This window comes from Acidobacteriota bacterium, assembly GCA_020853395.1.
Lineage (GTDB): Bacteria > Acidobacteriota > Vicinamibacteria > Vicinamibacterales > SCN-69-37 > JADYYY01.
In genome coordinates this window covers 1-83,801 of record JADYYY010000017.1, presented here as the reverse complement: position 1 = coordinate 83,801, position 83,801 = coordinate 1, and the positions used below count along the sequence as shown (strand labels likewise).

At 69.1% G+C, this 83,801-nt stretch carries 72 protein-coding genes; 44 read left to right on the top strand and 28 right to left on the bottom strand.

Annotated elements, in window-relative coordinates; genetic code table 11:
- The first annotated feature begins 21 nt into the window (after window positions 1-21).
- Complete coding sequence (locus tag IT184_16275) at window positions 22-468, top strand: hypothetical protein (protein ID MCC7010366.1); 447 nt, start codon at window positions 22-24, stop codon at window positions 466-468.
- Between the two features lie 104 nt (window positions 469-572).
- On the opposite strand, the gene IT184_16270 is transcribed toward IT184_16275, so the two are convergent.
- Window positions 573-908, bottom strand: a complete 336-nt coding sequence (locus IT184_16270) for a response regulator transcription factor (protein ID MCC7010365.1) — start codon at window positions 906-908, stop codon at window positions 573-575.
- A 339-nt stretch (window positions 909-1,247) separates the two neighbouring features.
- Here IT184_16270 and IT184_16265 point away from each other — a divergent pair, with 339 nt between their 5' ends.
- Window positions 1,248-2,609: a sensor histidine kinase gene (locus IT184_16265; protein MCC7010364.1), complete on the top strand. Its 1,362-nt coding sequence runs from the start codon at window positions 1,248-1,250 to the stop codon at window positions 2,607-2,609.
- A complete protein-coding gene (locus IT184_16260) occupies window positions 2,590-3,228 on the top strand; it encodes a response regulator transcription factor (protein ID MCC7010363.1) in 639 nt (212 codons plus the stop codon). The genes IT184_16265 and IT184_16260 overlap by 20 nt, the downstream gene beginning before the upstream one ends.
- 19 nt (window positions 3,229-3,247) lie before the next feature.
- On the opposite strand, the gene IT184_16255 is transcribed toward IT184_16260, so the two are convergent.
- The 3 genes from IT184_16255 to IT184_16245 form a co-directional block, all read right to left on the bottom strand.
- Complete coding sequence (locus IT184_16255) at window positions 3,248-4,144, bottom strand: PIG-L family deacetylase (GenBank protein MCC7010362.1); 897 nt, start codon at window positions 4,142-4,144, stop codon at window positions 3,248-3,250.
- A gap of 109 nt (window positions 4,145-4,253) precedes the next feature.
- Window positions 4,254-5,201, bottom strand: coding sequence for an N-acetylmuramic acid 6-phosphate etherase (gene murQ, locus IT184_16250; protein MCC7010361.1), 948 nt, complete (start codon window positions 5,199-5,201; stop codon window positions 4,254-4,256).
- A 36-nt stretch (window positions 5,202-5,237) separates the two neighbouring features.
- Window positions 5,238-7,637 carry a DUF1343 domain-containing protein gene (locus IT184_16245; protein MCC7010360.1) on the bottom strand — a complete coding sequence of 800 codons (2,400 nt, stop codon included), beginning with the start codon at window positions 7,635-7,637 and terminating at the stop codon, window positions 5,238-5,240.
- A 66-nt stretch (window positions 7,638-7,703) separates the two neighbouring features.
- On the opposite strand from IT184_16245, the gene IT184_16240 reads away from it, so the two are divergent.
- Window positions 7,704-8,498, top strand: a complete 795-nt coding sequence (locus tag IT184_16240; GenBank protein MCC7010359.1) for a creatininase family protein — start codon at window positions 7,704-7,706, stop codon at window positions 8,496-8,498.
- Between the two features lie 12 nt (window positions 8,499-8,510).
- Here the strand turns inward: IT184_16240 and IT184_16235 are convergent, their stop codons facing one another.
- The gene (locus IT184_16235) at window positions 8,511-9,557 is read right to left on the bottom strand and encodes a Gfo/Idh/MocA family oxidoreductase (protein ID MCC7010358.1); all 1,047 of its coding nucleotides are present in this window, start codon (window positions 9,555-9,557) and stop codon (window positions 8,511-8,513) included.
- Between the two features lie 35 nt (window positions 9,558-9,592).
- On the opposite strand from IT184_16235, the gene IT184_16230 reads away from it, so the two are divergent.
- From IT184_16230 to IT184_16200, 7 genes are all read left to right on the top strand, one after another.
- Window positions 9,593-10,999, top strand: coding sequence for an ROK family protein (locus IT184_16230; GenBank protein MCC7010357.1), 1,407 nt, complete (start codon window positions 9,593-9,595; stop codon window positions 10,997-10,999).
- A complete protein-coding gene (locus tag IT184_16225; protein ID MCC7010356.1) occupies window positions 10,996-11,853 on the top strand; it encodes a PIG-L family deacetylase in 858 nt (285 codons plus the stop codon). The genes IT184_16230 and IT184_16225 overlap by 4 nt, the downstream gene beginning before the upstream one ends.
- 94 nt (window positions 11,854-11,947) lie before the next feature.
- Complete coding sequence (locus IT184_16220) at window positions 11,948-12,706, top strand: DUF1080 domain-containing protein (GenBank protein MCC7010355.1); 759 nt, start codon at window positions 11,948-11,950, stop codon at window positions 12,704-12,706.
- A gap of 31 nt (window positions 12,707-12,737) precedes the next feature.
- Window positions 12,738-13,808 (top strand): hypothetical protein, encoded by a 1,071-nt coding sequence (locus tag IT184_16215; GenBank protein ID MCC7010354.1) that lies wholly within the window; start codon window positions 12,738-12,740, stop codon window positions 13,806-13,808.
- A 144-nt stretch (window positions 13,809-13,952) separates the two neighbouring features.
- Entirely contained in the window at window positions 13,953-14,906 is a 954-nt protein-coding gene (locus IT184_16210; GenBank protein ID MCC7010353.1) for a sugar phosphate isomerase/epimerase, read from the top strand.
- A gap of 151 nt (window positions 14,907-15,057) precedes the next feature.
- A complete protein-coding gene (locus tag IT184_16205) occupies window positions 15,058-15,978 on the top strand; it encodes a sugar phosphate isomerase/epimerase (GenBank protein ID MCC7010352.1) in 921 nt (306 codons plus the stop codon).
- Window positions 15,979-15,985: 7 nt separating this feature from the next.
- Window positions 15,986-16,939 (top strand): sugar phosphate isomerase/epimerase, encoded by a 954-nt coding sequence (locus IT184_16200; GenBank protein ID MCC7010351.1) that lies wholly within the window; start codon window positions 15,986-15,988, stop codon window positions 16,937-16,939.
- 61 nt (window positions 16,940-17,000) lie between these two features.
- On the opposite strand, the gene IT184_16195 is transcribed toward IT184_16200, so the two are convergent.
- Both IT184_16195 and IT184_16190 read right to left on the bottom strand, forming a co-directional pair.
- Window positions 17,001-17,828 (bottom strand): DUF1080 domain-containing protein, encoded by an 828-nt coding sequence (locus IT184_16195; GenBank protein ID MCC7010350.1) that lies wholly within the window; start codon window positions 17,826-17,828, stop codon window positions 17,001-17,003.
- A 29-nt stretch (window positions 17,829-17,857) separates the two neighbouring features.
- On the bottom strand, window positions 17,858-18,622 hold the full coding sequence (locus IT184_16190) for a DUF1080 domain-containing protein (GenBank protein MCC7010349.1): 765 nt from the start codon (window positions 18,620-18,622) through the stop codon (window positions 17,858-17,860).
- Window positions 18,623-18,827: 205 nt separating this feature from the next.
- On the opposite strand from IT184_16190, the gene IT184_16185 reads away from it, so the two are divergent.
- Together IT184_16185 and IT184_16180 are read left to right on the top strand one after the other, a co-directional pair.
- Window positions 18,828-20,141 carry an Nramp family divalent metal transporter gene (locus tag IT184_16185; protein MCC7010348.1) on the top strand — a complete coding sequence of 438 codons (1,314 nt, stop codon included), beginning with the start codon at window positions 18,828-18,830 and terminating at the stop codon, window positions 20,139-20,141.
- Complete coding sequence (locus IT184_16180; protein MCC7010347.1) at window positions 20,105-20,302, top strand: hypothetical protein; 198 nt, start codon at window positions 20,105-20,107, stop codon at window positions 20,300-20,302. The genes IT184_16185 and IT184_16180 overlap by 37 nt, the downstream gene beginning before the upstream one ends.
- Window positions 20,303-20,370: 68 nt before the next feature.
- Here IT184_16180 and IT184_16175 read toward each other — a convergent pair whose 3' ends face one another.
- Both IT184_16175 and IT184_16170 read right to left on the bottom strand, forming a co-directional pair.
- Window positions 20,371-21,366, bottom strand: coding sequence for an SDR family oxidoreductase (locus IT184_16175; protein ID MCC7010346.1), 996 nt, complete (start codon window positions 21,364-21,366; stop codon window positions 20,371-20,373).
- Window positions 21,367-21,412: 46 nt separating this feature from the next.
- Window positions 21,413-21,739 carry a hypothetical protein gene (locus tag IT184_16170; GenBank protein ID MCC7010345.1) on the bottom strand — a complete coding sequence of 109 codons (327 nt, stop codon included), beginning with the start codon at window positions 21,737-21,739 and terminating at the stop codon, window positions 21,413-21,415.
- A 206-nt stretch (window positions 21,740-21,945) separates the two neighbouring features.
- Here IT184_16170 and IT184_16165 point away from each other — a divergent pair, with 206 nt between their 5' ends.
- Both IT184_16165 and IT184_16160 read left to right on the top strand, forming a co-directional pair.
- Window positions 21,946-22,374, top strand: coding sequence for a hypothetical protein (locus IT184_16165; protein ID MCC7010344.1), 429 nt, complete (start codon window positions 21,946-21,948; stop codon window positions 22,372-22,374).
- A 72-nt stretch (window positions 22,375-22,446) separates the two neighbouring features.
- Window positions 22,447-25,563 carry a c-type cytochrome gene (locus IT184_16160; GenBank protein MCC7010343.1) on the top strand — a complete coding sequence of 1,039 codons (3,117 nt, stop codon included), beginning with the start codon at window positions 22,447-22,449 and terminating at the stop codon, window positions 25,561-25,563.
- An 88-nt stretch (window positions 25,564-25,651) separates the two neighbouring features.
- On the opposite strand, the gene IT184_16155 is transcribed toward IT184_16160, so the two are convergent.
- Window positions 25,652-26,095 (bottom strand): NIPSNAP family protein, encoded by a 444-nt coding sequence (locus IT184_16155; GenBank protein ID MCC7010342.1) that lies wholly within the window; start codon window positions 26,093-26,095, stop codon window positions 25,652-25,654.
- A gap of 306 nt (window positions 26,096-26,401) precedes the next feature.
- On the opposite strand from IT184_16155, the gene ggt reads away from it, so the two are divergent.
- Complete coding sequence (gene ggt, locus IT184_16150; protein ID MCC7010341.1) at window positions 26,402-28,000, top strand: gamma-glutamyltransferase; 1,599 nt, start codon at window positions 26,402-26,404, stop codon at window positions 27,998-28,000.
- A 39-nt stretch (window positions 28,001-28,039) separates the two neighbouring features.
- Entirely contained in the window at window positions 28,040-29,359 is a 1,320-nt protein-coding gene (locus tag IT184_16145) for an amino acid permease (protein MCC7010340.1), read from the top strand.
- 44 nt (window positions 29,360-29,403) lie between these two features.
- On the opposite strand, the gene IT184_16140 is transcribed toward IT184_16145, so the two are convergent.
- Entirely contained in the window at window positions 29,404-30,045 is a 642-nt protein-coding gene (locus tag IT184_16140; GenBank protein ID MCC7010339.1) for a DUF3105 domain-containing protein, read from the bottom strand.
- A gap of 107 nt (window positions 30,046-30,152) precedes the next feature.
- Here IT184_16140 and IT184_16135 point away from each other — a divergent pair, with 107 nt between their 5' ends.
- Window positions 30,153-30,785, top strand: a complete 633-nt coding sequence (locus tag IT184_16135; GenBank protein MCC7010338.1) for a DUF305 domain-containing protein — start codon at window positions 30,153-30,155, stop codon at window positions 30,783-30,785.
- 6 nt (window positions 30,786-30,791) lie between these two features.
- Here IT184_16135 and IT184_16130 read toward each other — a convergent pair whose 3' ends face one another.
- On the bottom strand, window positions 30,792-32,717 hold the full coding sequence (locus IT184_16130) for a hypothetical protein (protein ID MCC7010337.1): 1,926 nt from the start codon (window positions 32,715-32,717) through the stop codon (window positions 30,792-30,794).
- A gap of 118 nt (window positions 32,718-32,835) precedes the next feature.
- On the opposite strand from IT184_16130, the gene IT184_16125 reads away from it, so the two are divergent.
- Window positions 32,836-34,509 carry a D-aminoacylase gene (locus tag IT184_16125; protein ID MCC7010336.1) on the top strand — a complete coding sequence of 558 codons (1,674 nt, stop codon included), beginning with the start codon at window positions 32,836-32,838 and terminating at the stop codon, window positions 34,507-34,509.
- Here the strand turns inward: IT184_16125 and IT184_16120 are convergent.
- From IT184_16120 to IT184_16095, 6 genes are all read right to left on the bottom strand, one after another.
- Entirely contained in the window at window positions 34,481-35,131 is a 651-nt protein-coding gene (locus IT184_16120; protein MCC7010335.1) for a hypothetical protein, read from the bottom strand. The two genes, IT184_16125 and IT184_16120, sit on opposite strands and share 29 nt — an antisense overlap.
- Window positions 35,132-35,198: 67 nt before the next feature.
- Window positions 35,199-35,786 carry a class D sortase gene (locus IT184_16115; protein ID MCC7010334.1) on the bottom strand — a complete coding sequence of 196 codons (588 nt, stop codon included), beginning with the start codon at window positions 35,784-35,786 and terminating at the stop codon, window positions 35,199-35,201.
- Window positions 35,773-36,747 (bottom strand): VWA domain-containing protein, encoded by a 975-nt coding sequence (locus IT184_16110; GenBank protein ID MCC7010333.1) that lies wholly within the window; start codon window positions 36,745-36,747, stop codon window positions 35,773-35,775. Before IT184_16110 ends, IT184_16115 begins: the two co-directional genes overlap by 14 nt.
- A 60-nt stretch (window positions 36,748-36,807) precedes the next feature.
- Window positions 36,808-37,623 carry a hypothetical protein gene (locus tag IT184_16105; GenBank protein MCC7010332.1) on the bottom strand — a complete coding sequence of 272 codons (816 nt, stop codon included), beginning with the start codon at window positions 37,621-37,623 and terminating at the stop codon, window positions 36,808-36,810.
- 361 nt (window positions 37,624-37,984) lie between these two features.
- Window positions 37,985-39,529, bottom strand: coding sequence for an NAD(P)/FAD-dependent oxidoreductase (locus tag IT184_16100; protein ID MCC7010331.1), 1,545 nt, complete (start codon window positions 39,527-39,529; stop codon window positions 37,985-37,987).
- Window positions 39,530-39,675: 146 nt separating this feature from the next.
- Complete coding sequence (locus tag IT184_16095; GenBank protein ID MCC7010330.1) at window positions 39,676-40,236, bottom strand: methyltransferase domain-containing protein; 561 nt, start codon at window positions 40,234-40,236, stop codon at window positions 39,676-39,678.
- A gap of 219 nt (window positions 40,237-40,455) precedes the next feature.
- On the opposite strand from IT184_16095, the gene IT184_16090 reads away from it, so the two are divergent.
- The 11 genes from IT184_16090 to IT184_16040 all read left to right on the top strand — a co-directional run bounded on the left by IT184_16090 (window position 40,456) and on the right by IT184_16040 (window position 55,493).
- The gene (locus tag IT184_16090; GenBank protein ID MCC7010329.1) at window positions 40,456-41,517 is read left to right on the top strand and encodes an alpha/beta hydrolase; all 1,062 of its coding nucleotides are present in this window, start codon (window positions 40,456-40,458) and stop codon (window positions 41,515-41,517) included.
- Between the two features lie 105 nt (window positions 41,518-41,622).
- Complete coding sequence (locus tag IT184_16085) at window positions 41,623-43,521, top strand: pyrroloquinoline quinone-dependent dehydrogenase (GenBank protein ID MCC7010328.1); 1,899 nt, start codon at window positions 41,623-41,625, stop codon at window positions 43,519-43,521.
- A 364-nt stretch (window positions 43,522-43,885) separates the two neighbouring features.
- Window positions 43,886-44,872 (top strand): TIM barrel protein, encoded by a 987-nt coding sequence (locus tag IT184_16080; protein ID MCC7010327.1) that lies wholly within the window; start codon window positions 43,886-43,888, stop codon window positions 44,870-44,872.
- 77 nt (window positions 44,873-44,949) lie between these two features.
- Window positions 44,950-46,023, top strand: coding sequence for a hypothetical protein (locus IT184_16075; GenBank protein MCC7010326.1), 1,074 nt, complete (start codon window positions 44,950-44,952; stop codon window positions 46,021-46,023).
- Between the two features lie 99 nt (window positions 46,024-46,122).
- A complete protein-coding gene (locus IT184_16070) occupies window positions 46,123-47,754 on the top strand; it encodes a D-aminoacylase (GenBank protein MCC7010325.1) in 1,632 nt (543 codons plus the stop codon).
- Between the two features lie 15 nt (window positions 47,755-47,769).
- Window positions 47,770-48,738, top strand: a complete 969-nt coding sequence (locus IT184_16065) for an amidohydrolase family protein (protein MCC7010324.1) — start codon at window positions 47,770-47,772, stop codon at window positions 48,736-48,738.
- Window positions 48,739-50,277, top strand: coding sequence for a hypothetical protein (locus tag IT184_16060; GenBank protein MCC7010323.1), 1,539 nt, complete (start codon window positions 48,739-48,741; stop codon window positions 50,275-50,277).
- A 109-nt stretch (window positions 50,278-50,386) separates the two neighbouring features.
- Complete coding sequence (locus tag IT184_16055) at window positions 50,387-50,863, top strand: formate dehydrogenase subunit gamma (GenBank protein MCC7010322.1); 477 nt, start codon at window positions 50,387-50,389, stop codon at window positions 50,861-50,863.
- Window positions 50,863-52,401: a formate dehydrogenase gene (locus IT184_16050; GenBank protein ID MCC7010321.1), complete on the top strand. Its 1,539-nt coding sequence runs from the start codon at window positions 50,863-50,865 to the stop codon at window positions 52,399-52,401. The genes IT184_16055 and IT184_16050 overlap by 1 nt, the downstream gene beginning before the upstream one ends.
- 16 nt (window positions 52,402-52,417) lie before the next feature.
- The gene (gene fdhF / locus IT184_16045) at window positions 52,418-55,267 is read left to right on the top strand and encodes a formate dehydrogenase subunit alpha (protein MCC7010320.1); all 2,850 of its coding nucleotides are present in this window, start codon (window positions 52,418-52,420) and stop codon (window positions 55,265-55,267) included.
- A gap of 1 nt (window position 55,268) precedes the next feature.
- Window positions 55,269-55,493, top strand: coding sequence for a formate dehydrogenase subunit delta (locus tag IT184_16040; GenBank protein ID MCC7010319.1), 225 nt, complete (start codon window positions 55,269-55,271; stop codon window positions 55,491-55,493).
- Between the two features lie 174 nt (window positions 55,494-55,667).
- On the opposite strand, the gene IT184_16035 is transcribed toward IT184_16040, so the two are convergent.
- Window positions 55,668-56,135: a DUF411 domain-containing protein gene (locus tag IT184_16035; protein ID MCC7010318.1), complete on the bottom strand. Its 468-nt coding sequence runs from the start codon at window positions 56,133-56,135 to the stop codon at window positions 55,668-55,670.
- Window positions 56,136-56,337: 202 nt separating this feature from the next.
- Between IT184_16035 and IT184_16030 the strand changes: the two genes are divergently transcribed.
- From IT184_16030 to IT184_16010, 5 genes are all read left to right on the top strand, one after another.
- A complete protein-coding gene (locus IT184_16030) occupies window positions 56,338-57,528 on the top strand; it encodes an AGE family epimerase/isomerase (protein MCC7010317.1) in 1,191 nt (396 codons plus the stop codon).
- Window positions 57,525-59,288 (top strand): hypothetical protein, encoded by a 1,764-nt coding sequence (locus IT184_16025; protein MCC7010316.1) that lies wholly within the window; start codon window positions 57,525-57,527, stop codon window positions 59,286-59,288. Before IT184_16030 ends, IT184_16025 begins: the two co-directional genes overlap by 4 nt.
- A 3-nt stretch (window positions 59,289-59,291) precedes the next feature.
- Window positions 59,292-59,879: a hypothetical protein gene (locus IT184_16020; protein ID MCC7010315.1), complete on the top strand. Its 588-nt coding sequence runs from the start codon at window positions 59,292-59,294 to the stop codon at window positions 59,877-59,879.
- Window positions 59,876-61,036 (top strand): hypothetical protein, encoded by a 1,161-nt coding sequence (locus IT184_16015; protein ID MCC7010314.1) that lies wholly within the window; start codon window positions 59,876-59,878, stop codon window positions 61,034-61,036. The genes IT184_16020 and IT184_16015 overlap by 4 nt, the downstream gene beginning before the upstream one ends.
- Before the next feature lie 190 nt (window positions 61,037-61,226).
- Window positions 61,227-62,729, top strand: coding sequence for a hypothetical protein (locus IT184_16010; GenBank protein MCC7010313.1), 1,503 nt, complete (start codon window positions 61,227-61,229; stop codon window positions 62,727-62,729).
- Here the strand turns inward: IT184_16010 and IT184_16005 are convergent, their stop codons facing one another.
- Genes IT184_16005 through IT184_15990 form a run of 4 tightly spaced genes read right to left on the bottom strand, consistent with a single transcriptional unit; the run spans window position 62,730 to window position 69,438 of the window.
- Window positions 62,730-62,957 carry a hypothetical protein gene (locus IT184_16005; GenBank protein MCC7010312.1) on the bottom strand — a complete coding sequence of 76 codons (228 nt, stop codon included), beginning with the start codon at window positions 62,955-62,957 and terminating at the stop codon, window positions 62,730-62,732.
- 20 nt (window positions 62,958-62,977) lie between these two features.
- Complete coding sequence (locus IT184_16000) at window positions 62,978-63,301, bottom strand: hypothetical protein (protein ID MCC7010311.1); 324 nt, start codon at window positions 63,299-63,301, stop codon at window positions 62,978-62,980.
- 3 nt (window positions 63,302-63,304) lie between these two features.
- Window positions 63,305-67,552, bottom strand: a complete 4,248-nt coding sequence (locus tag IT184_15995) for a translocation/assembly module TamB (GenBank protein MCC7010310.1) — start codon at window positions 67,550-67,552, stop codon at window positions 63,305-63,307.
- Window positions 67,552-69,438 carry a BamA/TamA family outer membrane protein gene (locus IT184_15990; GenBank protein MCC7010309.1) on the bottom strand — a complete coding sequence of 629 codons (1,887 nt, stop codon included), beginning with the start codon at window positions 69,436-69,438 and terminating at the stop codon, window positions 67,552-67,554. The genes IT184_15995 and IT184_15990 overlap by 1 nt, the downstream gene beginning before the upstream one ends.
- 526 nt (window positions 69,439-69,964) lie before the next feature.
- Between IT184_15990 and IT184_15985 the strand changes: the two genes are divergently transcribed.
- The gene (locus IT184_15985) at window positions 69,965-70,231 is read left to right on the top strand and encodes a hypothetical protein (protein ID MCC7010308.1); all 267 of its coding nucleotides are present in this window, start codon (window positions 69,965-69,967) and stop codon (window positions 70,229-70,231) included.
- A gap of 62 nt (window positions 70,232-70,293) precedes the next feature.
- Here IT184_15985 and IT184_15980 read toward each other — a convergent pair whose 3' ends face one another.
- A complete protein-coding gene (locus IT184_15980) occupies window positions 70,294-71,013 on the bottom strand; it encodes a DUF1080 domain-containing protein (protein ID MCC7010307.1) in 720 nt (239 codons plus the stop codon).
- 114 nt (window positions 71,014-71,127) lie between these two features.
- Between IT184_15980 and IT184_15975 the strand changes: the two genes are divergently transcribed.
- From IT184_15975 to IT184_15955, 5 genes are all read left to right on the top strand, one after another.
- On the top strand, window positions 71,128-72,378 hold the full coding sequence (locus tag IT184_15975) for a SpoIIE family protein phosphatase (GenBank protein MCC7010306.1): 1,251 nt from the start codon (window positions 71,128-71,130) through the stop codon (window positions 72,376-72,378).
- Window positions 72,379-72,387: 9 nt separating this feature from the next.
- On the top strand, window positions 72,388-72,792 hold the full coding sequence (locus IT184_15970; protein ID MCC7010305.1) for a hypothetical protein: 405 nt from the start codon (window positions 72,388-72,390) through the stop codon (window positions 72,790-72,792).
- A 46-nt stretch (window positions 72,793-72,838) separates the two neighbouring features.
- A complete protein-coding gene (locus IT184_15965) occupies window positions 72,839-73,657 on the top strand; it encodes a ZIP family metal transporter (protein ID MCC7010304.1) in 819 nt (272 codons plus the stop codon).
- 78 nt (window positions 73,658-73,735) lie between these two features.
- Window positions 73,736-76,138 carry a TonB-dependent receptor gene (locus IT184_15960; GenBank protein ID MCC7010303.1) on the top strand — a complete coding sequence of 801 codons (2,403 nt, stop codon included), beginning with the start codon at window positions 73,736-73,738 and terminating at the stop codon, window positions 76,136-76,138.
- Window positions 76,139-76,297: 159 nt separating this feature from the next.
- Window positions 76,298-77,479 carry an aminotransferase class V-fold PLP-dependent enzyme gene (locus IT184_15955; GenBank protein ID MCC7010302.1) on the top strand — a complete coding sequence of 394 codons (1,182 nt, stop codon included), beginning with the start codon at window positions 76,298-76,300 and terminating at the stop codon, window positions 77,477-77,479.
- A gap of 18 nt (window positions 77,480-77,497) precedes the next feature.
- Here the strand turns inward: IT184_15955 and IT184_15950 are convergent, their stop codons facing one another.
- The gene (locus IT184_15950; protein MCC7010301.1) at window positions 77,498-78,724 is read right to left on the bottom strand and encodes an FAD-binding oxidoreductase; all 1,227 of its coding nucleotides are present in this window, start codon (window positions 78,722-78,724) and stop codon (window positions 77,498-77,500) included.
- On the opposite strand from IT184_15950, the gene IT184_15945 reads away from it, so the two are divergent.
- Together IT184_15945 and IT184_15940 are read left to right on the top strand one after the other, a co-directional pair.
- Window positions 78,723-80,342, top strand: coding sequence for an FAD-dependent oxidoreductase (locus tag IT184_15945; GenBank protein MCC7010300.1), 1,620 nt, complete (start codon window positions 78,723-78,725; stop codon window positions 80,340-80,342). The genes IT184_15950 and IT184_15945 overlap by 2 nt on opposite strands.
- 201 nt (window positions 80,343-80,543) lie before the next feature.
- Window positions 80,544-80,942, top strand: a complete 399-nt coding sequence (locus tag IT184_15940) for a response regulator (protein MCC7010299.1) — start codon at window positions 80,544-80,546, stop codon at window positions 80,940-80,942.
- Window positions 80,943-80,969: 27 nt separating this feature from the next.
- Here IT184_15940 and IT184_15935 read toward each other — a convergent pair whose 3' ends face one another.
- Genes IT184_15935 through IT184_15925 form a run of 3 tightly spaced genes read right to left on the bottom strand, consistent with a single transcriptional unit; the run spans window position 80,970 to window position 81,881 of the window.
- Window positions 80,970-81,239, bottom strand: coding sequence for a hypothetical protein (locus IT184_15935; GenBank protein MCC7010298.1), 270 nt, complete (start codon window positions 81,237-81,239; stop codon window positions 80,970-80,972).
- Complete coding sequence (locus tag IT184_15930) at window positions 81,229-81,489, bottom strand: hypothetical protein (protein MCC7010297.1); 261 nt, start codon at window positions 81,487-81,489, stop codon at window positions 81,229-81,231. Before IT184_15930 ends, IT184_15935 begins: the two co-directional genes overlap by 11 nt.
- Complete coding sequence (locus IT184_15925) at window positions 81,489-81,881, bottom strand: hypothetical protein (GenBank protein ID MCC7010296.1); 393 nt, start codon at window positions 81,879-81,881, stop codon at window positions 81,489-81,491. The genes IT184_15930 and IT184_15925 overlap by 1 nt, the downstream gene beginning before the upstream one ends.
- A gap of 155 nt (window positions 81,882-82,036) precedes the next feature.
- Between IT184_15925 and IT184_15920 the strand changes: the two genes are divergently transcribed.
- The coding region (locus IT184_15920; GenBank protein ID MCC7010295.1) for a HAMP domain-containing protein at window positions 82,037-83,801 on the top strand (1,765 nt) is incomplete at its 3' end.

The following is an 83,801-nucleotide window of genomic DNA, read 5'->3' as shown; positions in this document are numbered from 1 at the left end:
TGCGGCACGAACCAGTCGGGCGTGGCGAACACCGACCCGACCCTCTCGGGCGGTCCGGTGCGCTGCGAGCTGGTGCCGGGCGAAGACGCCTTCAAGGTGCCGGCGTGGACGGGCGATCCCGCGACGCACGACGCGTTCCGGCCGCACTTCAACCTGGCCGCGTTCCGGCGTCCGCAGCCGGTCAGCGGGCAGGGGAACCTCGGCAACGTGCCGCAGGGTTACCTGCGTCACCCCGGCTGGCAGAACTGGGACTTCACGCTCGCGCGCCGCATTCCGGTGCAGATCGGCCGCGGCGGCAGCGTGCGCGTTCAGGCCCAGTTCTACAACCTGTGGAACCAGGTCCAGTTCCAGCGGCTCGCGGCGTCCTACACGTTCAGCACCACGGGGAACACCAGCACGACGACCGGCCAGTTCGACCAGTCGACCAACCCGTTCAACTTCGGGTTGACGGTGCGGTTCGACTACTAGAACCGTTCCACTCCACACGGACACATCGGGCCCCTTCGGGGGCCCGGTGTGTCTCCATCGATGGTGAACCGCCGGCGCGGCCGGTGCCGCGGGTACGGCTTTCACTACCCGACGACGCGGTGTCGGACGGCCCAGAGCACGAGCTCGGTCGTGCTGTGCAGGTTCAGCTCGTGAAGGATCCGTGCCCGGTGGGTTTCGACGGTCGTCGGGCGGATGTTCAGCGCTTCGGCGATCTGCCGGTTCGTCTTGCCTCGACGGCCCCGATGAGATCCCCCGTATCGGAGTCCTTCAGAAGATACCCGCACGCGCCCGCTTGCAGCGAACGGCGAATCCACGTGTCGTCGGCATGCATGTTCAGCATCAGGACGGCCGTCTTCGGCACCTGCGTCGCGATGGCGCTCGCGACGTAGCCGGGGCATCGCGACGTCGAGGATGGCCACGTTCGGCTGCTCCTCTATCCTCTACGGCGAGCCGGACGGCCTCCTCGCCGTCTCTCGCGACGGCCACGACCTTCCACTCGAGCTGGTCTTCGAGGACGCGCCTCAACGCGTCTCTGACGAGCGCGTGATCGTCACCGATGAGAATCCGCAACGTCGCCATCTGCGCTCCGATCCCGGCCGAACGGCACGTCGGCTCCGAGACCAGTCGACCGTGACGCGACGTGTCGCGGCATCCGGTGGACGGCCGAGCTTCCCGCCGGATCTCCTCCTGCCTTTGCCGGATGTCGTCTGGCGCGGAGTGGCAGTAGGTTATGCTCACCGTTCCGGAGTGAGGCGCTGATGCGTTTCAAGACGTGGCCCGTGGCAGCTCTCGGTCTGGCCGGTCTGCTCGTGCTGATCGTGCTGGCGATGCAGACCTCGGCGCAGAAGGCGCAGGAGATCTACAACCAGATCGACCAGCTCAACGGCTACCACAACGTCGTCGACGCGAAGTTGTGGCGCCTGCGGTCCGACATCCACCTATCGAGCATCTTCATCCGCGACAGCCTGCTCGATATCGCCAGCGAGCACGACGCCGAATACCGCACGCAGCTCGCCGATTTCCGGCGGACGAGCAAGGCGACGGTGGCCGAGCTGCGCGCCATCGCGGGACAGCATCAGGAGCGGCTCGAGAGCCTCGAAGCGCAGCTCGACGACTACTGGCGCGCGTTCGAGCCGCTGTTCGGCTGGGCTCCGACCGAGAAAATCCTGAACAGCGCCGGGTTCCTCCGGCGTGAGGTGGTGCCCCGGCGCGAGAAGGTCATGACGCTCGCGTCGGAGATCGAGGCGCTCAACGAGGCCAACCTCGCCGAGGAGCGCGCCGAGGCCGCCCGCCGTCACGCGGAGTTCCAGCGCGAGCTCGCTCGGCTGCAGTGGCAGACCCTCTCGCTCGGCGCCGTCGTCGCGCTCGTCGCCGTGTTCCGCCTCAGGCTGCTGGAGCAGCGATCCGACGACCAACGGCTGCTGGCCACACAGGCCGAGCAGCAGATGCGCGAGCTGTCACAGCGGCTGGTCGCCGCCCAGGAAGAGGAGCGCAAGAACCTGTCGCGGGAGCTGCACGACCACGTGGCGCAGGTGCTCACGGCCCTGCGCATGGAGATCGGCCGCATCGACCGCGTGCGCCCGGCCAGCGATCTGCGCATCTCGGCGGCCGTCGCCGAGTGCCGCCGCCTCGTGGACAACATGTTCCGGACGGTGCGCGACCTGTCGATGGGCCTCCGGCCGAGCATGCTCGACGACTTCGGGTTGCAGGCCGCGCTGGAGTGGCTGGTTCGCGACTTCACGAGCCGGTTCGGGATCAAGGTGGATCTCGAGCTGGGCGGCGAGCTCGACGGATTGCCGGAGCGGCATCGCACCTGCGTCTATCGGGCCGTCCAGGAGGCGCTGACCAACTGCGCCCGTCACTCCGGCGCCCGTTCCGCGCGTGTGCAGATCACCGGCACGGCCGGCGCGTTGATCGTGCGGGTGAGCGACGATGGCGTCGGCATCGACCCGGTGAAGCGCCGCAACGGCCTCGGGCTGCGCGGTATCGAGGAGCGCGTCAAGGAACTTGGCGGCACGATGCAGATAGGCGGCGGGGTGAACCTGGGCACCGTCCTGATGGTGCAGTTGCCGTTGCCGGTTCCATTGAAGGACGTGTCTCTTGCGAGTGCTGCTAGCTGACGACCACAGCATCGTGCGCCGCGGCCTGCGCGGGCTGCTCGAAGAAGCCGGGTACACCGTGGTGGCGGAGGCCGCCGATGGCCTCGAGGCCGTCCGCCTCGCCGAAGACGTCCGGCCGGACCTGGCCATCCTCGACGTCGGGATGCCGAAGCTCAACGGCATCGACGTCGCCGCGCGGATGCAGAAGCTCGACCGTCCGCCCGGCGTGATCATGCTCAGCATGCACGCCGACGAGTCCTACATCATTCGGGCGCTCGAGGCCGGCGCGCGCGGCTACCTCCTGAAGACCGCCGCCGACGAGGATCTGCTGCCCGCGGTGCGCGCGGTCGCGACGGGCAAACCGTTCTTCAGCCCCGCCGTCGCCGGCGTGCTGATCGAGGACTATGTCCGCCGCCTCCATTCACGCGGGCTCACCGACTCGTACCACCTGCTGACCGATCGCGAGAAGGAAGTGCTGCAACTGCTCGCCGAAGGCCGGACCAACAAGGAGGTGGCCACCGAGCTGAACCTCGGGCTCTCGACCGTCGAGACGCATCGGGCGAACCTGATGCAGAAGCTCAACCTGCACAACACCGCCGAGATCGTGCTCTACGCGGTGCGCAAGGGCGTCATCGCCTGATCGCCGGCCCCCGGCCCGCTCACGGCAGCGGGAACATCTTCCGCAGCTCCTCCATCGAGGGCTGGCGGCCGTACTGGCCCAGCTCGAATGCCTCGGCGTACTTCACCGCGCGGCCGCGCTGCTCGCCGTAGAGCGCGATCAACTGCTGCCGGTACTGGTTCGCGACCGCTTCGTTGCGCTGCTTGACGCCTTCGAGCAGGGCGGCCTGGCGATCGGCCTCGTTGCGCGGGATGTTCGGACGCGTGCGCGCCTGCCACGAGTCCGCATCGCCGAACTGCGACGACATGGCCGTGATGCACGCCCACTTCTTCTCGGCGACCGCATCGATCGACACCACGATGTCGGGCTGGAACGGATAGGGGCGCTTGAAGTCGTCCTGGTAGTACATGAACACGGGGTTGCGCGGCGTCGGCGGCGTGTCCGGTACCCAGAACGGCGCGACCACGACGACCGCCGAGTCGTCCATCAGCCTGCCGACGTAGCGATGGTCGGGATGATAGTCGTAGGGCCGGTGGCCGAGGACGATGTCGGCCTGCCACTCGCGGATGAGCCGCGACATCATCCGGCGGTTGTCCAGCGAGGGCACGAGCTCGCCGTCGTGGATGTCCATCGTGGCCACCTCGGTGCCGAACCCGCGCGCGCACTGCTGCACTTCCGTGAGGCGCCGCTTGGCGAGCGGGCCGCCGGCCTGCTCGAAGTGGCCGATGTCGCCGTTGGTCATCGCTACGAGCTTCACCTTGGCGCCCTGCGCCGCCCAGAGCGACGCCGTGCCGGCCACTTTCAGCTCGGCATCGTCCGGGTGCGCGCCGAACGCGATGACGCGCAGCGGCGCCGGCTGCGGCGCCTGGGCCATGGTGCGGACCGACGGAAGCGACAGGACGGCAAGCAGCGCGATGGATGCCGAGAGGGCTTTCATGAGAACCTCCGACGCGCACGCTAGCAGCGGTGCCGGAGGCTGTCAATCAGCGCAGGGCCTGTGTCGGAGCCTGTCGCCGGGCCTGCCGGGGCTTGTCAGGGCCGCGATATCAGGGCCGGCGTCGCGCGGCGCGCAGCCGGCGCCGCAGGACGGGCGCGAGATCTTCGCCGAGCGCGCGGCGCATCAGGCCGCCGGCGCGGCGAAGCGTCTCGCGCGCCGCGTCCGGCGAGCCGCCCGTCTTCGCCATGACGATGGCCGCTTTCACGTCCCAATCCGCGGCGGCGAGCAAATCGCCGGCGCGCTCGGGCGCGATGCCCGTCACCGTCGACACGATCCGCTTCGCCCGGTCCTTGAGCTTCGCGGAGCCGGTGCGCACGTCGACCATGAGGTTGCCGTAGGTCTTGCCTGCGCGGATCATCGCGCCCGTCGTGAGCATGTTCAGCGCCATCTTCGTGGCGGTGCCGGCCTTGAGCCTCGTGGAGCCGGCGATGACCTCGGGGCCGACGGCCGGCGCGATGACGAGGTGCACGAGCGCCTGCAGGCCGGTGCCCGGCCAGCACGTCACGAAAACCCGCGTGGCGCGCGCCCGCTTGGCGGCGGTGAGGGCCCCGCGCACGAACTCGGTGATGCCGCTGGCGGAGATGCCGACGACCACGTCGCGCGACGACACGCCGGCGTCGGCGAGCGCGCGCACGCCGGCGTCGAAGTCGTCCTCGGCGCCCTCGCGCGCCCGGAACACCGCCTCCTCGCCGCCGGCGATGACGGCGCGCACGGCTTCCGGCGGCGTGCCGAACGTGGGAGGCAGCTCGGCGGCTTCGATCACGCCCAGCCGGCCGCTCGTCCCCGCGCCGACGAAGAACACGCGCCCGCCGCGGGCCAGCGCGGCGGCGAGCATGTCGATGCCGCGCGCGATGCGCGGGCGCTCACGCGCGACGGCCGCGACGACGCGCCGATCCTCGCGCGACATGGCGGCGACGATCTCCGCGGACGAGACGCGATCGATGGAGAGCGTACGCGGGTTGATCTGCTCGGTCGGAAGAGAGGACCACTTGGACATCGCGAATCTGCAACCTGAAGGGTGAAACCTGGTGGCTCAGTAGTACAGGAGGTACTTCGCGCGCAGCAACCGCCAGCGTGCCTCGACGCCCGACCACGACGCCGCGATCGCGGCCGGGTCTTCACCCAGCTTGAGCCTGGCGAGGCTGTCGGCCGATCCGAACAGCTTCTGCGCGGCATCGCTTTGCCACTGCCCGGGAAAGAGCGCGACGAGCGCGGACCCCAGCTCGACGCCGAGCCGCACGGGGCGCAGCGCCGACCGATCCGTCACGACGATGAAGACGCCTTGACACTCTTCTTTGGCGAACCGGCTGGCCGTCGGCGTGAAGCGGACGGGGTAGAAGCGCACGCCGGGGACGCCCCGCGAGTTCAGCACGTCCGACAGCTTGCGCCCATCGATCCACGGCGCGCCGACCTGCTCGAACGGCGTGTCGGTCCCGCGCCCGACCGAGAGGTTCGTGTTCTCGAGCGCGCCGATGCCCGGATACAGCGCCGCGGCGTAGAGCGTCCGCATGTTCGGCGACGGGTTGATCCACGGCAGGCCTGTCTCGTCGAACCACTGATCGCGGCGCCAGGACTGCATCGGCACCACGGTGAGGTCCGCGCCGATCTGGCGTTCGGTGTTGAACAGCCGTGCCAGCTCCCCGATCGTCATGCCTGGCCGGATCGGCATCGTCGGGAAGTAGCCGGTGAAGCCGAGCGAGATCGGATCGAGGGCGGGCCCTTCGATCTGGACGCCGTTGATCGGGTTCGGGCGATCGAGCACGACGACCTTGATCTTGCGCGGGGCGGCTTCCTCCATGACGTAGGCCATGGTCGTCATGTAGGTGTAGAAACGCGCGCCCACGTCCTGCAGGTCGATGACGATGGCGTCGAGGCCGGCGAGCATGTTGACGGTCGGCCGCTGGGTCTGGCCATAGAGCGAGTGGATGGGCAGCTTCGTCTTGTCGTCGACCGACGACGGCACGGAGGCGTCGAGCACTCCGCGGATGCCGTGCTCCGGGCTGAAGAGCGCCACGAGCTTCACGTCGGGCGCCGCGGCGAGCAGATCGATCGTGCTGACGCCGTCGCGCGCGCGGCCCGTGTGGTTCGTGAGCAGCCCGACGCGCAGCCCTTTCAGCGGCGCGTAGTTCTGCGCGCGCAGCACGTCGATCCCGGCCATGACGGGCGCGCTCGTCGGCGCGGGCGCCGGCGCCGGCGCGTCGAAGGTCTGCCGGCTCCAGCGGGCGTCCGCGACGCTGGCCGCCACGTTCGTGAGCGCGGCGGCGACGGCGGTGGCGACGCGCGCGCGTGTCGGCGTCACGTCACCGGCGCCGTTCGGGTGCACGCGGTTCGACAGGAACACGACGAAGACCTTCGTCGCCGGATCGATCCAGAGCGACGTGCCGGTGAAGCCCGTGTGGCCGTACGAGCCCAGCGGCAGCAGTTCGCCGCGGTTGGACGAGAACGAGGAGTCCAGGTCCCAGCCGAGCCCGCGGACGTTCGATTCGGCGAGCGGCGTCGACGGTTCGATCATCCTGGCCACGGTCAGCGGCGCCAGCACGCGCGTCGATCCGATCGCGCCGCCGTTCAGCAGCATCCGCGCGTAGATCGCCACGTCGTCGGCCGTGCTGAAGAGCCCGGCATGGCCGGCGACGCCGCCCATGCGCCGGGCCGTCGGGTCGTGGACGATGCCGCGGAGCGTGGCCGGCTCGGTCGGCGCGATGCGGCCGTAGAGCGCGCGGGCCGGGTTGAAGCCGGTCTCGGTCATCTTCAGCGGCCCGAAGAGGGTCGCTTTCGTGAACACGTCGAGCGGCTGCTTCGTGACGCGGCGGACGATCTCGCCCAGGAGGAAGTAGTTGATGTCGCTGTACACGAAGCGCCGGCCGGGCGGCGCCGTCAGCACCTCCTCGCACGCCAACGCGATGGCGGTGTCGTAGCCGCTCCAGGGATCGCCCAGATCGACGTCCGGCCTGAGGCCCGACATGTGCGTCATCAGGTCGCGGACCGTGACGCGCGACTTGCCGTACTTCCCGAACTCCGGGATGAACGAGGCGACCGGATCGATCAGGCGCACGCGGCCCTCTTCGACGAGCTTCATGATCGCCGGCGTGGTCGCCATCACCTTCGTGAGCGAGGCCATGTCGAAGATGGTGTTGACGGTCATCGGCTCGTCGGCCGGCGCCACCGCGCGGCGGCCGAACGCCTTGCGATAGACGATCGTGTCGTCGCGACCGACGAGGACGACCGCGCCGGGCGTCTTCTTCTCCGCGATGGCCTCGTCGACGATCTCGTCGACGCGCGAGAGGCGATCGAGATCGAAGCCGGCGCTCGTCGCGGCGGCGACCGGACGAGGGCGCGGCGGCGGGGTGGATTGCCCGGAGAGGCCGGGCCCGGCGAGCACGGCGGCCCCGATGGCGGCGGCCGCGACGGCAGAACGACACACGGCGGTGCGCATGCGGGCATTATCCAGGAAACCGGTTTCCGCGTGTCGCCGGCCACGCGTTTCCTCTACACTCACCGCATGAAACCGTCCACCGTGTTCCTCGGCGAGATGACGAACCCCGAGGTCGAAGCCTTTCTCCAGCGGCACCAGACCGTGATCGTGCCGACCGGCGCCACCGAGCAGCACGGGCCGCACGCGCCGCTGCTCACCGACGTGCTGATTCCGCAGGAAATCGCCCGCCGCGCCGCGCCGAAGATCGGCGCGGTCGTGGCGCCGCCGATCAACTACGCGCTGTCGTACCCGCACGTCGGCTTCACCGGCCTCGTGCACGTCCAGATTCCCACGTTCATGGCGCTCGTCGAGGATCTCTGCCTCTCGTTCGCGTCCGTCGGCTTCAAGCGGATCGTGTTCCTGAACGGCCACTACGACAACACGCTGGCGATCGCGTACGCGTGCGCCAAAGCCGCGTACGCGATGCCGAAGGATGCGAAGGCGTTTCCCTTGAACTACTGGGACGGTTTCTCGGCCGATGACGTCACCCGCTGGATGACGCTGAAGACGGGGCTGCACGCGAACGAGGCGGAGACGTCGGCGATCCTCGCCATCAACCCGGCGCTCGTCGACATGGCCAAGGCGAACGCCGAGCTGCCGAACTTCCCCGAGTTCAAGGTGAACCCGGCCGCCGTCCACGCGGCGTTCTTCTTCTCCAATCCCGGATCGGTGTACCGGGCGACGCGATCGGGCACCTGGGGAGATGCGCGGCAGGCGACCCCGGAATCGGGCGAAGCCTACCTCGAGGCGGGCGTCCGGTCGGTCGTCGCGTGTCTCGAGAACATCGAGGAGGCGTTCAGGAACATGCCGGCCCGAAACTGAGCCCGTGCGGTCTCAGTCCTGGCGCCTGACCTCGTCCAGCCTGACGGGCCGGCGTTCTTCCGCCGAGCGATCGGCCGCGAAGATCACCTCGAAGGTCTTGATCGAATCGGCGAGGCTCGTGAGCGGCATCTCTTGGCCGCGATCGAGCGCGTCGAAGAACGCGTCGAACTGCGTCTTGTACGGGTGGTCGGCGACGTCGCCGCTGCCGAGCAGCTTCATCGACAGGTCGCTCCACTTGTCCTTGTTCAGCCCCGGCAGCGTCATGGAGTGGAACTTGTTGTCGAGCAGGCTGCCCTCGCTGCCGACGAGATGCGTGTGGAAGTAGTACGGCTGCAGGCAGTCGATGACCGACGCGACTTTGCCCACGCGGCCGCTCGCGAACTGCAAGAGCGTGACGGTCGTCGTCGGGTACTCGTACGGGCTGAAGTACGGGCTCTTCGAGCGCGTCGCCATGCTCGAGACGACCTCGACGTCCGTGCCGAGGCAGAGCAGCAGGGCGTCGAGCGCATGGCAGCCGGCCGACAGCAGGCTCGAGCCTCCGCGAGCCTTCGTGATGTTCCACCGGTACTGGCCGTACCACGGCCCGCTGCCGTGGTAGTAGTCCACCTCGCCGTAGTGGAGATCGCCGAGCAGCCCGGCGTCGACGACCGCCTTCGTGGCGAGGAACTGGCTCGACCAGCGGCACTCGAGGCACACGCACGACCGCACGCCGGCCGCCGCGACCGCATCGGCGATGGCGTAGCAGTCCTCGAGCGTGAGCGCGATCGGCTTCTCGATGATGAGGTGCTTGCGCGCCTCGGCGACGGCGATCGCCTCGCGCGCGTGCTGGTCGGGATACCCGCAGAGCGACACGATGTCGATCGACGGGTCGGCGAGCATCTCGGCCAGGTCCCGGTGCACCACGATCCGGCCCTTGTGCCTCGCGCTCAGCTCCGCGGCGTCGAGCGGCCGCGCCGAGCACACGGCCGTGACCTGGGCGCGCCCCGTCGCGTTGATCGCGTCGATGTGCGCGGTGGCCACCCAGCCGTACCCGAGAATGCCGACGTTGTGTTTCTGCACGGTAACGTTGTATCTCTTTTCGCCGACGGATTTCCATGACTCCTGCGCTCACGGCCCGGACGATGCCTCGCCTGCTCGCTGAACTCGATCCGGGGTTTCGTCCCGCCGCGCTGTTCCACCGCGCCTTCGACGCCGCCGTGGCCGAATCGTCCGGCAGCCCCGTGCGGATCGCGATCGAGCAAGCCGACGGATCGATCAACGTCTTCCGCACGGGCGCGCTGCCGGCCGCCCACCCCGACGCGGCCGCGAACGTCCTGAACCTCGAGCGCCAGGTGAAGTTCCTGCTGTGGTCGCGCGGCGGGCACCGGGTGTACGTGGACGCGGCCGCCGATCTCGTCGCCGCGCTGCAGCGTCACTATGCCGAGACCGAGACCGGCGCGTTCGATCGGCAGATCATGGGCGAGCGGATCTACGAGCGGCCGTTCGAGATCCTGGCCGCGCCTGGCAGCGACTTCCCGGCGGAACGGCACTTCTCGGTCGCGCTCGGACACCATCTCGAGGGGTGCCGCATCGGCTTCGATCTCGGGGCGAGCGACCGAAAGGCCGCCGCGGTCGTGGACGGGCAGGTGGTCTTCAGCGAGGAGATCGACTGGAACCCGGTGCCGCAGGCGGATCCGCACTGGCACTTCGGCGAGATCATGGACTCGCTCACGCGCGCGGCCGCGCACCTGCCGCGCGTGGACGCGATCGGCGGCAGCTCGGCCGGCGTGTTCGTCAACAACCAGGTGAAGGTCGCCACCTTGTTCCGTGGCGTGCCGCCGGACGTGTTCCAGCGCCGGGCGAAGGGGATCTTCCTCGAGGTCAAACGCGCGTGGCGGGACATCCCGTTCGAGGTGGTCAACGACGGCGAGGTCACGGCGCTCGCCGGATCGATGGCGCTCGGCGACAACGCCGTGCTCGGCATCGCCCTCGGATCCAGCCAGGCGGCCGGCTACGTGACGCCCGACGGCAACATCACCTCCTGGCTGAACGAGCTGGCGTTCGCGCCGATCGACTATCGTCCGCAGGCGCCAATCGATGAGTGGTCGAAGGATCGAGGCTGCGGCGTGCAGTACTTCTCGCAGCAGGCCGTCGGCCGCCTCCTGCCGGCGGCCGGCATCACGGTGCCGTCCGACATGCCGCTGCCGGTGCAGCTCAAGGAAGTGCAGCGGCTGATGTCGGCCGGCGACCAGCGCGCCGCGGCGATCTATCGCACGCTCGGCGCCTATCTCGGCTACGGCGTCGCGCACTACGCGAGGTTCTACACCCTGCGCCACGTGCTCGTGCTCGGCCGGGTGACGACGGGCGTGGGCGGCGATGTGATGCTGGAGACGGCTCGGCAGGTGCTCGCCGCCGAGTTCCCGGATCTCGCCGGCGCGATCACGCTGCACATGCCCGACGAAACGAGCAAGCGGCACGGCCAGGCGATCGCCGCCGCGAGCCTTCCCGCGCTGACCCCATGAACCCCTACGAGCAGTACATCAGCACGCTGGCGAGCCTGCAGCGGGAGGCGCGCGAGTACCCGCTCGGCGCATTCCCGCCGTACCCGCGGCCGGCGCCTTCCCCCGACGCGCCGGTCGCGCTGATCTTCTCTCCTCACCCGGACGACGAGGTGATCGTCGGAGGATGGGCGCTCAGGCTCCTCCGCGAGAAGCGCTGGCGCGTGGTCAACGTCGCGGTGACGCACGGCAGCAACGTCCAGCGTCAGCCGGAGCGGTGGGCCGAGCTGTCGGCATGTTGCGGCTGCATCGGATTCGATCTCGTCACGACGGCGCCGCGCGGCCTCGAGGGCATCAACCCGAAGGCGCGCGCGAGCGATCCTGACGGCTGGACGACGAAGGTGGAGACGGTGCGCGCGCTCCTCGACACGTGGCAGCCGGCCGCGATCTTCTATCCGCACGAGAGCGATTGGAACTCGACGCACGTCGGCACGCACTGGCTCGTGAAGGACGCGCTCGCGTCCCTGCCGGCGGCGTTCACGTGCGCGGCGATCGAGACGGAGTACTGGGCGCAGATGCCGGCGCCCAACGTGCTCGTCGAATGCCCGGCGCAGGATCTGGCGTCGCTCGTCACGGCGCTCACGTTCCATGTCGGCGAAGTCCGGCGCAATCCCTACCACCTGACGCTGCCGGCCTGGATGATGGACAACGTCCGGCGGGGCGGCGAGTGGGTCGGCGGGCAGGGGCAGGCGGCGCCGGCGTTCCTGTTCGGCACGCTCTATCGCGTGGGCCGGTGGCGGAATCGACGGTTCGAGCCGGTCGCGGTGCCGGCGCCGTTCCTCTCGGCGGCCGATGACCCCTCGGCGCCGCTCGCCTGAGGGGCAGCGGCCTGCCGGTCGATTCCGTGGGCTGCCCGTTCCTCCCGGCAGGCAACTTGTGACAGAATCGCGGCACTCTCCGAGGAGGCCCCGTATGAGGCGTTGGATCGTGGTGGCGATGGCGTGTGTCGTGGCCGTCGCCGTGGCCGAAGCGCAGGACCGGCCGCTGAACCAGCCGCCTCCCGGGTTCACAGCGCTCTTCAACGGCCGAGACCTGTCGGGCTGGCGCGGCCGCAAACCCAATTTCAATCCCGCGGACGAGCAGCGCACGCTCACGAAGGCCGAGGTGGCGGCGCTGCAGGTCCTGTGGAATGCCGAGCGCGATCAGCACTGGCGCGTGGACACGGCCAAGGCGGAGATCGTCTCCGACGGCAACAGCCCGCACCTGGCGACCGTGGCCGACTACGGCGACTTCGAGTTGTGGGTGGACTGGCTGATGGTCAGCCCCAATGGCGACTCCGGCATCTACCTGCGCGGCTACCCCCAGGTGCAGATCTGGGATCCCTCCAATCCGCGTGAGCAGCGGAATGGCGCCGACAAGGGGTCCGGGGCGCTCTGGAACAACAACCCCGACAACCCGGGACGGTTCCCGCTCGTGAAGGCCGACAAGCCCATCGGACAGTGGAACACGCTGCGGGTCCTGATGGTCGGCCAGAAGGTGTCGATCTGGCTCAACGGCCAGCAGACGGTCAACGAGCAAGTGATGGACAACTACTTCGATCCGAACACGCCGCACACGCGCCCGCTCGTCGCCAAGGGGCCGATCGAGCTGCAGACGCACGGGTCGGAGATGCGATTCCGCAACGTTTTCGTTCGAGAGATCCCGGCGTCGAGCGCCGGAACGGCTCGGTAGGGCACGTATTCCGAACACGGGGGACATGGTCATGGCTGGCATTTCGAGACGTGAGTTCATCGGCAAGACAGGGAGCGCCTCCGCGGCGCTGGCGTTCATGGCGGCCAACGGCATCAAGCTCGCGGCAAACCCGCTCGGGATTCCGATCGGCAGCCAGACCTACCCGCACCGCGCGCGCATCGTGGCTGGCGAGTTCGCCGCGCTGCTCAAGGACATGAAGTCGATCGGCATCGAGCAGATCGAGCTGTGCGATCCGTTCAACTACAAGGAGTTCGCCTCGCTCGCCGACGGCAAGACCGCCCGAAAGATGCTCGACGACGCAGGCATCAAGGCGATCAGTTGTCACGTCGGCATCGGCATCTACCGCAAGCAGCACAAGGAGGTGCTGAACTGGGCGCAGGCGGTCGGGCTGACCCAGCTCTCGACGGCGGATCTCGGCGGCACGACGAAGGACGGCCGTTCCCGGTTGTCGGGCGGGCTGACGACCGCCGACTGGATCAAGGAAGCGGCCGACGAGTACAACGCCATCGCGAAGGTCTCGAAAGCCGCGGGCTTCGCGACCGTGCTGCACAACGAGGGCTTCTGCAACTCGCGGACGGCCGACGGGCGGCTGACTTATCCGATCCTCGTCGAGGCGCTCGATCCCGCGCTCGTCGGGATGCAGTTCCAGATGTCGTCGATGAGCTCGGTCGGCAATCCGATCACGTACTTCACGATCTATCCCGGGCGCTTCTGGTCGGCGCACATGCAGGGCGTGAACGCGACGGCCGGCATGCGCGCGACGATGCCGCCGCCGCTGCCGGACAAGACGGCGGCGCCGGCAGGCCGTGGGGGCGGTGGTGGTGCCGCTCGTGGTGCTGCGCCGGCTGGCGGCGGCGCCCCGGCTCCGGCGGCGGGTGCGCCGATGGCCGGCGGTGCGGCGGCGGCCGGCGGCCGCGCCGGCGGTCAGGGCGGTGGCGGCGGGCTCGCGGTCGGCGAGGACACGGTGGACTGGCCGAGGGTGTTCGAGGCGGCGAAGATCGGCGGCCTGCGGAACTTCTTCGTCGAGCAGGCGTGGGACCTGACCGTCAAGAGCGTCGCGTACTTGAAGACGCTGTCGTAGACGTCCGGTTGACTCGTGGAGTCGTGAGCCCTGGGGCATGAGTCATGAGGGATCCCGCCTGAGCGCGTGCTCGAGGCGAATCCCCGTGACTCACCGCCCACGACTCGCAGCTCGCGACGAGACGGCCTGATTCTCGAACGAGAGGTGCCTGTGTCCGGAGTGTCTCGACGCCAGTTCCTTCACGCCGCCGGCAGCGCCTCGGCGGCGCTCGCGTTCATGGCGGCCCATCGCATCACGCTGCAGGCGAACCCGCTCGGGCTGCCGATCGGCAGCCAGATGTGGCCGCACCGGGCGCGGATTGGCGAGAGCGGGTACGCTGGGCTCGCGGCCGTCCTCGGGGACATGAAGGCCATCGGCATCGAGACGGTCGAGCTCATCTCGCCGAGCGGCGAATTCAAGGCGCTCACCGACGGCAAGGAAGTCCGCAAGATTCTCGACGGTCACGGCATCAAGAGCCCGAGCGCGCACTTCCGCGGCGTCAAGACGAACCTGCCGGCGCTCATCGATTGGGCGCACCAGATCGGCATGACGCACATGAGCATGGCGAGCATGGGCGGCCAGACCATCAACGGCGTGACCACGCTCGAGACCGTCAAGCGGACCTGCGAGGAGTTCAACGCGCTCGGCGCGGTCGCCAAGAAGGCCGGGCTGCAGATGATGACGCACAACGAAGGGTTCGAGAACTCGCGGCTGGCCGACGGACGCCTGACCTACCCGGTGCTGCTCGAGCACCTCGATCCCGATCTGATGAAGATGCAGTTCCAGATGTCGTCGATGACGACGATCGGCGATCCGGTGATGTACTTCACGATGTATCCCGGCCGGTTCGCCTCGGCGCACCTGCAGGGCGTGAACGCCGCGGCGGGCGTGGCGCCGCCTTCGCGCGGGACGCTGACCACGAAGCCCAATCCTGGCGACGCGGCCGGCCGCGGCGGTGGCGCGGGCGGGGGGCAGCAGGGGCTGGCGGTCGGCGAGGACGGCGTCGACTGGGTGAAGGTGTTCCAGGCCGCGAAGATCGGCGGCCTCCAGAACTTCTTCGTCGAGCAGAGCTGGGAGCTGACCGTGAAGAGCGTCGCGTACCTCAAGACGCTGTCGTAGACGCCTGCGGGACAGCGCGATGGTGCGCGCTGAGTCGTGCGTGGCACGCCCATCCCCAAGGCTCCACGCACCCTTCACAACGGGCGACGACTGCTTCGCACGTTCGCCGACACGGGCTGGAACAGCCTGAGAGCCCGAGGAGAAGACGAGAATGTCGTTGACCCGCCGATCGTTTCTTCGGGCCGCTGCCGTTGGCGCCGCGGCCGGCGCCGTCGTACGATCCGGCGGGCTGTCGGCGTCGCCCTACAACTGGCCGATCGGATGTCAGACCTTTCCGTACGGCAAGCAGATCGATCAGGACTTCCCGGGGACGATGAAGATGCTGGCGTCGGCGGGCATCCAGTCGATCGAGCTGTGCTCGCCGTGGTACTCGGAGCACGATTTCGGGTTCGGCAGCTTGAACCGGATCAGCGCGGCCGAGTTCAAGCGCGTGATCGGCGACGCCGGCCTGATCTGCATCAGCTCGCACGTGGACATGACCGAGCTGCGCGGCGAGAAGCTGCCGCGGCTGATCGCGTGGGCGGCCGAGCGCGGGCTCACCCAGATTCTCGTGCCGAGCCTCGACGGCCCGCGCAACCCGACGATGGATCAGGTCAAGGCGCTCGCCGACGAGTACAACCGCATCGCGGCCGTGACGAAGCGGGCGGGCCTGCAGCAGGGGCTCCACCACGAGGGCTTCGAGAACTCGATGGTCGAGGGACGGCGCGTCTTCGACGTCCTGTTCGAGCTGCTCGATCCCGCGCTCGTGAAGTTCCAGTTCCAGATGTCGACGATCACGAGCGGGATGGTGGCCGACGACTACTTCACGAAGCACCCCGGCCGGTTCATCTCGATGCACCTGCAGGACGTGGACCTCAGCGCGCCCGCTGCTCCGCCGCCGCCCGCCGGCGCCGCTGGCGCGGGGCGTGGCCGGGGCGGCCAGCGCCCCACGCGGCCCATCGGGCAGGGGAGCATCGACTGGGTGAAGACTTTCAGGGCCGCGAAGATCGGCGGCGTCGAGAACTACTTCATCGAGATGAACGAAGCGCTCATGAAGGCGAGCGTGCCGTACCTGCGGCAGCTCCAGGTGTGAGGGACCCATGGCTCAGATGACACGACGCACGTTTCTCGAGAAGACCAGCGCCGGCACCGCCGCGGCCGGCGTGCTGGCGGCGGCCGGCGTCCGGCTGCACGCCGATCCGCTCGGCATCCCGATCGGCAGCCAGACCTATCCGGAACGGCAGCGGATCGCCGAGGGTAAGTTCGTCGAGGTGCTCAAGGGCATGTACGACGCCGGCATCCGACAGATCGAGCTGTGCTCGCCCAACAGCTACGCGCAGTTCAAGAGCCTGGCCGACGGCAAAGCGACGAAGAAGGTCATCGAGGACGCGGGGCTGAGGGCGGTCAGCTCGCACGTCGGCATGGCGGAGCTGCGCACCGCGCTGCCGCAGGCGATCGAATGGGCGCAGAGCCTTGGCCTGACCCAGATCGGCACGGCCAGCCTCGGCGGCGTCGTCAGCGGCCACACGTCGCTCAACCAGTTGCGGTACGCGGCGGAGGAATACAACAAGATGGCGTCGGTCGTGAAGCGGGCCGGCCTGCAGATGTTCCTGCACAACGAGGGCTTGGAGAACTCGCGCCTCGAGGATGGCCGGCTCACGTATCCGGTGCTGCTCGAGTACCTCGACCCTGAGCTCGTGAAGATGCAGTTCCAGATGTCGTCGATGCGCGTCATCGGCAACCCGATCGTCTACTTCACGAACCACCCCGGGCGGTTCATCTCGGCGCACGTCCACGGCGTGAACCTCGACACGCCGGTCGCGCCGTACGCCGGCATGCCGCTGCCGATCAAGCAGACGGCGCCCGCGGCCGGCCGTGGGCGCGGACCCGCGGTGCCGGGCATCGCGATCGGCGACGACAGCGTGGACTGGCCGAAGGTGTTCGAAGCGATGAAGATCGGCGGCGTGAAGAACTATTTCATCGAGCAGGAGCAGGCGAACGGCTGGGACGCGATGGTGAAGGGCGCGGCGTACCTGAAGACGCTCACCGTCTGACGCGAAAGCGCGAATCGGGTGTCGGCAGGGCCTGCCGACACCCAATTCGTGGCCGTTCGCGCTACAGCGCCCGCACGCGGACGTTGCGGTGCTTGATGTAGCCGGCGAAGCCGCCCGACTCGCCGGCCGGGGGCGTCTGGAACCAGATGGGCGCGGCGTCCTTCCACGACGCTTCAGCCGGATCGGTCGGGTCGTCCGTCACGTCGGTGATCTGCACGTCGTTGAGCCAGACCTGCAGCCGCGTTCCCTGGAAGCGGATCCGGATCTTGTTCCAGTCGTTCACCTTGCGCAGCTTCGCGAACTGATCGCAGTCCTGGAGGTACACGTGGTTCCGGCCGCCGCAGTCGCCGGTCGACAGCCAGTCCACGTTGCCGCGGATGGCTTCGGGAAGCTGCCGGTGGACGACCACGCCGATGTACTCGCCGGCCTCGCGCCGGCCGAGGTTCAACTGGTAGCCGTTGCGGAAGTAGATGCCGCTGTTGAACGTGCACGGCCGGTCCTCGCTGAGGTTCTCCTGCTTCGGCCCCAGCTTCGGCGTGCACCGCGTGCCGGACTCGGCCAGCATGAACTCCGTCTCGAACTCGAAGTCCTTGTAGCTGTCCTTGGTGGCGAGGCTCCCGCTGCGCTGGCCTTCGGCGGGCGCGGTGCTGGTGATCACCCCGGTCTCGACTTTCCAGCCGCGGTCGGTCGGGTTGGCCGACGGCGGAGCGGTCGGCGCCGGCGCACCGCGCCGGCCGCCGCCACCGCCGGCGAGGATCGTGAACTGGCTCAGGTCCTTGCCGTCGAACAGGACCTTCCACTGGCCGGCTTGCGCCGAAAGCGATGGACCGGCGGCGAGCGTCGCGGCGGCCACCGCCGCCGCGAACATGGGAAGACGGAACGTGCGCATGGGGCTCCTCGGGCGAAGGGGATGACGCGTCAGAGCGTGCGAACGCGGATGTTCCGGAACTTCGCCGTCACACCCGGCGTGTAGGGCATCTGGAACGTGATCGGCTGCGCCACGCGCCAGTCGGCCTCCGACTCGAGCGTGGACTTGTCGGTGACGTCCACGATCTTCGTGCCGTTGAGCCAGGCCTGGTGGTGATCGCCTTTCACCGCGATGCGCAGCGTGTTCCAGTCCTGGCGCTTTCGCAGGTTCGGGAACGCCTTGTCGCCGTGGCTCAGCCAGAGGATGTTGCCGCGGATGGCCTTCGGATCCACGCGGTGGATGACGAGGCCGATGTACTCGCCGCCTTCGCGCCGGCCGATGTTCATCTGGTAGCCGCTCCGGTAGCTGACGCCGCTGTTGCCGACGCAGCCCGGATCGCTCAGGTTCTCTTCTTTCGGCCCGAGCTCCTCCGAGCACTTGCCGGCCACCTCGCCGAGCACGAAGTCGAATTCCAGCTCGAAGTCGGAGTACTTCTCGACGGTCGTGAGCGCACCGGCGCGCTCGCCGGGCTTCGCCTCGCCGCCGATGATCACACCGTCGACAACGTGCCATCCCGGCGGGGCGTCGGCAGCAGGCGGCGGGGCGCCGGCGCGGCCGCGGCCGGCCGGAATAGTGAAGTTCGTCAGGTCCTTGCCATTGAAGAGCTGCTTCCACGGGCCGGGAGCTCCGGACTGGGCCGTGAGCGTACCGGGCAGCGCGAGCGCGGCCGAGAGCACGAGCGTTGACACACCAAGACGGCTGAGATGACGCGGCATTGCGGGTCCTCGTTCGGTTTCGATGGGCCGGCATGCCCCGGCCCCGGGCGGTGATGTGCTGGCTAGCATAGCAAACAAGGGAACAGACAAGGGCAAAGGGCAGAGGGCAAAGGGCAAAGGGAGGGAAAAGGAGAAGAACAGGGGAAAGGGAAAGGGCAAAGGGAAAAGGGAAGCGCGCGCCTGAGTAGAATGGCGCGCACGGTCCATGGCGTCAGGTGTTGATGAACGCGTCGGCGTGTTGCCCGGCGATTCGGGCGCGTTGCCTTCATGGGATGTCGCCGACCTGCCGGCGCCGCCGCCGTTCACGCCCCGCAACCTGTTCAGCGTCATCGGTCCGGGCGCCGTCATGGCCGCCACGTCGATTGGCGGCGGCGAGTGGCTGGTCGGGCCCGCGGCCGCGGTCAAGTACTCCTCCGCCATCTTCCTGATCGCGACGGCCGCGATCGTCCTGCAGGTGCTCTTCAACCTGGAGGCGGTGCGCTACACGCTCTACACGGGCGAGCCGATCTACGGCGGCTTCATGCGGTTGAAGCCAGGGCCCCGCTTCTGGGCCGCCTTCTACTCGCTGCTCGGGTTCTTCCAGCTCGGCTGGCCGGCGCTCGCCGGCAGCGCCGCCGCGACCCTCCTCGGCGCGTGGATGGGCCGCATGCCGGGCGCGCCCGACGCCGCCACCCAGATCTGGATCGCGACGGGGCTCGTCGGGCTCGTCGTGCTGGTCCTGTCGTTCGGCGGCACGATCGAGCGCATGCTCGAGTACTTCGCGTGGACCATGCTGGCCGTCGTCTTCGCGTTCCTGGTCGTGGTGAACGTCGCCTTCGTGCCGGCCGCGCACTGGGCGCGGACGTTCGCCGGCTTCTTCTCGATGTCGGGCCTGACGCATCCGATCGACTGGTCGCTCATCGGCGCGCTGGCCGCCACCGCCGGATCGGGCGGCTTGGGCAACCTGACGGTCACCAACTGGGTCCGCGACAAGGGCTTCGGCATGGGCGCGCTCGTCGGCGCGATTCCGAGCGCCGTCGGCGGTCATGCCATCGCGCTCTCCCATGTCGGCACCGTGTTCCCGGCGACGCCGGAGAACCTGTCGCGCTGGCGCGAGTGGATGCGGTACGTGCACGCGGATCAGATCTGGGTCTGGGGCCTCTTCTGCTTCCTCGGCATGTTCCTGAACGTGAACTTGGCGACCGCGATCGTGCCGCAAGGTACCGATTTGCAGGGGCTGGCGGCGGGCGCGTATCAGGCGGAGTACCTGGCGAGGATCTGGCCGGGCTTCTGGTTCCTCACGCTCTTCAATGGATTCTGGATCCTCTTCAAGACGCAGCTCGGGAACACCGACATCCTCGTCCGCGCGGTGACGGACGCGACGTGGATGGCGAGCGGGCGCGCCCGACAGTCGCGCTGGGCATTCGCGCGATCTACTACGGCGTGCTCCTGGCCTTCTCGGTCTGGGGCATGGTCGCGCTGCGGTCGGCGTCGCCGTTCCAGATGTTCAAGCTGCTGGCGAACATGGCGGGCCTGGTGATGGTCATCGCCGGCACGCAGATCCTGATCGTCAACCGCCGGTTCCTGCCGAAGGCCGTGCGGGCGTCGGGCTGGCGCGAAGCCGGGCTCGTGCTGTGCGTGGTCTTCTACGCGGTGTTCTCGTTCTTCGTGGTCAGGGACGCGATCGGCAGCCTCTTCTGACGTGGCGCGCGGTCACGGGCGGCAGGCACACGATCGCACGATCGCGCGGCGACGTGACGCGCCGCGCATCACCGGCTCGTCGCCTCGGCGCGGGGCGCTCCCAGCTCATCCCGCATGTACTGCCGGATGATGTCGTCGAAGTCCGAGTCGGCGCGGAATCCGAGGCCGAGGGCGCGCGAGGCGTTCAGCGTGCCGGGCCAGGTCGCGGCGATCCGGCAGATCGCCGGATCCTCCTTCCACTCGACACGCTGCCCGACCTCGCGGCCGGCCACGCGCTCGAGCGCGTCGGCCATCTCCCGCACCGACACCGACAGGCCCGGCACGTTCACGATGCGGCTCGTGCCGAACGCCTCGGCCGCCAGCTCGTGCGCGTGGATGAAGGCGTCGACGACCGTCGGCGGCGAGAGCACCCACATCACCGTCTCGGGCGGCACCGGGCAGACCGACGGCTGGCCGTTCAGAGGCTCGCGGATGATGCCGCTCGCGAAGCTCGAGGCCGCGGCGTTCGGCTTGCCGGGCCGCACCACGATCGTCGGCAGCCGCAGCGAGCGACCATCGACCAGACCGCGTCGCGAGTAGTCGTCGAGCAGCAGCTCCGCCATCGCCTTCTGCGTGCCGTACGACGTCTGAGGGTTGGGAGCCGTGGCCTCGCTGGCGCCTTCGGCCAGTGCCCCACCGTAGACGGCGACCGAGCTCGTGAACACGAGCCGCGGTCGATGACCGAGCAGGCCGCAGCGATCGAACAGACGCCGCGACGCATCGAGATTCACCCGCAACCCGAGATCGAGATCGGCTTCGGCCTGCCCGCTGACGACGGCCGCCAGATGAAAGATCGACGTCGTGTCGCGGTCGATCACGCGGTCGAGCGTCGCCGGATCGGCGAGGTCGCCGGCCACGTGGCGGATCCGCGGATCGCTCAGCGGGCTCGTGCCGACGTCGACGAGCGTCAGTTGCTCGATGCGTTCCTGCCCACCTCGTGCGCCGCGCAGCGTGCCGCGCTCGAGCAGCGCCTTCGCCAGCCGCTGTCCCAGAAACCCCGCGCCCCCGGTGATGACGACGTGCATGGCCGTGGATTATCGCATCGGGCGGCCGGAAGCTCTTGGGAGCGCGCTAATTGAGCACCGTCCAGTCCCCCCATTCCTTCGCTTCGTAGACGGCGGCCGTCATGCCGGTGCCCCACGTGCCGGGCACGAGGTAGGTTTCCAGCTCGGTCGCCAGCGCCCTCACGGGCGGGGTGAACGTCGACTTGAGGACGTCCGAGTCCGCGCCCTTCGGCCAGTACTTGTCGCGCGACGCCTTCGTGAGCGCGATGACGGTGATGTAGTCGGAGGGCGAGGCGCCTCGGACCGGCTTGTAGTAGAGCAGGCGGAGGTCCGGCTGCAGGTTGCCCACCGCCGGGTGGAGCTTCGCGCCGATGAACGTGTCGAACGCTGCCACGCGCTCGGGCGCACCTTGATGTGGTGATTACCGAGGACGTCGACGGAAGGCAGCGGGGCGCCGATGTTCTCGGGATGCACGAGGTGGTACTCGTTGTAGGTGCCAGGCCCCTTTGAATACGCTGCGAGCGCCGTGCGCGGATCGCCGGCCTGGCTCATGACGGCGGCGCGGAACGGGACGTCGCCCGACGCGGCTTCGTAGCTCTTGTGCCGCGCGATCGTGTCGGTGATCCAGACCAGCAGGTACTGACCCTGGCGCGGCCCGCGATCCTTCTTGACGAGGTGCAGCGACATGCCCGGCGCCGCCTTCGCCCAGGCGGGCGCAAGCTCGGTCGTGACCTGCCGCTCGAAGGCCGCGAGGTCCGCCTCGGGTTTGAGGTCGGGCGTGAGAAACACCATGACTTCGCCGAGCTTCAACGTTTGAGCCGCGGCCGGCACCGCAAACGCGGCGATGAGGGCGGCGGTCGTCAGGAGCAGAACTTGGAGACGCATTGGACACTCCGATCAGGCGTGGCCGCGCGGGAGATCGGCATGTCATCGGACCTCAATCTCGATGGCCCGATGCTCGATCGGGCCGGTGTTCCGATGGGCCCGATGCTCCGATGCCGATGTCCCGATGACCCGATACCCCGATGATCCGATGTTCGGAGTAGGATGTTACACCGCTCTTCCTTGCGTATTGGAGCCGGCAGACCGGCGGAGATCTCTATGAAGCGAGTCGTCCCTTACTTCCTGTTCCTGATGGCGGTCAGCGTGGGCGTGGGCGTCCGCGGCCAGCAGAGCGCCGACAAGACGTTGAGCGCCCTCAAGGTCGCCCCGGGGCTCGAGGCCAAGCTCTTCGCGTCCGAGCCGATGATCACCAACCCGACCGACATGACGATCGACGAACGCGGTCGCGTCTGGGTCCTCGAAGGCCAGAACTACCGCCGCAAGGCGCGCAATCTTCCGGACCTGCGCCCCGAGGGCGACCGCATCGTGATCCTCGAGGACACGAACCAGGACGGCACGGCCGACAACGCGAAGGTGTTCGATCAGAGCCCCGACATCCGCGTGCCCCTCGGCATCGCGGTGCTGGGCGACAAGGTCTACGTCTCGCAGTCTCCCGATATCATCGTCTACACGAAGGACAAGGACGACAAGATCCTGAGCAAGGAAGTGCTGCTGACCGGGTTCGCCGGCATCGACCACGACCACGGCCTGCACGCGGTCGTCTTCGGTCCCGACGGCAAGTACTACTTCAACCAGGGCAACACCGGCATGGACGTCACCGACCGATCGGGCCGGCACGTCCAGACGCAGGGCACCGGCGCCAACACGCGTCCGACCCCCGGCTACTACGAAGGCGTCGTGATGCGGATGAACCCCGACGGCACGAACCTCGAGGTGCTCGGCCAGAACTTCCGAAATCCGTACGAGGTGGCCGTCGACTCGTTCGGCAACGTCTGGCAGACCGACAACGACGATGACGGGAACGCGCAGACGCGGCTCATGTACAACATGGAAGGCGGCAACTACGGCTTCCGCGGGCCGCTGAACCGCACCTGGACCGAAGATCGGAGCACGCACTGGCACCAGGAGCTGCCTGGTGTGGCGCCCAATGTCTACCGGATCGGCGCCGGGTCGCCGTGCGGGCTGCTCGTGTACGAGGGGACGCTGCTGCCGTCGAAGTACCGGCATCAGCTCTTCCATGCCGATGCCGGACCGCGGCGTCTCGCGATGTACCCGACGGACGTCGTGGGCGCGGGCTTCGTCGCCGGCGTCGAGGAAGTGCTGACCGGCGGCGACGACACGTGGATGCGCCCGTCCGACGTCGCCGTGGCGCCCGACGGCGCGGTGTTCGTCGCGGACTGGTACGACCCGGGCGTCGGCGGTCACCAGATGGGCGACCCCGAGGGCAAGATGGGGCGCGTCTACCGGCTCGCGCCGACGGGCAACAAGCCGGCGGTGCCGGCGCTGAACCTCTCGACGCCGGCCGGGTTGCGCGAAGCGTTCAGCTCGCCGAACCAGTCACGTTTCTACCTCGCCTATCAGGCGATCAAGTCGCAGGGGCAGGGAGCGGTGTCGCTCCTGCAGAGCCTGTGGAAACAGAACGATCCGGTCGTGAAGGCGCGGGCGCTGTGGCTGCTCGGCTCGCTCGGCCCGGCTGGAAACGGCGCGCTGAAGGAGGCGTTGAGCCATCGCGAGCCGCGCTTCCGCGTCCTCGCGCTGCGTGTCGCGCACGCCAACGGTGCCGACATGCTCGCGTTCTCGAAGCCGGTGCTGCGCGATCCGTCGCCGGCCGTGCGCCGCGAGGTGGCGTTGATGCTGCGCGACGCGAGCCCCTCGTTGATGCTGCCGCCGTACGCCTATCCGGAGCAGGTCACGCCGTCCAAGGAGTGGCTCGACGCGATGGTCGAGCTGGCCGGACAGTTCGACGGCACGGATCGCTGGTATCTCGAAGCGTTCAACATCGCCGCCCGTGGCCGCGAGGATGCGCTGTACGCGCGGCTCACGCAGCAGTACCCCGGCAAGACGGCCGCGCAGTTCGGCCAGCTCGTCTGGGGCATGCGTCCGAAGACCGCGGTGCCGGACCTGATCGCCACGATGAACAGCACGTCCGCGCCGGTGGCCGATCGGCAGGCCGCCATCGACACGCTCGGCCAGATGCAGTGGCCGGAGGCGGCTCGCGCCATCGAGTCGTTCATCGTCGCGGCGAACTCGCCGGCGCCGCTGGCCGAGCGCGCGTTCGCGGCCTACAGCCATCAACTGTTCAGTTGGTGGATGGACGCGCGCAAAGCGCCGGCCTTCGCGTCGGTCGTGCGCAAGGGCCTCACGCTGCCGGGCGCTCAGGCCACGGCGGTGACGCTCGCCGATCCGGCGCTCGATCAGCAGTTCCTGCCGGATCTGATGGCGCTCGCCAAGTCCGACGCGGCGGCGCCCGCGCGCGCGGCGGCCGTCGAAGCGATCGCCGGCACGAAGGATCCGAAGTACGTCGCGGACCTGAAGAGCCTGGCCGACAGCGGCCCGGCGCCGGTCCGTTCGGCCGCCATTCGCGTGATCAGCACGCTCAACGCCGCGGCCGAAGTGAGCTGGGCGCAGCAGCTCATCCAGAGCGACGCGCCGAACGAGGTCCGCACCGAAGCGTTGCGGCTGCTGGCCAAGACGGTGCCGGGCCTGAACGCGATCCTCGACCTCGCGGAAGCCGGAAAGCTGCCGACCGAGCTGACGGCGCTCGCGCGCAACCTGACCAACTACGCCACGCCGCCGCCGGCGAGCGGCCGGGCGCTCGGCCCCGCGCAGTTGCGCACCGCGCGGACGACCATGCCGAGCGATCCCGCGTACGTGGCGGTGCGGCAGCGGGCGGCCAAGGTGATTCCGCTGCCGGCGTCCGGCGTCGTGCCGACCGCGTTCGAGCTCGACCTGAGCTATGCCGGCCGGCCGGCCGAAGGGCGCAAAGTGTACGAGAACGAAGCCGGCTGCGCCGCGTGCCACAACCTCGGTAGCGGTCCGGAGAAGATCGGGCCGGACCTGTCGCACATCGGGTCGAAGTACGGCAAGCAGGCGATGCTCGACAGCATCATCAATCCGAGCGATGCCATCGGCGTCGAGTACCAGACGGTGACCATCACGCTGAAGAACGGCGAGCAGCTCACCGGCATCGTCAAGGGCGAGACGGCGGACACGGTGTCGCTGCAGGTCGGTGCCGAGGCGCCGCGCCAACTGCGCGCGGCCGACATCGCGTCCCGCCAGGCCGTGCGCATCTCGCCGATGCCTGAAGGCCTGCTGAGCGGCCTGTCGCATCAGCAGATCGCGGACCTGCTGGAGTTCCTGAACTCGATGAAGTGAGAAGGGCGGCTGACGGCTCAGGGCTTGCGGCTTACGGCGCTCAGCCGTAAGCCGCTCTCTCTAAGTCGTAAGCCTCGAGCCGTCAGCCTTACTTGACTTGCGAGTAGTCCGTCGGCTCGAGCCACAGGCGCTCGACCTTCGACGTGATCGGGCCGTTCGCCTCGGACTCGGCCTTCGCCTTGACCCATTCCGGATCGGCCTGGAACGCCGCCCAGAACTTGTCGGCTGCCGCGCGGCTGTCGTGCTGCAGCACGTAGATCAGCGTGTTGCCTTTGAGCGACCCTTCGGTCGGCGTCAGGTACGCGACGCCGGACTGGCCGTGCTTGGCGAAGAGGCGCAGCGTGTGGTTCCGGAATCGCGCGTTGATGTTCTCCCACTTGCCGGGTGCGGCCGTGTAGGTGCGCAGCTCCCAGACGTGATTGCCCTGAGCCTGCACCGTGGGCGCGGCGTCTCCGATGATGCCGCGCGCGGTGAACCCAGCTCCGAACGCGAGCACGATCCCCGCGGCCCCGATCGCCTGTCGAATCGACATGGATGCCTCCTGAATGGAACCCGTCGCACCCGCGTGCGTCGAGTGACGGCTAGGATGGGCGATCGTGGCCGGCTTGGCAAGTCGGCGTCTCGTGCGGCCTGCTCTTCGAGCCGGCTCTTGGTCGTACCGAGAAAGCAGACGAGAATAGGCGCCATGCGCATCTCCTCTCGTCTCTGGCTCCTCGTGATGATGGTGACGGCGATGGGCGTCGGTGCGGCGCGATGCGGCCGGCCCGAGCCGGCCCCGGTGGCGGGCTCGGCGCCCGCGCGTGGCGCGGAGGCCGGGGGCTGGTTCAGCGGCGTGCCGATGCACCGCGCGGTCGTGCGCTCGACGCACGGCATGGTCGCGACCAGCCAGCCGCTCGCCTCGCAGGTCGGCCTCGAGATCCTCGAGCACGGCGGCAATGCCGTCGACGCCGCGATCGCCGTGGCGGCCATGCTCAACGTGACCGAGCCGAGCATGACGGGCGTCGGCGGCGACGCGTTCGCGATGGTCTACTGGGCGAAGACCCAGAAGCTCGAGGCGCTCAACTCGAGCGGCCGGGCGCCGCGCGCGCTCACGCTCGATCACTTCCGCGAGAAGAACATGACCGCCATGCCGCTCAAGGGCATGGAGGTGATCACGACGCCAGGCGCCGTGGACGGCTGGATCACGCTGCTCGAGAAATACGGGACGAAGCGGCTGCCCGAGCTGTTGGCGCCGGCGATCGGCTACGCCGAGCAGGGCTTCCCGGTCGCCGAGAAGATCGCCGCCGACTGGATTCCCGAGGTCGGCAAGCTCCAGGAGACCGAGGCGGCGGCGTCGACCTATCTGCTGAACGGGCAGCCGCCGGTCGCCGGCACGATCTTCGTCCAGAAAAACCTCGCGCGCACGTTGCGGACGCTCGCGGCCGGAGGCCGCGACGCCTTCTACAAAGGACCGATCGCGAAGGCGATCGTCGACTACGTCCAGCAGCACGGCGGCTATCTTTCGATGGAGGATTTCGCCGCCCAGGCGAAGTCCGCCGAGTGGGTCCAGCCGATCTCGACGACCTACAAGGGCTACACGCTGTACGAGCTGCCGCCGAACAACCAGGGGCTCACGGGGCTCATCCTCGCCAACATCCTGGAAGGCATCGATCTCCAGGCGATGAAGGGCGATCCGGTGCGCTACTACCACACGCTGATCGAGGCGACCAAGATCGCGTTCGCCGATCGCAACCGGTGGATCGCCGATCCCGCGTTCGCGAAGCTCCCGGTGGCCGAGCTGATCGCCAAGCCGTACGCAGCCGAGCGCCGGAAGCTCATCGACCCCGAGAAGGCGATCGACGTGCCGGCCCCCGGCCAGTTCAACCTGGGCGCGGATACGACCTACTTCACGATCGTGGACAAGGACCGCAACGCGGTGTCGTTCATCAACAGCCTGTTCAACGCGTTCGGCTCGGGGATCGTGGCGGGCGATACCGGCATCATGCTGCACAACCGCGGCACGGGCTTCACGCTCGAGGCGAATCATCCGAACCTGTACGCGCCCGGCAAACGGCCGTTCCACACGCTCGTGCCCGCGATGGTCTTCAAGGACGGCAAGCTCTTCATGTCGTACGGCGTGATGGGCGGTGACATCCAGACGCAAGGGCACGTGCAGGTGCTCCTGAACCTGGTCGAGCGCGGGCTCAACCTGCAGCAGGCGATCGACGCGCCGCGCGTCCGCTACATCAGCGGCAAGGGCGTGATGATGGAGCCGGAGCTCGGCGACGCAGTGATTCAGGGGCTCGTCGCGCGCGGCCACCAGCGCGTGCTGCCGCCGGAGGGCGTGGAGCACCGCACGTTCATGGGCGGCGGCCAGGCCATCGTGATCGACCCGCAGACGGGCGCGCTGTCTGGCGCGTCCGACATCCGCAAGGACGGGCTCGCGATCGGCTACTGATCGGCCGGCGCCGCCGGTCCGTGTGGTACGCTCCGCCGCGTGACCCCGCCCGGCGCGCCGGATCTGCCTCGCAAGCTGAGCTTCTTCGACGGTGCCGCGCTGCTCGTGGGCTCGGTCATCGGGTCCGGCATCTTCGTCGTGCCCAGCCTGATCGCCCAGCGCGTGCCGGAGCCCGGCATGGTGATCGCCATCTGGGTCTTCTCCGGGCTGCTCGTGCTGTGCGGGGCGCTCACGCTCGCCGAGCTCGGCACGATGCTGCCGCACTCGGGCGGGCTGTACGTCTACATGCGCGAGGCCTACGGGCCGTTCTGGGCGTACCTGTACGGCTGGACGATCATGCTCGTCGCGATCCCGAGCTCGGTCGCGGCGCTGACGAGCGCCTTCCTGCTCTACCTGAAGCTCTTCATTCCGCTGACGCTCTGGGCCGAGAAAGTGCTCGGCCTCGTCCTGCTCGTGGCGCTCGGCTTCATCAACACCCGCGGCGTCAAGCAGGGTGCGGGCGTGCAGAACCTGTTCACGATCCTCAAGGTCTCAGGGCTCGTGCTGCTGATCGGCCTCGCGATCGTCACCGGACAAGGCAGCGCGGCGAACCTGCAGCCGCTGTTTCCGCCGGCCGTATCGATTGGGCTGCTCTCGGCCGTCGGGCTGGCCATGGTTTCCACGCTCTTCGCCTACGACGGCTGGCAGTTCGTCAGCTTCGTCGCCGGCGAGATCCGGGACCCGCAGAGGAACGTGCCGCGCAGCATCGTGCTCGGCGTGCTGATCGTCATCGCCGTGTACGTGAGCGCCAACCTCGCGTACTACTTCGTGCTGGGGCCGGCGCGCATCGCCGGGTCGCAGCGCGTCGCGGCCGACGCGATGTCGGCGATGGTCGGGCCCGCCGGCGCCACGATCATCACGCTCGCCATCGTCTGCTCGACGTTCGGCGCCATCTCCGCCAACGTGCTGGCGGGGCCGCGCGTGTTCTACGCGATGGCCCGCGACGGCGTGTTCTTCCCGGCCCTGGCCGACGTGCACCCGCGGTTCCAGACGCCCGCGAACGCCATCTGGGCGCTGTCGATCTGGGCGGGCGTGCTGACGCTCACCGGCGGGTACGAGCACCTCATCACGATGTCGGGGTTCGCGAACTGGATCTTCTTCACGATGGTCGTGCTGTCGGTGATCGTGCTGCGGCGGCGGCACCCCGAGTGGGAGCGGCCCTATCGCGTCGTCGGCTACCCGTTCACGGTGATCGTGTTCGTCCTCGTGTCGTCGGTGTTCGTGCTGAACACGCTCGTCGAGGCGCCGGCGAGTTCGCTCATGGGGCTGGGACTGCTGCTCGTCGGCATCCCGTTCTACCGCCGCCAGCGTCAGTCATAGCCCTTCCGGCACCGATCTGATGGGATCGTGAGTGGGTCCGTCGGTCACCGCACCATGCCGCCGGCCGTCTGCAGCGAGTCGGCTTCGGCTGTCGCGAACGTGCCGCCGGTGCACGGGGCGCCGAACTCCGGCGTCGAGCTGGGGTTGTTCTTGAATCTCGCGATGAACTGCGGAAGCCGCGAATCGCCGGCGCCTTCGAGCACGATCTGGTGGTTCCAGGCGCTCGCCACGACCGGCGCTTCCAGTCCGGGGTACGGGCTGAGCAGCATGTAGTCGTCGGCGGCGATCGTCTTCAGGCGCAGCACGTCGTCGGCGGGCAGATCGGGCCGGTAGGTGATCCACACGGCGCCGTGTTCGAGCGCGTGCACCGCGTGCTCGTCGTGGATCGGCACGTCGTACGTTCCGCAGTTCTGCCAGACGACGTTGTGGGTGCCGCCGAGCGGCGGGCGCTCGCGATACGTGATCCGGCCGGCGAGGTGTTGGCCGCCAGGATACGTGGCGGTCGTCAGTGCGCTGGAGAGCTGGTGCTCCCTGAACGTGCAGAATCCGATCGAGGTCGCGACGACGGTCAGAAGCGCGCCGAGCGCGGCGCGCCGGATCAGGGTGCGGCGGCGGAGGGCTTTCTTGTGTTCCGTGCGGGTCTGTGCGGCCTGTTCTCGTCGTGCGCGCGCGCGTTCTCTTGCCATCGGCTCTTCGTTCCCCTTCACGCTCGCCTGCACGCCCGGCGGTTCCGGCGCCTTGGCGAGCAGCTACTATAGCGTCCGTGACGACGCCCGCGCCCGGCCGCTCCGTCATGCGCCGCTGGCTGATGACCGGTGCCGCCGCCGCGCTCCTCGGTCTGGTCTGGGTGCTGCTGACGCTCTGGAGCGGCGGCCCGCCGTCGGAGCGCTCCCAGGAAGCGGGCTTCGCCCGCGACATGGCGACCCACCACGCGCAAGCGGTCGAGATGGCCTTCGTCGTCCGCGACGCGTCGACGGACGAGCGGCTGCGCGCGCTCGCGTACGACATCATCGTCACGCAATCGGCGCAGCGCGGCATGTTCATGGGCTGGCTGCAGCAGTGGGGGCTGTCGCAAGCATCGGCCGGACCGCGCATGCAGTGGATGCCGGCGCACGCAGGTCACCGCGCGATGGGCGCCGAGCCGGCGTCGTCCGCATCGTCGATGCCCGGCATGGCGACGGACGCCGAGCTCGGGCTGTTGAGGGACGCGGCCGGGCGCGAGGCGGAGATCCTGTTCCTGCAGCTCATGATCCGGCATCACGAGGGCGGCGTGCTGATGGCGCGCGCGTTGCTGTCGCGGCCGGCAAGGCCTGAGGTCACAGCGATCGCAAGAGCGATCGATGCCGGACAACGCGGCGAGATCGTCCTGATGACCGGGCTGCTCGCCGAACGGGGCGCGCAGCCGCGGCCCTCGCGGCTCGAGTGATCGAAGCTACCGGTAGAACGGCTGCGACGTGAGCGTCCTCGGGCCGTAGACGGGGGCCGGCTGCCCGACTTCGTACGCGCCGAGGTCCGGCGCCTTTCCCGAGAAGCCGTCGTTCACGTTGGGGATCCGCACGCCCGCGTCCACGGCCTTGCTCGCCGGCTTCAATCCGAAGTTCAGATTGACGGCCTCGTAGGGCGTCCCCGGCTTCGACGAGTCGGGCGGCACCGGCGGCGCCAGGTTCTCGAACACGTCGTAGTCCAACTCGATCGAGTGCGTTTCCTGGCCGCTGGCGCGTGCGAGCTCGGCGAGCGTCCGGAATCGCGGCGCCTGCGCGGCCGGCCGCTCGTAATCCACCGTGAGTCCCGGGCGCGGCCCGAGCCAGGCGTACTGGGTGTCCACGCCACGGTTCGGCCGATAGCCGTTGTGATCGTAGAGCGAGTAGGCCGTCGGGCCGCCGATCGACGCGATGCCGACGCGCGGCGCGTCGGTGCCGAGGAACAGGTTGTTCAGGAAGCGAGCGTTCGAGACCTGCTGGTTGGTGCGGTGCTCCGCGATGATGGTGTTCTGCAGCACGTAGACGCCCGCCGGGTTGTTGAACTTGAGCGCCACCGGCGTGTTGTACACGACGTTGCGGATGTAGTACGCCGGGCCGCCGAAGATCGGCTGCGCGCTGAGCCCCGTGTGCGCGGCGTTCACGCCGCGGTTGCGCAGCACCCGGATGTTGTGCACGCCGCCGTCTGCCTCGATGAAGTCGTCGCCGGTGACGTGGATGTCGTTGTTGTAGATGTCGATCGCCACCGCCCAGTCGCTGCGCGCTGCGTCGGGCTGGCCGTGCGTGCAGACGCTGATGCCGTCGTGGAAGAACGCGACCGCGTTGTGCGCGATGACGTGGCCCTGCCCGTAGACCTTCACCGCGTAGTAGCTGTTGATGGGGTGCGCGCCGTACGCGCCGGGATTCGCCCAGCCGAGCACGCGATGCCGATCGTCGCGGCCGAGGAAGATGTTGTCGGCGATGTAGAAGTTCTTCGACCCGGCGAACTGCGTGTTCACCCCGATGCCCACGTTCTCGATCCGGCAGTTCCGGACGGTCAGGCCCTCGGCGCCAGCCACGTCCTTGACGCCGGCCCAGAACGCCACCTCGGCGTTCCGGATCGTCAGGCCGTCGAAGATGTTGTAGGCCGAGCCCATCACGTCGAAGAGGCGGAACGCCCCGTCGCCGTCGATGATGACCTCGCCGTCGCCGGCGGCCTTGATGACGATCGGCTTCTCCGGCGTGCCCTTCGCCGTCAGCAGGTAGGTGCCGTCGAACGTCGTGCTGAACGGATCGACGTAGTTGTGCCGGTCGCCCTTGTACAGGCCGGCGTGCATGAGGATCACGTCTCCGGGCTCGACTTTCTTCTGGTAGACGACGTTCCAGTCGCCGGTGCCGGCGCCGGCATAGGCGGCCATCAGGCCGGTGTAGGCGGGCTCCTGCTTCGGCCCTTTCCAGCCTTGCGGGTAGACGTGCAGCACACGCCCTCCGGCCGCGGCTCTGGGTTCGCCGCGTGTCCGCACCTTCGTGACCTGAACGGCGTCGCCGCTGATCCCGTCCGGGTCCTTCATCGTGAGCCTCACCTCGTACTCGGTGTCGGGCTCGAGATCGATGATGCTCCCCGCGAAGCGCGGCGGCACCGTGTAGGGCGCGCGGAAGATCTTCTCGCCGCCCATGCGCAAGAGCGGCATCGCCTCCTTCCACGCCGCCGCTCCGGCGGCGCGGTATGCGACCTCGACCGTGGCGTTTCGGTTGTCGTCGCCCTCGATGTCCCACTCGAATCCGAGGCAGATCAGCGTCGGCGGCTCGACGACGAACCGGCCGGCGCGCGTCGCGTTCTCGGCGCGGAGCACCGGCGTGGACAGCATGGTCAGGATGAGCACCGCGAGCAGCCGCTTCATGCGAACCTCCGCTGAATCGGGAGAGTGTACATCGAGGAACTCCCGCGGTCGCCCGTACACCGGCGCCTGCCGATCCAGACGCGTCGCGTCACGCGGCGCCCGGGAATAAGATACGCGCATGCGCTCCATCGTCCTGCTGCTCGCGCTCGCGCTGTCCGCTTGTACTTCCGCGCCGGCTCAGCCGGATTACGACCTCGTCGTGGCGGGTGGTTCCGTGCTGGACGGCGACGGCGGTCCGGCCGTGCGAGCCGACGTCGGCGTGCGGGATGGCCACGTCGCGACGGTCGGCGATCTGGCGGCCGCCTCGGCGCGCCGCCGCATCGATGCGACCGGTCTCGTCGTCGCGCCCGGCTTCATCGACATGCACAACCACTCGGACTACACGATCCTCGTGGAACCCAAGGCCGAGAGCATGATCCGCCAGGGCGTGACCACGATGGTCCTCGGCGAATCGCGATCGGCGGGCCCGGTCAAGGTCGGCGTGAACGACGATCCGCGCTCGCTGCTCGACGGCGTGACGCCGGAGTGGACGACGATGGGCGGCTATTTCGAGACGCTGGAACGCCGTCACATGGCGACCAACATCGCGTCGTACGTCGGGGAGGAGCAGGTCTGGACGTACGTGCACGGCTACGGTCAGCAGCCGCCGACCGCAGCGGAGATCGCGACCATGCAGGACCAGGTGCGCCAGGCCATGCGCGAGGGCGCGATGGGCCTGTCGACGTCGCTGCTCGTCCCGCCGTCCAGCCTCGCGACGACCGCGCACCTCGTCGAGCTGGCGAAGGCCGCCAAGGAGTACGGCGGGATGTACTCGTCGCACATCCGCGACGAGGGCGAGGGCGTGTTCAAGGCGATCGGGGAAGCGATCGCGGTCGGCAAGGGCGCGAACATCCGCGTGGACGTCATCCACATGAAGATCGCGCACAAGAAGCTCTGGGGCCGCGCCAACGAGATCATCGCGATGGTGCAGAAGGCGCGCGACGAGGGCTACGACATCCGCGCCAACGTCTATCCCTACACGGCTGGCCAGAACAACCTGTCGTCGATCATCCCGCCGTGGGCGTTCGACGGCGGCCGCGAGAAGATGCTCGAGCGGCTCCGCGATCCGGCGCTGCGCCCGCGGCTGCGCCGCGAGATCCTCAACGGCCTGCCGAACTGGTACAACCACTACTTGGCGACCGGCGACGGCTGGGGCGGCATGCTCCTCGTCGCGCTGAAGAACGAGAAGAACAAGCCGTTCCAGGGCAAGCGGATGAGCGAGCTCGTCGCGGCGCGCGGCGGCAATCCGGCTGACGTGCTGATGGACGTGTTGCTCGAGGAGCACGGCACGGTGCCGACGGTCTTCTTCCATCACTCCGAGGAAGACATGCAGCTCATCCTGAAGCAGCCGTGGACGTCGATCGGATCCGACGGCACGGCGGTGAGCCCGGACGGCCCGACCGGAAAGACGCACCCGCACCCGCGCTACTACGGGACGTTTCCCCGGGTCCTCGGACGTTACGCCCGCGATCTGAAAGTGATACCGCTCGCCGAGGCCGTGAAGAAGATGACCAGCATGAACGCCGACAAGCTGGGCATCGCGGATCGCGGCCGGATCAAGGCCGGCAACTGGGCGGACCTCACGGTCTTCGACGCGGCGACGGTGGCCGACCGCGCGACCTTCGAGCAGCCGCACCAGTTTCCCGTGGGGATTCCTTACGTGATCGTGAACGGCGAGGTCACGATCGACAACGGGCAGCACACGGGGGCGATGGCGGGTCGGGTCATCTTCGGGCCGGGGAAAGGGAAGTAACGCCGTCCGCCAGCTTCCGGTACGACTCGTGGAGCAACCGCGAGACTTCAGCCCAGTCGGCATTCACGCCGCCGTCATCTCTGAGCTTCCCGGCTCTGGCGCGCAGGACCGAGGCCTCGAGCACGCGCTCGCGAGGCACGTCGTACAGCATGGCGTTCAGATCGGCGATCAGGCCGCCGACCTGCTCCGGGCTGTCCTGACCCGGCATGCGGCGCGCGACCCACCAGGCGAGCTCGGCACGTGCGAGCGCGGCCGGATCGTAGGCGGCGCCGGTCCACGCTTTCGCCCGCGCGTACCCGTCCTCGAGATCCGGAAGCACGTGGGCGTACTCACCGCGCAATCCGCCGAACGTCGCCGCGGCCCGTGCCAGCGAGAACGCGATCCGCGACGCCGTCCACCACGAACACCGGTACGTCTCCCGCGTCTGCGCAACGAGCAGCGCGAACAGACGCACGTTCCGCTTCTCGTAGTACGCGCGCCACATCTCGATCTCACGTTCAGCGGTGCGAACAGGGTCGAAGCGGCGGATGTCGCGGGGACCGGGAGGCGTGGCCACGAAGCCGATGTAGAGGACCGCCCCACCGAGCACGGCAAGCACGAGGGACGCGCGCCGGCGGGCCATGTTGCCGGCATTGTAGAGCGATCGAGACCCGCGCGGCGCGCACGCGTCGCTCGACGTCCGGCCGGCTTCACGGCCCGGCTGTTTGCGCCGCCCTGACGATGAAGCGCTGCGGAGCGCTGCCGACGTAGGTGAACGGATAGCAGGTCACGAGCGTCAGTTGCCGGCGCGTCGAGGGCGCCAGGACCCAGACATCGGCGGGTGCGACGATCATCCGGTCCCTGACGCGGTACGTGAGCACGCCGTACGGGGTGCGCAGGCGGATCTCGTCGTCGTGGCGGATGGCGCGGAGCGCTCGGAAATGGGTGTCCCGATGTCCGGCGACGACGCTGTTGCCCGGACGCCACGGCAGGGGCGTATCGGGTAGATGGCCGACGGCGATCTTCAACGTTGCCTCGTTGTCGCCTTCGGTCACGACCTGCGAGTACTTCAGGCGCGGGATCTCGAGCACGCCGATGACGCCGTCGGGCGGGACGGTGGCGGGCGGCGACGTGTCGCCGAGCGGCTCGCGCGGAGCGGTCGCGAGCGCGGCCTGATGCGTGGCGTTGTAGTCGGCGCGCGCCATGGTCTGCGCGCCGATCCACAGCACGCCCCCGGCGCCGGCCGCCCAGAGCGCGCGCTCGATCCAGCCGATCCATCGGCGGTCACGGTTGCGCATCGAGTCCCTCTCGCGTCTCCTCGTCGATGACCGTGATCGGCGGCTCCGTGTCCGGCTGCGGCGCCGCGTCGCGATAGCCTTCGCGATGACGGACGCGGACGTTCCGGCCGCCAGGCGCCGACACGCGAACGTCCAGCACGTGATAGGTCCCGGCCGGCGCAGCCGGCACGTCGATGCCGAGCACGTAGCCCTGCCGGATGTCTTCCGCGATGCGGCGCAGCGCCGCCGACAGATCCGCGCGGCCGCGCGGTTGGAACATCTCGCCTCCGGAGCTCCGAGACAGGCGGCGCAGGACGTCAGGATCGGCAGTGGCATCCAAGGGATCGACGAGCGCGAGGCCGTAGAGCACGACGTTCGACGCCTGCGAGTCGGCCACGACCTCGGCGAGCGTCGACGTGCTCGCGTTGTCGCCGCCGTCGCTGACGACGACGAGCGCCTTGCGCGGATGCCGCCCGTGGGCCGCGTAGCGCAGCCCCGATCGAATCGCGTCGAAGAGCGCGGTCTTCCCGCGAGGTTCGACCACGCGGCTGAGGGCGCGCGCGAGCACGTCGCGGTCGCTCGTGAACGGCGCGCTCGGCGGCAGCGCGGGATGACGTGTCTCGTTGAACGCCATCGCGAACAGCTCATCGTCGGGATGGCTCGCGGCGGCGAAGGCGCGCGCCCCGGCGAGCAGGTCGTCGCGAACGGCCCACATGCTGGTGCTGCTGTCGAGCACGAGCCCGATCGTCGCTGGCGCGTCTTCGTCGAGGAACAGCGCGACCGGCACGTCGGCGCCATCCCGCCTCACGCTGAAGGCGCTGCGCGGCAGGTTGCCGACGTGCTCGCCCGTGCGATCCGTCACGCGAACGTTGAGGACGACGAGGGTCGTGGAGGCGGAGAACTGCTCGCCACCGAGGACGACCGCGCCGCCGGGCAGCAGCCCGGCAGCGAGCGACCAGGCCATCAATCGTGAGCGGCGCATGCTGGCACGTCGGGGAGCCGCACGGAGGACGTTCCGTGCGGCTCCCGAGTGTTGCGCGACCTACAGCGCGATCCGACGCCGCAGCGCGAACGCGGCGGCGAGCGCGATCAACGAAACCAACGCGATGGCCGGCTCGTTGCCTGCCGTCCGCGGCAGCTCGCTGCGACCCGCGGCGTTCGACGCCTGCGCCTGCACGCGGCCAGCGGCGCTGCCGCCGGCCGCACCCTGCGCCGAGCGTGTCGTGCTCGCCGCGCTGTTGGCTGACGCGACGCTGCCGTTTCCGTTCTCGATGTCGCCCACTTGCGCGATGCCGCGTGGCTGGGCGGGCCTGGACTCGGACGACGCGACGTACGGCACTTCGTTGCCGCCAGGCTCGAGCCGGACCAGCTCACCCGACTCGACCTGCCCGCTCTGGACCTCGCCCGCCGGAACCGTGGCCCGTGTCGTCAGGATCGGCTCGGTGGCGGTCTTGGCGATCGTCATGGCCTGCTGTCTCGGGTAGACGAACTCCCAGCCCTGGCGCATCTCGGGATACCACCAGCTACCGATCGCGGTCGGCGCGCTGGCCGAGCTCTCGATGAGCCGTACCTCCGGACGTTCGGGTTGATCGGCGCGCATGCTGCCGACCGCCATCGCGGTGTGTATCAGCTTCGCGCGATCGCCCGAGTAGATCTGCACGATCTGTCGATCGCGCCCTTCGAGCCTGAAGAGGTATCGGCCCGGGTCGAGCGTCTTGTTGGGCACGACCACCGGTTGACTGAACGTGAAGTAGATGTCCTTGGTCGGCGGGGCGCTCAGGTTCTGTGCCTGGGCAGATGCCGCGAGGCAGCCAACCAGGGCCAGGGACGTCGTGGCAAGTGAGAGTTGTCGTCGCATCGTGACCGCTCCTTGGATTCGTCGTGCGCATCGCGTGCAGGCAATGGCTGGGAGCCGGCCCGGGATCGTCCGTCCCGCCGCTCATGCGCGGTCTCGTTCCGATCTCTGTTGCGGAAAGAGAGCAAGATGGATGCCGGGAACGGGAGGATGACAATTCACCGCGATTCGGCGCGCGGTCCGTCCTTCTTGCGTCGTGTCCGGGTCGATTCTTCACGCGCCGCGCTCATCGTCTGCAGCCGGTTGCCGTGGGCTTCGGACCAACCGCGCTGCGAACGGGCGTTCACTGTCACGCCTCACCGGAGGTAACGACCGATGGCGAGCGGCGATTCGGCGACGTCCGGACGTGCTGCCGATGCGCAGCTCAGGTCATGTCATCGAGGATGCAGCGCGCCGCGTTGTGACCGGCGGCGCCGATGACGGATCCGGCGGGATGACATCCGGCGGAACACGAGTAGAGGCCCGCGATGGGCGTGCGATACGGCATCCGCTCGTCGAACCCGAACGTGTTGTCGATGTGATGGATGTGTCCGTACCGCATGCCGAACTGCTCCTCGATGTCCTTGGGCGACAGGATGGAGGCATCCACGACGCTCTCGGCCAGGCCTGGAGCGAAGCGGTCGGCGAGGTCGACGAGGTGTTGCGCGTAGCGTGATCGTTCGTCGGCCCACGTGCGGCCGTTCGACAGCGCGTACGGCACCCACTGGACGAAGAACGCGGCGCTGTGCCGGCCTTCGGGATCGCGCAACGTCGGATCGACGACCGTGTGCGTGTACCACTCGATGGTGGGCACGTCCGGCAGCTCGCCGCGCGCGGCCTGATCGAACGCCCGCCCGACGGCGGCGAGCGTGTCGTCCTCCTGCGGCAGCAGGTGAATCGTGGTGCGGTATTGCCCGCGATCGTCAGGCAGGCAGCGGAACGCCGGCAGCCGGTCGAGCGCGAGATTAACCTTCATGGTCGTGCCGGTGCGCCGCCAGCGATCGAGCCGGGCGATGAACGAGCGCGGAAAGGCGTCCGCGCCAGCGAGGTCGCACATGGTGAACGGGTCGGCGTTCGAGAGCACGACGGCGGCATCGAGCCCGGACCCGTCCTCGAGCGCCACGCCCGTCGCGGTGCCGGCGTGCACGAGGATCTTCGTGACGCGCGCCCGCGTCCGGATCTCGGCGCCCGCCTCACGTGCGAGCCGCGCCAGCTCGGTTGCCACCGCGCCCATTCCGCCTTTGACGATCATCCACGTGCCATCGGCGTCCGGCAGCCGGCACATGTTGTGGACGAGGAAGTTCATGCCCGTGCCGGCGTGTCCAGGACCGGCGTGCAGGCCCGAGAAGCCGTCCGTCACGGCGAACATCGCGACGAACAGGTCGTGCGCGAAGCCGAATCGCCGCAAGTAGTGCTCGACCGGCTGATGCACCAGATCGAGAAACCGCCGGCGCAAGGCTGGCCGAACGTAGCGCTCGGCCGTCTCGGGCGCCGAGAGCGGTTCGGCGAGCCAGCTCGGCGCCAGGTCCTCGCGCATCTGTTCCAGCTCGGCGTCGATCGCCACGCAGGCGTCCCAGTCACGTTCGGAGAAGTACTCCACGCACTGGCGGCGGACGTCGGCGCGATCGCTGCCAATCAACAGACTGCGTCGATCGAGCGTGGGCAGGAAGTAGTGCGGATCGCGGCGGACGAGATCGAACCTCGCGCCCAGCCGCGCGATGAGCTCGGGCGGCATCACGCCCAGCAGGTACGCGCCGGGCGACGTCCGCAAGGCGGGCGCGCGCCGGAACGGCTGTGACGTGCGGACGGCACCGCCGACGACCTCGGCGGCCTCGAGCACGACCACGCGCAACCCGCGACGAGCGAGCAGAATCGCGGCGACGAGCCCGTTGTGGCCGCCGCCGACGATGAGGCAGTGGCATCGGGGCATCGGATTATCGGAGCATCGGGCTATCGGATCGGATCATTGGATCATCGGGCCATCGCATCGGATCATCGTCGCGCCCCAGCCCGCTACTCCGATGGATCCGAATCCGATGCGATATCCCGATATCCCGATGACCCGATATCCCGATGCTATCGGATCGTCCACAGATAGATGGTCGTGTAGTCGGCCTGTTCCGTTTGGTCGGGCGGCCAGTCTTGGCCCATCGAGAACGCGTGAGACACGACGCGCGAGCCGGGCTTGAGCTCGGCCTTCAGGCGTGGCGCCAGCTTCTGATTGAGGCTCTGCAGGAGATAGAGCGTCACGACGCTGGCCTCGCCGATCTTCAGCGCCGGATCGAAGATGTCGCCGCGAATCAGCGTCACCCGATCCTGCACGCCGGCGGCGCGGACGTTCGCGGTCGCCTCCTTGATGCGTTCCGGATCGATGTCGACGCCGACGACCCGCGCGCCGAGCTTGGCCGCAGCGATGACCAGGGCGCCGTCGCCGCACCCCAGGTCGTACACCACGTCGCGCGCCGTGACGTTGGCGAGCTTCATCATCGCGTTGGCCACGGGCTCGCGCGTCGGGACGAAGATCACGTCGCGCTCGCGAAGCGGCGTGTTCGACTCGATGACGCTCTGTGCCCGTGCCGGCGCGATGCCGACGACGAGCGACGAGAGAAGGAGGGCGTACGCAAGGCGTAGGTTCATCAGAGACTCCACGTGAGGGGGTTGGGAGGATATTACGACATCGGGGCATCGGGACATCGCAGCGGGCCATCGAAACGTCGATCGATCGGACCACCGCACCGTCGGACCGACGCGCGCGAACCCGGGACCCGGGACCCGGGACTCCGGACCCTGAACTGCTATGATGCGCGCTCGGGAGACCCTATGAAGACAGTTGCGCCGTATGTCGATCGGTTCGGGATGGCGTTCGTCGTTGCGCTGGCGCTAGCCATGTTCATGGCCGTGTTGCCCGGCGATGCCGAGCAGCGCGGGCAGGGGCAGCCCGCCGCGCCGCCGGGACCCCGCGAGGTGCCGGCTCGCACGCTCCCGATTCCCGACACGGTGAGCCCGCAGACCCAGCAGATCATCGGCGGCCCGGTTCCAGGGAACTGGAACGTCGTGCCGAAAACGCCCGAGGAGTGGGCGGCGGCGGCCGGCCGCGGCGGGGGGGCGCCCGGAGGCATCGGCGGGGGCAACCAAGCCATGCTCGACCGCTTCGGCCTGACCTCGGAGGCGATGACGATCAACGGCGTCAGCGCCTACATGCTCACGCCGAAGGACCTGCCTGCCGAGAACCGCAATCGCCTGCTCGTGCACGTACACGGCGGCTGCTACGTGATGGGCGGCGGCGGCGTGACGGAAGGCATCTACATGGCCGGCTTCGGCAAGTTCAAGGTGCTCTCGATCGACTACCGGCGGCCTCCCGCCGCCTTCTACCCCGCCGCGCTCGACGACGTCGTCAACGGCTGGAAGGGCGCGATCAAGATGGCGGACCCGAAGAACATGGCGCTGTTCGGGCTGTCGGCCGGCGGGGCGCTGACGCTGTCCGCGACGCTCCGGCTCAAGCAGGAAGGCGTACCGCTGCCGGCGGCGATCGCGCCCGGCACGCCGATGTCCGATCTGACCGCCAAGGGCGACTCGTTCCACACGAACTTCGTGGTGGACAACGTGCTCGTCGGGATCGGCCGCTGTGACGCGATGGCCGAGTACTACGCGAACGGCCACGACCTGAAGGATCCGATGCTGTCGCCGATCTACGGCGATTTCGCCGGGCTGCCCCCGGCGATTCTCGTCACCGGCACGCGCGACCTGCTGCTGAGCAGCACCGTCCGCACGCACCGCAAGCTGCGGCAGGCCGGCGTCGAGGCCGAGCTGCACGTCTTCGAAGGGCAGTCGCACGCGCAGTACAACCGCGACACGCCCGAGGGCCGCGAAGCCTACGAGGAAATCGCCAGGTTCTTCAACGCGCATCTGGGCAAGTAGTGCCCGTCGCGCACCGTTGACGGCAGCGTGCTGGAGGGTTCCGTGACACAGGTCCTCGTCGATCGTCGTGGGCGGAGGAAGGTGCCGGCGCGCCGGGCCGGCGTGATGGCGGCGGCGGCCGCGGCGGTGCTCCTCGCGGGTGGCGGACCGGCGGCGCAGGCGCCGGCGCCGTTCACCACGTGGAGCGAGTACGGCGGGACGCCGGACTCGGCGCAGTACAGCGCGCTCGCCCAAATCAACAAGGCCAACGTCCGCCAGCTCCAGGTGGCGTGGACGTATGCGACCGGCGATCCGGGCGCCTACATCTTCGGCCCGCTCGTCGTCGACAACGTCATGTACGTGCTGGCGAAGAACAACGCGATCGTGGCGCTGGACGCGGCGACGGGCAGAGAGCTGTGGGTCCACGAGAACCCCAAGGGGCGCATCACGCAGCGCGGCATCAACTACTGGGAGAGCAAGGACCGGAGCGAGCGCCGGCTCCTGTACATGAACAGCCAGTACCTGCAGGCGCTGGACGCGAAGACGGGCGAGCAGATCACCACGTTCGGACAGAACGGCCGCGTCGATCTGCGCGTGGGGCTGGACCGCGACCCGGCGACGATCAACGTGCAGTCGGGCACGCCGGGCAAGGTGTTCGAAGATCTCATCGTCCTCGGCTCGGCGACCAACCAGGAGTACGCGTCGGCGCCCGGCGACGTCCGCGCCTTCGACGTGCGCACCGGCGCGCTCGTGTGGACGTTCCACACGGTGCCGCGGCCCGGCGAGTTCGGCTACGAGACGTGGCCGCCCGACGCGTGGAAGACCGTCGGCGGGGCGAACGCCTGGGGCGAGCTGTCGATCGATGCGGCGCGGGGCATCGTCTACGTCCCGACCGGCAGCCCGAAGTACAACTTCTACGGCGGCAATCGCAAGGGCGCGAACCTGTTCGGCGACAGCCTGCTCGCGCTCGACGCGCGCACGGGCAAGCGCGTGTGGCACTTCCAGATGGTGCATCACGACATCTGGGACTACGACAACGCGACCGCGCCGAAGCTGCTCACGGTTCGCCACAACGGCCAGCCCGTCGACGTCGTGGCGCAGGCGGGCAAGACCGGCTTTCTGTACGTCTTCAACCGCGTGACCGGCGAGCCGCTGTGGCCGATCGAGGAGCGGCCCGTGCCGCAGACCGACGTGCCGGGCGAGCAGACCTGGCCGACGCAGCCGTTCCCGACGAAGCCGGCCCCGTTTGCGCGCCAGGCGTTCACCGAGAAGGACCTCAGTCAGCACATCGACGATCCGGCCGAACGCGAGCGGTTCCTGGCCGATATCCGCGCGTCGCGCAACGAAGGGCTGTTCACGCCCGTCACGTTGAACCGCTACACGATGCAGATCCCGGGCAACAACGGCGGCGCGAACTTCGGCGGCGCCGCCATCGATCCGGCGCAGGGGACGATGTTCGTCGTGTCGAAGGACTGGCCGGCGCTGCTCCAGCTCGTGGCGCCGCCGGGCACTCCGGAGAACCCGGCGGATCCTTCGTCGGTGAAGTACCGGAGCACGTTCGGCTTCATGGTCGCCTCGAATGGCCTGACGGCGATCCAGCCGCCGTGGACGTCGCTCACCGCCTACGACCTCAACGAGGGCACGATCAAGTGGCGGATCCCGCTCGGCGAGGTGTCGTCGCTCGCGGCCAAGGGCGTCAAGGACACCGGCGTGCACTTCCCGAAGATCGGTCCGGTCGTCACGGCCGGCGGCCTGCTGTTCGCCGGCACTCGCGATCAGAAGGTGCGCGCGTTCGACGTGGAGACCGGTGCGGTGCTCTGGGACGCGGACGTGCCGGCCGGCGCGGAGGGCATTCCGGCCGTGTACCAGGTGAACGGCAAGCAGTACGTCGTCTTCTGCGTCGCCGGCCAGATCGGCACGAACACGCACGTGCCGTTCTATCAGGCGCAGGCTGGCGGAGGGAACCGGGCGGGCGGCAACGTCCCAATTGCGGGGTCGTACATCGCATTTGCGCTGCCGGACTGAGTGGCGCGATAATCGCGGCCTCCGTTGGCGAACGAGCGGAAATGCGGCCTCAGCCGAGCGCGGCGCGAGGCCCTGCGCCGTTGCGCGAGGACGCGAACGGAGTGAGCGCCCGGAGCCTGGAGCGTGAGGCTGGGGCCCCGCGCCAGTCGCGCGAGGAAGCGAGCGGAGTGAGTGCCCGGAGCCTGGAGCGTGAGGCTGGGGCCCCGCGCCAGTCGCGCGAGGAAGCGAGCGGAGTGAGCGCCCGGAGCCTGGAGCGTGAGGCTGGGGCCCCACGCCAGTCGCGCGAGGAAGCGAGCGGAGTGAGCTCCCGGAGCCAGAAGCGTGGGGGTGGGGCCCCACGCCATCAAGTAACGGAGAACCAGCGATGAAGCGTCGAGACTTTCTGGTCGGGGCTGCGGCCGGGGCCGCGGCTGTTGCCGGCGTCGGGCCCGCGTTCGCGCAGGCACCCGCGCAGGGCCGAGGGCAGGGCGCGGCGCCCGCGGGTGGCGGCGGGCGTGGCCAGGGACCGGCGCAGGTGCCAGCCTCGAAGCTCGCACGCATCTCGCTGATGCAGCTCAACTGGAACCCATATCTGAAGCCGACGAACCCGAACGCGACGCCGACGCCCGACCAGACGCTCACCGTCTTCGATCTGCCGAAGCTCTACGTGGAGATGTACGGCATCCGCAGCATCGAGTACCAACACGGCAACATCGTCCAGTCGGAGACCGATCCGGCGTTCCGCAAGGAGCTGAAGGCGAAGCTCGACGAAGCGGGCGTGCAGATGACGCAGATCAACCTGGAGTTCGGAACGACCCAGGCGATCTCGAACCCGGAGCCGGCGAACCGGCAGGCTGCCGTGGATCACGTCAAGCAGTGGATGGACATCGCGGCCGAGTACGGCTGCCCGCGCGTGATGATCAACCAGCAGCAGGCGCAGCTCACGAAGGACGTCCGCGCCGGCGCCGTCCAGGCGTTCAAGGCGATGGCCGACTACGGCCGCACGAAGAACGTGAAGGTGTCGGTCGAGACGCGTGGCGCGAACCCGCCGATGGTCAACGGGCAGCCGCAGGAGCTGGGCATGAAGCCGTGGGAGTTCATGGTCGGCATCATCGAGGAGGCCGGCGCGAACTCGAACGTCGATATCGGCAACGTCGGCGCGATGAACCAGCAGGAGCTGCACGACTGCATCAGGCGCTGGCTGCCGACCTCGTCCGGCAACATGCACATCAAGGCCAGCCCGTACTGGAGCTTCGGCACGGCCATCCGGTACACGGAGTCGCTGGGCTACAAGGGCCTCTATGCGATCGAGGTGACGACGCACCAGGGGATGCGCGTCGTGTACAACGAGATTCTCGCGAACCTCGCCTAGGGAACTCGAGACTCCGAGCGTCGCCGATGTGAGCAGCGTGGGGGAGTCCCCACGCCATTGAAACTGGAGAACACGTCATGAAGCGCAGACAGTTTCTCGTGGGGGCGGCGGCCGGCGCGGCAGCCGTAGTCGGAGCAACCGGCCAGGGATTGGCGCAGGCGCCAGCGGCAGCGCAGGGACGCGCCGGCGGTCCCGCACCCGGACCGGGCCGCGGCGGCGGCCGCGGCGGCAGCCCCGCGAACGTGCCGGCGGCGAAGCTCGATCGGATCGCGATCATGTCGCTCAACCACGGCAGCATGCTGAAGCTGCCCTGGAACGCGAGCCCGAATCCGAATCAGACGCTCGACCTGTTCGACCTGCCGCAGTACTACGTCGACGTGTATGGCGTCCGGAACCTCGAGTTCCAGCACAGCCATCTGGCGCAGAACCAGGACAATCCCGATCCCGAGGTCTTCCGCCAGATGAAGGCGAGGCTCGACGCCATCGGCTCGCGCGCCAACCAGATCAACATCGAGATCGGATCGATGGCGCAGATGCAGCCCGACGGCAAGGCGGCGGCCCTGTCGGGCGACGTGCGGGCCGCGTGGATCGCGCGGGGCAAGAAGTGGATCGATCTCGCGCCCGTGCTCGGCATCAAGCGGCTGATGCTCAACCAGGGCTCGCTCAACGACGATTCGAAGGCGGGCGTCATCTCGCTCTGGAAGGAGCTGCAGGACTACGCGAAGCCCAAGGGCATCATGATGTCGAACGAGACGCGGGGCAGCGGTGCGCCCGTGTACAACCCCGGCCGCGGCCAGGCCGGCGCCCCGCCGACACCGCCTCCGGCGCCGCCGCAGATGTCGGAGACCGAACGGCTTCGCTACGTGTGGGGCATCCTCGCGGAGTGCGCGGAGGCGGCGGGCGCCTACACGAACCTCGATTTCGGGGGCGCGGGGCGCTTCAAGACCCAGCAGCAGCTCCACGACGCGATCAAAGGCATGATGAAGACCAATTCCGGGAGCATGCACATCAAGTCGAGCCCCGACTGGGACATCGGCCGCGCCGTGGCCTACTCGGAGTCGCTCGGCTACAAGGGTCTGTACACCATCGAGGTGAACCCCGATCCGGCGGTCCGCATCGTGTACAACACGATCCTGGCGAACGTCACCTAGACGATCGACGCAGCCAGCGGATCGGTTCGAAGGCTACAATGACGCCGGGTTCCGCAGCGGGCGGGCCCGGCGTTCGTCTTTCTCCGCAGGGTCGACATCATGAAGCGACTTGCTCTCGGCGCGATGATCGCGCTCGCCATGGCCGCAGGCTGGAGCGCCGTTCGCGCCCAGCAAGTCCCCTTCGATCTGGTGATTCGCGGCGGCCGCGTCGTGGACGGCACGGGCAATCCCTGGTTCGCCGCCGACGTCGGCATTCGCGACGGCCGCATCGCGGCCGTCGGCAATCTGGCCGGAGAGACGGCGCGCCGCGACATCGACGCGCGCGGCCTGGTCGTCGCACCCGGGTTCATCGACATGCACACGCACTCGGATCTGCCGTTGCTGAACGACGGCAACGCGGAGAGCAAGGTGCGGCAGGGCGTCACGCTCGACGTGATCGGCGAGAGCGCGTCGGTGGCGCCGCGCGACGGCCGGCCCGAGGCCGCCGGCACCTGGACGGACTTCACCGGGTACTGGGCCGCGATCGGCCGGCAGGGCATTTCGATGAACGTGATCTCCGAGGTGTCCTTCCAGCAGATCGAGCTCGTCGTGAAGGGCTACAGCATCGAGCCGGCCACGCCGGCCCAGCTCGATCGCATGACGCAGCTCGCCGCACGATCGATGCGGGAGGGGGCCTGGGGGCTCGTGACCAGGTTCGAGAGCGGTGGCCCGGCGCATCCGGACGAGGTCATCGCCGTCGCCAAGGTCGTCGCGTCGCTCGGCGGCATCTACGTATCGCACATCGGCAGCGAGGGCATGGAGCAGGACAAGGAGCTCGACTTCGCCATCCGCGTCGCGGACGAGACGAAGATGCCGGTGCACGTCTTCCATCTCAAGATCCGCGGCAAGCCGAACTGGGGCACGGTCGGCAGGTACGTCGCGAAGATCGAGGCCGCGCGGGCACGGGGCCTCGACGTCACGGCCAACCAGTACCCCTACACCGCGATGCAGCACCAGTGGAGCTCGTTCTTCCCGCTGTGGGCGCGCGAGGGCGGTCCCGCGCGATTCGCCGAGCGGCTGCGCGATCCGTCGCTGCGCCAGAAGATCAAGAGCGACAAGGAATTCGAGACGTGGGTCATGGAGCACGGCGGCTTAGACGGCATCGTGCTCGGCCTCGCGAGGCGTCCAGAGAACAAGAAGTACGAGGGCATGCGCATCGCGCAGATCGCGGCGCTCCGCGGCGACAAGGATCCGGCCGATACGTGTCTCGACCTGATGTCGTCCGAAGGCGGCGCGATCTCCGGGATGTTCCACACCATGTCCGAGGAGGACGTCCGCCTGGTGATGCGGCAGCCCTGGGTCGCCGTCGCGAGCGACGGCTCGGCGATCAATCTCGAGGCCGACGGCGTGCCGCATCCGCGCAGCTACGCGACCAACGCTCGCGTGCTCGGCCACTACGTGCGCGATGAGAAGGTGCTGACGCTCGAGGACGCCGTGCGCAAGATGACGACGCTCCCCGCTCAGGTGCTGGGCCTGCGCGATCGCGGGCAGATTCGCGAAGGCTTCGCGGCCGACGTGGTGGTCTTCGACCCGGCCGCCGTTGGCGAAACCAACTCGTTCGAGAAGCCCAAGTCCTACGCGAAGGGCGTGCCCTACACGATCGTCAACGGCGTCGTCGTCATCGACGGCGGCCGCCACACCGGGGCCAGGCCGGGGCGGCCGCTGATGGGACGGGCGTTCAAGGCGAGCTGACGCCCGCGTCCGGCGATGGTGCTCTCGGGGTTCTTCGACCTCCAGGTCAACGGGTTCGCGGGCGTCGACTTCAACACGCCGGGCCTGGGCGTCGACGAGATTGATCGCGCGGTCAGTGCGATGCGGGCGACCGGCGTCACGCGATGCCTGCCCACGCTCATCACCTCGTCGCTCGAGCGATTCACCGCGTGCGCGTGGCCGATCGCCGCCAGCCTGTCGCCCGCGATCGCCGGGCTCCACCTGGAAGGGCCGTACGTGTCGCCGCTGGACGGTCCGAGGGGAGCGCACCCAGCGGCCTGGGTGCGCGATGCCTCGATCGACGACTACCATCGCCGCGAGGACGCCGCGGGCGGGCGCGTCCGCCTCGTCACGCTCGCGCCCGAGGTTCCGGGCGCCATCGCCTTGATCGAGCATCTGGTGGAGCGCGGCGTTCGCGTCGCGATCGGCCACACGGCCGCGACGCCTGCGCAGATTCACGACGCGGTGCGCGCCGGCGCGACCCTCTCCACGCATCTGGGCAACGGGTGCGCGGACGTGCAGCACCGCCATCACAACGTGATCTGGCCGCAGCTCGCGGCCGATGCGCTGTCGGCGAGCGTCATCGCCGACGGCCACCATCTGCCGGACGACATGCTCAAGAGCGTGCTGCGCGCGAAGGGGCTCGCGCGCGCCGTGCTCGTGACCGACGCCATGGCCGCGGCCGGCGCGCCGCCCGGCCGCTACCGGCTGGGGGATCTCGAGGTCGAGCGCGAGGCGAGCGGCCGCGTCGGGTTGCCCGGCACCCCGTACCTCGCCGGCTCGTCGCTCACGATGGACGCCGCGATCGGGCACGTCGTGCGCGTGACCGGCTGCACGCTCGATCGCATCCTGCCGCTCGCGACGACGCAGCCGGCCGCGCTCGTGGGGCTCGAACCGGCGGGCACGGTCTCGGCTGACTGGGACGCCACGCGCGGCACGCTCACGGTCATCCGCGTGGACGACTGAATGCCCGACGCGCCGCTCGGACCGCCCCGGCCGTCGATCTCACCCGCGCTCGTCGCCGCCACGCTCGTCGCGCTCGTGCTCTTCAGGGCCGTCGTCTGGGTGGGCTGGGAGCAGTCGCACTTCGATCCCGACCAGGCCGTCATCGGGCTGATGGGACAGCACATCGCCGAAGGCCGCGCCTTTCCCGTGTTCATGTACGGGCAGACCTACCTCCTCACGATCGAGTCGTGGCTGGCCGCGCCGCTCTTCGCCGCGTTCGGCGCGTCGGTACCGCTGCTGAAGGCGCCGATCCTCGCCATGGACGTCGCCATCGTCTTGCTGCTGTACTTCGGGCTGCTTCGCGCCGGCACGACGGCGATCGGCGCGTGGCTCGCGTCGCTGTTCTTCGCGATGGCACCGCCCATTACCGGGAGCCGGCTCGTCGAGGCCGCCGGCGGGCACATCGAGCCGTTCCTGTTCGCGCTGCTGCTCTGGTGGCTGCGGCATCGTGCCGTGTGGTACGGGATCGTCGCGGGCATCGGCGTGACGCATCGCGAGTTCGCCTGGTACGCCGTGGCCGCCACGCTCGCGCTCGACGTGTGGGGTTCGACCGCGTGGAGCCGCCGTCGCCTGCGGCACTGGGCCACGGTGGCGATCGTCCTCGTGCTCGTCGGCGTCGGCTTGCGTGCGCTCGCGCGCCGCGATCCCGTGCTCGGCCCAGGGACGGAAGGCATGGCCGTGGCGGGGCTGATGACGACGCCCGCCGGCCGTCTCTGCATCGATCCGTCGACGAGCCTCTCCAACCTCCACTGGCTGTTCACCCGAAACCTCCCCGCGTTGTTCGGCTGGCGGCCGGAGCCGCTGCGCTACTACAACCTCAACAGCGATCTCACGGCCGGCCACTGGTGGGTGCTGGCGGCCATCGTCGCGATCGCCGGGATGGCGGTCGTGCGCGTCGTGCCGGTGCTGGTTGCATGGCGCCCGAGCTGGTCGGCCGGTGGCCCAGAGGGCAGGCGTCCGGAGATCGCCCCGTCGCTCTTCCCGGGGTTTCTCGTGCTCGTCGGTGTGCAGGCGGCGCTCGTGTACGCGCTGGCCAGTTGCGGCGTCCAGCGCCAGATGTACATCCGGTACGACCTGTTGACGCTGTTCGTGGCGAGCGGCGCAACGGCCTGGCTGCTGACGACGCTTCGCCAGGCGGTGGGCCGCCGCGTCGTCATCGCCGCCGTGCTGGCGTGGACGTTCGCTGCGGCGTGGGACACCGCGCGCGTGCTGCACGAGTATCTCGTGCGGACGCCGCCCAACCCGGTGCGCGAGCTCATCACGCACCTCGAGCGCCGCGGCCTTCGCCTCGGGCACGCGCCGTACGAGATCGCCTACATGGTGACGTTCATGTCGCGCGAGCAGGTCGTCCTCGGTTCGACCGACATCGTGCGGATCAACGAGTACCAGGACCGCGTGCACTCGTCGAAGACTCCGGTCGTCTACGTTCGCCGCGCGCCGTGCGAGCTCACCGCGCCGGCGGCGACCGAGCTCGACGGCTGGTGCATCGAGTGGGATTGAGCGGCGAGACGGAGCGCGCCCGAGTCCAGGAAATGGCAGCATCGGCGGCGCGTCGCGCGGGCCGATCGCCGGATCGACCTGACAGAATGGTTGCGGTAATATCCGGTCGATGTCGAGTCTGGATTCGGCGGTCCGGGAGAAGATCCTGGGGCTCGTCGCCGATTGGAAGGATGAACCTGGCGCGCTGCTGCCGGTGCTGCACGCGGTCCAGCATGCGCTCGGGTACGTGCCGCCCGACGCGGTCCCGCTCATCGCGCACGGCCTGAACCTCTCGCGAGCCGAAGTCCACGGCGTCGTCAGCTTCTATCACTACTTTCGCGAGACGCCGCCGGGCCGCCACACGATCCATCTGTGCCGTGCCGAGTCGTGCCAGGCGATGAACAGCCGGGCGCTCGAGGCTCACGCGAAGACGGCGCTCGGCGTCGAGTTCCATCAGACCACCGCCGACGGTGCGTTCACGCTCGAGCCGGTGTACTGCCTCGGCAACTGCGCGTGTTCGCCGGCCGTGATGATCGACGGCGAGCTGTACGGTCGGGTGTCGTCGGAGCGCTTCGACGAGCTCGTCGCCGACTGGGGGAAGCGCTAGTGCCGGTGACGATCTACGTGCCGCGCGATTCCGGCGCGCTCTCGCTCGGCGCCGAGGCGGTGGCGAGGGCGATTGCCGACCGGGCCCGGACGGATCACGCGGACGTGCGCATCGTGCGCACCGGCTCACGGGGTCTCTACTGGCTGGAGCCGCTCGTCGAGGTCGACGTGAACGGCACGCGCATGGCCTATGGTCCCGTAACGGCGGCCGACGTGCCCGCGTTGTTCGCCGCCGGGCTGCTGCGCGGCGGTCATCACGATCTGAGCCTGGGGCCAACCGAGCAGATTCCCTGGCTCGAATCGCAGCAGCGGCTCACGTTCGCGCGCGTGGGCATCGTCGATCCGGCCGACCTCGACGACTACCTCGCGCATGGCGGCTACAAGGGCCTCGCGAGGGCCTTGACGATGTCCTCAGAGGCGATCGTGCAGGAGGTCACTGACTCCGGGCTGCGCGGCCGCGGCGGCGCAGCGTTCCCGACCGGCATCAAGTGGAAGACCGTGCTCGACGCGCCCGCGGATCAGAAGTACGTCACGTGCAACGCCGACGAGGGCGACTCGGGAACCTTCGCCGATCGCATGCTGATGGAAGGCGATCCGTTCGTGCTGATCGAAGGCATGACGATCGCCGCGCTGGCCGTCGGCGCGACGCAAGGGTTCATCTACCTGCGCGTCGAGTACCCGCACGCGCACGCCGCGCTCACCGCCGCGATCGCCGCCGCGCGGAAGCGCGGCTATCTCGGCCGCAGCATTCGCCACACCGGCAAGGCGTTCGACCTCGAGGTTCGGCTGGGCGCCGGCGCCTACATCTGCGGCGAAGAAACCTCCATGCTGGAGAGCCTCGAGGGCAAGCGCGGCGAGATCCGCCCGCGTCCGCCGCTGCCCGCCGTCAAGGGCCTCTTCGGCAAGCCGACGATCGTCAACAACGTTGTCTCGCTCGCGAGCGTGCCGATCGTGCTCGACAAGGGGGCGGCGTTCTACCGCGACTTCGGCATGGGCCGCTCTCGCGGGACCCTGCCAATCCAGTTGGCCGGCAACGTCAAACGCGGCGGGTTGATCGAGCGGGCGTTCGGCCTGACGATGAGGGAACTGCTGGACGAGTACGGCGGGGGAACGGCCAGCGGCCGGCCCACTCGGGCCGTGCAGGTCGGCGGGCCGCTCGGCGCCTATGTGCCGCCCGCCGATTTCGACACCCCGATCGACTACGAGGCGTTCGCCGCCGCCGGCGCGATGCTCGGGCACGGTGGCTTCGTCGTCTTCGACGACACGGTGGACATGGCGGCCATGGCGCGCTTCGCCTTCGAGTTCTGCGCCATCGAGTCCTGCGGCAAGTGCACGCCCTGCCGCATCGGATCGACGCGCGGCGTCGAGATCGTGGACCGGATCCGCGCCGGCCGCGATCGAGATGCGCAACTGGTTCTGCTCGAAGATCTGTGCGATACGATGGTAGACGGGTCCCTCTGCGGGCTCGGCGGCATGGCGCCGTATCCGGTGCGCAGCGCGCTGAAGCACTTCCGCGAGGATTTCCTCCGCGCGCCGTAGACCGAGCGAGGCTCTTATGTACGCTCTCGACCATGTTGATGCGGGTACGCCGTCCAGCCCGTCCACACGGCTGGTCACCCTCGACATCGACGGCGTGACCGTGACGGTGCCGGAAGGCACGTCGCTCATGCGCGCCGCCTCGTCGGTCGGCCTCCAGATTCCCAAGCTGTGCGCGACCGATACGCTCAAGGCCTTCGGCTCCTGCCGGCTGTGCCTGGTCGAGATCGAGGGGCGCCGCGGCTACCCCGCGTCGTGCACGACGCAGGCCGCCGATGGCCTGAAGGTCCGCACGCAGAGCCCGAAGCTCGCGGCGCTCCGTCGGAACGTGATGGAGCTGTACGTCTCCGACCATCCGCTCGAGTGCGTGACCTGTTCAGCCAACGGGCACTGCGAGCTGCAGGACATGGCCGAGGTCGTCGGCGTGACCGACACGCGCTACGGCCTGACCGGTGCCAACCACCTGGCCGCGACGCCTGACGCGAGCAATCCCTACTTCACGTTCGATCCGTCGATGTGCATCGTCTGCTCCCGCTGCGTGCGGGCGTGCGACGAGGTGCAGGGCACGCTCGCGCTCACGATCCAGAGCCGCGGGTTCGCGTCGACGGTCAGCGCGAGCCAGCACGAGCCGTTCATGACGTCCGAGTGCGTCTCCTGCGGCGCCTGCGTCGAGGCGTGCCCGACGGTGGCGTTGACGGAGAAGTCGGTCATCGAGCGTGGCGTCGCGGATCGCGCCGTCACGACGACCTGTGCGTACTGCGGCGTCGGCTGTTCGTTCAAGGCCGAAACGCGGGGCGGCGAGATCGTGCGCATGGTGCCGAACCGCGACGGGCAGGCCAACCACGGCCACGCCTGCGTGAAGGGGCGGTTCGCGTTCGGATACGCGACGCATCCGGATCGGATCACGACGCCCATGATCCGCCGGTCGATCGACGATCCGTGGCAGGAAGTGACCTGGGACGAAGCGATCGACCACACCGCGCGCGAGTTCCGGCGAATCCAGGCGACGTACGGCAAGGACAGCATCGGCGGCATCACGTCGTCGCGCTGCACGAACGAGGAGACGTTCCTCGTCCAGAAGCTCGTGCGCGCCGCGTTCGGAAACAACAACGTCGACACCTGCGCGCGCGTGTGCCATTCGCCGACCGGGTACGGCCTGAAGCAGACGATCGGCGAGTCTGCCGGTACTCAGCGGTTCGACTCCGTGATGAAGGCGGACGTCATCGTCGTCGTGGGGGCGAACCCGACGGACGGGCACCCGGTGTTCGCGTCGCAGCTCAAGCGGCGGCTTCGCGAAGGCGCGAAGCTCATCGTCGTGGACCCGCGGCAGATCCAGCTCGTGCGGACGCCCCATATCGAGGCCGCGTACCATCTGCAGCTCCGGCCGGGCACGAACGTCGCGCTGTTCACCGCGCTCGCGCACGTCGTCGTCACCGAGGGGCTGGCGAGGGAGGCGTACGTTTCGGAGCGCTGCGAGGCGGACTCGTACGAGAAGTGGAAGCAGTTCGTGGCCGATCCGCGTCATTCGCCGGAGGCCACTGAAGCCGTCACGGGCGTGCCGGCCGACCTCGTACGCGGGGCCGCGAGGCTGTACGCGTCGGCTGCGAACGGCGCCATCTACTACGGCCTCGGCGTGACCGAGCACAGCCAGGGCACGACGATGGTGATGGCCATCGCGAACCTGGCGATGTCGACCGGGAATCTGGGCCGCGAAGGCGTCGGCGTGAACCCGCTGCGCGGCCAGAACAACGTGCAGGGATCGTGTGACATGGGGTCGTTCCCGCACGAGTTCAGCGGATACCGTCACGTGTCCGATCCCGACGTGCGGTCGAGCTTCGAGCGCGCGTGGGGCGTGCCGCTCGAAGCCGAACCCGGCCTGCGGATTCCGAACATGCTCGAGGCGGCGCTCGACGGCAGCTTCAAGGGGATCTACATCCAGGGCGAGGATCCGGCCCAGTCGGATCCCGACACCCAGCACGTGACCGCGGCGTTCGCCGCGATGGAGTGCGTCGTCGTCCAGGATCTCTTCCTCACCGAGAGCGCGAAGTACGCGCACGTCTTCCTGCCGGGTTCGTCGTTTCTCGAGAAGGATGGCACGTTCACGAATGCCGAGCGCCGCATCTCGCGCGTACGACGCGTGATGCCGCCGCGCGCCGGGCTGGCCGACTGGGAGGTCACGGTGCGGCTGGCCAACGCGCTCGGCTATCCGATGCACTACCGGCATCCGTCCGAGATCATGGACGAGATCGCGCGCCTGACGCCGACGTTCACCGGCGTGTCGTTCGACAAGATCGATCGGCTCGGCAGCATCCAGTGGCCCTGCAACGACGCGGCGCCGGAGGGCACGCCGACGATGCACGTGGGGGCGTTCGTCCGCGGCAAGGGCAAGTTCTTCCTCACGGAGTACATCCCGACCAACGAGCGCACGACCCGCAAGTACCCGCTGATTCTCACGACCGGTCGCATCCTCACGCAGTACAACGTCGGCGCGCAGACGCGGCGGACGAGGAACACCGCCTGGACCTCGGAGGACGTGCTGGAGATCCACCCGCACGACGCCGAGCTGCGCGGCATCAAGGACGGCGACTGGGTCGGGGTCACGAGCCGGTCGGGCGAGATCGTGCTGCGCGCCGACGTCACCGAGCGCGTGCGGCCCGGCGTGGTCTACACGACGTTCCATTTCCCGGAGTCCGGCGCGAACGTCGTGACCACCGAGAACTCCGACTGGGCGACCAACTGCCCCGAGTACAAGGTCACGGCCGTCGAGGTCATGCAGGTCAACGAGCCGTCTGAATGGCAGAAGCGGTTCCGGGCGTTCACCGATCGGCAGCTCGAGTTGCTCAAGGGCGAGCAGCCAGCGCACGTCTGACATGCGGGTCGAGCGTCTCGTCTCGATGGCCAACGACATCGGCGCCTTCTTCGACGCCGAGCCGGACAAGGCCGAAGCGGCGCGCAGCGTCGCCAACCATCTCAAACGATTCTGGGATCCGCGGATGCGGAAAGAGATCGTCGCGCACTACGAGAGCGGCGGCGAAGGGCTCGACGAGCCGGCGCGCTCGGGCGTCCAACTGCTCGCGGGCGCCGGCGGGCCGTAGCGTTGGCTCTCGAGACCACGGCTCTGGCCGCGCGCAGGCCGTGGGGCGCGGGGCTCGGACGCATGCCGAACGCGAGGCGTGCGCCGCAACGCGAGCCGCATCCGATGATGGTCGAATGAAAGGCGTCGCTGCCGGATCAGTTCAAGGGCACGGCGGCTTCTGACGCGGCGGCCTTCATCGGCGCGCGAAGACCTTGGTCAGCCCCTTCTTGTCGAACGCAATCACGTCGTATGAGTCCTTGCGGTCGCCCTGCTCCATGCCGGGCGATCCGACGGGCATGCCGGGCACGGCCAGGCCGAGCACGACCGCGTTGGCCTTGCGCTGCTGCTGAAGCTGTCGCACGAGGTCGGCGGGGACGTGTCCTTCGAGCACGATACCGCCGACGAGCGCCGTGTGGCACGACTCGAGCGCCGGTGGCACGCCGTGCTTGCGCTTGATCGGCGCGACGTCCGCGATGTCGTGCACCGTGGTCGTGAACCCGTTCGCGCGCATGTGCGCGACCCAGTTGCCGCAGCAGCCGCACGTCGGCGACTTCCACACCTCGAGCACGTTCCCGGCCGTACCTTGCGCGCCCAGGCTCCGCAACGGCGCCGCCACCACCAGCGCACCGCTCGCCGCCATCAGCCATTCACGTCGAGTCATCACAAGCTCCAAAGCATCGGGTCATCGGACCATCGGATCGTCGGGCCAACGCATCGGGTCATCGGATCATCGGGCTATCGCATCGGATCATCCGACCATCGGGGCATCGGACTATCGCATCGGACCATCGGACCATCGAACCCTGCCGGACCCGGGACCCGGCACCCGGGACCCTGGACCGTTTTTGCTAGTATCCCACGCGATGACGTCCGACCGCCTTCGCGCGTTGCTCTCGATCTACCGCGACGGCCTGCTCCACGATACGGTCCCGTTCTGGATTCCGAGAGCCGTGGACGCCGAGTGCGGCGGGTTCCTCACGTGCCTGGACCGCGACGGTTCGGTGCTCCAGACCGACAAGCCCGTGTGGGTGCAGGGCCGGCTGACGTGGCTGCTGGCCACGCTCTACAACACGATCGAACGGCGGGAGGACTGGCTCGCGTACGCGAGACACGGCGTCGAGTTCCTCACGCGCCACGGCTTCGACGCCGATGGCCGGATGTTCTACGCGGTCACGCGCGACGGGCGGCCGCTCCGCAAGCGCCGCTACCTCTTTTCGGAGACGTTCACCATCATCGCGCTCGCCGCGTGCGGCACGGCCTCGAAGGATCCGTCGCTCGTCGCCCGCGCGTTGGAGCTCTTCAAGCTGGTTCTGCGCTATCACCGTGAGCCGGGACGGCTCGAGCCGAAGGTGAATCCCACGACCCGGCCGATGAAGGGGCTGGCGATGCCGATGATCCTGATCGCCACGGCACAGGAGCTGCGCAAGGCCGTGCGCGATCCGCTCTGCGACGAGGTCATCGCCGAGTCGATCGCCGAGATCGAGCGCGACTTCGTGAAGCCCGATCTGCGATGCGTGCTCGAGACGGTCGGGCCGAACGGCGAGGTCTACGACACGTTCGAGGGCCGGACGGTCTGCCCGGGACACGCGATCGAGGCCGGCTGGTTCATCCTGCACGAAGCGCGGCACCGCGGCGGCGACGGGCGGCTCCTCGAGTTGGGCGCTCGAATCATCGACTGGTCGCTCGTTTTCGGCTGGGACGATCGCTATGGCGGGCTGATGTACTTCCGCGACGCGCGCGGCCTGCCGAGCGCCGAGTATCCGCACGACATGAAGCTCTGGTGGCCGCACAACGAGGCGATCATCGCCACGCTGCTGGCGCACCATCTCACGGGCGAGCCCCGATACGCGCGCTGGCACGCGATGGTGCACGACTGGGCGTACGCGCACTTCCCGGATCCGGTCCACGGCGAGTGGTTCGGCTACCTGCACCGCGATGGCTCGGTGTCGACGACGCTGAAGGGCAACATGTGGAAGGGGCCGTTCCACCTCCCGCGCATGCAGTGGTACTGCACGCGGCTGATTGAAGAGATGCTGGGCGAGCGCGGCGCATGACCTTCACCGCTCAACTGCAGCCGCTCGACTACGTCGTCATGGCCGCCTACATGGCGGTGCTCGTCGTCATGGGCGCGGCACTGCGGCGGCGCGCCGGCGGCGACCTCGAGAGCTACTTCCTCGCCGGCCGGCGGCTGCCGGGCTGGCTCAACGGCGCGTCGTACGCCGCGACGTGCATGAACGCCGACGTCGCGCCGGCCTACTGCGGCATGACCGTCATCACCGGCGTGTTCGTCGCCTGGTGGTATCTCAGCCGCTTCGGGCTCGGCCTGATGATCGGCGCCGTGCTGTTCGCCGTGTTCTGGCGCCGCCTCGCGCTCACGACCTCGCCCGAGTTCTACGAGCTGCGCTTCAGCGGCGGCCCGGCCATCGCGGTCAGGACCTGGGTGGCGCTGCGCAGCGTCTTCATCGCCGTCGTCGCCTGGACGGGCGCCGGCCTGCTCGGCATGCACAAGGTCGCGCAGCCGATGCTCGGCTGGAGCCTGTGGACGACGTTCGCCGTCGTCGTGCCGATCATCCTGTTCTACGTCCTGCTCTCCGGCTACATCGGCGTGGTGATCTCGGACTTCTTCCAGACGCTCGTCATCATCGTCGCGTCGCTCACGCTGGTGTGGGCCGTGCAGGCCGACTTCGGCGGGCCGTCCGCGCTCCATGCCGCCGTGCTCGCGGCCGCGGGTCCGCAAGCCGTGCAGTGGTACCCGCCTCTCCAGCACGAGCTGCTGGGCGTCGTCGGCGTGGTTGCCTGGGCGGTCGGCACGGCCGTGGGCTACGGCGGGGACACGGCGCCGATGGCGGGTGCCATGGAGGGCCAGCGCATCCTCTCGTGCCGGAACGGACGGGAGGCCGCGAAGATGTACGTCTGGACGCAGGTCATCCTGTTCCTGATGCTCGCGCTGTTGACGTTGCCTGCGCTCGGCGCGATCGTCCGCTGGCCCGGGCTGCGCGACGGCAGCATCAACAAGGAGCTGGCGTACGGGATGCTGCTCGGCCACTACCTGCCGGCCGGCGTGCTCGGCCTGGCGGTCAGCGGGATCCTCGCGTCGATCATGTCCACCGTCAGCTCGAACATGAACTTCGGCGCGCAGGTGTTCGTGAACGACGTCTACCGCCGCTCGGTCGTCCGGCGCGCGTCGGATCGCCACTACCTCGTGGTCGGCCGGATCGTGGCCGCGACGATCGTGGGCCTCTCGATGATCGTGGCGAGCACGGCCGAGAACGTCATCGACATCTCGGTCTTCATGCTGGGGCTCTCGTCGGCCGAGCTCACGGCGAACTGGGCGCAGTGGTGGTGGTGGCGGTTCAACGGCAAGGCCCGCGCCGCCGCGTCGTTCGGCGGCCCGCTGCTGTTCCTCTTCAACCAGTACGTCGTGTTCCGCTATTTCATCGACGCCGGCGAGGCGTCGGCCTATCTCGTCGTCTTCGCGTCGATGGCGTCGACGTGCGTGCTCTGGATCGCCGTGGCGCTCTTGACCGAGCCGGAGCCCGAGGCGCAGCTCGTGGAGTTCTATCGCCGCGCGCGTCCGCTCGGCTCGTGGGGACCGATCGCGAAGAAGGCGGGGATCGCGCCGCTGGGGTGGGCGCCGATTGCGCGCGGGCTCGGCATCGCGGCGCTCGGCGCCACGATGGTCGGCGCGGCGATCATCGCGCTCTCGACCGCCTACGTGGGTCGTTGGCCGATCGTCGCGATCGCCGCGGCCGTGAGCCTGGTGACCGGCCTGGCGTTCAAGCGCACCTTCGGATCGTTCGTCTCCGTGTCCTGATCCATGCGCGTGTTCGTCGCGACGATGCTCGGAGGCGACGCGCAGCGTTGGTGCCACGCCGGGCTCGACGAGTTGCTCGGCCAGCATCGCGACGTGCTCCGCCCGGTGCCCGCCGGCACGCTGCACCTGACGCACTTCTTCTGCGACGATCTCTGCGATGTGCCCGTGGAATCGGTCGCCGGCGCGGTAGCCGCCACGGCGGCGGCCTGGCCGGCCTTCAGGATCCGGCTCGGCGGCCTGCGCACGCTGCCGCCCGGGCCGAGGCCGCGGTTGATCAGCCTGGAGGTGCCGGCCGGCGGGCCTCGGCTCGCGCAGCTCGCGAGCGCGCTCGCCGCGAGCGTCCGTCGCGCGCACCCAGCGCTCGCCATCGATCCAGCACGGTCCGCTCACGTGACGCTCGCCAGGTTCCGGAAACATGCCGGCGGCCGTGACGCGCGCGCGGTCGGCCGCGAGCTCGACGGCGTGTCGCGGCAGATGGGCGTGCGCGACGAGCCGATCGATCGCATCGAGCTCGTGCGCAGCACGTTGACCGACGCCGGGCCGGCGTACGAGACGCTGTCTCGCGCGGCGCTGTCAGGAACGGACGCGTGACGTCGCGTGCGGCGCGGCGGCTGGCGGCCGACGCGCTCGGGCTCTACGTGGCGTCACGTGCCGTCGGCCTTGCCATCCTGCTGCTGGTCGAGGATCGACTGCACGGCGCGCGGTTCCCCGGCGGTCCGCCGCTGCGGTTGTGGGCCGACGCGGTGGCGCGATGGGATGCCGTCTTCTACCGCTCGATCGCCGTGGACGGCTATCCCGTCCCGCTTCCGGTCGATGGCGCCGGCGCCGTGCAGCCCAACAACTGGGCGTTCTTCCCGGCGTTTCCCCTCCTGACGCGCGGCGTCAGCGCTGCGACTGGCGTGGGCTTCGAAGCCGCCGCCGTGCTCTTGAACCTCACGCTCGGCGCCGTCGCGTGCGTCTGGCTGGCCGCGCTCGTCCGGCGAGTCGCCGACGATCGGGCTGCGCTGAGGGCGGTCGGTCTCTGGACCTGTTTTCCGACCGCGTTCGTGCTGCAGGTGCCGTACTCGGAGGCGTGTTATGCCGCGTGCGCGATAGGCTGCCTGTACGCGCTCGTCGCGCGCAGGCCCGGGCTTTCGTCGGCGCTGCTGGTTGGAGCGGCGCTCAGCCGCGGCTACGTCCTGCCGCTCTCGGCGGCTGGGGTGGCATTCGTCGCGTCGGAGTGGCGCACGCGCCGTGATGTCTGGCGATCTCCCGCCATCCTCGGGCTCGCGCTCACTGCCGTCGCCGCCCCGTGGCTTTGGATGCTGATCGCCGCGATCGCGACCGGCCGTCTCGACGCCTATCAGGCGACACAAGAGGCCTGGGGGCTGTCGTTCGACGCTGCCCGGGCATTGGACCGCTGGCGCGACGCCATCGGCGCGTTGGGCCACGACCTGTATTTCACGGCCACGGTGGTCTCTCTCGCGCTGGCCTGCGTGACCACCGTGTTCGCGTGGACGGTGTCGGTCGGCATGGAGCTCCGCGCGTACGCCGTCGCTGCTGCGCTCCTCCTCGTGGCCATCAGCCAGCCCGGCGCTGTCGCGATCGGTTCCGTCCCTCGATTCACGTTCGGCATCGTGTCGATCCCCATCGTGCTCGCGATGCGCACGAGCGATCGCGCCACCGCCGGCCTGGCGCTGCTGGGGCTGGCACTCCAGTACTTCTGGGTCTTGAACGTCTGGACAGGAAGAATAGGCGTGGCGCCGTAGGGACGCGGTTGCTGGCGTGAGGCCGTGGGCTGCGCGACGCTCTTTCTGTCCAGGTCACGACCCACGAGCGAAGGTCGGCGCAGGGACGACTGTGGTATTCCGCTTGCACACACCCGGCCGAATGACAGGATCCGGTTCGTCTTCGCGTCGCCGCAGGCTCCTCCTCTGGCTGGCGATCGCCGGCGTCAGCGTGCCGGCGACCCTCGCGATCGCCTCGCTGATCCTCCTCCAGCCGAACCGGTTCAGGGCGACGGCCGAGCGTGAGTTGTCGGCCCGTCTCGGCCTCGATGTGCGCATCGAGTCGCTATCGCTGTCGATCGTGCCGCGGTGGCGCGTGTCGGGCACGAGCCTCGTCGTCCGCGACCCGGCGCAGCCAGAGCTGCCGCCGTTCCTGGCCATCGATCACTTCTGGATGGACGTCGGGCTGCTGTCCGCGCTGCGGCGCCACGTCGACACGGTGCACGTCGGCGGGTTGCGGATCAACGTGCCGCCGGACGACAGCCGTCCGGACTTCGACCTTCCGGATGACGGCGAAGCCGCGGGCGACATCATCGTCAATCGCCTCGAGACCGAGAATGGAGAGCTGACGATTCTCCGCAAACAGGCCGACCAGCCTCCGCTGGTGTTCAAGATCCGGGAGCTGGAGGTCCGCGATGTGGGCTTCGGCCGGAAGATGCCGTTCTCGACGTCGCTCGTCAACCCTGTCCCTGAAGGGCGCGTCGACACGTCGGGCACCATCGGTCCGTGGCGCAAAGGGCAGCCGGCGGCGCTGCCGCTCTCGGGGGACTACACGTTCTCGCTCGCGGATCTCGACACCATCAAGGGCGTCGGCGGCACGCTGACCTCCGAAGGGACGTACGAAGGGCACCTCACGGCGATCCGCGTGGCCGGCTGGACCGATACGCCGGACTTCAACCTCGACATCGGCGGCAAGCCGGTGCCGCTGAAGACGACCTTCCGCGCCGTCGTGGACGGCTCGAACGGGTCGACCGAGCTCGAGAGCGTCGACGCCACGCTCTTCGACACGCCGCTGCACGTGACCGGCCGTGTCGAGAATCTGCCCGGCCCTGGCCGTCACGACATCTCGCTGAAGGTGACGATCGACAACGGCCGAATCGAAGACCTCCTGCGGCTCTCGATGGACGCGTCGACGCCGATGATGACCGGGGCCATGACGCTCGAGAGCACGGTTGCGCTGGCACCGGGCCGCGGGCCGGTTCGCGACCGCCTGGCGCTCCGCGGCGCGTTTCGCCTCGCGCAGGCGCACTTCACCGATGGGCAGGTCCAAGCGAAACTCGTCGATCTGAGCCTCCGCAGCCGGGGCAAGCCGCCGAAGGGGGCCGCCGCGAAGCCGAAGGACGCGCGGCTCGCCACCAATCTGCGGGGTCGCTTTCAGATGGCGCGCGGCGTGCTGACGCTGACGAGCGTCACGTTCATGCTGCCCGGCGCCACCGTGGCGGTTCGTGGCCGCTACGGCCTCGCGAGCCGGACGATGGACTTCGACGGCACGCTGCGCATGCAAGCCACGGTGTCGCAGGCGGTCGGCGGGGTCAAGTCGTGGTTCATCAAGCCGTTCGACTGGCTGTTCCGCCGCGACGGCGCGGGCGCCGTGGTGCCGATCCGGATCAGCGGCACGCCCGACGATCCGAAGCTCGGCGTCCGGATCGGCAAGGTGCTCACGAGGAGCGACTGATCACTGATCTGGCAGCTTCTCATCCGGCTCGTTCGCGTCCTCGACCTCGTGCTGGCGCTGGCGATCCCAGGCTTCCTGCCGCACCTTCTGCGTCTTGTCGTCGTCGGCTCGCGGCGCGCGGGCGCGGGCTTTGGATTCCTCGGGCGAGTGCTGGTGCTCGGGGAGATTGTCCGGCCGATAGGGCGCATCCGGCTTGAGGCCGATCTCGAGTTTGTCCTTCGCGCTCATGGGGTCCTCCTCTTGCTCGTTCAGGAACAGCGTTCCGAGACGGTCCGCATCTTCTGCACGGTCAGGACGTCATTGGCGCCGACGGTCCCGGTGACTTCGACGGTGCGGCCCAGCGCTCCCGGAATGTCGACGTTGCCGCCCGCCGAGAGCCGGTAGATCCGGCTGCCGCCGTTCGCCTTGACGACGAGCTTGTAGATATCGGCGCGCGACGCGGCGTCCCGCTCCACGCAACCGACCACCGTGATGGCTTGCGGTACCGTTTCGGCGGCAGGCGCCGCCTCCGGTCTCGACGCCAGCACACCGGCCATCGCGATGGCGAACACGACTCCCAACATGGCTCTCATGGGTCAATACCTCGTCTCGTAGATCAGATCCACTCCGCCTGCTTCGTTGCGCCGGTCCGCCCGCTGTTCCGGTGCGCCCTGCGCGATCGACGTCACCAGCCGCAGGACGTCCGAAAGCCGGTACTCGACGGACAGACGCCGCCGATCGCCCCGTCCGACTTCCTGCCGGACGCCGACGTACAAACGCTCGCCGATCTGGCTGCCGAGTTGCACGACCGGCGCGCTCGATCCGGATGGCGCCTGAATCTCGAACAGGTCGAGGTTCAGCGCCCGGGCCACCGAGTCAGCCACCGGCGTGGCGATGGCGCCCGCCGCCATCGACGCCACGCGCTCGGACAGCGACGTCCGCTCCGAGCTGCCGAGCTCGTTGATCTGCTGGCCGAACACGATCAGCGACAGTACTTCCGCGTCGTCGAGCGGCGGACGGCTCGCGAGCCTGATCGTCGGCTCGCGCATCGTCCCCTGCACCTGGACCTCCGTCTCGACGCCAGAGATGACGCGCGTCGCCGTGATGTCGAGCGCCGGGTCGATCGGCTGCTGACCCCGGAATCTGACGGTGCTGTCGCGTTGAACGTCGAACCGCCGCCCTTGGAACGCGTAGTAGCCGCGCTGCACGCCGAGGCTGCCGGTGATCGCCAGCGGGGCGCCGGGCCGTTTCGCGACGTCGAGCGATCCGCCGGCGACGATGTTCACGTCGCCGAGCCCGATGGCCGAACCATCCATCCGCAGAGCGCGGCCGCGAATCACGAGGTTGTCCGGCATCGTGACGGCGATCGCGAGATCGACACGGTCGAAGAGGCCGGGCGCCGCCGCTGCGGCGCTGTCCGCGCCAGCCGCCTGGTTTGCAGACGGGGCCGCCGGCGTGGGCGCGGGTGGAGACGGGCTCGAGTCCTGTAGAGCGGCGGACGATGGTGCCGCGGCGCCGGGCGCTCCTGCGCCCGCCCGTATGCCGCCGGGTGAGGCCTCGGGAGCATCGGCATCCTCCGGTGCCTGCGGCCGCGTGCTGTAGACGTTCTTCGTCAGCGTCTCGAGAATCTGGTCGACCTCGAGGCGGCCTTGCGCGATCCGGAGATCGCCCGTGATACGCGGAGAGAGAAACCCGCCGGCAGCCTGCAGCGTGCCGTCGACCTGCAGGCTGCCGGACTTGTTGTTCAGCACGTGGAAGTCCGACGCCTTCAGCCGGACGTCGAGCGAGCGCTCGGCGGCCGCGCCGATGACGTCGAGCCCACCCTCCGCGCTCAGCGTATGGCCGTCGTCGTCGGTGAGCTGCAGGCGCTGGATGCTCAGGTGGTTGCGGGCGAACGCCAGGCGCGCGTCGAAGTTGCGGTAGCGGACGCCCGTCGTGTCGAGCATGAAGCCGGCCTGGTCGATCGCGATGCTGCCGTCGACGAACGGTGCGTGCGTCTGGCCGGTTACGTGCACGTCGAACGTGCCCGTGCCGGTCACGTCGGTCACTTCCGTCGTGAAGCCCTGGATGAAGCCCAGGTCGATTGGCGTGCTCTGCACGCGCACGTCGAGTCCCGGCGTCGCTCCCGTGGCGGCGGCCGTCGGGACCCCGACGGTTCCGGCAATCGTCAGCCGGTTGGCCGAGGTCTGCTGCAGCTCGGCGTCGATCGTCGCGATCGATTCGGCGTACCGGACGTTGCCGCGGGCGGCCGTGAACGGCATGTTCTCGATGCGACCGTTGACGATCAGGAACTCGGCGGCAACGTCCGGCGTGCGGATCGGCCCCTGGATCGTGGCGGTGGCGTTCAGGAGTCCGTCGAGCTTCCGGCCGCTCATCAGGATCTGATTGAGATCGGCGAGCTGCACGCGCTCGGCCCGCACGGTGAGCGGCGGCGCGTCGTCCGGCGGCGGCTGGTCGCCGAGGCCGACGTCACCGCCCACCTCGATGCGCTGATCCCCGCGCGCGAGCACGAGCGAATCGACGTGTACGCGGTCGTCCCCGAGGTCGATCCGCGCCGCTCGTCCGGCCGGCATGGCCCAGACCGCGCCCGCCGTGTCGATCTGCAGGTGTCGAAGCGCAATCTCGCGCTGCTCCGGCTGGAGCGAGAGGACGCCGGCGAGCTCGACCGTCCGGGTTGCCTGCTCGATGCGCGTGTCGAGCGTGACCAGGCGCCGGTCGTAGCCCGCGGTGCCGCCGAGCCGGACGATCTCGAGGCCGCCGGCCTTCACGAACGTCGCCTCGACCTTCGAATTCGCCCGCAGGAGATCCGGATTGCGCTCCGGCAGTGTGGCGGTGAACGTCGTGCCCAGCGTGAGGGCGGACGTGGAACCGTAGGCGATCGACCGGGCATTGAGCGCACCCTCGGCCTGCGGCGAATCCGCTGGCCCGGTGACGCGTGCGTTCAGATCGGCCGCGCCGGCCAGGTCGATGCCCACGATCTTGCCGACGGCCGACAGGTCGTCGGCGGCAGCGACGACGCGCAGGTCGGAGTTACCGGTCGGGCCGAGCGCGGCCGTACCGTCCGCGTCCAGATGGAGGCCGGCGGCGGCGAGCGTCAGCGTGCGGATGGTGGCGACGCCGCCGACGAGGTCGGCGTCGATCATGCCGTTCTCGACCGTCACACCGCGCGCGGTGGACCGCTGCAGCGCGACTCGACCGCGGACGTCCAGGGTCTCGACGCCGATCGGCGCGCCGAGATCGTGGAACGTCACGGCGACGTCCGTCGTCCCGTTCAGCTCGAACGGCGGGAGGCTGTTCAAGCCGGCGAGGGTCGGCGTCACGCCTTGGAAATCGCCGGCGGCCCGCACGGCGAGCCGTTGGCCGTCGAGCGCCACGTTCAGAGCCATCGCGCCGAAATGGGCGCCGCCCAACGTCGAATCGGCGAGCGAGGCATCCGCGCTGATCACGCGTCGCCCGGGGCCCGACTGCGTGCCTTCCACCGCGAACGTGCCGCTCACTTCGCCGTGGAAGCGATCCTCGGCGAGCAGGGGAATGTCGAGCGGCGCCGACAGCCGCTGCACGTCGAGCCCCGCGATCTCGCCCTGCGCGCGGTAGGCCACCACGCCGCCCGCTGACTCGACGTGGCCGGTCGTGCCGGGTTGGAGCGACGCGCCCTCGAACTCGGACTGCTCCAGCGCCACGTCCGCCGACCAGCCTTCCGTCCCCGTCCGCACGGCATACCGGCCGTTCAACGTCGTCGTGAACCGCGGCAGCTCGAGCGTCGGCGGAAGGTTGGTCAACGCGGCAGACCGGAACGTTCCGGTCGCCGTCAGCCCCGCGCGGCTGCCGCTCTCGGCATTGGCGAACTGCCATTTCGCATCAGTGGCGACCGTCGCGCCGTAGGCCGCCGCCGTTCCCCGGAATCGGAGCAGACCTCGATCGAGGCCGCCGGCGATGTCGAGGGCTGTCGCCTCGTAGCCGAACGCCTTGGCGTGCGGTCCCGCGAACGTGAACCTCAACGACGGCGGGGCGCCCGAGGCCAGGACGCCGCGCACGGTGGCGCGCCCCGTGATGTCCGAGGTCCATCGCGGCGTGTCGAAGATCGTCGCCAGATCGAGCGACGTCGTGTCCACCGTGGCGGCGAGCGAGCGACCGTCATCGCTCGTCGTCAGCTCGACGTCTCCGGCCGTCCGGCTCGCTGCCCGCGCGAGCTCGAAGCGCACGCGCACGTCGGCGAACGAGCGGAGGAACTCGCCAGACAGCGCCTGGATGACGTAGCCCGTCGTCTCTTCGCGGCCTGTGAGGCGGCCGACGTGCATGGCCATGCCCTCGGCTTCGCGTCCGAGCGTCGCATCGAGCTGCACGTCCATGAGCGCGCGCCGCGCCATGGCGCGGGGGACGATCTCGACCGCGCCGCCCGAAACGCTGAGACGGCGGATCGCGAAGGCCATCGGTTCGCCCGACGGCGTCGCGGACGGCTTCGCGAGCCGAGCGACGTTCCATCCCTGCTCGGTCTCGACGACGCGCACGTGCGGATCGCGGAGCACGACCTCGGAGAGCACGAGCCCCTGCCGCACGAACGTGAGCAGGCTGTAGCGCACCGTTACGGCGGGGGCTTCGACGACGGTCACGCCGTCCTGGACCAGCCTCACGTCGTCGAGCGCGACGCCCGAGAGCAGCGCGCCGCCCAGCCGGCCGATCGAGAGCTGGCCGTTCAACACGCGATTCGCACGGTTGACGGCCAGATCGCGCAGCCGGTCCTTGGCCCACGACGTCTGGAGCACGATGAGGCCCAGCACGACCACAGCCGCAGCGAGTGCGAGGAAAGCGGCCAGGGCGAGCAGGAGCCAGCGGGCGACGCGCATCAGAACGCCTGCCCGATGCTGACGTGTACGCGCCAGTGCCGACGCTCGGGCTCGCCGTTCACGACGAGCCCGGGGATCGGGTTGAGCTGGTAGCCGAGATCGGCGCGCAGGGGACCGACCGGCGTCTGGTAGCGAAGACCTGGGCCGATGTTCACGCGCAGCCGCAGGCGTTCATCGGACCAATCGCTCGAGCCGACGCTGCCCGCATCGACGAAAGCGACGCCGTTCAGCTTGCCACCGGCCGGGAATCTGAGCTCGGACGACAGGAGCACGAGCGCGCGGCCGCCGATCGGCAGGCCGTCCTCGTTGAGCGGGCCGACCTGGAATCGGCCCCAGCCTCGAAGGCTGGTCGAGCCGCCCAGGAAGTAGCGGCGTGAGAACGGGATCGTGGTCGAGTCTTCCGCGATCACCGAGCCGAGGTTGACGCGGCTGGCGAGCACGGCCGGACCGACCTGGCGATACGCCCGGCCCTCGACCAGCACTTCGTCGAACCGGTAGGTGCCGCCGAAGAGCCAGGGCGCGGCGTGCTCGAGGTGGAGCGAGAGGATCGTCCCGCGCCGCGGCGCCACCGGGTCGTCCACGGCCCGCCGCTCGAGATCGAAGTCCACGGAGGCGAGCGTGCCCGCGCCGCGCCCCGTCTCCGGGTCCAGCCCCAGCGCGATCCGTTCCTCGCGCCGCGACAAGTCCTGCAGCGCGTCCGCTCGCACGCCGTATTTCAGGTGCTCGTGCGCGTAGCCGAAACGCACGTTGTAGCGGACCGCGTCGTTCGGATTCTCCGCCGAGGTCTCCGTCTGGTAGGCGATGCTGGCGCGGCCGCCGTACGACTCGGAGCTGTAGGACAGTTGCTCGAGGTGCTCGGCGCGGCCGGAGACCGTGAGCGACCAGCCCGGCCGCCAGAGGTACGGCTCGGTGAAGTTCAGCCGGACGCTGCGTTCGAGGAAGGACGCGCGCGCCTCCACCTCGGCCTTGCGCGCGCCGCCCAAGAAGTTCACGTGCTGCCAATCGACCGTGCCGCGCGCGCGCTCCTCCGTCCCGTAGCCGATGCCGAGCCGCAAGCGGCGCGGCGGACCTTCCGCGACGGTGACGCGCACGGGGACGCGTTCGCCCTGCGGCTCGTCCATGCGCGGCGAGATGTTCGCCAGGTCGAACAGCTCGAGCGAGGACAGGCGGCGCTGCGACAGTCGGACGAGCCGCTCGCGATAGAGATCGCCGGGCTCGAAGACGATCTGCCGCTGCACGACGTCCGGCGTGACGTGCTCGAGCCCCGTGATGTTGAACTCGCCGAACCGCATCTCTTCGCCGGCGTTCGCGCGGAAGGTCACGACGACCGAGTGCGGCGCCTCGCCGGGCCGTTCGCCAGCGTCCACGGCGGCGAGCGGATAGCCGTTGTTCTTGAACAAGCTCGTCGTCAGGTCGCGCGTGGCGCGCACGGCATTGCGATCGCGGGGCGCGCCGGCCTTGAGCGGAGCGGCGTCCACCTGACGACGGACGTTCTCGGGAAGCGGTTCCAGCCCCTCGAAGCGCACGGCTTCGACCACGACCGGCTCCCCCTCGTCGATGTCGATTCGCACGCGGACTGAAGACCGATCCTCGGCGAGGTCCACGTCGACGCCTCGCACGCGCTGCGACGGATACCCATGGTCTGCGTAGTACGCATGGATGCGCTGCAGGTCGGCTTCGAACTCCGCACGATCGAAGTAGTGTTTCGGCGACCACGGCAGCCAGCCGCTCTCGCGCGTGGCGAGCACCGCTTTCAAGTCGCCGTCGCTGACCGCGTGGAGTCCGGTGAAGGCGACGTCTTTGACGACGATGGCGCCTTCTTCGTGACAGCCGGCCAGGACGAAGACGAACGCTGCGGCCGTCAGGCGGCCGATGATGCGAGACACGGCATCGTTCCAACCAAATACCGTGCCCGGCGCCATAACGCGCCGAAGGTCGCGGGCCGTGGCATCGGAAGGGGAGGGCCAGGCTTGGGTATCCGGGATCGCCTCGCCGCCGGATGCGGGACCCGACGGCCCAAGGTGACCATCGCTTTCCCCTCTCGTGCGTCTATCCCGCGAGCTGAGCATTCCGATGCCCACTGTTGGCACTGCCGAGCAACACCGATCGGGCAGCGAGCCGTCCGGCCGCTGAGCAAAGCCGAAAGCTTGGCGACGAAGTACGTCCCCGAGGCAGACCTCGGCGCGTAGGGCACCGGACGGCGTGATGTCGTAGTTGGGTCCCGATCTTGCGACAGCCGGAAGCAGGTTCCCCTCGAGTACGTCGCAGGATGTGCACGCCAGAACGACGGGGTGTGCGAACGGCTTTCGGTGTCTGCCGGCTCGTTCCGGACGAGGCCGGCTGGGCAGCATCGATGGCCGACACCGTCTGTGGTTCTCAACGCCGTCCCGCGGTCGTGAAAGGACGCCGGTCGTGAACCCGTCCAAAGACATCTTGTTGCCTGGAGACGTCCTGGTGAAGACCGACATCAGCGGCTTCGTGATCGAGAGGGGCGTGCGCGACGTGCGCTACGGGCTCCGCTGGGAGCCCGTCGAGAAGGTCGGGTCGCTGCGCTTCGCGTTGCAGGAGGCGCGCGACCTCGCGATCGCCGCTCACGCGCGGGCGTGGTTCGTCATCGATGCTCAGGAGTACGCGCCGATCCCACTGGACGACGAGTTCTCGATCCGCGCGGCGAGCTGATCCATTCGACGCGTGCCGGCGGCGTGGTCGGAGCGCTCCGTGTCGCGCGTCTTCTTCGCGTCTCAGTCGAGCGGCCGGATCCGGATGTTGGCGTACGCCGTCAAGCTGTTGGGATCGTGCGCCTGAAAGGCGATCGTGCCCGGCGCGATCCGCCGGCTGAGCGTGTCGTAGTTGCTGGTCCACCCGGCCGGCTGCTTCCATCGGACGACCTCCTCGCCCTTCACCGAGATCGCGATGGTGTTGTTCTCGACCCGGATCTCCAGGGGAATCCACTCATCGTCCTTCCCCGGGATGTTCGACAGGTCGACGACGTGATAGAGGCTGCCCGTGCGGATGCGATCCGTGTGGCTGTTGTTCACCTGCACTTCGAACCCCTTGCCCGGAAACCCCTTCTCCTGCCACTCCGTCAGGATGTAGACGCCGCCGTTGGAGCGCTGCCGCGCCATCACGTCGAGCCGGAGATCGAAGTTCAGGAACGTGTGATTCCGGATCGGTCCGTCGTAGTAGAGATGCGACGCGCCGCTCTTTCCATGGGCGACGATCGTGCCGCTGTCGACGCGGAAGGCGTCGGCGGGGCCGCCCACGCGCCATCCGCTCAGATCCTTGCCGTTGAAGAGGCTGGTGAACCCCGATTCGACCGTGCGCGTTGGCGGCGCGGGCAGCGGCGTCGCCGTCTGGTCGATCGGCGGAGGCGGCGGCGCGCCCTGCTGGGCGCTCGGGACCGCGACGGCACCGATCGCCGCCATCAGGATCACCACGAACGACATCGTCGTGCGTCTCATCGGCGCTCTCCTTGGAAGCTGGTGTAGCGCATCCTACCGCGAACCCGGGGACTTGCGAACCTCGAAGGCTTGCCGTCCCGCGGCCTTCGTGCGACTCTACGCGCCGTGTCGCACGTGTCCGCGGAACGAACGGTCGCCGACCTGTCGCGGTTGCTCGAGGTCTCGCGCCATCTCGGGGCGACGATTGAGCTGCAGCCGCTGCTCGCGGGCATCGAACGCGCCGCGCTCGACGTGCTGCGGTGCGAACGGGCGAGCGTGTTCATCCTCGACCGCGAACGGGGCGAGCTGTTCAGCCGGCTCGCGACGGGCGTGCAGGAGATCCGGTTTCCGGCCGATCGGGGCATCGCCGGCGAAGCGGCCCAGCGCATGGCGGTCGTCAACGTGCCGGACGCCTATGCCGATCCGCGCTTCAACCCGGAGATCGACAAGACGACCGGCTACCGGACCCGATCGATCCTGACGCTCCCGATGATCGGCCACGACGGCGAGCTGATGGGCGTCCTGCAGTTGCTGAACAAGCTGAGCGGCCCCTTCACCGCCAACGACGAGGAGCTGGCGCGCACGCTCGGCGCGCTGGCCGGCGTGGCGCTCCAGCGGCAGCTCTTGCTCGAGGCTTTCGCGGAGAAGAAGAAGCTCGAGCGCGACCTGGCGATCGCGCGCGACATCCAGCAGGGGATTCTGCCCGACGCCGCGCCCGCGCTCGACGGCTTCGACATCGCCGGCTGGAACAAGCCGGCGGACGAGACCGGCGGCGATCTCTTCGACTTCATCGAGGTGGCGAAGGGGCGCGTCGGCGTGATGGCCGGCGACGCGACCGGCCATGGCATCGGCCCGGCGCTCGTGGCGGTCGAGTGCCGGGCCCTCATCCGTGCCCTGGCGTTGAGCACGCCAGACCTGGCGCACATCCTCGGGACGACCAATACGCTGCTGGCCAAAGATCTCAGCGACAGCCGGTTCGTCACGCTCTGCCTGGCCTTCGTGGATGGGCCGGGCGCGACGATCGCCTTCGCGAGCGCGGGGCACGGGCCGCTGCTGCATTACCGGGCCGCGACCGATTCGTTCCAGGAGCTCGAGATCTCGGGACCGCCGCTCGGCCTCTTCGACGGCATGTCCTACGAGCCGCCGCCGCCGATCGCGATGGCGCGCGGCGACATGTTCATCGTGCCGACCGACGGCTTCTACGAGTACACGGGACGCGACGGGACGTTCTTCGGCAACGCGCGCATCCAGGACGTCATGCGCGCCCATCGTCACGAGCCGGCCGCCGTGATGGCCGCGCGGCTGTACGATGCCGTCATGGCGTTCGCGGCCGGCGCGCCGCAGCTCGACGACATGACGGTCGTCATCGTCAAACGCCTGTCGTAGGAGGCTGTCTTGTCGTCGCCGAACCCGGTTGTCGTCCCCTCGTCGTCGCTCGTGTCGTGGACGCAGGTGATCTACCTGCTCCACGCGGTGAGCCTGCTCACGGGCATCCTCGGCGCCGCGACGATCGTCGGCGCGTTCCTGATCGGCTGGCCCTCGATCGTCGCCGTGATCCTCAACTACGTGAAGCGCGCCGACGTGCGCGGCACCTGGCTCGAGTCGCACTTTCGCTGGCAGATTCGGACGTTCTGGTACGGCCTGCTCTGGACCGCGCTCTGCGTCGTCTTCGTCGTCGGTACGCTCGGCATCGGGTTGCTGATCGTGTGGCTGCCGATCGCCGTGCTGTCGGTCTGGTTCATCTACCGGATCGTGCGCGGGTGGCTGGCCCTCCGCGACGGCCGGTCGATGTACATCTGAGCCGGCGATCCATCGACCACGCTGAGGCGACGGCGCAATCGGCGCGATGAACGTGAGGGACTGGTTTGCATCGCAGCACCCGGTGGTCCAGGCGCTGTGCGCCTCGATGTTCACCTGGGCGGTGACGGCGGCGGGTGCGGCCGTCGTGTTCTTCGCGAAAGACGTCAGCAGGCGGACGCTCGACACGGCGCTCGGCTTCACCGCCGGCGTGATGATCGCCGCCAGCTTCTGGTCGCTGCTGGCGCCGTCGATTGCGCTGGCCGCCGAGATGGGCGTCGTGCCGTGGGTGCCGGCGCTCGTCGGCTTCCTGGCCGGCGGCGCGTTCTTGCGCCTCGCCGACTGGCTGCTGCCGCACCTCCATCCGCTCATGCCCGCGGCGGAGGCCGAAGGCATCCGCACCAACTGGACGCGAAGCCTCCTGCTCGTGCTGGCGATCACGCTCCACAACATTCCGGAGGGGCTCGCCATCGGCGTGGCGTTCGGCGCGGTCGCGGCCGGCTACGAGGGCGCGACGCTCGGCGCCGCGACCGCCCTCGCCCTCGGCATCGGCCTGCAGAATGCTCCTGAAGGTACGGCCGTGGCCGTGCCGCTGCGGCGCGACGGCCTTTCGCGGCTGCGGAGCTGGTGGTACGGGCAACTCTCCGCCGCCGTCGAGCCGGTGGCGGCGGTGGCTGGTGCGGCGGCCGTCATCGTGATGCGCCCGCTCCTGCCGTATGCGCTGGCCTTCGCGGCCGGCGCCATGATCTTCGTCGTCGTCGAGGAGGTCATTCCAGAATCGCAGGGCGGAGGCAACACGGATGCGGCGACGATGGGCGCGATGGTCGGCTTCGCCGTGATGATGACGCTCGACGTGGCGTTGAGCTGAGCGGACGGAAAGGAGCGGTTTTTCGAGGCGCTTGACAAGGCCCGACCGGATATTTAGCATTTAGAAACCTATTTTTTGATGACTCAAATATCCCGGTGCGCCCTCGCAGTTCTTGCCGCCAGCCTGCTGTTCTCCGCCGTGCCGGTAGCGGCCCAGACGACCGCGACGGTGCGCGGCGTGGTCACCGACCAGCAGGGCAGCGTGATTCCCGGCGCCGACGTGCGCCTGAGGAACGGGTTGACCGGCCTCGAGCGGACGACGACCAGCGATCAGGCCGGTGCGTTTGCGATCGCGAACATCCCGCTCGAGGCCTACGACCTCCACGTGGAGCGCGCAAGCTTCTCGCCGTATCGGCAGCGAATCGAGCTGCGATCCAGCGTGCCCGTGTCGCTGACGGTCGTGCTGCCGCTTTCGGTGCAGGTGGCGGTGACGGTCGCGCCCGACGAACCGCTCGTCGACATGGTGTCGGCCGGCACGCGCACGCAGATCGGCGTGGGGCGCATCGAGCAATTGCCGGTGCCGGTCGGGAGCCGCGGCCTCGAAGCCGTGCTCGTGACGTTTCCCGGTTTCGCCCAGAACGCGAACGGCGCCATTCACCCTCGCGGCGCGCACAACCAGATGACGTTCGTGGTCGACGGCCTGCCGATCAGCGACCAGCTCACCGGCGCGTTCGCGAACGCGCTCGATACGAGCATCGTCCAGAGCGCCGAGCTCATCACGGGCAACGTCCCGGCGGAATTCGGCGGCAAGGTCTCGGGCGTGGCGATCGTGACGAGCCGCAGCGGCCTCGGCATCAGCCGCCGGTTGGCCGGCGACGTGCTCATCTCGGCTGCCGGCTTCGACACGGTCCAGGGCGCGGTGCAGGCCGGCGGCGGGGGCGCCGGCTGGGGCTACTTCGCGTCGGTCACGACGATGCGCACCGACCGGTTCCTGGACCAGATCTCGATTGACAACCTGCACAACTCGGGAGCGTTCGTTCGAACCTACGGCCGTGTGGATCTGATGCCGACGCCGCGCGACATGGTTCGCGTCCACGTGATGGGCGGGCGCTCCGCGTTCGAGCTGGCGAACCTGCGGTCACAGCAGCGGGCCGGCCAGGATCAGCGGCAGGCGCTCCGCGACGTCGCCGTCTGGGGATCGCACCTGCGCACGCTCACGGCCACGTCGACGTTGGAGTCGATCGCCGGCGTGCGGACGGCGACCGCGGCGCTCCGATCCAGCGCTGGCGATACGCCGGTCAGCGCGACCCAGGATCGGCGCGTCAGCACGATCACGTTGGCGGGGCGGCTGACGCGAGGGATCGGGACGACCGTGCTGCGGGCCGGCGCCGACGTCCAGGTGACGCCCGTGCGCGAGCACTTCACCATGGGCATCACGTCGCCGCGCTTCAACGCGCCGGACGATCCTGGTTTCAACGCGGCGCTTGCGCCGTTCGATCTGACGCAGGGCGGCGTGCCGTTCGTCTTCGACGCAGCGCGGACGGGGCACGCCTACGGCGCATTCGTACAGCAGACCTGGCAGACGCGGCGCGTGACGCTCTCGGCCGGCCTCCGTCACGACGTCTATCGCTTCATCGTCGCGGGTCAGCAACTGCAGCCGCGCGTCGGCGTGGCATTCGCGCTGCCAGGCTCGGCCGGCGTGATTCGCGCCTCCTACAATCGCAACTACCAGACGCCGCCGCACGAGAACCTGCTGCTGTCGAGCTCGGAAGCCGCCAGCCGGCTCGCGCCCGAGAGCATCCGTCGAGCGCTCGGCGGCGCCTATCGCCCGATCCGCCCCGAGCGGCAGAACGTGTACGAGCTGGGTTACCAGCGGGCATTCGGCCAGCGTGCGACGCTCGACGTGTCGGCGTACCGGAAGCGGTCTCGCGATCAGCAGGACAACAACAACTTCTTCAACACCGGGATCATCTTCCCGACGGCGCTGGCGGGCATCGACGTGACGGGCGTCGAGGCTCGCCTGACGCTGGCCGAGCGGCGCGGCGTGTCCGGTACGCTCAGCGCGACCGGCGGACGTGCCGTGTCGTCGCCGCCGTTCACGGGCGGGTTGTTCCTCGGACAGGACGCCGTCGACTTGCTCTCGTCGGGGCCGTTCGCCATCGATCACGATCAGCGGCTCAGCGTGCACGGGACCACGACGTATCGCGCCGGCAGTTCGTGGATCTCGGCATCGGTCCGGCACGACAGCGGCCTCGTGGCGAACCCGTCGGATCCGGACGCAGTCGCGGCCGATCCCGATTTCGCCGATTTGCTGCCGTACGTCGACCTCACGGCGGCGGTGCCCCGCGTACGCCCGCGGACGATCGTCGATCTCGCACTGGGTCACGACGTCCGTGCCGCCGGCCGCCCGGCCTGGACCGTCCAGATTCAGGTGACGAACCTGACCAACCGCACCGCCTTGTACAACTTCCAGTCGGTGTTCGTCGGCACGCGTCTCGTTCAGCCGCGTACCATGGCCGTGAGGGTGCGCCGGCACTTCTGATCGGCCGGCCCCGCGATGGACAGAAAGACCCGCCGGCTGGATGGGGCACGGCCTCACTCGCTACCGGCGGGTCGGCAGGTCGTGCGTGACGAGCTCCTCGATACGCGAGCGGCGTGCGTGCACGGCGGGCAGGCGGACGGCCTGCGGCTAGAATCCGTCATGCCGTCGTTCGGTCGAGACTTCCTCCAGCACTGGCTCCTGGATCCCGACATCACGTACTTGAACCACGGTACGCTCGGGGCGCCGCCTTCGCGCGTGCTCGCCGCGCAGCAGGCCATCCGCGACGCGATCGAACGCCAGCCGGCGCAGTACCTGCTGCGTGAGCTGTCGGGAGCGATGCCGATGCCATGGCGGGCCGAAGGCCGGCTGCGCGAGGCGATGCGACCCATCGCGGCGTTCGTCGGCGCCGACGCAGACGATCTGGTCTTCGTCTCGAACGTCACCGTCGGGCTCAACGCCGTGCTGCAGTCATACGACTTGCGGCCTGGCGACGAGGTGGTCGTCGCCGACCTTGCGTACGGGGCGATCGCGAATGCCGCCCGCTACGCGGCTGCGCGCGCCGGCGCTGCCGTGCGCACGCTCGTCATGCCGTTTCCGATTCGCGATCGCGGCGTCGTCGTCGCCGCGATCCGCGATGCGCTGGGTCCGCGCACCCGGCTGCTCGTCATCGACCACATCACGGCGATGACCGCGCTCGTGCTGCCCATCGCCGAGATCTCCGCGCTCTGTCGTGCAGCGGGCGTGCCGGTGCTGGTGGACGGCGCGCACGTGCCAGGCGCGATCGACCTCGACATCCCGTCGCTCGAGGTGGACTGGTACGCCGCGAATCTCCACAAGTGGGCGCACGCTCCGAGGCCGTGCGGCATCCTGTGGGCGCAGCGCGATCGGCAGCCGGCGTTGCACCACCCGGTGGTCTCGTGGGGGCTCGATCGCGGATTCCACGCCGAGTTCGACTGGAACGGCACGTTCGATCCCAGCCCGTGGCTGGCCGCGCCGGAAGGAGTGGCCGCGCTCGAGGACTGGGGGTGGCCCGCGGTGCGCGACTACGTGCACGACCTTGCCTGGACGGCGGGTGCGATGCTCGGCCGGCGCTGGCAGACGACGGTCGAGGCGCCCCGCGACATGATCGGCGCGATGGTCACCGTTCCGCTCCCGGACCGGGCTGGATCGACGGATGCCGACGCGGATCGCGTTCGCCTCGCGCTGCTGACCGAGGCGCGCATCGAGGTGCAGCTCCAGGCCTGGCGCGGACGCCTCTGGGTGCGAGTGTCGGCGCAGGTCTACAACGACCCGGCGGACGTCGAGCGGCTCGGCGTCGCGGTCGATCGTCTGCTGAGATGACCCTCCCCGCGGCTCGCTCTATCGGCGCTTCGCCTTCCGATTGAACGCGAACAGCGCGTGATCGGGCGACCGGATGCCTCGGTACTGCTCAAGCAGGAGCCTGGCGGCGAGGAAGCCGAAAGTCATGCCGTTGCCGCCGTAGCCCAGCGCGAACAGGTGGCCGGGATATCGGCGGTGAGGCCCGATGTAGGGCAGGCTGTCCGGCGTCGTCGCGAAGAGCCCTTCCCACGCGGCGTGGACTCGGCATCGACCGAGCGCCGGAAACAATCGCTCGGCGTGTTCCCGCAGCCGCTGGGCTTCATCGCGCAGCATCCGCCGGCGCCGTGCGGTTGGAACGCGCGGCCGGTCGCCGCCGCCAAGGAGCAGTTGGCCATCGCCGGTCCAGCGCGCGTAGTGATACGGCCGCTCCGCACTCCACGACATCACCTGTCTGGGCGGCGTGCGACCGGCGACTGGCGCGGTGGCGATCACATAGGTGTGCTGGAGTTGGAAGCGGGCTGCGAGGGGCTTGAACGCCGGCGTCGCATATCCGGTCGCGATGACGACGCGCTCGGCTCGAACGCTGCCGGCAGATGTCTCGACGTCGACGGCGCCCCGCCGCGCGACGATGCGCGAGACCGGCGACCGTTCGAAGACGCGCGCGCCCGCGTCTGACGAGGCCGACATCAGCCCGACGCACGCGGCGTACGGGTTCATCTGCAGGTTGCCGCGCGAGCGGATGCCGGCGACGGCGCGCAGACCCGCGATCCGCCGGAGCGCCGCCGCCTCGAGCCACGCGGCGTCCAGGCCGAGCGTCCGCCGGCGCTGCCATTCCCGCCGGAGACGCGCGGCCCCCGCGGCATCGAGCGCGTAGAACACGGAGTCCACGCGTTCGAGGTCGCAGGGGATCCGCAGCCGCCGGAGCGTGCGGACGTAGTCGCGGATCGCCTCGCCCGCGAGCCGCCACAGGCGCGTCACGGCGCGCGCGCCGTACCGCGCCGTGAGGTCCACGACGTCCCGATCCGGCTCACGCATCACCATCGCTGTGCTGACGGCAGTGCTGCCTCGACCCACCCGGCCGGCCTCCAGCACGGCGACGCGCACGCCGGCCGACGCGAACCGCCAGGCGATCGCGGCGCCGGTCATGCCGCCGCCCACGACCACCACGTCGACATCCAGGTGGCCTCGGAGCGCCCGGTACGGTCTTCCTCGCACCGGCGATGGATGAGTGAGCCACACCGAGCGGCCGATCCAGAGCGTCCCCATGACATCGCCCATCTTGGCGGGAGGCTTGCTTTCGATCAAGCAACGGGAGGACGTGATGGCGACCCACAACCATCTGGCTGGAGTGACGACGACGCCGTACTGGATGCAGTCCGCTGCGCTTCCGGCGTTTCCCGCGCTCGACCGCAGCCTCACCGTGGACGTCGTCATCGTCGGCGGCGGCGTGACCGGATTGACCGCGGCGTATCTACTGACGAAAGCCGGCCGGACGGTCGCGGTGCTCGAACGGGATCGCTGCGGGCGGATCGACACGGGGCACACGACGGCGCACCTCACGATGGTGACGGACCTTGGGCTGGGCGCGCTCGTGAGCGCGTTCGGGCGCGATCACGCGCAGGCGGTCTGGGACGCCGGGCTCGCGGCGATCGCGCAGATTGACGAGATCGTGCGCAGCGAGCGCCTCGCTTGCGGGTTCACGTGGGTGCCGGGCTACCTGCACGCACCGATCGACGCGCGTGATGACGAATCGGCGGCGCTGAGGGACGAGGCGGATCTCGCGAGGGCGCTGGGCTTCGACGCGTCGTTCGTGGGCGACGTGCCGGTCGTCCATGCGCCCGGGGTCCGGTACGAGCACCAGGCGCGCATCCATCCGCTGGCGTATCTGTCGGGCCTGGCTCGCGCCGTCATCGCGGGCGGCGGCCGGATCTTCGAACACTCGGCGGCCGAGGAGTTCTCGGAAGAGCCATTGACGGTCACGTCCGGGCGCCACACGCTGTCGTGTCAGCACGTGGTGATCGCCACGCACACGCCGCTCGTGGGCAATGCGGGCCTCGTGCGCGCGACGCTGCTCCAGACGAAGCTCGCGCTCTACAGCAGCTACGTCGTGGCCGCGCCCGTGGCTGCCGGCGTCGTGCCGGACGCGCTCTTCTGGGATACCGGCGATCCGTACTCCTACCTGCGCATCGACGACACCGGCGGCGAGCCGTTCGTGATCTACGGCGGTCAAGACCACAAGACCGGCCAGATCGAGGACGAGCACGCCTGCTATGACAGGCTCGCGGCGTCTCTGAAGCAGATCGTGCCCGTCGTCGAACCCGCGTACCGCTGGTCGGGACAGGTCATCGAGACGGCGGATGGGCTTCCGCTCATCGGTGAAATCTCGCCTCATCAGTTCAGCGCGACTGGATTCGCCGGCAACGGCATGACGTTCGGCACGCTGTCGGGCATGATGGCCTGCGACCATGTGCTCGGCCGATCGAATCCCTGGACGGGCGTGTTCGACATCGGCCGGACGAGAATCCGTGGCGGACTCTGGGACTACATCAAGGAGAACAGCGACTACCCGTACTACCTGATCCGCGATCGGTTTGCCGGGACCGATACACGGTTCCTTCGTGACGTGCCGCGCGGCGAAGGGCGGGTGCTCGACCTGGACGGTCAGCGCGTGGCCGCCTTCCGGCAGAGCGACGGCGCCACGATCCTGCGGTCGGCCATCTGCCCCCACATGGGGTGCGTGGTGGGCTGGAACGAGGCGGAACGGACGTGGGACTGCCCGTGCCACGGGTCGCGTTTTCGGCCCACCGGCGAGGTGATGTCCGGACCGGCGGAGTCTCCGCTCGCCGAGTTCGAGCCGCAGCCTTCGCGCCCTGAATCCACCTGAAGGCGGTCACGGCGGAGGCCCGTGGTCAATCCGCGAGCCGCGCTGGAGAGCGGTGGAACCCTCGCCGCCGTCCGCCGATGACAGCCGCAATCCGACTGAGCCAGACACAGGTTCTGACGCAGGCGCTCACCGATCGTCGACGCGGGCCATCGCCTGCTGGCGCGCGGGTCTACAATGCGCACGTGGCTGCCGCCACCTTTCATGGTTGACTCACGCCCGCTGGTGCTCGTCGTGGACGATTTCCAGGACGCGCGCGAGATGTACGCCGAGTACCTCCGGTATTCCGGCTTCCGCGTCGCCGAAGCCAGCACGGGGCTCGACGCCATCGAGCAGGCGTTCGACCTCCGGCCCGACGTGATCCTCATGGACCTCTCGCTGCCGGGCATGGACGGTTGGACGGCGACCCAGCATCTGAAACGTGACGCGCGCACGAGCCACATCCCGGTCGTCGCGTTGACCGGTCATGCTCTGGCAGGCGCGTCCGAGAGCGCCCGGCAGGCCGGGTGCGACGCGTTCATCACCAAGCCCTGTCTGCCCGAGCAGCTCGTCGCCGAAGTGCGGCGGCTGCTCGACGGATCGAGCCGCGCCGACTCGACTTGAGTCTCGCCGCCGTGGAACGTCGACGTCTCAGCGGCGCACGTTCTTCTCGTAGATTCCGAAGAGCATGAGGCAGAACCCCGCCAGGCGGACGCCGAAGACGTAGACCCGCCAGTCGGTCGCGAGCGGCATCGTGCCTTGCGCCGTGTAGCTCGCCGCCAGGAACACGAACGCCAGCGCGAACCACAGGAACAGCCGATCGACCGTCGTCCGCCAGAACCTGAAGAAGAGCAGCGCGGCGACGATGCAGCTCATCGCGACGGCACCGCGCAGGAAGGTGACGAGCAGGCTAGTCGCCATACCAGATGAGCCCGACGAGCAGCAGCGCCATCGAAGAGAGCGCCGAGCCGACGCGCAGCAGCGACAGGTCGATGTCGGCCGGCAGGATCACCAGGTCCACGATGACGAGGACGTTGGAGATCGTCCACCCGAGGAACGAGAGCGTGCACCAGAGCAGCAGGCGGGCCTTGGTACGGCGGTACATCCGCAGGAGCAGCGCCGCGCACACGCCGCTCGTTGCCGCGCAGAGGACGTAGACAGCGGTCGCCATCACGGTTTGGGCTCGCGGAGATCGAAGGCGTCCGAGAACGACTTCAACGCGCCGCGCGACCGCGAGCTGACGAAGGCGACGACGGCGTTCCGGTCGATCGCGTGGTGCTGCGCCAGCAGGTCGGTGTAGCGGCGCAGGTTATCACTCTTCGGATCGTAGAAGTATGCCAGCTCGTCGTGCTTGTGGACGCCCACGAGACCGCGAGCCACCAGCGCCTCGAGCACGCTGCGGCTCGCGTTCTCGCCGAGGTTGAAGGCGCCGCTGACCTCGCGCGCCGTCCACGGTCTGGCGGACGCCCGCAGGCCGATCAGCACTTCCATCGACTCGATCGAATCGATGCACGCCGACAGGAACGAGCGGAGCTCGGTCGGCAGTTCCGACCCCGAGGCCATCCGACGCATCCTATCAATCGATCGCCGCCAGTCCATCGGGCGATGACATGAGGCAGGCTTTGCCCTCATGGGTGAATCTGATACAACTGTCACTCTCCCAGGCACGAACACTCCGCGACAGCTCTGTTTCCAGGTCGAGGGCAAGGAGCTCATCGATGGACACGTCTGCCATGGCGTCAACGCGGGATCCGATTTCTGGCGCGGCCCTCCTGAACGGGGCGTCGGCCGACGACGGCCGGGGATTTTCGAAGGCGTTGCTCGCGGCCATGCTGTCGCTGCGAGACGGCGATTTCGCCGTACGGCTTCCGGCCGATCTCACCGGCATCGACGGGAAGATCGCCGACGCGTTCAACGAGATCGCGGCGGTCAGCCAGCGGAGAGCGCGCGAGACGACGCGCGTGGCGCGTGAGGTGGGCAAGGAAGGCAAGCTGAAGCAGCGGATGGCCGTGCCGGGGGTCGTCGGCGGCTGGGCCGACGAGGTGGCGGCGATCAACATGCTGATCGACGACCTCGTCTGGCCGACGACGGAGGTCACCCGCGCGGTCGGCGCCGTCGCCAAGGGCGATCTCGGGCAGTCGATGGCGCTCGAGGTCGACGGCCGGCCGCTCGAAGGCGAGTTCCTCCGGTCGGCGCGGCTCGTCAACAAAATGATCGATCAGCTCTCGGTGTTCACGTCCGAGGTGACGCGCGTCGCGCGCGAGGTCGGTACCGAAGGCAAGCTCGGCGGCCAGGCGCAGGTGCGCGGCGTGTCGGGCGTGTGGAAGGAGCTCACCGAGTCGGTCAACCAAATGGCCGGCAACCTCACGGCCCAGGTCCGCAACATCGCGGACGTGACGATCGCCGTGGCCAACGGCGACCTGTCCAAGAAGATCACGGTGGACGTCCGCGGCGAGATCCTGCAGCTCAAGGAAGCCATCAACACGATGGTGGACCAGTTGCGGGGGTTCGCCGCCGAGGTCACGCGCGTGGCGCGCGAGGTCGGCACCGACGGCAAGCTCGGCGGCCAGGCGGTCGTGCCGGGCGTGGCCGGCACCTGGAAGGACCTGACCGATTCGGTCAACGCGATGGCGTCGAACCTCACGGCGCAGGTGCGCAACATCGCGGGCGTGACGACGGCCGTCGCGCGCGGCGATCTGTCGCGCAAGATCACGGTCGACGTCAAGGGCGAGATCCTCGAGCTGAAGGACACGATCAACACGATGGTCGATCAGCTCAACGCGTTCGCGTCGGAGGTCTCGCGCGTGGCGCGCGAGGTCGGCACCGAGGGCAAGCTCGGCGGCCGCGCCGAGGTGCCGGACGTGGCGGGCACCTGGAAGGACCTGACCGACTCGGTGAACGCGATGGGCGCGAACCTGACGGCGCAGGTGCGCAACATCGCCGAGGTGACGACCGCGGTGGCGCGCGGCGACCTGTCGCGCAAGATCACGGTGGACGTGAAGGGCGAGATCCTCGAGCTGAAGGACACGATCAACACGATGGTCGACCAGCTCAACGGGTTCGCGTCGGAGGTGACGCGCGTGGCGCGCGAGGTCGGCACCGAGGGCAAGCTCGGCGGTCAGGCGACCGTGCCCGGCGTCGCCGGCACCTGGAAGGACCTGACCGACAACGTCAATTCGATGGCTTTGAATCTGACCACGCAGGTGCGCAACATCGCCGAGGTGACGACCGCCGTCGCCAAGGGCGATCTCTCGCGCAAGATCGCGGTCGACGTTAAAGGCGAGATTCTCGAGCTGAAAAACACCATCAACACGATGGTCGATCAGTTGAACGGCTTCGCCTCCGAGGTGACGCGGGTGGCGCGCGAGGTGGGCACCGAGGGCAAGCTGGGCGGCCAGGCCCTGGTGCCGGGTGTCGCCGGCACCTGGAAGGACCTGACCGACTCCGTCAATTCGATGGCGAACAACCTGACCGCGCAGGTGC

Bases quoted from the DNA above. Each gene is read 5' to 3' on its own strand.
- IT184_16030 (MCC7010317.1), top strand. From the start codon at position 56,338: ATGACGTCCGACCGCCTTCGCGCGTTGCTCTCGATCTACCGCGACGGC.
- IT184_16190 (MCC7010349.1), bottom strand. From the start codon at position 18,622: ATGCCGCGTCATCTCAGCCGTCTTGGTGTGTCAACGCTCGTGCTCTCG.
- IT184_16080 (MCC7010327.1), top strand. From the start codon at position 43,886: ATGAAGCGTCGAGACTTTCTGGTCGGGGCTGCGGCCGGGGCCGCGGCT.
- IT184_16200 (MCC7010351.1), top strand. From the start codon at position 15,986: ATGGCTCAGATGACACGACGCACGTTTCTCGAGAAGACCAGCGCCGGC.
- IT184_16090 (MCC7010329.1), top strand. From the start codon at position 40,456: ATGGCGTTCGTCGTTGCGCTGGCGCTAGCCATGTTCATGGCCGTGTTG.
- IT184_16085 (MCC7010328.1), top strand. From the start codon at position 41,623: ATGGCGGCGGCGGCCGCGGCGGTGCTCCTCGCGGGTGGCGGACCGGCG.
- IT184_16055 (MCC7010322.1), top strand. From the start codon at position 50,387: ATGTCGAGTCTGGATTCGGCGGTCCGGGAGAAGATCCTGGGGCTCGTC.
- IT184_16225 (MCC7010356.1), top strand. From the start codon at position 10,996: ATGAACCCCTACGAGCAGTACATCAGCACGCTGGCGAGCCTGCAGCGG.
- IT184_16220 (MCC7010355.1), top strand. From the start codon at position 11,948: ATGAGGCGTTGGATCGTGGTGGCGATGGCGTGTGTCGTGGCCGTCGCC.
- IT184_16075 (MCC7010326.1), top strand. From the start codon at position 44,950: ATGAAGCGCAGACAGTTTCTCGTGGGGGCGGCGGCCGGCGCGGCAGCC.
- IT184_16040 (MCC7010319.1), top strand. From the start codon at position 55,269: ATGCGGGTCGAGCGTCTCGTCTCGATGGCCAACGACATCGGCGCCTTC.
- IT184_16100 (MCC7010331.1), bottom strand. From the start codon at position 39,529: ATGCCCCGATGCCACTGCCTCATCGTCGGCGGCGGCCACAACGGGCTC.
- IT184_16070 (MCC7010325.1), top strand. From the start codon at position 46,123: ATGAAGCGACTTGCTCTCGGCGCGATGATCGCGCTCGCCATGGCCGCA.
- IT184_15935 (MCC7010298.1), bottom strand. From the start codon at position 81,239: ATGGCGACTAGCCTGCTCGTCACCTTCCTGCGCGGTGCCGTCGCGATG.
- IT184_16110 (MCC7010333.1), bottom strand. From the start codon at position 36,747: ATGCGCCGCTCACGATTGATGGCCTGGTCGCTCGCTGCCGGGCTGCTG.
- IT184_15950 (MCC7010301.1), bottom strand. From the start codon at position 78,724: ATGGGGACGCTCTGGATCGGCCGCTCGGTGTGGCTCACTCATCCATCG.
- IT184_16035 (MCC7010318.1), bottom strand. From the start codon at position 56,135: ATGACTCGACGTGAATGGCTGATGGCGGCGAGCGGTGCGCTGGTGGTG.
- IT184_16105 (MCC7010332.1), bottom strand. From the start codon at position 37,623: ATGCGACGACAACTCTCACTTGCCACGACGTCCCTGGCCCTGGTTGGC.
- IT184_16115 (MCC7010334.1), bottom strand. From the start codon at position 35,786: ATGCGCAACCGTGACCGCCGATGGATCGGCTGGATCGAGCGCGCGCTC.
- IT184_16065 (MCC7010324.1), top strand. From the start codon at position 47,770: ATGGTGCTCTCGGGGTTCTTCGACCTCCAGGTCAACGGGTTCGCGGGC.
- murQ (MCC7010361.1), bottom strand. From the start codon at position 5,201: ATGTCCAAGTGGTCCTCTCTTCCGACCGAGCAGATCAACCCGCGTACG.
- IT184_16160 (MCC7010343.1), top strand. From the start codon at position 22,447: ATGAAGCGAGTCGTCCCTTACTTCCTGTTCCTGATGGCGGTCAGCGTG.
- IT184_16255 (MCC7010362.1), bottom strand. From the start codon at position 4,144: ATGAAAGCCCTCTCGGCATCCATCGCGCTGCTTGCCGTCCTGTCGCTT.
- IT184_15930 (MCC7010297.1), bottom strand. From the start codon at position 81,489: ATGGCGACCGCTGTCTACGTCCTCTGCGCGGCAACGAGCGGCGTGTGC.
- IT184_15955 (MCC7010302.1), top strand. From the start codon at position 76,298: ATGCCGTCGTTCGGTCGAGACTTCCTCCAGCACTGGCTCCTGGATCCC.
- IT184_15995 (MCC7010310.1), bottom strand. From the start codon at position 67,552: ATGCGCGTCGCCCGCTGGCTCCTGCTCGCCCTGGCCGCTTTCCTCGCA.
- IT184_15980 (MCC7010307.1), bottom strand. From the start codon at position 71,013: ATGAGACGCACGACGATGTCGTTCGTGGTGATCCTGATGGCGGCGATC.
- IT184_16020 (MCC7010315.1), top strand. From the start codon at position 59,292: ATGCGCGTGTTCGTCGCGACGATGCTCGGAGGCGACGCGCAGCGTTGG.
- IT184_16140 (MCC7010339.1), bottom strand. From the start codon at position 30,045: ATGGCAAGAGAACGCGCGCGCGCACGACGAGAACAGGCCGCACAGACC.
- IT184_16130 (MCC7010337.1), bottom strand. From the start codon at position 32,717: ATGAAGCGGCTGCTCGCGGTGCTCATCCTGACCATGCTGTCCACGCCG.
- IT184_16155 (MCC7010342.1), bottom strand. From the start codon at position 26,095: ATGTCGATTCGACAGGCGATCGGGGCCGCGGGGATCGTGCTCGCGTTC.
- IT184_16000 (MCC7010311.1), bottom strand. From the start codon at position 63,301: ATGAGAGCCATGTTGGGAGTCGTGTTCGCCATCGCGATGGCCGGTGTG.
- IT184_15925 (MCC7010296.1), bottom strand. From the start codon at position 81,881: ATGGCCTCGGGGTCGGAACTGCCGACCGAGCTCCGCTCGTTCCTGTCG.
- IT184_15960 (MCC7010303.1), top strand. From the start codon at position 73,736: ATGACTCAAATATCCCGGTGCGCCCTCGCAGTTCTTGCCGCCAGCCTG.
- IT184_16175 (MCC7010346.1), bottom strand. From the start codon at position 21,366: ATGCACGTCGTCATCACCGGGGGCGCGGGGTTTCTGGGACAGCGGCTG.
- fdhF (MCC7010320.1), top strand. From the start codon at position 52,418: ATGTACGCTCTCGACCATGTTGATGCGGGTACGCCGTCCAGCCCGTCC.
- IT184_16095 (MCC7010330.1), bottom strand. From the start codon at position 40,236: ATGAACCTACGCCTTGCGTACGCCCTCCTTCTCTCGTCGCTCGTCGTC.
- IT184_15945 (MCC7010300.1), top strand. From the start codon at position 78,723: ATGACATCGCCCATCTTGGCGGGAGGCTTGCTTTCGATCAAGCAACGG.
- IT184_16215 (MCC7010354.1), top strand. From the start codon at position 12,738: ATGGCTGGCATTTCGAGACGTGAGTTCATCGGCAAGACAGGGAGCGCC.
- IT184_16060 (MCC7010323.1), top strand. From the start codon at position 48,739: ATGCCCGACGCGCCGCTCGGACCGCCCCGGCCGTCGATCTCACCCGCG.
- IT184_16005 (MCC7010312.1), bottom strand. From the start codon at position 62,957: ATGAGCGCGAAGGACAAACTCGAGATCGGCCTCAAGCCGGATGCGCCC.
- IT184_16025 (MCC7010316.1), top strand. From the start codon at position 57,525: ATGACCTTCACCGCTCAACTGCAGCCGCTCGACTACGTCGTCATGGCC.
- IT184_16125 (MCC7010336.1), top strand. From the start codon at position 32,836: ATGCGCTCCATCGTCCTGCTGCTCGCGCTCGCGCTGTCCGCTTGTACT.
- IT184_16265 (MCC7010364.1), top strand. From the start codon at position 1,248: ATGCGTTTCAAGACGTGGCCCGTGGCAGCTCTCGGTCTGGCCGGTCTG.
- IT184_16245 (MCC7010360.1), bottom strand. From the start codon at position 7,637: ATGCGCACCGCCGTGTGTCGTTCTGCCGTCGCGGCCGCCGCCATCGGG.
- IT184_15965 (MCC7010304.1), top strand. From the start codon at position 72,839: ATGAACGTGAGGGACTGGTTTGCATCGCAGCACCCGGTGGTCCAGGCG.
- IT184_16120 (MCC7010335.1), bottom strand. From the start codon at position 35,131: ATGGCCCGCCGGCGCGCGTCCCTCGTGCTTGCCGTGCTCGGTGGGGCG.
- ggt (MCC7010341.1), top strand. From the start codon at position 26,402: ATGCACCGCGCGGTCGTGCGCTCGACGCACGGCATGGTCGCGACCAGC.
- IT184_16230 (MCC7010357.1), top strand. From the start codon at position 9,593: ATGACTCCTGCGCTCACGGCCCGGACGATGCCTCGCCTGCTCGCTGAA.
- IT184_16195 (MCC7010350.1), bottom strand. From the start codon at position 17,828: ATGCGCACGTTCCGTCTTCCCATGTTCGCGGCGGCGGTGGCCGCCGCG.
- IT184_16205 (MCC7010352.1), top strand. From the start codon at position 15,058: ATGTCGTTGACCCGCCGATCGTTTCTTCGGGCCGCTGCCGTTGGCGCC.
- IT184_16185 (MCC7010348.1), top strand. From the start codon at position 18,828: ATGGCGTCAGGTGTTGATGAACGCGTCGGCGTGTTGCCCGGCGATTCG.
- IT184_15940 (MCC7010299.1), top strand. From the start codon at position 80,544: ATGGTTGACTCACGCCCGCTGGTGCTCGTCGTGGACGATTTCCAGGAC.
- IT184_16180 (MCC7010347.1), top strand. From the start codon at position 20,105: ATGTTCAAGCTGCTGGCGAACATGGCGGGCCTGGTGATGGTCATCGCC.
- IT184_16240 (MCC7010359.1), top strand. From the start codon at position 7,704: ATGAAACCGTCCACCGTGTTCCTCGGCGAGATGACGAACCCCGAGGTC.
- IT184_16135 (MCC7010338.1), top strand. From the start codon at position 30,153: ATGCGCCGCTGGCTGATGACCGGTGCCGCCGCCGCGCTCCTCGGTCTG.